Source organism: Pseudomonas sp. BW7P1, from assembly GCF_024981055.1.
GTDB classification, from domain to species: Bacteria; Pseudomonadota; Gammaproteobacteria; order Pseudomonadales; family Pseudomonadaceae; genus Aquipseudomonas; species Aquipseudomonas bananamidigenes.
Map to the genome: position 1 here is coordinate 3,243,783 of NZ_CP103374.1, position 113,501 is coordinate 3,357,283.

The following is a 113,501-nucleotide window of genomic DNA, read 5'->3' on the forward strand; positions in this document are numbered from 1 at the left end:
CGCCGTATCCTCCGGCGCCCTCGCCCAGCCGTGGTCGATCATCGGCGGTTATCTGTGTGCCGGTGTTGTTGCGTTGCTGGTGGCTCATGTCCTTGGCCGAACGCTGGGCAGCGCCTGCCTGGCGGCGGGCATGGCGCTGATCCTGATGTGCTGGCTGCGCTGCCTGCACCCGCCGGCCGGTGCGGTGGCATTGACGATGGTGCTGGCCGACCCGACGACCATCGCCATGGACTGGAAAGCCCTGGAACCGCTGATGCTCAGCGCCGCATGCATGCTGTTGGCCGCGTTGGCCTACAACAACCTGACTCGCATCCGCTACCCGAAACGCCCCGCCGAGCCTGCGCCGGCCGTGGCACCGGTCGATTCTCAGGCGATCACGGCCGATGATCTGAAACTGGCGCTGGCGGACATGGAGGCGTTCATCGATGTCACACCGGAGGATCTGGAACAGCTGATTCATGCCAGTGAGTTACATGCCAGGCGGCGCAGTATCGGACAGGTGTTCAGATAAGCGCCGGGCCTGTCCCTGTCAGCATTGTCGATAGAAAACAAGCCGCGATCCGGTGCATTTGGCCTAAGGCAAAAATGCAGACACCCCATGCACATATCCCCGTTGTACACGGCAAATTTGCACTGTTACGATCCATCAACGCCCGTGCCCGGGCTTCTCGAATAAAGACAATAAAAGCAGGGAGTTAGTGATGACTGCTCAGGCTTCATCCCCGCGGACTTCGCCCATGGATGCCACGCAAGACGAAGTGCTGGCCGAGGTTCGCAATCATATCGGTCACCTGACCCTCAACCGCCCCGCCGGCCTCAATGCCCTGACCCTCGACATGGTCCGCCAGCTCCAGCGACATCTGGATGCCTGGGCGACCGATGCCCATGTGCATGCCGTGGTCCTGCGCGGAGCCGGCGAAAAAGCCTTCTGTGCCGGTGGCGACATTCGTTCCCTTTACGACAGTTTCAAAAGCGGTGACACGCTGCACGAAGCATTCTTCGTCGAGGAATACGCCCTCGACCTGACGATCCACCATTACCGCAAACCGGTGTTGGCGCTGATGGACGGTTTCGTCCTCGGCGGCGGCATGGGCCTGGTGCAAGGCGCGGATCTGCGGGTGGTCACCGAGAAGAGCCGTCTGGCGATGCCGGAAGTGGCCATCGGGTATTTTCCGGATGTCGGCGGCAGTTATTTTCTGCCGCGCATTCCCGGTGAGCTGGGGATTTACCTGGGTGTCAGCGGCGTGCAGATTCGTGCGGCGGATGCGCTGTATTGCGGCCTCGCCGACTGGTATCTGGACAGCAGCAAACTCGGCCCCCTCGACGAACAGCTCGATCATCTGGAGTGGCACGACACGCCGCTGAAAGACCTGCAAAACCTGCTGGCCCGCCACGGCGTGCAAACGCTGCCGGACGCCCCGCTGGAAGCCTTGCGTCCGGCCATCGACCATTTCTTCGCGCTGCCCGATGTACCGAGCATCGTCGAGCAACTGCGCGCCGTGACCGTCGCCGACAGCCATGAGTGGGCGACCACCACCGCTGACCTGCTGGACACCCGCTCGCCGCTGGCCATGGGCGTGACCCTGGAAATGCTGCGTCGTGGCCGGCACCTGAGCCTGGAACACTGCTTCGCCCTCGAACTGCATCTGGATCGCCAGTGGTTCGAGCGCGGCGACCTGATCGAAGGCGTACGCGCCTTGTTGATCGACAAAGACAAATCACCACGCTGGAACCCGCCGACGCTGACCGCGTTGCACGCCGAGCAGGTCGCGCGTTTCTTCCATGGTTTTGATGAGAGCGGGAGCTGAGTCATGCACGATCTCGAATTGACTGAAGACCAGGTCATGATCCGCGACATGGCCCGGGATTTTGCCCGGGGCGAAATCGCCCCGCACGCACAAGCCTGGGAAAAGGCCGGCTGGATCGATGACGCTCTGGTGGCGAAGATGGGCGAACTCGGGCTGCTGGGCATGGTGGTGCCGGAAGAATGGGGCGGCACTTACGTCGACTACGTGGCTTATGCGCTGGCCGTGGAAGAAATTTCCGCCGCAGATGGCGCCACCGGTGCGTTCATGAGCATCCACAACTCGGTCGGCTGCGGGCCGGTGCTCAATTACGGCAGCGAAGAACAGAAACAGACCTGGCTGGCGGATCTGGCCAGCGGCGCGGTGATCGGCTGCTTCTGCCTGACCGAACCCCAGGCCGGTTCCGAAGCGCATAACCTGCGCACCCGCGCCGAACTGCGCGATGGCCAGTGGGTGATCAACGGTGCCAAGCAATTCGTCAGCAACGGCAAACGGGCCAAACTGGCAATCGTGTTTGCGGTGACCGATCCCGATCTGGGCAAACGCGGCATTTCGGCGTTTCTGGTGCCGACCGATACACCGGGCTTCATTGTCGACCGCACCGAACACAAGATGGGCATCCGAGCTTCCGACACCTGTGCGGTGACGTTGAACAGTTGCAGCATTCCTGAAGCCAATCTGTTGGGTGAACGCGGCAAAGGCCTGGCCATTGCTTTGTCCAACCTTGAAGGCGGACGCATCGGCATTGCCGCGCAAGCACTGGGCATCGCCCGTGCGGCATTCGAAGCGGCGCTGGGTTACGCCCGTGACCGGGTGCAGTTCGGCAAGGCCATCGTCGAACACCAGAGCATCGCCAACCTGCTGGCGGACATGCAGATGCAGATCAACGCGGCACGCCTGATGATCCTGCACGCGGCGCGGTTGCGCACGGCGGGCAAGCCGTGTCTGTCGGAAGCTTCGCAGGCCAAGCTGTTCGCGTCGGAAATGGCTGAAAAGGTGTGCTCATCAGCGATTCAGATTCATGGCGGGTATGGATATCTCGAAGATTATCCGGTGGAGAAATACTACCGGGATGCGCGGATTACCCAGATTTACGAGGGGTCCAGCGAGATACAGCGGATGGTGATTGCGCGGGAGTTGAAGAACTATCAGCTCTGATGAATCGCCCCCACGCAATGCGTGGGGGCGAACTCAATTACTTGCCCTGAAATTCCGGCGACCGCTTGGCCACAAACGCCGCCATCCCTTCTTTCTGATCCTGCGTCGCAAACGCCGCATGGAACACCCGGCGCTCGAAACGCACGCCTTCGGTCAGGTTCACTTCAAAGGCGCGGTTGACGCTTTCCTTGACCATCATCGCAATCGGCAGCGATTTGCTGGCGATGACTGCAGCGACTTTCAGCGCCTCATCCAGCAGCTCATCGCTCGGCACGATCCGCGCAACAATGCCGCAACGCTCGGCTTCCACCGCGTCGATCAAACGCCCGCTCAGGCACATTTCCATGGCCTTGGCCTTGCCCACGGCGCGGGTCAGGCGCTGGGTGCCGCCCATGCCTGGCAGCACGCCGAGGTTGATTTCCGGCTGACCGAACTTGGCGTTATCACCGGCCAGGATGAAGTCGCACATCAACGCCAGTTCACAGCCACCACCAAGGGCGAAGCCGTTGACCGCCGCGATGATCGGCTTGCGGCGGTTGGCCACGCGGTCGCTGTCGCTGAACAAATCGTCCATGTAGATCTGCGGGTAGGTCAGCTCGGCCATTTCCTTGATGTCGGCACCGGCTGCGAAGGCCTTCTTCGAACCGGTAATGACGATGCAGCCAATGTTCGCATCGGCTTCCAGACCGTCGAGGGCGCGGTTCACTTCGCTGACCAGTTGCGCGTTCAGGGCATTCAACGCCTGCGGACGGTTCAGGGTGATGACGCCGACGCGGCCGTGGGTTTCCAGCAAAATCGTTTCGTAACTCATGTGCAGATTCCTTCTCAAAGATTGCGCGAAATGACCATGCGCTGAATGTCGCTGGTGCCTTCGTAGATCTGGCAGACCCGCACGTCGCGGTAGATGCGCTCCAGCGGGAAGTCGTTGAGGTAACCGTAACCGCCGAGGGTTTGCAAGGCCATGGAGCAGACCTTCTCGGCCATTTCCGAGGCGAACAGTTTGGCCATCGACGCTTCGACCAGCGCCGGCTGACCGCTGTCTCGCAGGGCGGCGGCATAATGCACCATCTGCCGCGCCACGGCGATCTGCGTGGCCATATCCGCGAGGCGGAAGGCCACGGCCTGATGCTCGATGATCGGTTTGCCGAAGCTGTCGCGTTCACGGGCGTAATCACGGGCCGCTTCGAACGCGGCACGAGCCATGCCCACCGACTGCGAAGCGATGCCGACGCGGCCGCCTTCGAGGTTGGCCAGAGCGATCTTGTAGCCTTCACCCTCCTCGCCCAACCGATTGGCCACCGGCACCTTCACGTCTTCGAACAGAATCTGGCAGGTGTCCGAAGCGTGCTGACCGAGTTTGTCCTCGATGCGGGCGACTTTGTAGCCCGGCGAGTCGGTCGGCACGATGAACGCACTGATTCCGCGTTTGCCGGCACTCGGATCCGTGACGGCAAACACGATCACGACCCCGGCGTTCTGTCCGGACGTGATGAACTGTTTGCAGCCGTTGAGCACGTAGTGATCGCCTTCCAGTCGTGCACGGGTTTTCAGGCTGCTGGCGTCGGAACCGGCCTGCGGTTCGGTCAACGCGAAGGCACCGAGCATCTCGCCGCTGGCCAGCGGTTTGAGGAAGCGCTCACGCTGATCATCGTTGCCGAACTTGAGGATCGGCACGCAACCCACCGAGTTGTGCACGCTCATGATCGTCGAGCAGGCGCCGTCGCCGGCAGCGATTTCTTCCAGGGCCATGGCGTAAGCCAGGTAACCGGTGTCGCAACCGCCCCACTGCTCCGGCACCAGCATGCCGAAGAAGCCCAGCCCGGCCATTTCGCCAATGGCTTGCTTCGGAAAGCGGTGTTCGCGATCCCATTCGGCGGCGAACGGTTTGAGCCGTTCCTCGGCAAACTGCCGGGCCATGTCGCGGATTTGTTGTTGGTCTTCATTGGGAATCATGGCAAATCCTTAACTCGGGTTCAGACGCACTCGACCGCCATCGCCGTGGCTTCGCCGCCGCCGATGCAGATCGCCGCGACGCCGCGTTTCAGGCCTTTCTGGCGCAGGGCCGAGAGCAAGGTCACCAAAATCCGCGCACCGGACGCACCGATCGGGTGGCCCAGGGCGCAGGCGCCGCCGTGAATGTTCAGTTTGTCGTGGGGGATTTCCAGATGGGTCATCGCCGCCATGCCGACCACGGCGAACGCCTCGTTTACTTCAAACAGATCTACCTGATCCAGCGACCAGCCGGTTTTCTTCATCAATTTTTTGATCGCGCCAATCGGAGCCACCGGGAACAGGCCCGGGGTGTCCGCGAACGCGGCGTGGCCATGAATCACCGCCAGCGGTTTCAGGCCCTGTTTCTGTGCTTGCGACTGGCGCATCAACACCAGAGCGGCAGCGCCGTCGGAGATCGAGCTGGAGTTGGCCGCCGTCACGGTGCCGCCCTCGCGAAACGCCGGTTTCAGCGAGGCAATCTTGTCCAGTTTGGCTTTGGGTGGCTGCTCGTCGTTGCTGATCACCACTTGTTCCTTGCCGACAGTCACGGTCAGCGGGACGATTTCGTCCTTGAAGCTGCCGTCCTTGATCGCCTGCTGGGCACGGGTGGTCGAGGCGATGGCGAATGCGTCCTGAGCCTCGCGGCTGAAATCGTTGGTTTCAGCGCAATCCTCGGCGAAGGTGCCCATCAGGCGACCCTTGTCGTAGGCGTCTTCAAGACCGTCGAGGAACATCGAATCCAGCACCCTGCCGTGGCCCATCCGGTAACCGGCACGGGCGCGATCCAGCAGGTACGGCGCGTTGGACATGCTTTCCATGCCGCCGGAGATCACCACATCGGCGCTGCCGGCCAGCAGCATGTCGTGGGCGAGGATGGTGGTTTCCATGCCCGAACCGCACATCTTGTTGACGGTGGTGCAGCGGGTGGATTTGTCCAGGCCGGCACCCAGGGCAGCCTGACGCGCAGGCGCCTGGCCGAGCCCTGCCGGCAGCACGCAACCGAACAACACTTCATCGACCGCATCGGCGGCGACACCGGCGCGCTCGACCGCCGCCTTGATCGCGGCAGCGCCGAGTTGCGGCGCGGTCAGGCTTTTCAGTTCGCCCTGGAAACCGCCCATCGGGGTGCGGACGGCGCTGACGATGACAATCGGGTCGTTGGAGATGGTCATGGGAAATCCTCCTTACTTGGCGGCCATGCGCAAGGCGCCGTCGAGACGGATCACCTCACCGTTGAGCATGCTGTTTTCAATGATATGCCGCACCAGCGCGGCGTACTCGGCAGGCTTGCCCAGGCGCGGCGGGAACGGCACGCCGGCGGCGAGTGAATCGCGCACTTCCGGGGTCATGCCGGCCATCATCGGGGTTTCGAAAATGCCCGGAGCGATGGTCATCACGCGGATGCCGAAGCGCGCCAGTTCGCGGGCGGCAGGCAGGGTCAGGCTGGCGATGGCACCTTTGGACGCGGAATACGCGGCCTGACCGATCTGGCCATCGAACGCCGCCACGGACGCCGTGTTGATGATCACGCCGCGTTCGCCGTCAGCGTTGGCCTCGCTTTCGGCAATCGCTGCCGCCGCCAGGCGCAGCATGTTGAAGCTGCCGATCAGGTTGACATTGATCACCTGCGCGAAGCTGGACAAGGCGTGCGGACCATTCTTGCCGAGAATCTTCTCGCCGCGGACGATGCCGGCGCAGTTCACCAGCCCGTTGAGGCTGCCGAAGGCTTTCACGGTCGCCTGCACGGCGGCTTCAGCGGCGGCTTCGTTGCTGATGTCGGCCACTATGCTTTGCGCGCCGAGGCGCCGGGCCTGGGCGGCAACGGCTTCGGCGTTCATGTCCACCAGCATCACTTTGGCGCCGGCGCCCACCAGCAATTCAGCGGTGGCGGCACCCAGGCCGGACGCGCCGCCGGTGACGATAAAAACCTTGTTTTCGATCTGCATGACTGACTTCCTGATTCAAGCTGGAACGTTGTGCGCCGCGGCCTCTTGAGCCTTGGCGATTTCCTGGTTGCGCAAGATAAAGCGCTGCAATTTGCCGCTCGGGGTTTTCGGCAATTCGCTGACAAATTCGATTTCACGGGGGTACGAATGCGCGGCCAGACGCTTGCGCACGTGTTGCCGAAGTTCTTCGGCCAGCGCAGGTTCGGCGCGGTATTGCGGGTTGAGCACGACGAAGGCTTTGACCAGTTCGGTGCGCTCCGGATCGGGTTTTCCGACCACCGCCGCCTCGACCACGGCCGGGTGTTCGATCAGCGCGCTTTCCACGTCGAACGGGCCGACCCGGTAGCCGGAAGTCGTGATCACATCGTCGCTGCGACCGACGAAGCTGATGCTGCCGTCCGGGTTCCACTCCACGGTGTCGCCGCTCAGGTAGTAATCGCCGACGAAGGCCTTGGTCGGCACGCCTTCGTAACCGGCGAACCAGCACATCGGCGACTGTGTGCGGTCGATGGCGAGGATGCCGGGCTGGCCGACGCCGAGTTCGTTGTACTGGTCGTCGAGCACCACGATGCGATGGCCCGGGGAGGCGAAACCGGCGGCACCCAGGTGGATCGGGTGTTCGAGGCCATGATGGTTGCACAGCACCATGCCCAGTTCGGTCTGGCCGTAGTGGTCGTGAATGACCACGCCGAGGTTGTCGGCGAACCAGCGGATCACCTCCGGGTTCAATGGCTCGCCGGCACTGCTGACGATGCGCAGCTTGCCTTTGATCGAACGGGCGAATTCATCGCCACCGGCAATCAACAGGCGATACGCCGTGGGCGAACCGGTGAGGTTGGTGATGCCGTACTTGTTGATCACCCGGCAGGTGCTTTCGAGGGTGAACGGGCCATCGTAGAACGTGATCGGATGCCCCATCGACAAAGGGCCGGTCACGCCGAAATAAATGCCATAGGCCCACCCCGGATCGGCGACGTTCCAGAACGCATCTTCCGGGCGCAGATCCACGGCGTCACGGGTGTAGCTCTGGAATGCGACGATGGCCTTGAGCGGCACCGACAGCGCTTTCGACGGACCGGTGGTGCCCGAAGTGAACATCAGCAGAAACGGGGCTTCGCCGGTCAACATCACGGGCTCGCAGACATTGGAATGGTTGGGCAGCTCGGCCCAGAAACTGAAATCGCCACGGACAATGCCCTGGCCTTTCGGGCCGCCGACGGTAACCAGCGTCGGGCAATCGGCGACTTCGGCGAGTTTCGGCCGGTTGACCGCGTCGGTCACCACGACTTTGGCGCCGGAGCTGTTCAGACGATGTTCGAGGGCTTTCGGACCGAATGCGGTGAACAGCGGTTGATACACCGCGCCGATGCGCCAGGTGGCGAACACGGTGATCAGCAGTTCGATGTTGCGCGGCAACAGACCGGCAACCTTGTCGCCCTTCTGCACGCCCTGGGCGAGAAGGAAATTGGCGAAACGTGCGGCTTTGTCCTGCAGATCACTGAAGGTGTAAGTCGCACTGGCGCCATCGCGGCCTTCCCAGAACAGCGCGATGCGCCCCGGCAAGGCGTGACGGTCACAACATTCGACGCAGGCGTTGAGCGCCTTGAGCGAGCCGCTGAGTGCGGCGTCCACGGTGTGCTGATAATTGAACTGTTCGGTGGCAGACAAGTAATCGCGCATTGCCAGAATCCCTCTGTGTTTTTATTAGGTCGGGGAACCGTAAACATCAGGGGAATACTCGCGCCGCACGCCGGTTGCGGCAATGGCCAAAGCCTTCAAAGTGGATGACTGGTTTGGCCATGAATCGGGTTACAGCAGATCGTTCCCACGCTCTGCATGGGAACAAGCGTTGGCGGTGAGTGGGTGACGGATCAGACCGCTTCGTTGAGGATCAGGCTGCGGTAATGGCCCGGATTGGTCCCGGACCACTTGCGAAACGCCTTGTAGAACGAGCTCGCATCGGCAAATCCCAGGCGTGTGGCGATGTCGGCAAAACTGATTGCAGGCTCCGCCAGCCAGGTGATCGCCAGCTCCTTGCGCACGCTGTCCTTGAGGCCTTGATACGTCTGCCCTTCTTCGGCCAGACGCCGACGCAAGGTCGAAGCCGACATGCACAACTGTTGGGCCAGGGCTTCGGTTTCCGGCCACTGTTCGGCGGGCAACTGTCGCAGATCCTGCTTGATCCGGCTGGCAAGGCTTTCCGGGTCGCGGTATTTCACCAGAATGTTGGCCGGCGCATGAGCCAGGAAACGCTTCAACTCCTCGGCACTGCGCTTGATCGGCAGATCCAGCACGTCGGCAGCAAAAATCATCCGTGTGCGCAGGCGGTCGAAACGCAGGTTTTCCGAGAACATCACCCGGTAGTCGTCGCAGAACGCCGGCGCCGGGCAGCGCAGCTCGATGGCCAGGATCGGGATTCGCCGTCCCGCCAGCCAGCAGGCCACGCCGTGAACAATCATCCAGTAAGTGAAATAGGTGAAGGCGCGGCGCGGCTCGTGGTCGTCCTCCAGCAGCACGATCTCCGCCAGACTTTGCTGGTGAACCAGTTGCGCCGGCATGCGCTCAAGCATCAGCGACAGGAAATTCAGACCGGTACTCAATCCCGCAGCCAGATTTGGCTGGGCCATGGCGCTACGGCAGAGGAATTCCAGGCTGCCGGATTTCAGCTTGCGCGGGTCCATGCCAAAGAACTCGTCATCCCCTCGCCGTGCCAGCAGCCGCCACAACCGTGCGTACTGACTGGCCGGGACCCGCGCCTCTTCAGTGGACAGCAGCGCCGGATCGATGCCGACCTTGTTCAAGACTTCTTCCGTGGCCACGCCCGGAGCACAGCTTTGCTGCAGCGCTTCACGCACCAGCTGAATGGCGATGGTGTCTTTTTCCGACATGGATCCAGGCAAATCCTGTTGTTGTTGTTCGAGTGGCGGGCATCTTAACGCAGCTGCGCAGGGCACGGCTCGCTGCATCCGGATAATCCGCGATGCATTTGAGAATGGTTGATCTTAAGACCGTTCAGCTTTCGTTCAGGTAAATGTCAATTAATTTCATGTGAGAATGAATGTCATTATGTTACAACTTGTAACCTCATTTCGTGACACAGTGGATGCCGAATGCTCGTTCCCTTTCTGATCATGCTGCGCGAAGGCATTGAAGCCGCGCTGATCGTTGGCATCATCGCCAGCTACCTGCAACAGACCGGCCGTGGCCAATGGATGCCGGCAGTATGGATCGGTGTGTTTCTCGCCGCCGCACTGGCTTTGCTGGTCGGCGGAGGCCTGGAACTGGTCAGCGCTGAATTCCCGCAGAAACAGCAGGAGCTGTTCGAAGGTGTGGTCGGCCTCGTCGCCGTGGGCATCCTCAGCTCCATGGTGTTCTGGATGCGCAAGGTCGCGCGTTCGATCAAACATTCGCTGCAAGCCTCTCTCGACCATGCGTTGACCGCGTCGAAGCATCAGGTCATCGCACTGATCGCCATGGTGTTTTTCGCCGTCGCACGGGAAGGTCTGGAAACGGTGTTCTTCCTGCTCGCCGTATTCCAGCAGAGCGAGGGACCGGGCGCGCCGATCGGCGCCCTGCTCGGCCTGATCCTGGCGATCATCGTCGGTTTCCTGATCTACAGCGGCAGCATGCGCCTGAATCTGTCGGCGTTCTTCCGCTGGACCGGGTTGTTCATCCTCGTGGTCGCCGCCGGAATCCTCGCCAATTCAGTGCAGGCACTGCATGAAGCCGGGGTCTGGAACCACCTGCAAACCGTACTCTTCGACTTCAGCGCAACGCTGCCGATGGACGGCCCGCTGGGCTCGGTACTGGCTGGCATGTTCGGTTACCAGGATGCACCGACCGTCAGTACCCTCGGTGCGTACCTGATCTATCTGGTGGTGGCGCTGGTGATGTTCTTCTATCCGGCTCCCGCCCCGGCGCCCAAAGCCGCCGCCTCGAATTCCGTTTCCAGTCAATAAGGGCCTCCATGTCAAAGCCTAATTCTCCTCAGGCCTCGCCTCCCCGTGCCTTGCGCTGGGCGGTGGCCGGTTCGGTGGTTGTGATGATCGCCGCCGGCGGCCTGTTCTACTACGCCTCGAAGATGGCTGCCGCCAAACGTCAGCACAACCATGACGAAGTGGTGGTCAACATTCACCCTGGCAGTTGCGAGCCCAACGAACTGAGCGTACCCGCCGGGCGCGCCAGTTTCCGCATCGTCAACCGCTCCGAGCGAGCGGTGGAATGGGAAATCCTCGACGGCGTGCTGGTGATCGAAGAACGCGAAAACATCGCGCCGGGCCTGAGCCAGGTGATCAACGCCAACCTGCAACCCGGCGACTACGCCATCACCTGCGGTCTGCTGAGCAATCCACGCGGCGTGCTGCATGTCACGCCGACGGCTGCTTCAGACGCTGCCGCCAAGGCCAAGCCGTCGATGGTCGCGTTTGTCGGGCCACTGTCGGAGTTCCGCGTGTATCTGGCCACTCAGAGCAGCGCGCTGATCAGAGCGGTCACGGCCCTCAATCAGGCGATCGACAGCGGTGACCTGGCCCAGGCCCAAGCAGCGTACTTGCCGGCACGCACCGCGTATCAGCGTCTGGCCCCGGCCGCACAACGCCTGGCCGAGCTGGACAACAGCATCAACGCCCGCGCCGATTACTTCGAAAAACGCGAGCAGGATCCGGCCTTCGTCGGCTTCCATCGCATCGAGTACGCGCTGTTCCAGCAACGCAACCTCGACGGTCTGGCACCCATTGCCGAGCGCCTGCTGGGCGACGTCAATACGCTCAAGCAGCAGTTGCTGGCCCAGTCGCTGCCGCCGGAGCAACTGGTGGAAATCCTTGTGCGCAACCTCAACACCCTGGCCGACGTGCGCGCCGCCAGCGGCGAAGAGGAACGCTACAGCCACGGCGACCTCAACGGCTTCGCGGCGAACCTGGAGACGGCGCACAAAGTCGTCGAACTGCTGCGACCGATGCTGACGAAATCCGCTGCCGACCTGCTGCCGAAAATCGACAGCGCGCTGACTGACTTCGACAACACCCTGAACGGCTTCAAGGTCAAGGACGGCTACGCGAGTTACGACACCGTCAGCGGTGAACAACGCAAACAGATCGCCGACAAGGCCAAGGCCCTGGCCGACGCCCTCGACGCCATTGATCCCGCCCTCGGCCTCTCCGGCCTGTAAGCAGAAGACGACTACCGATGAACGATTGCGAACACTTCAACCTGCAACGCCGCCGTGTACTGATGGGCATGGGCGCCGCCGGCGTCGCGCTGGCCGGCACCGCCCTGAGCTGCCCGGCCATGGCCGCCACCCCCGCGCAAGTCACCGAAGCGCCGAGCAGCGACAAGACCCAGGATCGCCACGATTTTCACGGCGTGCATCAGTCCGGCATCGTAACGCCCCGTCCTGCGTCCGGCATGCTGGTCTCGTTCGACGTACTGGCCAGCGACCGCGAAGACCTCGAACGCCTGTTCCGTACCCTCAACGAGCGCATCGCGTTCCTGATGAAGGGCGGCCCGGTGGCGCAGATCGACCCGAAACTGCCGCCGCCGGATTCCGGCATCCTCGGCCCGGTCGTCACCCCGGACAACCTGACCATCACCGTATCGGTGGGCGAGTCACTGTTCGACGAGCGCTTTGGCCTTGCCGCCGCCAAACCCAAGCGCCTGGTGCGCATGGTCGGGTTCCCCAACGATGCGCTGGAAGGCGATTGCTGCCACGGCGATTTGAGCCTGCAGTTCTGCTCCAACACCGCCGACACCAACATCCATGCCCTGCGCGACATCGTGAAAAACCTGCCGGACCTGCTGTTGGTGCGCTGGAAACAGGAAGGCAGCGTGCCGCCGCAAGCCCCGGCCAAACCCGGTGTTCCGGCGCAGTCGGCGCGTAATTTCCTCGGATTCCGTGACGGCTCGGCCAACCCGGATTCCAACGACGCCAAGGCCATGGAGCGCATTGTCTGGGTGCAACCGGGCAGCGACGAACCGGCCTGGGCGGCCCACGGCAGTTATCAGGCGGTGCGGATCATCCGCAATTTCGTCGAACGCTGGGACCGCACGCCGTTGCAGGAGCAGGAAAGCATCATCGGCCGGGTGAAAAGCACCGGCGCGCCGATGGGCGCCAGCCATGAGACCGAAGTCCCTGACTACAGCAAGGACCCGGAAGGCAAGCTGACCAGGCTCGACGCACACATCCGCCTGGCCAACCCGCGTACCGCCGAAAGCCAGGCCAACCTGATCCTGCGCCGGCCCTTCAACTATTCCAACGGCGTGAACAAGAACGGCCAGCTCGACATGGGCCTGTTGTTCATCTGCTACCAGGCCGACCTGGAAAAAGGCTTCATCACCGTACAGACCCGCCTCAACGGCGAACCGCTGGAGGAATACCTCAAGCCGGTCGGCGGCGGTTACTTCTTCACCCTGCCGGGTGTTACGGGCGACAAGGATTTCATCGGTCGCTCACTGCTCGACGCTACCCAACCAAAAACAACTGCATAGCATTCAACAGGAGCCGCCCCCATGAAAAAGACGCCCATCGCGTTATTGCTGACCCTGGGTTTACTCAACACGCCGCTTTCGGCGTTCGCGGCGACCGCACCGCTGGATCTGGTCGGGCCGGTTTCGGACTACAAGATCTACGTCACCGAGCAACTGGACCAATTGGGCACCCACACCAAGCAATTCACCGATGCCGTGAAAAAGGGTGACCTGGCCACCGCGCAAAAGCTCTATGCGCCGACCCGCGTCTACTACGAGTCGATCGAACCGATTGCCGAGCTGTTCAGTGACCTCGACGCGTCCATCGACTCCCGCGTCGACGACCACGAAAAAGGCGTGAAGGCCGAGGACTTCACCGGTTTCCACCGCCTCGAATATTCGCTGTTCTCGGAGAAAAGCACCCAGGGGCTGAATGATCTGGCCGACAAGCTGGATAAAGACGTCCAGGACCTGCAGACCCGCGTTGCCGGCCTGACGTTCCCGCCTGAAAAAGTCGTGGGCGGTGCCGCTGCCCTGCTGGAAGAAGTTGCCGCCACCAAGGTCTCCGGTGAGGAAGACCGCTACAGTCACACCGACCTCTATGACTTCCAGGGCAACATCGACGGCGCGAAGAAAATCGTCGACCTGTTCCGTCCGCAAATCGAGAAGCAGGACAAGGCGTTCGTGGCCAAAGTCGACAAGAACTTCGCCACCGTGGACAGGATCCTGGCCAAGTACAAGACCAAGGATGGTGGTTTCGAGACGTATGACAAAGTGAAGGATAACGACCGCAAGGCGCTGGTCGGTCCGGTCAATACGTTGGCTGAAGACCTTTCCACGTTGCGTGGCAAATTGGGTCTGAACTGAGTTCTATAGCGTTCTGTAGTCCTCCATCGCGGGCAAGCCCGCTCCCACAAAGTCTGCGCCGGATCACTGCTTCGTGAACGGCGCAAAACCTGTGGGAGCGGCGGTGCGACGTTTCGACTTGCCCGCGATGGCGTCTTAGGCCGCGCTAAAGACTTTGGACCTTAGAGGATGCGATAGAGCAACCGCTCCACCCGCACGCGGCTCACCCGCTTGAGGAACTTGGCCACTCCGGCCGGGTAATCCGGCAAGGCTTCCAGGTCCTGGAATCGCTCGATGCGCGTGGTGTGTTCGAAGATGTTCTCCAGCTCCAGCCGCCGCGGTTCCAGCCACTCGCCTTTCGGGTCGTCGATCAGCAAGGCGTTTTCCAGATCGAGACGAAACGCCCGCGGGTTGAGGTTGTTGCCGGTCAGCAGCGTGTAGCGCTGGTCGATCCACATGCCCTTGAGGTGATAGCTGTTATCGCCCTCACGCCATAAGTGCAGGTTCAACTGGCCGCTGTCGATATTGCGCTGATGACGCTTGGCAAAACGGCGCAGGCTGATCTCGTAAAGGTAAGGCAGCGCCGCGATCACCTTGAACGGCTCGCTCGGTGGAATGTAGAAGTCGTTGGCAGTCTTGTCGCCAACCACGATGTCGATCTTCACACCGCGCGCCAGCGCCCGGTTGATCTCGCGGATCACTCCCAGCGGCAGGTTGAAGTACGGCGTGCAGATGGTCAGTTGTTTCTGGGCGCTGGCGATCAGCTCCAGGATTACCCGGTTCAGCGGATTGTTCTTGCCGACACCGAGCAACGGGCTGACTGACAGGCCGGTCTGCGCGGTGCTGCCGGCACTGGTGTCGTAAGCGGCGTATTTGAGGCGACTGCGCAGGTCACCAATGTCGTTGCGCAAGCTGCGGGTGGTCGGCAGTTTCGGCAGATCGAGACGATGCACCGCTTTCGATTCGATCAGGCCGTGCTTGACCAGATGATGCATCGAGTCCGCCAGCTCACGGCTCTGCAGCACGTGATAACGGTCGAAGCGGTACTTGTCGAACTTGTGCAGGTAAACGTTGTTCAGGCTGGCACCGCTGTAGACCACTCGGTCATCGATCACGAAGCCTTTGAGGTGCAGCACACCGAACAGCTCGCGAGTCTGCACCGGCACGCCGTAGACCGGCACCACGCTCTGGTGGGTGCGGGTCATTTCCTGATACCAGGCCGCATTGCCCGGCTGCTTGCCGGCTCCGATCAAGCCGCGCTGGGCGCGCAGCCAGTCGACCACCACCACGACCTCAAGCTCGGGACGCTTGAGTTTGGCGGCGTGCAAGGCTTCGAGGATTTCCTGACCGGCTTCGTCGTTTTGCAGATAAAGCGCGACGAGATAGATGCGCCGGGTCGCCTGGGCGATGTTCTCCAACAGGCAACGACGAAACTCGGCGGCGCCGGACAGAATGGTCACGGCCTCGGCGGTCAGCGGAAAGCTGCGCAACCTGGGCAGCAGAGAGCGTTTGAAAAGCAACGGCATAGGGCTCGCAATGGGTCGAATCCGAAGAACCCGAGAGCTTACACCATCAACCCGTTCGGGTCTTCCCGCCTGATTAATCGTCTGCGATCGTTCCCATGCTCTGCGTGAGAACGCCTCAAGGGACGCTCCGCGTTCCAACTCCAGAAGGGACGCAGAGCGTCCTGAGCTGCGTTCCCAGGCAGAGCGCGGGAACGATAAAAAAAATAACTTCTTGACCAAGGAGAACGATCGTTCTACTGTGCACCACATGAACGAAATCACAAGCAACAACACGACCCGCGACATCATTCTGGATGTCACCGAAAAGTTGATCTACAAGAGTGGCATCGCGGCCACCGGCATGGATCTTCTGGTGAAAACAGCCGGTGTTTCCAGAAAGAGTATCTACCGCTACTTCGCCAACAAGGAGGAGCTGACCGTCGCCGCCCTGCAACGCCGCGACGTGCGCTGGATGCATTGGTACAGAAGCGCCGTCGATCAGGCCGAAACCCCGGCCGATCGCCTGCTCAACCTGTTTACCGTGCTCAAGGCCTGGTTCGCCTCGGAGGGCTTCCGGGGCTGCGCCTTCATCAATACCAGCGGCGAGACCGGCGATCCGCAGGATCCGGTGCGCCAGGTCGCCAAAGACCACAAACAGAAGCTGCTCGACTACCTGTGCGAGCTGTGTACCGAACATGGGGCCGAGGACCCGCAACTGCTGGCCAGACAGTTGCTGATCCTGATTGACGGCGCCATTACCGTAGCGCTTGTGATGGGTGATCACAGTGCCGCCGATAATGCGCAATGCATGGCGCGAAAGTTATTGGACCTGTAATGCCTCAATAAGCGACAAGTTGTTAAATCGTTAATTTGATCGGGAGACAAACATGTCTACTGCAGCCGAAGTGCGTCCGCCATTGCCACCCTTCAACCGTGAATCGGCCATCGAAAAAGTTCGTTTGGCCGAGGATGGCTGGAACTCCCGCGATCCCCAGCGGGTATCGCTGGCCTATACCCTGGACACCAAATGGCGCAACCGCGCCGAATTCGCCAACAATCGCGAGGAAGCCAAGGCCTTCCTGACCCGCAAATGGGCGAAGGAGCTGGATTACCGGCTGATCAAGGAACTCTGGGCGTTTTCCGACACCCGCATCGCCGTGCGCTACGCCTATGAATGGCACGACGATTCGGGTAACTGGTTCCGTTCCTATGGCAACGAAAACTGGGAGTTCGACGAGAACGGCCTGATGTTCCAGCGTTATGCCTGCATCAACGACATGCCAATCAAGGAAAGCGAGCGCAAGTTCCACTGGCCGCTGGGCCGGCGCCCGGATGATCATCCGGGGTTGTCCGAGCTGGGTCTGTAATTGAGTCGATCCCTCCTGCGCAGTGTGCAGGAGGGATTTTCAAGCAACCTCGGCAGTCGAGACCGATTGCGCTTTGGCTTCCAGCTCCCGCACCAACGGCAACACCCGCTGGCCGAAATACTCCACCTCTTCCTGAAAGTGCAGGAACCCCGCCAATACCAGGTCCACACCCACCGCTTTCAACGCCACGATCCGCTCGGCAATCTGCCGCGGCGTGCCGATCAGATTGGTCTTGAAGCCGTCGTTGTATTGCACCAGATCTTCAAAGGTCGATTTCGCCCAGTTGCCCTCGCCCTCCGGCGATGCCCTGCCCGCCTGTTTCGCCGCATCACCAAAGGCATTCACCGCTTCCGGGTCAGCCTGATCGATGATCTGCGCCAGCACCGCATTGGCTTCCTCTTCGGTATCACGGGCAATGACAAACGCATTCACCCCGACTTTCACCGTATGCTGGTTCGCCGCCGCTTTGGCGCGAATGTCGTCGACCTGCGCCTTGATGCCCTCGACGCTGTTGCCGTTGGTGAAATACCAGTCCGAGACCCGCGCCGCCATGTCCCGCGCCGCACGGGAGCTTCCGCCCTGAAAGATTTCCGGGCGGCCCAGGGGTTTCGGCTTGAGGCTGTAGTTGTCGAAACGATAGAAATCACCACGGAAAGTGAAGTTGTCCTGACTCCAGATCCCTCGTAGCGAACGGATGAATTCCTCAGAGCGACGATAGCGCTCGTCGTGCTCCAGCCAATGCTCGCCGATGGCCTTGAACTCACCCTTGAACCAGCCGCTGACGATGTTTACCGCGATCCGCCCGTTAGTGAGTTGATCGATGGTCGCCAGCTGTTTGGCTGCCAGCGCCGGTTGCCACGGACCGGGCAAGATGGCGGCGATGACTTTGAGTTTGCTGGTGGCGGCGAGCAGCGCGTGACTGAAGGCAACCGACTCATGCTGGAACTCGGCACCGTAGCCGGCGGTGAAGCGGATCTGGGTCAGGGCGTATTCGAATCCCGCCGCCTCGGCCAGTTGTGCCAGTTTGCGGTTGTAATCGATACCCCAGTCGGTGCGTTGCTCGATCTTGCTGACCACCAGCCCACCGCTGACGTTCGGCACCCAGTAGGCAAATTTCACGGCTTGCTGACTCATTGGCGTGTCCCCGGGACAGTTGATGAAGGTGAGAGAGCCAGAGCAGCAAACGTGCCAGCCCCTGAAGCCGGTTTTATTGGGGCTTCCGGCAATTGGCGTGCAGGGTGAGAGGGTAATTTGTTGGGTGCGTGTTGGCTGGGCAACAGTTGAGCCGTCAGTGGTCGAGTCTTATGGGTCGCCGCAACAACCGGAAATGAGTAACATGACTGCCCTCCCCGCAGCCCAGCGCTGCAACCTGCGAATAAGCCGATTCCATGCCTTTCGAACTCAGCGTTGACCTCACCACCCTGGCCGTCCTGGCCCTTGTCGCCTTCATCGCCGGATTCATCGACGCCATCGCCGGCGGTGGCGGTCTGCTGACCACGCCGGCGTTGCTCACTGCCGGTCTGCCGCCGCACCTGGTGCTGGGCACCAACAAGTTGAGTTCGACCTTCGGCTCGGCCACCGCGAGTTTCACCTTCTACCGGCGCAAGTTGTTTCATCCGAGGCAGTGGATGCACGCGATCATCGGCACGTTGGTCGGTGCGCTGACCGGCGCCATCGTCGCCCACTATCTGCCGGCGGAATGGCTGAACAAGATGCTGCCGGTGATCGTCTTCGCCTGCGGCCTGTACCTGTTGTTTGGCGGCACGCCAAAGGCGCCACTGGACAGCGACGCACCGATCAAGAAGACGTGGCAATCGAGTCAGGGTTTCAGTCTCGGTTTCTACGATGGCGTGGCCGGTCCGGGCACTGGCGCATTCTGGACCGTCAGCAGCTTGCTGCTTTACCCGATCGATCTGGTCAAGGCCAGCGGCGTGGCGCGCAGCATGAACTTCGTCAGCAACATTGCGGCGCTGTCGGTGTTCGTGTTTTCCGGTCAGGTGGACTGGATCATCGGCCTGTGCATGGGCCTGTCGGTGATGGTCGGCGCATTCTTCGGGGCGCGCACCGCGATCAGCGGCGGCGCCAAATTCATTCGTCCGGTATTCATCACCGTGGTGCTCGGGTTGACCGTGCGTCTAGCCTGGCAACACTGGTTCAACGTGGCCTAAGCGTCGCGCCACGTAGACATCGATCAGGTAACGTGCAATTGATTTCGACGCCGGCAACGGCGGCAGATCATGCACGTTGAACCACTGGGCGTCTTCGATCTCGTCTTCCTGACAGACAATCTCGCCGCCGGCGTATTCGGCATGGAAACCCAGCATCATCGAATGCGGGAACGGCCAGCACTGGCTGCCCATGTACTGAATGTTCTTCACTTCGATACTGACTTCTTCGCGCACCTCACGGATCAGGCAGTCCTCGGCTGACTCCCCAGGCTCGGCGAAGCCGGCCAGCGTGCTGTAGACCCCGGTCACGAAGCGCGGTGAGCGCGCCAGCAGCACTTCATCGCCACGGGTCACCAGCACGATCATGCTTGGCGAGATCCGCGGATAGCTGCGCAGGTCACACGGCTGGCAATACATCGCCCGTTCCCGTTGGATCTGGGTCATGGGCTGACCGCAATTGCCGCAGAAACGGTGTTCACGGGCCCATGTGCCGATCTGTGCGGCATAACCCAGCACTTTGTAGATCGTGTGATCGCCGTCGAGCATGAATGCCCGCAAGCCTTTCCAGTTGCAGCCCGGCACCTCGCTGTGACTACGCAGTTCCAGCAGGTACACCGGTTCGCCATCGAGGTGGCCGATGCCGTGCTCGGAGAGGACCGACAACTCCTGGCGCTTGAGCCATTCCCGGGGGAACAGCACGCCGTTGTCATCGAACAGAAAGCCCTCGGGGCTGCGCGCGACGGCCCAGCCGCCGGGTTGATCAGTGTCCAGTACTGCGGTGGTCCAGCGAGATGTCATGGTTTTTTCAATCCAGAAATTCGGGTTTCTGTTTGCTCATGTGGGCGGCCATGGCGACGCGCAAGTCGCTGGATTGCAACATGGCGGCGTTCCAGGTGGCAACGTACTCCAGACCATCGTCGATGCGATGGTCGCGCATGTAGCTGATCATTTCCTTGGTTCCGGTGACCGCGATCGGCGACTTGCCGGCGATGTCCCGGGCAATGTCCATCACGCCTTCGATCAGGCTGTCCTTGTCGCTGTAGACGCGATTGACCAGACCAATGCTGCGCGCTTCATCGGCGCCAAAGGTACGACCGGTGTAGGCCAGCTCACGCAGCATGCCGTCACCGATGATTCGTGGCAACCGTTGCAACGTACCGACGTCGGCCGCCATGCCGATATCGATTTCCTTGATGGAGAATTGTGCGTCTTCGGCGGCGTAACGCATGTCGCAGGCCGCGATCAGATCGATCGCGCCGCCCAGGCAGTAACCCTGAATCGCCGCGAGCACCGGTTTGCGGCAATGGTCGACGGCATTGAAAGAGGCTTGCAGAGTGAGGATCTTTTTGCGCAGCAGGCGCGCGTTGCGGCCGACATCCTTGCCCAGCTCATTGGCCACGCCGGCCAGCATCATCAGGTCGATGCCCGAAGAGAAATGTTTGCCGGCCCCGCTGAGCACCACAACCCGCACTTCGTCGGTGTCGTCGATCCACTGGAACACCTCGACGATTTCGCTCCAGAACGCGGCATTCATCGCGTTGATCTTTTCCGGCCGGTTGATCTGCACATGGGCGATATTGTCGGCCAGTTCGACGCTGAAGGCGGTGTATTGAGTCATGGCAGAAGTCCTTTACCGGTCTGAAAATGAGGCCTGAACTATACCAAGGCCGCAGAACGGCGGTTCGGCCAAATGCAGGACTCTAACCGCCCCTTACGGCCACGAACGCCGCGGTCTCGTACGGCACGGTCATCACATCCCTGCCCCGTAGCTCGGGATCGGACGCGATCAACTCGCGAAGCTGCTCATCGACGCTTGCCCGCTCTGCATCCGGCAGTGCCGCGATGAAACTGGTGGAACGCACCCGGTTGAAAATCACATCTTCCGGCGAGCCGGTATGGCCATGATGAAAGTGCTGAGCCTGCAATGGCCCGAACGCCGGATGCGGAAACACTTTGCGCCAGGCGCCGGTGTAGTAGCGCGGCGTGTCGCCTTCCCGGGCATTGACGATGGCATCGAGCTTGGGCACCCAGCCGACCCGGGTATCGCGCAGGTTCCAGATCAGCCCGAGCTTGCCGCCCGGTTTCAGCACCCGGGCGATTTCATCCAGCGCCTCGGTGCTGGCGAACCAGTGAAAGGCCTGGGCGCAGACCACCACGTCCACCGAGGCGTCGGGCAGCGGCAGATCCGTCGCCATGGCGCTCACGGCCAATACGTCGGGCCAGTTGGCGGACAGTTTCTCCAGCATTTGTGACACCGGTTCCACGGCGATCACCTGCGCACCGGTCGCCACCAGCCGTCCGGTGAACTTGCCGGTGCCGGCGCCGAGGTCGATAACGGTCTTGCGGGTGTCCAGATCCAGGGTTGCCGTCAGCCATTCGGTCACCGCCGGCGGATAGTCCGGCCGGCCTTTGACGTAGGTTTCGGCGGCAGTTTTGTAACCGGCGGCAGCGCTGTGGTGAACCTGATCTTTCATGGCGCGACTCCCAATGTGGAACGACGGATCGACGACAGACGTCTGGAGCATAGCGTTCGGGTCCGGGCTTTCCTTGAATGGCGGCTGACAAAGCAATGAATAAAACTTCACCTTGCGGTGTTCAACCTCAGACATGACCCACTATGGAGCCTTGCCCATGACTATCCGTTCCGTTATGTTCGCCGCCCCGTTGCTGATGGCCGCGATGTTGTCCAGCCCTTTGGCCCTGGCCCATGGCGACGAAGACGAGCCGGTGCAGAAACCCAACTGCCCGAAAGGTCAGGTCTACGACAGCAAATCACAGAAATGCGTGATGCAGACCAGCAGCCTGGTACCGGACTCGGACCGTACCGACTACGCCTATCGTCTGGCGAAGGATGGCCGATATGAAGAAGCCCTGGCCTTGCTCGACACCCTGAAACAGCCCAACACCGCCAAGGCGCTGAACTATCGCGGCTATGCCACCCGCAAACTGGGACGTACCGACGAAGGCATCGGTTATTACCTGCAATCGGTCAAGCTCGATCCGCAGTATGCGCAAGTGCGCGAGTACCTGGGTGAGGCTTACGTCATCAAGGGCCGCATCGATCTGGCGCAGGAGCAATTGCAGCACATCCGCAAGATTTGCGGCACGTCCTGCGAGGAATACCGGGACCTGGCCGAGGCCATCAACGATTCATCGAAAACCTGACACGACACGCGGAGGCGATCATTTTCAGCGATCAGGCATTCAGAGCCGAACTCGGACAACACCTGGCGCGCCTGTGGCGCTACGGCTTGCTGCTGTCGAGAAATCGGCATGTGGCCGAGGATCTGGTGCAGGCCACCTGCGTACGGGCGCTGGAGCGTTCGGGCCAGTACGTGGCCGGCACACGCATGGACCGCTGGCTGCTGAGCATTCTGCATTCGATCTGGCTCAACGAAGTGCGCGCCCGTCGCGTGCGTCAGGGCCAGGGCACCGTGGACGCCGACGGCCAGCTGACCGTCGACGGCGAATACGCCGCGCACACCCATGTGATGGCGACTCAGGTCATCCGCCGTGTCGATGCGTTGCCCGAAACCCAGCGTGAAACGGTGTATCTGGCGTACGTCGAAGGCCTGTCCTACCGCGAAGTCGCCGAGATCTTGCAAGTGCCGATCGGCACGGTGATGAGCCGTCTGGCCACCGCACGCCTGAAACTCGCCGAATACCCGCCGCTGCATGCGGTTGCGGACAGCCCCGCAGGAGACCGGCAATGAATACGCCCTCGGACGAACAACTGGTGGCGTATCTGGATGACGAACTGGACCGCGAACAGCGCAGTCAGGTCGACATCCTTATCGCCGATGATCCGCTGCTCAATCTTCGGGTGCAGTGGCTGAGTCGCAGCAACCTGCCCTATCGCGACGCCTACGACGAACTGGCCCGACAGGCACCGCTCGATCGTCTGCAGGCCCGACTGGACGCCGCGCCCTCCCCGCAACGGCCGGGTTTCAGCCGGCGCTGGTTCATCGGCGCGGCGGCAGCGGGTATGGCGCTCGCGGGTGCGGCGGCCGACCGTTTGTTCCTGAGCTGGCAAGTGCAGCCATCGAACGACTGGCGTGAACGGGTGGGCGATTACATGGCGTTGTACGTGCCGCAAACCCTTGAACACCTGACCACCGACGAGGCCTCGCAACTGGCGCAGCTGCGTACCGTCGATGTGCGGTTGGGCCTGAGCCTGTCGCCAGCAAAACTGAAACTTCCCGGTGCGCAGTTCAAACGGGCACAACTGCTCGAATATGACGGTGTGCCCATTGCACAAATGACCTGGCTCGACGCCACACACGGCCCGCTGGCGCTGTGCGTCACACGTTCCAACACTGGCAGTCAGGCACCGGCCCACGAACGACGGCACGGGATGAACGTGGTGTACTGGACTGAACGCGAGCACGCCTGGATGCTGATCGGCCATAACCCGATCGCCGAGCTGGAAGGTCTGGCGAAAATGTTCAAGGAGCGGCTGGGCACATGAGCCGGCCTGTCACTATGCTTGGCGAGTGATTATCCAGGGAGGAACCCTTATATGCCGATTTCACCGCGCACCGCATTGCTGGTCATCGATGTCCAGAACGATTTCACACCCGGTGGCCGACTGGCCGTGCCCGAAGGTGATCTGATCGTCCCGCTGATCAATCGTCTGGCCGGGCAGTTCAAGCAAGTGGTCATCGCCCAGGACTGGCACCCGGCGGGCCATGCTTCCTTTGCTTCCAGCCATCCGGGCCGCCAGCCTTACGACGTGATTCAACTGCCATACGGCGAACAGACGCTCTGGCCGGATCACTGCATTCAGGGCTCACACGGCGCCGAATTTCACTCCGGACTCAACCTGCCCCACGCGCAACTGATCATCCGCAAGGGCTGCAACCCGGACATCGACAGTTATTCGGCGTTTCTGGAGGCGGACCGGGCGACCACCACCGGGCTGGCCGGTTATCTGAAAGAGCGCGGGATCGACACGGTGTACATGGTCGGGCTGGCGCTGGATTTTTGCGTGATGTTTTCCGCACTGGACGCGCGGGCGGCAGGGTTCAATACGTTTGTGGTGCTGGATGCGTGCCGGGCAATCGACATGAACGGCTCGCTGGCCTCGGCGATCGAGCGGATGCAGGTGGCCGGGGTCGGGTTGATTCAATCCACTGAATTGCTCTGAGCGATGTCGATTTGTGGCGAGGGAGCTTGCTCCCGCCAAGGACACGCGGCGGCCCTTTAGTAGAGGCCTGCTTCGCAGCCCGGCGGGAGCAAGCTCCCTCGCCACGGGTTTCGCGCAAATATCAGCTCGGGGTAGGCAACCAAAGCCTGAACCGTGCCCCACCCAACGGCGAGCCTTCCACCGTCAACGTCCCGCCCTGCGCTTCCAGCGCCCGCCGGCTGATCGCCAGTCCCAGGCCAAACCCGCCGGTCGCCCGGTCACGGCTGCGATCGAGTCGATAGAACGGCTCGAAAATCCGCTCCCGCTCATCCTCCGGAATACCGATCCCGTCGTCATCCACCCAGATCTCGCAACCCTTGGGGCAGACCTGCACGCCGATCTGAATGCGCTTTTCGCAGTAGCGCATGGCGTTGCGCAGCAGGTTCTGAATCGCTCGGGCGGTCAGGCGCGGATCGAGAGAAAAACGTTCCAGCTGGTTGTGCAGCAGCACGTCGATGACGATGTCCGGCGATTCCAGTTCTTCATCGACGCTGCCCAGAATGCTGTCGATGAATTCATCCAGCGCCACCTCGACCTGCTCCGGCAAACGCGCCGGATTCTGCAGGCGGCTGTAGGACAGCAACTCCAGCACCAATTCATCGAGTTCACGAATGTGCGCGACCAGACCTTGCAGGCGCTCACGACTGGTTTGCGGCAAGTCATCGGACAGCGCCAGCGCCAGGCCGAAGTCCAGACGGGTCAGCGGTGTGCGCAGTTCGTGGGACACCGCATTGAGCAGGTCGCGCTGCTGATTGAGCAGGTTTTCGATGTCGCCGGCCATGGTGTCGAACACGCTTGCCAGACTGCCGATGTTCGAACTTGGAGCGATTTGCGTACGCTCGCTCAAATGGCCCTTGCCGAAACGTTCGGCGGTGCCCTTGAGTCGCTCCAGATCCCGCCAGTGCGGGCGCAGCCAGAGCAACAGGCACGCCAGCAGGCTCGCGCCGATCAGTACGTTGATGCTCCAGTACAGCAGGTTCACGTCCATCGGATCCGGCGGCACCACCATTTGCACGGCGATTTCCCCGTTCAACGGTGTCACCGCCAGCGTGCGCCAGCCCCAGTCTCCAATACGCACCACGTTTTCGCCGCGGCGCAGACGCTCTTGTTCGATCGGGGTGAAATCGGCGTTGTCGATACGGGCCAGGACAATGTGCAGCGGCTGGAAGTCCCTGTCCATCGAAGCGGCAACCGCCGGCCACTGATCCTGCGGCACGGCGCGAAACTGCTTGGTGATCAGCGATTGCAGACCACGGGAATAGTCGAGGTTATAGGTGACGAAACGATCCCTGAACGCCATCACCACCAGATCCGGCACCAGATAGATCGCCGCACTGTAGGAAACGATCGTCACCAGATACAGGCGAAACAGGATTCTGAACATCGACTCAGCATTCCCACTCGGAACGGCTGAACAGATAACCCTTGCCCCACACGGTCTTGATCTTGCGCGCTTCGCCCGCGTGGTCGTCGAACTTGCGCCGCAACTTGGAAATCGCCACGTCCACCGAACGGTCAGTGCCGTTGAATTCGATACCGCGCAGGCGTTGCAGTATCTGATCGCGACTCAATACCTCACCGGCATGACGGGCCAGCACCACCAACAGGTTGTATTCACCGCTGGACAGCTCCACCGGTTGATCGCGCCAGGTCACCGTGCGCTCGGACAGGTCAATGCACAGATTGCCCATCAGGATCCGATCGTTGGCGGTCATCGGTTCGCCGAGACTGCTGCGGCGCAGCAAAGTCCGCACTCGCGCCAGCAGAACCCGTGGTTCGCAGGGCTTGGTGACATAATCGTCAGCGCCCATTTCCAGGCCCAGCACCTGATCGTGGCTGTCATCACGGGCGGTGAGCATCAGGATCGGCAGCGTCGCGGAGTCGGCGCGCAGCAGTCGGCAGACCTGCAAGCCGTCGAGGCCCGGCAGCATCAGGTCGAGAATCACCAGATCCGGCGGATTGAGCCGCGCCCGTTCGCGCACATGGTCGCCACGCCCGATCACGCTGACGGAATAACCGTTGCGCTCCAGGTAGCTGGAAATCAGTTCGGCGAGGGCGGTGTCGTCTTCGACCAGGAGGATGTTGGGCATTGAGGTGTCCAGATATCGCGGTGGTGTTTGTCAGGCCCCCTTCGCGAGCAGGCTCGCTCCCACATTGGATTTGCGTCGTTCACAAAACCTGTGGGAGCGAGCCTGCTCGCGAAAGCGGTTCAACAGTCACGAAATAATTCAAGGCGTAAAGGATATACGCCCGCAATCGTCCCTGAGCAAAACCCTTACACAATTTCACACAGCGCCTACAAAGCTTCACCGCTACCCTCGGTGCCTGCCCGTAGGATGCGCAGATCAATATTGGGGGTTGTACATGTCGAAGAATCTGTTGGCCGGACTCGGCCTGATCGCATTGGCGCTGACGCTGAGTGCGTGTGATAAATCCTCGGACGCCGAGGAACAGACGCCGCCGGCCACGGTGCGGGTCGAAACCCTTGAGGCACGCCCCCTCTCGATCACCAGTGAACTGAGCGGGCGCATTGCCGCGCCACGCATCGCCGAAGTCCGCGCCCGAGTGGCCGGTGTTGTGCTGCAACGCACATATCGCGAAGGCAGCGACGTGAAAAAGGGCGACGTGCTGTTCCGCATCGACCCGGCACCATTCAAGGCCGACCTGGACAGCGCCGAAGCCGCCCTGCGCAAGGCCGAGGCCAACGCCTTTCAGGCGAAGTTGCAGGAGCAACGCTACGCCCAATTGATCGACGACAAGGCCATCAGCGCTCAGGACTACGACAACGCCCGCGCCACTGCCCGGCAGACCGCCGCCGAGGTTGCCGCCAACAAGGCCGCCGTCGAGCGGGCGAAGCTGAACCTCGGTTACGCCACCGTCACCGCGCCGATTTCCGGCCGCGTCGGCCGCGCTCTGGTGACCGAAGGCGCGCTGGTCGGCCAGAACGAAACCACGCCCATGGCACTGATCCAGCAACTGAACCCGATCCACGCCGACCTCACCCAGTCCACCCGAGAATTGAATGAGCTGCGCCGGGCCTTCCGCTCCGGCCAGTTGCAGCAGGTGGGCCAGGATCAGGTCAAGGCCACGCTGATCCAGGACGACGGCAGCCTCTATCCATTGCCAGGCAAACTGCTGTTCAGCGACATCACGGTCGATCCGGGTACCGGGCAGATCGTTTTGCGCAGCGAGTTCCCCAACCCGGACCTCGACTTGCTGCCCGGCAGCTACGTGCGTGTGCGACTGGAACAAGGTGTGATCCAGCACGGCCTCACCGTGCCGCAACGCGCCGTTCAACGTGACAGTGCCGGTGTGGCCCAGGTGCTGACCGTCGACGATCAGATGCGCGTCGCCCTGCAACCGGTGCAGCTGGGCGCCGTACAAAATGATCGCTGGATCGTCACCGGCGGCCTGAAGGCCGGCGACCGCGTGGTCATCGAAGGTTTGCAGCACGCCCGCCCCGGTGAAACCGTGCAGATCGACGACACCCCTCTTCCACTTGCCCAGACCTCTGGTCAGTAAGCAGGACGCTCTTCTATGCCGCAGTTCTTTATCGACCGCCCGGTATTCGCCTGGGTCGTCGCGTTGTTCATCCTGTTGGCCGGTGCGCTGGCCATCCCGCAGTTGCCGGTGGCGCAATACCCGGACGTCGCACCGCCGCAGATCGAAATCTATGCCGTGTACCCGGGCGCTTCGGCGCAGACCGTCGACGAAAGCGTGGTCAGCCTGATCGAGGAAGAGCTCAACGGCGCCGATCACTTGCTGTACTTCGAATCACAAAGCAGCCTCGGCAGCGCCACGATCAAGGCAACGTTTCAGCCCGGCACCAACCCGGAACTGGCGCAGGTCGATGTGCAGAACCGACTGAAGGCCGTCGAGTCGCGTCTGCCGCAGGCGGTCAATCAGCAAGGCTTGCAGGTGGAGAAGGTTTCCGCCGGCTTCCTGTTGTTGATCAGTCTCACGTCCAGCGACGGCAAGCTCGATGACGTGGCGCTCAGCGATTACCTGGCGCGCAACGTGATGAACGAAATCAAACGCATCGACGGCGTCGGCAAGGCCCAGTTGTATGGTGCCGAGCGGGCAATGCGGATCTGGGTCGATCCGCAGAAGCTGATCGGTTTCAACCTGACGCCGGCCGACGTCAACGCCGCCATCGTCGCGCAGAACGCTCAGGTCTCGGCTGGCAGCATCGGCGATCTGCCGAACCCTGGCACTCAGGAAATCACCGCGACGGTTCTGGTCAAGGGGCAATTGTCGACGCCGGAAGAGTTCGCCGACATCGTGCTCAAGGCCAACCCGGACGGTTCCACCGTGCGCATCAAGGATGTGGCACGGGTGGAAATCGGCAGTCAGGAATACCAGTTCGGCACCCGCTTGAACGGCAAACCCTCCACCGCCGTCGGTGTACAACTCTCGCCGGGCGCCAACGCGCTGAGTACCGCAACGCTGATCCGGGCAAAGATGGATGAGCTGTCGCGTTACTTTCCGAAGGGCGTGGAATACAAGATCCCTTACGACACCTCGCCGTTCGTGAAGGTCTCTATCACCAAAGTGGTCTACACCCTCGGCGAAGCGATGCTGCTGGTGTTCGCGGTGATGTTCCTGTTCCTGCAGAACATCCGCTACACGCTGATCCCGACACTGGTGGTACCGGTGGCGCTGATGGGCACCTTCGCGACCATGCTCGCCCTGGGCTTCTCGATCAACGTGCTGACCATGTTCGGCATGGTGCTGGCCATCGGCATTCTGGTGGACGACGCCATCGTGGTGGTGGAGAACGTCGAGCGGATCATGGCCACTGAAGGCCTGTCACCGAAAGAAGCAACACGCAAGGCGATGCGGCAGATTACCGGCGCAATCATCGGCATCACGCTGGTGCTGGTGGCGGTGTTCATTCCGATGGCGTTCATGCAGGGTTCGGTGGGCGTGATTTACCGGCAGTTTTCGCTGTCCATGGCCACCTCCATTCTGTTCTCGGCCTTCCTGGCCCTGACCTTGACTCCGGCACTGTGCGCCACGCTGCTCAAACCGGTTGCCAAGGGCGAACATCACGAGAAAACCGGGTTCTTCGGCTGGTTCAACCGCCGCTTCGAACGACTGAGTGATCGTTACCAGGGCTGGGTCGGTTACGCGCTGAAACGTACCGGTCGCTATTTACTGATTTACGTTGTGCTGTTGGTCGGTCTGGGCCTGTGCTTCGCACGCCTGCCCTCCTCCTTCCTGCCGGTCGAGGATCAGGGCTACACCATCACCGACATCCAGCTGCCGCCGGGCGCGACCAAGAACCGTACCGTGCAAGTCGCCGAGCAGCTTGAGGCCCACAACAGTGGCGAACCGGGCATCAGTGACAGCGTGGTGATCCTGGGTTTCAGCTTCTCCGGCAGCGGGCAGAACGCCGCACTGGCATTCACCACGCTCAAGGACTGGTCGCACCGTGGCAGCGACGATTCCGCCAGCTCGATTGCCGACCGCGCGAACATCGCCCTGAGCCAGATCAAGGATGCGATGGCGTTCTCGGTACTGCCGCCGCCAGTGGACGGTCTCGGCACTTCGAGTGGCTTCGAGTTCCGTCTGCAAGACCGCGGAGGCCTTGGTCATGCTGCGCTGATGCAGGCCAGAACCGAACTGCTGCATGACGCCGAAGAAAGTCCGATCCTGATGAATGTGCGTGAAAGCGCGTTGGCCGAAGCGCCGCAGGTGCAGCTGGAAGTGGACCGCAAGCAGGCCAATGCGCTGGGGGTATCGTTCGCCGATATCAGCAACGTGCTGTCCACGGCCATCGGCTCCTCCTATGTCAACGACTTCCCCAATCAGGGGCGCATGCAACGGGTGGTCGTGCAGGCTGAAGGCGACCGCCGCAGCCAGGTGGATGATTTGCTCAAAATGCACGTACGCAATGACGCCGGGAAAATGGTGCCGTTGTCCGCGTTCGTCAAGGCGACCTGGACTCAGGGCCCGACGCAGTTGACCCGATACAACGGCTACCCGGCCATCGCGATTTCCGGCGAACCTGCACCCGGACACACCACCGGTGAAGCCATGGCCGAAATCGAGCGGCTGGTGGCTCAGGGCCCGCAAGGTCTGGGTCAGGAGTGGACCGGTCTGTCGTTGCAGGAGCGCTTGTCCGGCAGTCAGGCGCCGATTCTGCTCGGGCTGTCGCTGCTGATCGTGTTCCTGTGCCTGGCGGCGTTGTACGAAAGCTGGTCGATTCCGACTTCCGTGCTGCTGGTGGTGCCGCTGGGTGTGCTCGGTGCAGTGCTGGCGGTCACGCTGCGCGGGATGCCCAACGATGTGTTTTTCAAGGTTGGTTTGATCACCATCATCGGCCTGTCGGCGAAGAACGCGATCCTGATCATCGAGTTCGCCAAGAGCCTGTATGACGAAGGACACGATCTGATTGACGCCACGTTGCAAGCGGCACGCATGCGCTTGCGGCCGATTGTCATGACGTCGCTGGCGTTCATTCTGGGCGTCGTACCGTTGGCGATTGCCACGGGCGCGAGCTCGGCGAGTCAGCAGGCGATTGGTACCGGGGTAATTGGCGGGATGATCACGGCGACGTTAGCGGTGGTTTTTGTGCCGGTGTTCTTCGTTGTCGTGATCAAGCTTGTGCGCAAAACCACCAGACACCATTGATCCCGATAGTGGGAGCGAGCCTGCTCGCGAAAGCGTCGGCACATTCAACATCTATGTTGGCTGGCCGGTCGCCTTCGCGAGCGGGACGTTGCAAACATCCAGCATTGTGGCCATACCTGCCAGCGCTGGGCTAAGGTGTCTGCACACCCTGGCCCATCGAGTCCCCATGCGCTTCCTCGCCCGCACCCACCCTCGCCTCTCCGCTGCCGCACTGTTCGGCCTTGCCGTCGGCCTGCTGGCCCCGGCGGAATCTGTCATCAGCAAAATTCTCATCGGCTGGAACGCCGGGGTCTGGACGTACCTGATCCTGATGCTGTGGCTGACCATCCGCGCCAAAGCGCCGGACGTCAAGCGCATTGCCGAAGTCGAGGATGAAAATGCCGGGCTAGTACTGCTTGTCGTCTGTATCGCTGCGTTGGCCAGCCTTGCCACTATTACCGTCGAACTGGCCGGCAGCAAGGACCTGGAAACCACCCGCAAACTCTTGCACTACGGTTTTACCGCGCTGACCGTGATCGGTTCATGGCTGCTGATCGGGGTGATTTTCTGCGTCCACTACGCCCGGCTGTTTTACACCTGGAACGGCAAGGAACCGGCGCTGCGTTTTGCCGAAGGCCTGACGACGCCTAACTATTGGGACTTTCTATACTTCTCGTTCACCATCGGCGTGGCGGTGCAGACGGCGGATGTCGGTGTGGCCACGCGGGAGATCCGCAAGATCGTGCTGGCACAGTCGTTGATCGGGTTTGTGTTCAACACCGCCATCCTCGGGTTTTCGATCAACATCGCCGCCGGGTTGTTCGGCTGACGTCAGCGGCTCCCTGCGAAACGCCATTTGTCGGCGACTTACGAATTTCTCCCGATCGTTCACTTGACGATCGATTCTCTTCTGGTGTTTCCTGAAACCGGTTTCAGATCCTGATACAGCGATCTGACCTGACAAATCCAATAATAAGGTTTCAGACCGTGAACGATTTCTCCGCCGCCCAGCGCAGCCGCGTCACCATGCTCGACGTCGCCCAACACGCGGGCGTGTCCAAGGCCAGCGTCTCGCGCTTCATTGGCGACGACCGCGCCCTGCTCTCCGATACGATTGCCCAGCGCATCGAGCAGGCTATCGCCGAACTCGGTTATCGCCCGAACCAGATGGCCCGTGGTCTGAAGCGCGGTCGCACTCGCCTGATCGGCATGCTGGTGGCCGATATCCGCAACCCATATTCGATTGCCGTGATGCACGGCGTGGAAACCGCCTGCCGCCGGCACGGCTACAGCCTGGTGGTGTGCAACACCGACCGCGATGATGAACAGGAACGCCAGCACCTGGCGCTGCTGCGCTCGTACAACATCGAAGGATTGATCGTGAACACCCTCGGCCATCACCGGGATGAGCTGGACGAGTTGAAGCGGGAAATGCCGCTTGTGCTGGTGGATCGCAAAGTAGACGGACTGGACAGCGACATGGTCGGTCTGAACAATCCTCAAGCCATCGAAATGGCGCTGGAACATCTTCAGCAACGCGGCTATCGCGATGTGCTACTGGTGACCGAACCCTACGACGGCACCAGTTCGCGGATCGAACGGGTCGGCAGTTTTCAGCAACAGATGGGGCAGCGCAAAGACATGCATGGCGCGGTGCTGGAAACCGGCCCGCGCCTTGCGAACGACCTTCAAACCTTTTTGAACACACCTGATTCAGGCCCGAAAGCCCTGTTCTGCGCCAACGGCGTGGCGGCGCTGGCTTGCACCCTGGCGCTGCGCGAGATCGGCTGCCGGTTGTTCGAGGATGTCGGGTTGATCGCCCTGGATGATCTTGACTGGTATCCGTTGGTGGGTAGCGGGATTACTGCCCTCGCCCAGCCAACCGCCGAGATTGGCGCACAGGCATTTGAATGCTTGCTCAGGCGGTTGCGTGGGAATGATGAAGTGGCGCGAACATTGGATTTTGCTCCGGTGCTGATCGAGCGCGGCTCGACCATTGGGTTTTGTGGTGACTGAGCCGGCCTCTTCGCGGGCAAGCCCGCTCCCACAGGTTCTGAGCTTTTCACTGACATTGTGGGAGCTGGCTTGCCAGCGATGAGGGCATAAAGAACAACACAGCTTTGGCTGATTATTTTTGAACAAAAATGAAACCGGTTTCAGAGGTAGATAACAATGAATAGACCCGCCGTTTCCATCAGCCTCTCCAGCTACGGCGCCGACCTTGTGCGCCGTCGCGGACAAGGCTCGTTCATCGAAGTGCTGGCCGCTGCGGGCGCCAATCGCATCGAATGGCGCGAAGAGCTGCTGACCAACGAGGTCCCCGAACAACTCGCCGCTGCCACGCGAGCAACAGGCCTGCAAAGTATTTATTCCTCGCCCACCGAACTGTGGCTGGCCGGTCAGTCGCGACCCAATCCCGAACTCATCACCGCACTGCAAAACGCCGAAGCGTTCGGCTCGAAGTGGCTGAAAGTGTCGCTGGGCGTCTTCACCGACAGCAACGATTTGCAGAGCCTTGCGCCAATCCTTCAACAAAGCCCGGTACATCTGCTGGTTGAGAACGACCAGACCCTGCACGGCGGTCGCATCGAACCCTTCCAGCGTTTCTTCGCCGCTGTCGAACAGCACAATTTGCCGATCAAGATGACCTTCGACATCGGCAACTGGCAGTGGCAGGACCAGTCCGCCGCCACCGCCGCACGCTTGCTGGGCCGGCACGTTGGCTACGTGCATTGCAAAGCCGTGGCCCGGCGTACCGACGGCAAACTGGTAGCGGTGCCGCCGGCTGCCACTGACCTGCATCTGTGGGAACAACTGATGCGACACATGGCCCAAGGTGTCATGCGTGCCGCCGAATACCCGTTGCAGGGCGATGACCTGGTGCAACTGACCCGCGAACACGTCGCCGCCCTCGCACGTCTCGGCCAATCCCGCCTGGAGCCTGCTCATGTCTGAGATCGATATTCTGTCGTTCGGCGAAACCATGGCCATGTTTGTCGCCGAACAGAGCGGTGATCTGGCTTTCGTCGATCAATTTCACAGGCGCATTGCCGGGGCGGACAGCAACGTGGCCATCGGTTTGTCTCGACTGGGTTTCAACGTCGCTTGGCTGAGCCGGGTTGGTGCGGATTCGCTGGGCCGATTTGTCGTCGAGACCCTGGCCCGCGAAGGTCTGGATTGCAGCCATGTCGAAGTCGACAACGCGCACCCGACCGGTTTCCAACTCAAGTCGCGCAACGATGACGGCAGCGACCCGACGGTCGAGTATTTTCGTCGTGGCTCGGCGGCCAGTCACCTGTCGTCGCAGTCGATTACCCCGACGCTATTGAATGCCCGACATTTGCACGCCACTGGTATTCCGCCGGCGCTGTCGGCGTCGGCCCGGGAAATGTCCCGAGATCTGATGACCCGCATGCGCCATAACGGGCGCAGCGTGTCGTTCGACCCGAACCTGCGCCCGAGCCTGTGGGCCAGCGAACGGGAGATGATCACCGAGATCAACCACCTCGCCGCCCTCGCCCACTGGGTATTGCCGGGGTTGAGCGAAGGTCGCTTGCTGACCGGGTTTGAAGACCCGGCGGACATCGCGGCGTTCTACCTCGATCAGGGTGCCGAAGCCGTGGCCATCAAGCTCGGGCCGCAGGGTGCGTATTACCGCACGCATCTGGATCAGGGGTTTGTTGCCGGGGTGCCGGTTGAAACCGTTGTCGACACGGTCGGTGCCGGGGACGGATTTGCGGTGGGGATGATCAGTGCCCTGCTGGAGCACCTGAGTTTTCCCGAAGCCGTCAGACGTGCCAACTGGATTGGCAGCCGGGCGGTGCAGAGCCGTGGCGACATGGAGGGTTTGCCGACCCGATCCGAACTCACCGCTGAATTCGAGGCCGCCATCGCGAGCAAGTCGAATCGTCGCACCGCCGCTCCCACAGATTTTGTGTACACCGCCGAACCTGTGGGAGCGGGCTTGCCCGCGATGAGGCCCTGACAGGCAATACATTTTTTGAACCTGCTGCGACAAAAACAACAAGCTCAGGAGCAAGACCATGAAAACCGCAACCCTCGCCACCCGCCGCTGGTGGTACATCATGCCGATCGTGTTCATCACCTACAGCCTGGCGTACCTGGACCGGGCCAATTACGGCTTCGCCGCAGCCTCGGGCATGGCCGCCGACCTGATGATCACTCCGGGCCTGTCCTCGCTGCTCGGCGCGCTGTTCTTTCTCGGTTACTTTTTCTTCCAGGTGCCCGGGGCGATCTACGCGCAAAAGCACAGCGTGAAGAAACTGATCTTCGTCAGCCTGATTTTCTGGGGCGGGCTCGCCACGCTGACCGGCGTGGTTTCCAACGCCTATTGGCTGATCGTCATCCGCTTCATGCTCGGCGTGGTCGAAGCGGCGGTGATGCCGGCGATGCTGGTGTACCTGTGCCACTGGTTCACCCGCGCCGAACGCTCCCGGGCCAACACCTTCCTGATCCTCGGCAACCCGGTGACCATGCTGTGGATGTCGGTGGTTTCGGGCTATCTGGTGCAGCATTTCAGCTGGCGCTGGATGTTCATCATCGAAGGCCTGCCGGCGGTGCTCTGGGCATTTATCTGGTGGAAGCTGGCGGATGATCGCCCGGCCCAGGCCAAGTGGCTCAGCGACCGGGAAAAGCACGATCTGCAAAGCGCTCTCGCTGCCGAACAGGTCGGGATCAAAGCGGTGAAGAACTACGCCGAAGCCTTCCGCTCGCCGAAGGTGATCATCCTGGCGCTGCAGTTTTTCTGCTGGAGCATCGGTGTCTACGGCTTCGTGCTGTGGCTGCCGTCGATCCTCAAGGCTGGCGCGCAGATGGACATGATCGAGGCCGGGTGGCTGTCGGCCCTGCCCTATCTGGCGGCGGTGATCGGCATGCTGCTGGTGTCGTGGGGCTCGGACAAACTGCAAAAGCGCAAACGCTTCGTCTGGCCGCCGCTGCTGATTGCCTCGGTGGCGTTCTACGGCTCGTACGCCTTGGGCGCGGAGCATTTCTGGTGGTCGTACACGCTGCTGGTGATTGCCGGCGCCTGCATGTACGCGCCTTACGGGCCGTTCTTTGCCATCGTCCCTGAGATCCTGCCGGCCAACGTTGCCGGCGGTGCCATGGCGCTGATCAACAGCATGGGCGCCCTCGGCTCGTTCGGCGGTTCCTATCTGGTCGGTTACCTGAACAGCTCCACCGGCTCGCCCGGTGCTTCGTACCTGTTGATGAGCGGCGCGTTGCTGCTCTCGGTGGTGCTGACGATTTTTCTCAAGCCCGGCGCCAGCGACCGGGCGAACGCCAAGCGCGTCGCACCGCGTCCGCTGCCGGCCCATTCCTGAATTGATAGAGAGATGACTGCGATGAGAAAGCAGGTTGTGCTGTACAAGAAACTGTCGCCGACGTTGATGGCTCGCCTTGAGGAACAGGTCGATGTGACGTTGATCGAAAGCCTTGATGCCGACGGTCTGATGAAGCTGCGTGACGCCCTGCCGGTTGCCCACGGATTGCTTGGCGCGAGTTTGAAGCTGGATGCGACGCTGCTCGATCTGGCACCGAAGCTCGAAGCGATATCCAGCGTTTCGGTGGGCGTGGACAACTACGACATCGACTACCTGACCCGGCGCCGGATCCTGCTGACCAACACCCCGGACGTACTGACCGAAACCACTGCCGACACCGGTTTCGCGCTGATCCTGGCCACCGCTCGAAGGGTGGTGGAACTGGCGAACATGGTGCGCGGCGGTCACTGGCACCGCAGCATCGGCCCGGCGCATTTCGGCACCGACGTGCATGGCAAGACGCTGGGCATCATCGGCATGGGGCGGATCGGCGAAGCGTTGGCCCAGCGCGGACATTTCGGATTCGGGATGCCGGTGATCTATCACAGTCAATCACGCAAACCGGCGGTTGAAGCACGGTTCGATGCGCAGTACAGAACGCTGGAGAATTTGTTGCAGCAGGCGGATTTCATCTGTCTGACGTTGCCGTTGACCGCGCGGACCGAAGGTTTGATTGGCGCCGAGCAGTTTGCGTTGATGCGCCCGGAGAGCATCTTTATCAATATTTCCCGAGGCAAGGTGGTGGACGAGGCGGCGATGATCGACACCTTGCGCCATAACCGGATTCGCGCGGCGGGGCTGGATGTGTTCGAGCGTGAGCCGCTCAATCACGACTCACCACTGCTGCAGTTGAACAACGTGGTGGCGACGCCGCACATGGGTTCGGCAACCCATGAGACGCGCGAGGCGATGGCGCGGTGTGCGGTGGAGAATCTGTTGACGGCGCTGGGTGGGGAGAAGCCGAAGAATCTGGTGAACTCATCAGCCTGGCAAGGCTGAAATCTTCAGCGCCTGTCAGGTCGACTTGCCCGCGAAGAGGCCATCAAGGACAACACAAAATCTTCAGGCACTGCGCACTTGCAAAAGCTGCGCAGCACAAAGGGCAATCCGCGAACACGCGTCCGCCAGCTTCACCCGATCCACCACCAGCCCAATGCGGATATGTCCCGCCGCGCTCGGCCCGAACGCCTCCCCCGCCAGCACCGAAACCCCATACCCTTCCAGCAGGCGCTCGGCAAACGCTTGTGCGTCGAACCCGGTCTGGCGCACATCGACCATCACGAACATCCCGCCGTCGGGCCTGATCGGGTACAACCCCGGGCAGCCGCGCAAACGCTCGCACACCAGATCCCGGCGCAACCGGTATTCCTCGCGCATCTGTGTCACTTCCGGCAAGTCTTTCTCCAGTGCGATCTGCGCGGCTTTCTGCACGAAGTCCGGCAGACCGAACAGCATGCTCAGCGACAGATTCACCAAATGCCCAGCCAAGGGTTTGGGCCCGATCATCCAGCCGATGCGCCAGCCGGTCATCGCGTGGGATTTCGACAGGCTGTTGATGGTCGCCGTGCGCTCGGCCATGCCCGGCAGGCTCGCCGGGCTGACGTGCCGGCCTTCATACAACAATTCGCTGTAGACCTCATCGCTGATCAGCCACAAGTCGTGGCGGATGCACAGCGTCGCCAGCTCCTGCCAGATCAGCAATGACAGACTGGCGCCGGACGGATTGTTGGGGCTGTTGAGCAGCATGGCCCGAGTCTTGGACGTGATTCGCGCCGCGACATCCGCCGGATCGACACGAAAGCCGTTCTCCGGGCGAACCGGCACCGGTACGACCGTCGCACCACAGGCACCAAAAACACCTTCATAAGTGACGTACATCGGCTCGGCAACGATCACCTCATCGCCCGGATCAAGCAGACATTGCGCCACCGAATACACGGCGCATTGCGCGCCGGGCAGCACGATCACATGGTCAGCGTCCACTGGCTGGCCGCTATTGCGCCGATGGCGTTCGGCGATCCGCGTGCGCAGCTCCAACCGGCCGCGCACTTCGGAATAATGGGTATCGCCCGCCAGCAGGCTGTCGATGGCGCCGTGAATGATCGGCAGCGGCGTGTCGAAATCCGGATCACCCACCGACAGCAGCAACACATCGACCCCTTCGGCGCGCAGTTCCAGCGCTCGGTCGTGAATCCGCCAGGCCGCTGCTCCCTCCCCGGCGATTCGTTGGGTCAAGGCTGAATAGCGCATGTACGTCTCCTGATTGCGCGGTCTCCAGCCTTCACCCTAGGTCAAATCACAAACCGCGCCACCATCGCATTCAAATCCACCGCCAGGCGCGACAGTTCATGGGTCGCGGCGCTGGTCTGGTTTGCTCCGGCCGCCGATTGGGTGGCCAGATCACGGATATTCACCAGGTTGCGATCCACCTCGCGGGACACTTGCGCCTGTTCTTCGGATGCACTGGCGATCACCAGGTTGCGCTCGTTGATCTGGTGAATCGATTGGGTGATTTGCTCCAGCGCGACGCCGGCGGCGCGGGCCATTTCCAGTGTGGTCTGGGTGCGCTGGTTGCTTTGTTGCATCGATTCCACCGCTTCACCCGTGCCGTTCTGGATGCCGGCGACCATTTTTTCGATTTCCTGGGTCGATTGCGCGGTACGGTGGGCCAGCGCACGAACTTCGTCCGCCACCACCGCAAAGCCACGTCCGGCCTCACCGGCGCGGGCCGCTTCGATGGCGGCGTTGAGCGCCAGCAGGTTGGTCTGTTCGGCGATGGCGCGGATCACGTCCAGCACCTTGCCGATGTCGCGGCCCTGCGCAGCCAGGCCTTCGATCATTTGTGCGGTGTTCTGCACGTCCTGAGTCATGGTCTGGATCGCATCGACGGTTTTCACCACCTGATCGCGACCTTCACGGGCAGCATGGGTCGACTGGTTCGACGCTTCGGAGGTCGACACCGCGTTGCGTGCCACCTCTTCCACCGCAGCGGTCATTTCGTTGACGGCGGTGGCGGCCTGTTCGATTTCGTCGTTCTGCTGTTGCAGGCCACGGGAGGCTTCTTCGGTCACGGCGCTGAGTTCTTCGGCAGCGGCGCCCAGTTGCGTGGCAGAGCCGGCGATCTGTTCGATAGTCTTGCGCAGGTTGGCCTGCATCGCGGCCAACGCTTCGAGCAGCCGCGCCGGTTCGTCCTTGCCGTCGATCTCGATGGCTTTGGTCAGGTTGCCGCCGGCGATGGTTTGCGCAGCAGCGACGGCGCGGTTCAGCGGGGTGACGATGCTGCGGGTCAGCAGCCAGGCCAGCAGCACGGTCAGCAACGCAGCGATCACCGCCACTACGACGATCCCGGTGATCGCGCTGTTGTAATGATCGCCGGCCTGGGTCGAAGCGGTTTTCGCATCCGCCGCGTTGATCGCGATCAGTTGGTTGAGCTGTTCGCCCATCTTGTCGGTGCCGTCCTTGATCTTTGTGTTGATCAGGGTGCGCATCTCATCGAGCTTGTCCTGGCGCGACAGGTCCATCATCTGGTTCTGCGCCTGCAGGTAGTTGTCGAGGGTCGTCGAGAACGTCTGGTACAGCGCGCGCTCTTCCGAGCCGGCCGGCAGCGCTGCGTAAGCGGCCTGGGCGGCCCGCACCTTGTCCACCAGCACGCCGATGCGGGTCTGGGCTTCCTGCAAACCGGCCGGGTCGCGGTTGACCAGAATGCGGAACGAGAGGATGCGCAGACGCAGGACGTTTTCGGTGACCACGGCGAGTTGCGTGACGCTCGGCAACTGTGTCGACTCCATCTCCAGCGACGCCTGGCGGATGATCGACATGCGATTGACGGCGAACACGCCGAGCACGATCACCAGCAGGGCAATAAAGGCAAAACCGAGGAAGGCACGAGGCGCGATATTCAGGTTACGCAAGGACATAGGAGGACTCTCGGATGATTGAAACTACGAGCGTCCATGCCGTGATTACTGGCCCGTGGGGTGGGCATCAGTCCGGCGTCACTGTTTTTTGGAAATGTTGTGTGCGCCTGATTTCTGTATCGGCCAGGCTTGAAGAAGTTTGCGGGGAAAGATGAAATTTTTTTCAAGGTGTTGCGGGTGTTTCAGCGGTGAAACACCCGTTGTTTTAGATGATGAGTGACAGGTCAGACGGGAGTCGCCATGCGCCAGACACGGGCAATGTCCGTTGCACGTTCGCGCAACAGACGCGGGGCTTCGGCGCAGGCTTGCTCGAGGGGCATCGGGCCGCCGGTGACGGCGAATGCCGCATCGATGCCGTGTTCGTAGAGTGCCTGATAGCCCTCACCCAACGTGCCGGCGATGACAATGACCGGCACGCCGTGTTGTTTGGCGACCCGTGCCACGCCAAACGGGGTTTTGCCGCGCAGGGTCTGGGCATCGAAGCGCCCTTCTCCGGTGATCACCAGATCGGCGCCTTTCACGGCTTGCGCCAGACCGACCAGTTCCGCGACCACTTCAACCCCGGCCTGGAACCGTGCGCCAAGAAATGCCTTGGCAGCAAAACCCAGTCCGCCTGCCGCACCACTGCCCGGCTCGCCCCTGACATCCTTGCCCAACGCCTGCGCGCAAAGCTCGGCGAAGTGACCGAGAGCGTGATCCAGTTGCTGCACTTGCGCCGGGGATGCGCCTTTCTGCGGACCGAAAATCGCCGAGGCGCCGTGGGGGCCACACAGCGGATTGTTGACGTCGGCGGCGATGTCGAAACGCACCTGTGCCAGACGCGGGTCGAGTTCGCTCAGGTCCAGTCGTGCAAGTTGCGCCAGCGCCAGACCGCCCGGCACCAATGGTTGGCCTTGAGCATCCAGCAGTTTCACGCCCAGCGCCTGCATCGCACCGGCACCGCCGTCGTTGGTGGCACTGCCGCCGATGGCCAGAATGACTCGTTGCGCGCCGGCATCCAGCGCCGCACGAATCAGTTCACCGGTGCCGAATGTGCTGCTGATGCACGCATCCCGCTGACCCGGCGGTACAAGCTGCAAACCGCTGGCTTCGGCCATTTCGATGATCGCGGTGCGGTTGTGCGGCAGCCAGCCCCACGCCGCTTCAACCGCCGCGCCCAGCGGGCCACGCACACGGGTGCGGCGCAGTTCACCTTCGCAGGCATCGAGAATCGACTCCACCGTGCCTTCACCACCGTCGGCCATCGGGCACTTGACCAGCGTCGCCTGCGGCCAGACCTGCGCCAGACCCAGCGCAATGGCCTCTGCGACGCCCTGGGCACTCAGGCTGTCCTTGAACGAATCGGGGGCGATGACGATTTTCATGCGAATTCTCCAGTTCCAATGCCCCTCATGCTGCCAGTCGCTTGAAACGTTGACGCCTGTCCGCTGCACAAGTGGCGCAGGCGTTTATTGTTCATTTCGACAAATCGTCGGTCTGCGGCAGCAATTGCACCCCGAGATACAGCGCCAGCATGCCGTCGAGCTTCAGCGGATCGACCCCGCTCAGTTCGGCAATTCGTTCCATCCGGTAACGCAGGCTGTTGCGGTGAATCCCCAAGGCATCGGCACAGGCCTGGCTCTGCCCGTCGTGATCGCACCAACTGCGCAGGGTCGCAAGCAACTGGCCGTTGCTGTCCCTGGCGATGACCTTGCGCAACGGCTTGAGCAATTCATCCAGCGCATCGTCGTTGCGATGGCGCCAGAGCATCACCGGCAAGCGATAGCGATTGAGGGTCAGCAACCGTGAGCGCGGCAACACCTCACGGCCATAAGCGAGCAAGTCGCCGACCCGCCGATAACAACGGCGCAGTCCGGCCAGTCCATCGGCCTGCCCGCCGACGGCAATGCGCAAAATGTTCCAGCCCAGGCCATCGAGTTTTTCCAGCAGCCGATCATGCTCGACATTCTGGCTGGCCGGACGGCACCACAGCAGCGAGGACTTGGCCGAACTCACGCACCAACTGTCCGGATAACGCGACATCAACCAGGCACTCAGCGCCTCGACGGTTTGCCCCGGACCATGTTCCAGACCCAGTTCGAACAGATACGGCACCCGCGTCAATTGCGGTTTCAGCCCGAGCTGTTGAGCTTCGTCGACCAGCCTCGGCGAATCCCCCGATTCACTCAACAGCAGCGCCAGCAAGTCGTCGCAACGTTGCCGCCGCCATTGCTGCTCGGATTGCTGGTTGCGCTGACCGACCAGCATTTCAGCGGTCATGCGCACCAGCTCGGCATAAGTGCGCAGTTGCTCCGGCTCGCCGGTGATGCCGAGCACCCCGATCAAGCGCTGATCGAGCAACAACGGCAGATTGATCCCCGGCTGCACGCCTTTCAAATGCACGGCGGTCTGCGCGTCGATCTCCACCACTCGCCCATTGGCCAACACCAGTTGCGCGCCTTCGTGGCGGGTGTTGATGCGCTCCGGCTCGCCGCTGCCGAGAATCAGCCCCTGGCTGTCCATGACGTTGACGTTGTACGGCAAAATGGCCATGGCCCGGTCAACGATGTCCTGGGCGAGGTCGTGATCGAGTTCGAACATAAGGGGAAATCCTTGAAAACAGGCGCGGACGGTTGTTCACCCGCACAGGGTCCGCCGGCAAACCCTGTGCTCAGGCACAAAGACAATCCGGCCAAAGGTGACCGAGACTCTCAGGGCGATCAACGTTACCCTTTGCATCGCAAAAAATCATAATAAAGAGAGAGCCGCCATGTCGCAGAGCGCCGCTGCCGCCCAGACCATCGATGACGGTAAAAACGCCGTCTACAAACGCATCACCCTGCGTTTGATCCCCTTCATCTTCATCTGCTACCTGTTCAACTACCTCGACCGGGTCAATGTTGGATTCGCCAAACTGCAGATGCTCGACGCGCTGAAATTCAGCGAAACCGTGTACGGCCTCGGTGCCGGTATCTTCTTCATCGGCTACGTGCTGTGCGGCGTACCGAGCAACCTGGCGCTGACCAAATTCGGTCCACGGCGCTGGATTGCGCTGATGATGATCACCTGGGGCACACTGTCGACCTGCCTGCTGTTCGTCACCACGCCGACCCAGTTCTACACCTTGCGCCTGTTCACTGGCGCGGCTGAAGCCGGGTTCTTCCCGGGCGTTGTGCTGTATCTCTCGCAGTGGTTCCCGACCTTCCGCCGTGGCCGGATCATGGCGCTGTTCATGTCGGCGATCCCGGTGTCCGGCCTGCTCGGCAGCCCGTTTTCCGGCTGGATCCTCAATCACTTCGCTGCGGGCCAGGGCGGTCTGGCCGGCTGGCAGTGGATGTTCCTGCTGCAAGGCATTCCGACCGTGGTACTGGGCGCGCTGGCTTATTTCCTGCTCAGCGACAACTTCGCCAAGGCCAAATGGCTGACCCCGCACGAGCGTTCGGTGCTGGAAGCCGATCAGGCCGAAGACCTGGCGAACAAACCGAAAACCACCTCCGATTCGCTGATCGCCGTATTCAAGAACCCGGCCATCTGGGCCTTCGGCCTGATCTACTTCTGCATCCAGAGCGGCGTGTACGCGATCAACTTCTGGCTGCCGTCGATCATCAAGAACCTCGGTTTCAGCGATAACCTGGTGATTGGCTGGTTGAGTGCGATTCCGTATCTGCTGGCGGCGGTTTTCATGCTGGTGGTCGGGCGTTCAGCGGACTTGCGCAAGGAGCGTCGCTGGCACCTGGTCGTGCCGATGCTGATGGGCGCCATCGGCCTGCTGATTGCGGTGAACTTCGCGGCGAATCCGGCGATTGCGATTCTCGGTCTGACCATCGCGACCATGGGCGCGTTGACCGGTTTGCCGATGTTCTGGCCGGTGCCGACAGCGATGTTGAGCGCGGGCGCTGCGGCGGGTGGTCTGGCGTTGATCAACTCCATGGGGCAGATGGCCGGGTTCCTGAGCCCTTATCTGGTGGGTTGGGTCAAAGACAGCACCGGCTCGACCGATGCGGCGTTGTATCTGCTGGCAGGCGTGATCGTTGGCGGGAGTCTGCTGGCGTTGCGGATGACGCGCACGTTGCGGGCCTGATTATTGGCAGACACACAAAAACGGCCCGATTCGGGCCGTTTCTCGTTTAGCTCGTTCCCACGCAGAGCTTGGGAGCGATCAGGCTACACCGGCGTTTCTGCCTTCAGTTCCAGATTATCCAGCACCCGATTCACCGCCAGTTCCGCCAGCATGATCAGTTGCCCGATGCCCAACAGCACATGCCGCTGCGGCGCATCGGTCATCCCGGCGAAATCGCTGGCCATGGTTTTGGCGGAGGTCAGGGTTTCGCAGGCGTCGGCCAACAGTTCTTCGCTCGGGATGCCGGGGGCGATGAGGTAGCGGGTGTTGGGTTTGAGCAGCGGTTTTCTGGGGTGGAACAGGTTGAGGTAGTGATCGAGGGCGCGTTCGGCGGCTTCGTGGAATTTCTTCGAGTCGAGGGTTTCGTAGGGGGACGTTGAATCGGCTTCGGGTGGGTTGGGTGTTGGTTTGATCATGGCAAAACTCCTAAGGCGCTTATTGGAGCCACCACTCTCGCTACCAAACGATGGTGGTGGCCAGACGCAGGTTGGTAGGCCGGGCCTTAGGAGAAACGGCGCACCCGAAGGTGCCCTGCGAATGACCACCATAAAATAGAGACGAAAGGCTCTACAGAATGGAGCACTCTGCACTTAAAGACCCGGGCTACCAAACCCGATCGCTGTTTTTCAGCGACGGAGCAACGATAAAATCCGGCCTGTAAGCGCACAAGCCGGCGGATTCTGGCGCAGTCGTAGGCAGCGGCGCAAGGTTGTGTAGCCCGGGGTGCGTGTCTGAACGTGTCCTTTAAACGCCACGATTAAACATTCACAAAATCCCCGTTTTTGCATCCAGTTCCAGCACCAAGCCTCCCGGCATCTGCACAAAAATCTGCCAGATCCCGTCCTCCGGCACCTGCGCCACCTGATACGGCAACCCACTGCTCTGCACCCGTTTCAAAACCACCGCCGCATCTTCATCGGTGCGAAACGCAATGTGACTCAACGCCGCCTCATCCAGCGCGGGCTGCTCAATCACATGCACCAGCGCCTCCCCGTCCTGATACAGCCACCGCCCGGGAAACGGAAACGGCGGCCGGCGCCCCGGCGTCAGTCCCAATAAGGAATTGAAAGCGTCCTGAATCGGCTGCCCGTCCGGCGCATTGAACGCCAGGTGATCGAAGTGCCAAGTCATAACAATCCACCTCCGTCGACGTCGATGATGCTGCCACTGATAAAGCCGTTTTCCATGACCAGCATAAACGCGGCAGCCAGATCCTGTGGCGTCCCGACCCGGCCCACCGGCAACGCGGCCGAGGTGCGGGCGAACATCGCGTTGCGATGACTTTCGTCCATGCCGGCGTAGGCTTCGGTGTCGGTCACGCCGGGGCTGATCACGTTGACCCGGCGCGGCGCCAGTTCCTTGGCCAGTTGTTTGGCAAGGGATTCAAGTGCCGCGTTCAGGGTGGTCTTGATGAATTGTCCGGCGACGAATTTGCGCGACAACAGACCCGAGGTCAGGGTGATGCTGCCCCGCTCGCTCAGGAACGGCAGCGCCGCTTGAATGGCGCGCAAGCTGCCCCAGAATTTCACGTCGAACGCCTGCTGAGCCTGGAGCAGATCGCTGTCGGCCAGCGGCTTGGCGCTGACGCTCGGCCCTGCAGTAATCACCAGATGATCAAAGGCGCCGATGCTTTCGAACAGTTGACGCAGCGAGGCGTCATCAGTGACATCGGCCGTTTCGTGACGGACACCGTCATGGGTTTCGGAGGTTTCGACACGGCGCCCGACCGAATAAACACGGGCGCCACGTTCAGCAGCGTTCGACACGACAGCGGCGCCAATGCCGCTGCTGCCGCCGATGACCACAACGGTCTGGTTGTCGAGTGGTTTCATGAAAGTTCTCCGGTAGGCTTAAGGAGATTGCATCTTCCTCGGTTGCCAATCGAAGAAAAATCCCGGTAAATCGGAAGGATACTTAAAGGATTTTTACCAATGAGCTCGATCCTCGACCTGGAAATCTTCGTCCGCACTGCCGACTCCGGCAGCATTTCCGCCGCCGCCCGGGCGCTGGAGCTGACCCCGGCGGCGGCCAGCATCGCCCTGAAACGCCTGGAAACCCGCCTCGGCATCCGCCTCTTCGCCCGCTCCACCCGCAGCATGCGCCTGACGGAAGAAGGCCGGCGCTACCTGGAAAGCGTGCGTCTGGCACTGGCCACTCTGGCCGAGGGCGAACAAGCGCTGAAGCAGCAGACCGAAGGCCTGAGCGGCGTGCTGCAACTGGCGGCGCCGTCGGACTTCGGGCGCAATGTGTTGCTGCCGTGGCTGGACGATTTCAAGCGCGAGCACCCGCACATTCAGCTGCAATTGCTGCTCAACGACCGGCATGCAGATCTGTTTCGCGAGACGGTGGACGTGGCGCTGCGTTTTGGCGTGCCGAGTGATTCGACGCTGGTGGCGTTGCCGATTCTGCCTGAGCATCGCCGTGTGGCCTGCGCCAGCCCTGCGTATCTGGAACGCCACGGCACACCGCAAACCCCCGCCGGACTGAGCGAACACAGCGCCCTGCTCTACCTGCGCAATGGCCGGCCTTACAACACCTGGCGTTTCCATCGCGAAGACGAAACGGTCGAGGTCGAAGTACGCGGCGACTACCTCAGCGACGACGGCGAAGTCGCCCGCCGCTGGGCGCTCGCCGGGCACGGTATCGCCTACAAGGCCTGGCTCGACGTGGCCGAAGACGTGCGCGCCGGGCGGCTGGTGACACTGTTCGATGACTGGCACGGCGAGAGCGTGCCGTTCAATCTGCTCTGCCCGCACCGGGTGCAGGTGTCGGAACGGGTGAAGGTGTTGCAGGCATTTTTGCGCGAGCGTTGCGAGAGGCTTTGCGATTAGAAGAAAATCCGTAAATTGATGATGGTACGGAATTATTGGCTTGACCGTTCAATCCCTGGATCTCCAAGGATTGAACGGATAGAAGTATGAATTTTGCCAGTGCCCCTTGGTTCCAGTAACAGGTGTCAGACTAGTGTCAGACACCATGACACCCAAGGTTCACTCGTTATAACTGCGTAGAAAGTGTTATTAGCGCGGATTGCTCTACCGTAATCCCCAATAAGGATGCAAGTCCACACACTGTAACCCCTAGCAGGAACTTGATAAACGCGCAATATATCTCTTATAAAATCATTATTATAAGTTGTGACACCTCCCAAGGAGTTCATCCATTCGATCGATTGTTCAATAGGAAGTGGTGTGGGGCTTATATGCAGTTTGTATTTATTGGTCACTACGACAAGGAAAGACAAGGTTGTTCCTTCCTGATCGGTAACATACGCAGTTGCAACACCATTTTTTAGCCCCACAAACTTGCCCTCAGCGGTGACAGGAGCAATCAATGGTTCGGATGACGCCCAGTCATACGGCGGGACACCTCCGATTGGAACCCGAACGCCGGTATTGCCAATCGAGTCCTCCCCTGTTTTCGGCCACCCATCCACTCTCACCGAAAACCCGTTCAGTTTCATCTGTGTCCGATCCATGCTGAAAGCCAGTCGCCTGATCGTCCAAGGCTCGGACTCAAACTGATTCCCGGTTTTTTCCTTCACAGTGAAACTATGCTGCCCTTCCGCTATTGGTATAAACGTGCTCTGCCATTTGTAATTCGTCCCGACAGTCACTTCCCCTTTAAACGTGCCCGCATCGAAAACTTGCAGCACAACACCCGCCAGCGCAGACCCCGACAACATCACCTTGTTGTCGGAAACAGTCCCGCCATTCTCCAGTTCCACGTTGAACGAGTTCTTCATCGAAGTTATCACGGGTTTCTGAATGACCCGTGCCCGTGCATTTTTTGAGGTGGCATTAACTTCATTCCCACGAATACATTCGTAAAGAACCTTGACCGTACTGTCGGCAATCACCTTGGCATTGGGGATCATCAACCGATGGGTAAACGGAAGCCTTGTCACCGAAGTGTCAACCACGTGTTCAACCACGCTTCCGGCACTGGGTGTCGCGGTGTACCTCACCCTCAAGGTGTCTCCGCTTTCCCAGCGCGGTGCAAGAACATGAACTTGAATGGTCAGATCCCGAGTGCCGAGCTTGTTCAAATCGATGGTGTCCGGCTCATCATTGGGATCGTCCGGGTCCTCGGCGATGTCGGGAGCAGCCATCCGGGCGCCCTTCAGATCAATCACCAGACGGATCGGCTTCGACCAGGGAGAGGTCGGGTCCGCCCCGTTGGTGAGTTCGTCCTCGACCGTAAAGTCAAAAGCGGCTTGCGGATTGTCGCCAGCGGCTTCGAAAAAGGCTTTATCGAGCAACATCCCGATGATGGTCGGCTCAGTGGTCGGTGTGGAGGGGGCCTCATCCGGATGGACCACATGAGTAAGAACATGGCCGTTGCAGCGCAGCGAGATTTTGTCGAATGCCCGGCAATACGGGTATATGCAGTACGCCTGCACACCCTGCGCCGCGCGCTCGGCATCGATGCCGTCGTCAATCACGTCTTGCGGCAGGATGAGTCGAAGCTCGGAATGCCCTTCGTCCCCTTTGATCTTGTCTTCGATGCCTGGGCGGATTTTGTTGTACTTGATTGCAAGGGGCGGTTCATAAGTTTCCTCGCTACTATCAAGGCGCCGGGCCGTGTAGTTGAGGGTATTCAGCCGATCGGGAAGCAACAGATTGTGGGGAATGTACAGCGTCGTATCAGACGACGTGGTCTCGGTCTGTTCACTGGTGATTTTCTCCACACCGTTCAGATTCAGAAACACCGTCATCTTGGGTTCCTGGCCCAGCAAGGCGGGAACAATGACCGTGGCCCCCCGAGGTTTATCGTCATAAAAACGAATGGCAAGACCATAATCCGCACCCGCAACATTTTCCTTGCCGTCGGGCAACCGAGGCGCATAAAGATTGATTTCGTCGCCAGCTGCTAACACTTGATCAATTGGTTCGGTGGCCATGAGAACGCTCCAGATTTTACGAAATGTGTCGGCATTTTTTGCTCGCACCGTCAGAGCAGATCAGACGCCATTCACAGGAAAAATACCTACTGTCAGATCTGACAGTGGCGATGAACGGTAGGTATATCCGCGGCGGTTACGGGGCCTCTGCTGGATAAATTCACTTTGCCGCGCCGGATGCTTCTGGTATTTGATGGACGCTTTCCCACCGACAAAAGGATTTCGGCATGAGCTATCGCACACTGGGTCACTCGGGGTTGCAGGTGTCCACCCTCACCCTCGGCACAATGATGTTCGGCGAACAGACCAGCGCGGAAGACTCGCTGCGCATCATCGACAAGGCCTGGGATCAGGGCATCAATTTCATCGATACGGCGGATGTCTACACCAACGGTCGCTCGGAAGAAATCGTCGGCGAAGCCATCGCCCGTCATCGTCATGAATGGGTGCTGGCGACCAAAGTCGGTTTTGGCCCGGTGGATGGCGTGCCGAATCGCAGCGGTCTGAGCCGCAAGCACATCTTCAATGGTCTGGAGGCCAGCCTGACCCGACTCGGCACCGACTACCTCGACATCTATTACCTGCACCGCGAAGACCACAACACCCCACTGGAGGTGACGGTGTCGGCCATCGGCGATCTGATTCGCCAGGGCAAGATCCGTTATTGGGGCCTGTCGAATTATCGCGGCTGGCGGATTGCCGAGGTGATTCGCGTGGCGGACAAACTGGGTGTCGATCGCCCGGTGATCAGCCAGCCGCTGTACAACATCGTCAACCGTCAGGCCGAGACCGAGCAGATCACCGCGGCCCAGACTTACGGCCTCGGCGTGGTGCCTTACAGCCCGCTGGCCCGTGGCGTGCTCAGCGGCAAGTACGCACCGGACGTGACGCCGGACGCCAACAGCCGTGCCGGGCGCCAGGACAAGCGGATTCTGGAGACCGAATGGCGCGTGGAGTCGTTGCGCATTGCCCAGCAGATTCAGCAGTACACCCAGGAGCGCGGGGTCGGGATCGTCGAGTTCGCGATTGCCTGGGTGTTGAACAACGGCGCGGTGACGTCGGCGATTGTCGGACCGCGTACGGAAGAACAGTGGGATGCCTACACCATGGCGCAGGCGGTGAAGATCACGGCGGAGGATGAGGCGTTCATTGATTCGCTGGTGACGCCGGGGCATGCGTCGACGCCGGGGTTCAATGATGTGAGCCATTTTGTGTCGGGGCGTAAACCGCGTCAGCCTTAAGCACCTATGCTTCGACACAGGTCCTGCTCTCGCGGGATCTGTGTCGAATGTTGGAAATATCGATCACTCGACCAATATTCAGCACAAAAACCACGTATCCTGCGCGCCCCGTTTGCCCATCACCCCCGCGAGGACAGTTTGTCTAAAGGTATCGCTCTCTCGGTAACAGCCTCCACACTGTTTGCCGTCATGTATTACTACACCTCGTTGCTCACTCCGCTGAGCGGCGTGGAAATCTACGGTTGGCGGATGCTGCTGACCGTGCCCTGCATGACCCTGTTCATGTTGTTGTCCGGTGAATGGCGGCGTGTGCTGGAGCTGCTGCGCCGGGTTGCGCACTATCCGAAGCTGATCGGTGGCCTGATCCTCTCGTCGGCGCTGCTCGGCGTACAGTTGTGGCTGTTCATGTGGGCACCGCTCAACGGTTACAGCCTTGATGTGTCGCTGGGCTATTTTCTGTTGCCGCTGGCCATGGTGCTGACGGGCCGCATCGCTTATGGCGAAAACCTGTCGTACCTGCAAAAGATCGCGGTGTTTTTTGCCAGCCTCGGCGTGCTGAACGAGTTGTATCAGGTCGGCGGGTTCTCCTGGGCGACGCTGGTGGTCGTCATCGGCTATCCGCTGTACTTCGTCCTGCGCAAACGCCTGAAGGCCGACAACCTCGGCGGCCTGTGGGTCGACATGACCCTGATGCTGCCGGTGGCGTACTGGTTCGTGCACAGCGGCGAACAGGGCTTCGGCGTGTTCGATCAATACCCGGCTCTGACTTGGCTGATTCCGTTGCTGGGCCTGATCAGTGCGTCGGCACTGGTGGTGTACATCATCGCCAGCCGTTTGCTGCCGTTCAGCCTGTTCGGTCTGCTCAGTTACGTCGAGCCGGTGTTGTTGCTGGGGGTGGCTCTGTTGCTTGGCGAGAGCATCAAGGCTGGCGAATGGTTGACCTATATCCCGATCTGGCTCGCGGTGGTGGTGCTGGTGTTCGAGGGGTTCAAGCACCTGATGCGCCAGCGACGCCCATAAGACGTGCAATAAAAAGCCCGGCCTGCACGATGGCAGGCCGGGCTTTTTTACATCTGCAGGTTACTCGGTGGCGAGTACGCCACGACGCACCTGGTCACGCTCGATCGATTCGAACAGCGCCTTGAAATTGCCTTCGCCGAAACCATCGTCGCCTTTACGCTGGATGAATTCGAAGAACACCGGGCCCATCAGGGTTTCCGAGAAGATCTGCAGCAGCAGGCGCTTGTCGTTCTTGTCCGAAGCGCCATCGAGCAGGATACCGCGCGATTGCAGTGCTTCAACCGGTTCGCCATGGTTCGGCAGGCGACCTTCGAGCATTTCGTAGTAGGTGTCCGGCGGTGCGGTCATGAAGCGCATGCCGATCTTCTTCAGCGCGTCCCAGGTCTTGACCAGGTCGTCGGTGAGGAACGCCACGTGCTGGATACCTTCACCGTTGAACTGCATCAGGAACTCTTCGATCTGCCCGGCGCCCTTTGACGATTCTTCGTTGAGCGGGATGCGGATCATGCCGTCCGGTGCGGTCATCGCTTTGGAGGTCAGGCCGGTGTATTCGCCCTTGATGTCGAAGTAACGGATCTCGCGGAAGTTGAACAGCTTCTCGTAGAAGTTCGCCCAGTAGGCCATGCGGCCGCGATACACGTTGTGAGTCAGGTGGTCGATGATCTTCAGGCCGGCACCGACCGGGTTGCGGTCAACGCCTTCGAGGAACACGAAGTCGATGTCGTAGATCGAGCTGCCTTCACCGAAACGGTCGATCAGGTACAGCGGCGCGCCACCAATGCCTTTGATCGCCGGCAGGTTCAGCTCCATCGGACCGGTTTCGATGTGGATCGGCTGGGCGCCGAGTTCCAGCGCGCGTTTGTAGGCCTTCTGCGAATCCTTGACCCGGAACGCCATGCCGCACACCGACGGACCGTGCTCGGCAGCGAAGTACGAAGCCACGCTGTGGGGTTCGTTGTTGAGGATCAGGTTGATCGCGCCCTGGCGATACAGGTGCACGTCCTTGGAGCGGTGGGTCGCGACCTTGGTGAAGCCCATGATCTCGAAGATCGGCTCCAGGGTGCCGGGGGTCGGCGATGCGAACTCGATGAACTCGAAGCCCATCAGGCCCATTGGGTTTTCGTATAAATCTGCCATGGTTGGCGCCTCATCATTCTTATCAATTAACCAGAGTTATTTGTCAGTAATGCTGAGGCCGGTGGGTGGCGCACAGGAGATGCCACGCACACTGCGGGCGAGGAAGTCACCGTAGATCAGTTGAAACCCGAATATCTTCATTGTCGACCCAAGGCTCTTGCGGGCGAGGCTTCTGCTGCCAGAAGACGATTATTATTGTATGCGTAACCGGATTCTACACAGCGTAAAACAGGTTGTCTGCCCTCTCTATAAAATCCGCTTTTTTCCGCCCGGTGCAAGGGGTTTGTTGCACAGCCAGATGCCGGTCAGAATCAGCACGCCGCCCAGGCACATGGACATCGTCAGCTGCTCGCCCAGCAGGACGGCACCGGCCAGCACGGCGGTCAGCGGATTGAGCGCAATGAACACGCCGGAGCGGGTAGCGCCGATTTTGCGGATGCCATCGTAATAACCGATGTAGGCCAGGGCCGATCCCAACACCCCGAGATAGATCAGACTCAGCCACTGCGTCATCCCCAGATCCGCCACCGCCGCCCCGCTCACTTCGCCGCGAACGGCAGCCAGCGCCCAGAGCATCAGCGTGCCGAGCAGAATCGAAAAGGTCACCGTCTGTAACGGACCGATGTTCTGGTTGAGGCTGCGGGAAAACAGCGAATAAACACCCCAGCTCAACACGCAGCCGAAAATCAGCAGATCGCCGATCCAGGCGCCTGGCGTCGCGGCCAGCAGTTGCGGATTACGGCTGATGATCACCACACCGGCACCACAGATGCAGATCAGAATCCCGAGGACTTTCAGTCGACTCAGACGCTCCTTGAACAACAGCCAGGACGCCAGGCCAATCACCGCCGGATTCAACGCGACGATCAGCGAGGCACGCGACGCATTGATGTATTGCAGACCGTAAAAAAAGCACAGGTTGTAAAAGAAAATCCCGAAGAAGCCCAGCAATGCCAGTTGCAGCCATTGCACTGCAGTCGGCCGCGCAAAAGGAATCCGCGCCAGCCGCAAAAAACCGAGCAGCGCGAGGCTGGCCAGCAGGAACCTGAGACTGGCGGCGAGGATCGGACTCAGGCTGCCGGCGAGAAATCGCCCGGCCACCCAGGTCCCGCCCCAGATCATGCTGACCATGGCGAGGTTCACATAGACGGGCAGGTCCGAGGCCACCGGACGGATTGATTCATGACTATTCATAACGCGCTCGACGACGAAACTGACGGATGCCGTATCATTCGAGTAATTGTCGATCATCGTAAAATGAGCTCTTACTCATGACTTTGACCCAGCTCGAAATCTTCTCTCGGGTGGCCGAACTGCGCGGCTTCACCCTCGCCGCCCATCGTCTGGGGATTTCCCAGTCAGCGGTGTCCCATGCCTTGAAGTCACTGGAGCAGGAACTGGGCGTCGAATTGTTTCGCCGGCATCAATCGCAGGTAGAGCTCAGCGATATTGGCCAGCAATTGCTGCTGCGCGCACGGGCGATGCTCGGGCTGGCCAACACATTGCGCCAGGAAGCCGCCGATGCGCGCGGGCTGAAAAGCGGCACCTTGCGTATCGGTTCGTTCGGCCCGACTTCATCGATCAGGTTGCTGCCGCGCATCCTCAGGCATTTCCGCCAGGCGCATCCGGGTATCGAGGTGCATATCGACGAAGGGCCGGATCGTCAGGTGATTCAGTGGCTTGATGAACGACGGATCGATATCGGCTTCGTGGTGCTGCCCGAAGAACGCTTCGATACGTTTGATCTGATGGAAGACCAGATGGTTGCCCTGCTTCCGCCGGGCCATTCTCTGGCGGCACGAGCGGCGCTGAACCTGAAAGACCTGTGCAACGACCCGTTCGTACTCACCGGAGCCGGCTCTTCGGAACTGGTCTCGCGACTGTTCAACGCGGCAAGGCTGAGCCCGAATATCCGCTACAGATGCTCGCAACTGCTGAGTACCCTCGATACCGTGAGTCGCGGCGATGCCATCACGATCGTTGCCGAAGGTTCACTGCCTGACGAACCGGAACCGGCTTATTTGAAGAAGCCGTTATCACCAACCGTGCATCGACACATCGGCCTGGCTGTGCTCGATCAACGCCAGGCCTCTCCCGCTACCTTGGCTTTCATCAAACTGGCGACAACATTGAATTTCCGTTGAGCGGCGCAAGCTCCAGCGGCCATCTATCATGGGCACAGACCCAACGTTTTCCGGAAGGTGCAGCCTGGCCCCGCCTGCAATCGAGCGCACCACACCTTCGTGACAGGATGCCCCCATGCCTCTGACCGCCAGGCCCCGCCGCAAACGCAGTACCCGAATCATCGTGACGCTGTTGTGCGGTTTGCTGCCGATCATCATCGGCACCGTCATTCTTCATATGCAGGCCGAACGCACGCTGGAACAGAGCGCCCGGCAAACCGCAGAGGAAGCCCTGCGCCAGTTCGATCTGATGCTCGACAACACCGCCCAGTCTGCCCGCGAGTTGCTGCCGCTGGCGGGCCAGAGCTGCGAGGACGTCAAACTGGCGTTGCGCGAACAGGTCACCCGCCGCCCCTTTGTGCGCTCGACCAATCTGGTGTGGGACAACAACCTTTATTGCAGCTCGCTGTTCGGCAACTTCAAGGAAACCGTCAATCCGGGCGACTACGCCCAAGGCAAGTTATGGCTCATGAACGGCAACCCGGTGACACCCGACACTGCACTGCTGGTGTATCGACTGAGCGATGGCCGGGCTGGCGCGCTGACGACGCTGGACGGCTATCACTTGAGCAACATTCTGCGGCTGATTGGCCGGCAGACATTGTTGTTGCTGCAGGTCGGCAACAACTGGCTTTCTGCCGACGGCAAGGTGCATCAAAGCGTCCTTCCAGAACTTCCTGTGGCCCAGAGCACGTTGAACTCTCCACACTATGCCTACACGGTGAGGGCCGGTTTTCCCGAACATGAAACCTGGAATTACATGAGCGACGAATACCCGCCGTTGTTCAGTCTGTTGATTTTCTTTGGTGCGGTTTCCGGGGCGATCGGTTACATCGTGCAGAACCGTGCGACCTCCCCCAGTCATGAAATGCTGCGCGCGCTGGAGTCGGGGGAGTTCATTCCCTACTTTCAACCGGTGGTCTATGGCGACAGCAAACGCTGGTCGGGCTGCGAAGTGCTGATGCGCTGGAATCATCCCAAGGAAGGCCTGGTACGCCCTGATCTGTTCATACCCTTCGCCGAACATTCCGGCTTGATCGTACCGATGACCCGTTCATTGATGCAGCAGACCGCCGCGCTGCTCGGGCCGCTGTCTGCTTCCTTCGAGGCCCCCTTCCACATCGGTATCAACATTACGGCCAGTCACTGCCACGACCTCGAACTGGTGGAAGATTGCCGGGAGTTCCTGGCGGCGTTCGCACTCGGCAGTATCAACCTGGTACTCGAGTTGACGGAACGGGAACTGATCGAGCCCAGCGACATCACTCATCAGTTGTTTGCACAACTGCAGGCCATGGGTGTGAAGATCGCCATCGACGACTTCGGCACCGGGCATTCGAGCCTGGGTTATTTGAGAACATTCAATGTCGACTTCCTCAAGATCGACCAGACGTTCGTCGCCATGATCGATAAAGACGCCCTCTCCCGACACATTCTGGACAGTGTCATCGAACTTTGCGCAAAGCTCGACCTGGGGATTGTGGCCGAAGGCGTGGAAACACAAGCTCAGTGCGATTACCTGGCGGCCCATCACGTCAACTTCCTGCAAGGTTACCTGTTCGGCAAACCCATGCCGGCCATGGATTTCATTGAGGCATTAACTCATCATTAACTTGACACGATAAATCCGTGCTTACCGTCGGCACGCACCAAATTGATACAAGACATCGCAGTTTTTTACATAACGAAAACGTCAGGATTTACTCCCGCCGCATTAACTACTACAATTTTTCTTGCCTGTTGCAAGATTGGCAGGTGAGCCACTATCACCGAGTCGCTACAAGGCTCTTGGCTTATAGCTTTGTTTGCGGTTGGTATCAGCCAAACACACTATTGGAGTAAAGATATTGTCCAGACTCGCTGAATTTCGTGCAGCTGAAAAGGCCCTTCAGGAACAGCTCAAGCAGTTGGAATCGCTGAAGAACGACGCCGGGCTCAAGAAAGAAATCGAATTCGAAGAAAAGCTCCAGGGGCTGATGAAAACCTACGGCAAAAACCTGAAAGACATCATCGACATTCTCGATCCGAAATCGAAAAACACCGGCCTGCAACTGGCCACTGCACCCAAGACCCGCCGCGCGCGCGTGGTCAAGGTCTATCAGAACCCGCACACCGGTGAGCTGATCGAGACCAAGGGTGGCAACCATCGCGGCCTGAAGGCCTGGAAGGAACAATACGGTGCAGCCACCGTTGATTCCTGGTTGCGCGGTTAATCCCTCGCAAACATAAAAGCCCTGCGAATGCAGGGCTTTTTTTTGGACAATATCTAACAAATGCAACAATTTCCCGACTCGAAGTTCAGAAACAAACAGACGCTTGCGCTGAACTATGCTTCCGAATGTTGCACCCTCGCTGGGGGCCCAACTTTGTATTTAATCCCTTCAGGTTTCTAACAGAATGAGGATCACCGAACAGCTGACTAAAATTTCAGGCTGTTTCTCGCCGCCATTACTTCCTCCGCGCTGGCCTTGTAAACCTCGGCTTGTCCGGCATACGAAAGTACATAGGCCTTCTGCGCCTCTACTGCGGCGACCAATGTTTGCGACAACACATGACGTCCGTTTTCGGTAATCGTGCAAGTGGTTTCAAGCGCCGCCAATGAACCCAGTGTGACTGGATGAATCTTGTTGCAGACGCTCTGGTAGCCACCCTGGAAAAAGCCCTTCTGCACTGACTTTCGCATTTCCAGCAACACACCTTGCAAATTGACCTGATGACCTGTTTGAACACGCGTCATCGTCAATTCCATCACCATCACCTGATTGCCATCCGCATCGTTTTTTACCGCTCGCTGACGGGAAACTTCCGGCGCTGATTCGGGGAGCGCTTCGACTTGCCAGCCAGCAGGCCAGGTGATGCTCGGCGGATCCGCGAAGGCCGAAGCGGTGACAAGCGACAAGCCGAAGAAAACGAACAGCGATTTGAACGGTCGGATCATTACCAGAAGCACTCGCGGATTGAGCCGTGAAGTGTGAGGGCTCAACTGCCCGCAGGGCAAGCCTGCGCTTTCGGTTTGGCGATGCCGCACCGCATGCGTATCATTGCGCCCATTCACTCGCCCCAATTTGTTACGGAGGGCCCATGAGCCTGCAAGAACTGAACACCTTCCCTGGCGTCACCGCCACCCCGGACAGCGCAACCCGCAACTTTGTCTTCAACCACACCATGCTGCGCGTCAAAGACATCACCAAATCGCTGGATTTCTACACTCGCGTACTGGGTTTCTCGCTGGTGGAAAAGCGTGATTTCCCGGAAGCTGAATTCAGCCTGTACTTCCTCGCCCTGGTGGACAAATCGCAGATCCCGGCCGACGCCGCCGCCCGTACCGAGTGGATGAAGTCGATTCCCGGCATCCTGGAACTGACCCACAACCATGGCACCGAAAACGATGCGGATTTCGCCTACCACAACGGCAACACCGATCCACGTGGTTTCGGCCACATCTGTATTTCGGTGCCGGATATCGTTGCCGCTTGCGCTCGCTTTGAAGAGTTGGGCTGCGACTTCCAGAAGCGTCTGACCGACGGCCGCATGAAAAGCCTGGCGTTCATCAAGGATCCCGATGGCTACTGGGTCGAGATCATTCAGCCAGCCCCCCTGTAAAAGCTGAAAAAGAAAAAACCCCATCATCGCTGATGGGGTTTTCTTTTTTCGGTCCTGGATTTACGCCGGAGCCGAAGTACGGATCAAGTGATCGAAGGCGCTGAGGGAAGCCTTGGCGCCCTCACCCACCGCAATCACGATCTGCTTGTACGGCACAGTGGTCACGTCACCGGCAGCGAAGATGCCCGGGATCGAGGTTTCACCCCGGTTGTCGACGATGATCTCACCACGCGGCGACAGCTCGATGGTGCCTTTGAGCCAATCGGTATTAGGCAACAGACCGATCTGCACGAAGATCCCTTCCAGTTCCACGTTGCGCAGCTCGTCAGTCTTGCGGTCCTTGTACCGCAGACCATTGACCTTTTGGCCGTCCCCGGTGACTTCAGTGGTTTGTGCACTGGTGATCACGGTCACGTTCGGCAAACTGTGCAGTTTGCGTTGCAGTACCGCGTCAGCACGCAGCTGTACGTCGAATTCCAGCAATGTGACGTGAGATACGATACCGGCCAGGTCAATCGCTGCCTCGACGCCGGAGTTGCCACCGCCGATCACCGCTACACGCTTGCCCTTGAACAGCGGGCCGTCGCAGTGCGGGCAGTAAGCCACACCCTTGTTGCGGTATTCCTGCTCGCCCGGTACGTTCATTTCACGCCACCGTGCGCCGGTCGCCAGAATCACGCTCCTGGCCTTGAGGGTCGCGCCGCTGGCGAAATGAACCTCATGCAGCTCGCCGTTCTTGCCCGGAATCAGCTTGTCGGCACGTTGCAGGTTCATGATGTCGACGTCGTACTGCTTGACGTGTTCTTCCAGGGCCACAGCAAGTTTCGGGCCTTCGGTTTCCTGGACGGAAATGAAGTTCTCGATGGCCATGGTGTCCAGCACCTGTCCGCCGAAGCGTTCGGCTGCAACACCGGTACGAATACCTTTACGCGCCGCATAGATTGCCGCCGAAGCACCGGCCGGGCCACCGCCGACCACCAGCACATCAAAGGCTTGCTTGGCGCTGATTTTTTCGGCCTGACGCTCGATGGCGCCGGTGTCGAGCTTGGTGAGGATCTCTTCCAGGCCCATGCGGCCCTGACCGAAGTTCTCTCCATTGAGGTAAATGCTTGGCACGGCCATGATCTTGCGATCGTTGACTTCGTCCTGGAACAGCGCGCCATCGATGGCGACGTGGCGGATGTTCGGATTCAGTACCGCCATCAGGTTCAGCGCCTGAACCACGTCCGGGCAGTTCTGGCAGGACAGTGAGAAATACGTCTCGAAGTTGAACTCGCCCTTGAGCGAGCGGATCTGTTCGATCACTTCGACACTGGCCTTCGATGGGTGACCGCCAACTTGCAGCAGAGCCAGCACCAAAGAAGTGAATTCATGGCCCATTGGAATGCCGGCGAAACGCAGGCTGATGTCGGCACCCGGGCGGTTGATCGAGAACGACGGTTTGCGTGCATCGTCGCCGCTGTCGATCAAGGTAATCTGATGCGAAAGACTGGCAACGTCTTTCAACAGGTCGAGCATTTCACGGGATTTCGCACCGTCGTCGAGTGAGGCAACGATCTCGATCGGCTGGGTGACCCGTTCCAGGTACGATTTCAACTGGGCTTTAAGATTGGCGTCCAACATACGGGCGATCTCCTGACTTTATTTGAGGCGAAAAAAAGCCCGAGCGAATCTCGCCCGGGCTTTTCTATTGGGCGGTGCAGCTTACTTGGGTAGGTGCAAAGTCCCGCCCTGTGTTGCGTGTCTCACAGACTCAGATCTTGCCGACCAGGTCCAGGGACGGAGCCAGAGTGGCCTCGCCTTCTTTCCACTTGGCCGGGCAAACTTCGCCTGGGTGAGCGGCGACGTACTGAGCAGCCTTGATCTTGCGCAGCAGCTCGGAAGCGTCACGGCCGACGCCGCCATCGTTCAGTTCAACGATTTTGATCTGGCCTTCAGGGTTGATGACGAAGGTGCCACGGTCGGCCAGACCTGCTTCCTCGATCAGCACGTCGAAGTTGCGGGAGATGACATGAGTCGGGTCACCGATCATGGTGTATTCGATTTTGCCGATGGCTGGCGAGGTGTTGTGCCAGGCAGCGTGAGCAAAGTGGGTGTCGGTGGAAACGCTGTAGATTTCTACGCCCAGTTTCTTGAACTCAGCGTAGTTATCGGCCAGGTCTTCCAGCTCGGTCGGGCAAACGAAGGTGAAGTCGGCCGGGTAGAAGAACACTACGGACCATTTGCCTTTCAGGTCAGCGTCCGAGACTTGTACGAAGTCGCCGTTTTTGAACGCGGTCGCTTTGAACGGTTTTACTTGGCTGTTGATGATAGGCATTGATGACTCTCCGTCAGGGTTGTGAATTCGATGGGTGAATCCTACCCACTCACTCGACGGATGGCTCATTGGCAAACCTGATGCTGCTGATTTGTTTTCGCTATTAGCTGACTGTATTAATAGAAGAAAACGATATCTACGACGACAACGGCTTATCCGTAATCCGGGCCATCCCGTGAAAAGGGCTTGCTTCAACATAGCGCATGGCAGACTTCATATCCTTCCAGCCCACGTAACTCATCAACGATTTGAGATCCCAGCCACTTTGATGGGCCCAAGTGGCAAAGCCACGCCGCAACGAGTGACTGGTGTAGCGCTCGGCGCAGATCCCTGCACGCTCAAGGGCCTGACGCAACAGCGGAATCACACTGTTGGCGTGCAACCCCTCCTCGCTCAGATTTCCCCAACGGTCGACAGCGCGAAACACCGGGCCGCGCACCAGCGCCGCTTCGGTGATCCATTCGATATACGCCTGCACCGGACATAACTTCAACAGCGCCGGGGCCTGATAGGTCTGCCCCAGGTTTTCCCGGTCGCCTTTGCTGCGCGGCAAGTAAAGGGTGATGCCACTGCCGGCGTGGGCCTGGACGTGCTCGATCTGCACCCGACACAGCTCATCACTGCGAAACCCGCGCCAGAAACCCAAAAGAATCAACGCTCGGTCACGGCAGGCTCTGAGCAGCAACGGCCGATCCTGTTTTTCCCGGGCCTCTTTCATTTCCTGCTCGAGCCAGGCCACCGTCTGCTCGAGATCTTGCAATTGCAAGGGCTCGGCCTGTTTTTCCTGCGCAGGATGCAGCGCGCGAATGCCCTTGAACACCTTGCGCACGACCGGCGTCTTGGTCGGATCGACGAACCCCTGGCTGTTATGCCACTGCGCCAGCGCCGACAGACGCAGTTTCAGCGTATTGACCGACAGCACGCCCGCATGAGCCACCAGATAGCGCGCAACACTGTCCGCCGTCGCGGGCAGAAACCCGCCCCATACCGTCTCGAAATGCTCGATGGCTGCACGATAGCTGCGGCGGGTGTTGTCACGGGTGGCGGCTTGCAGATAGCGATCCAGATCGCTCATGGGCAGGTCTCTCGCAGATGTACTGATTGCAGGATTGGAAAGCGCATTCTGGTGCTTCACACGGGGTAATACCAGTATATCCCGTCCGTTTATCTTGAAACATTTCACATTATTTTCAGCGTGGTACACTGCGTACTTTAGTGGCATGTACCACAGTACGTAATCGAAGGAGTCAATATGGCCCGTGGCGGCGTCAACAAAGCCGTAGTGCAGATCGCGCGCGCAGCGATCCTCGCCCGTGGCGAACACCCAAGCATCGACGCAGTACGCATCGAACTGGGCAACACCGGATCGAAAACCACCATCCACCGCTATCTGAAAGAGCTGGACGACGGCAGCGGTCCCGCCGAAACAGTCTCGGAACCGATCGACGATGAACTGACTGCCCTCGTTTCCCGTCTCGCGCAACGCCTCAAAGAGCAGGCGCAGGAACCCATCGACCAGGCGCGCGAGCAATTCGAGGAACAACGCCAGGCTCTGGAAAGCGAATTGAGCGAGACCCGTCAGTCCCTCAGCCAACTGGAACATCAGCACGAAATTCAGGGGGCATCCCTGGCTCGGGAATCCGAAGCCTTGAGCAATACACGCTCGATGCTCCAGACCGAGCAGACCCGCAATGCCGGCCTGAACCAGGCGCTGGCTGACTTTGAATTGCGTTTGCAGGACAAGGACGAACAGATCCGCTCGCTGGAAGAAAAACACCTGCACGCACGTGACGCGCTGGAGCACTACCGCAATGCGATCAAGGAGCAGCGCGAGCAGGAACAGAGCCGTCACGAAGCCCAGGTTCAGCAACTGCAGATGGAGTTGCGCCAGGCGCAGCAAAGTGCTCTGGTACGCCAGGACGAAATCACTCAACTACACCGTGACAACGAGCGCCTGCTGACCGAAAACCGCGGCACGAATCGTGAACTGAGCTTGCTGCAGGATCAGCTCAAGCACAATCATCAACGCCAGGATCAGTTACTGGAGCAAGTGCGAAGCGTTGAGAGTGAGCGCACGCTTCTTCAAGAGCGCCTGCGCGTGGCGCTGCTTGACAGCCAGACACTCAAGCAGAGCGTCGACGAGCAGAAACAGCTCAACCAGTCACTGAACACGCAACTGACCGAGAACCAGGAGAAATTGCGCCTGGCGACTGCCGTCAAGGCAGCGCCAGACGCGACAGCATCAAAGGATGTTTAAGCGCCAACCGGCGTACGCATGGTGACAAACTCTTCGGCCGCCGTCGGGTGCACCCCGATGGTGTCGTCGAAGTCACGCTTGGTCGCGCCAGCCTTCAGCGCAATCGCCAGCCCCTGCACGATCTCACCGGCCTCCGGCCCGACCATGTGGCAGCCCAGCACCTTGTCAGTCTTGCCATCGACCACCAGCTTCATCAGCGTGCGCTCCTGGCAGTCCGTCAGGGTCAGTTTCATCGGACGGAAGCGGCTTTCGTAAATCACCACCTCATGCCCGGCCGCCCGCGCCTCCTCTTCAGTCAAGCCGACGGTGCCGATATTCGGCAGGCTGAATACCGCTGTCGGGATCATCTTGTAATCCACCGGGCGATACTGCTCCGGCCTGAACAGACGTCGCGCCACTGCCATGCCTTCGGCCAGCGCCACGGGCGTCAATTGAACGCGACCGATGACATCACCCAACGCCAGAATCGACGGCTCGGTGGTCTGGTACAGCTCATCGACCTTGATAAAGCCCTTGTCATCCAGTGTGACGCCAGTATTTTCCAGCCCCAGATTGTCCAGCATCGGACGTCGTCCGGTGGCATAGAACACGCAATCGGCCTCGAGCTGGCGGCCATCTTTCAGGGTTGCCCGCAGGCTGCCATCCGCCTGCTTGTCGATTCGCTCGATGTCGGCGTTGAACTGAAGGTTCATGCCACGCTTGGTCAGCTCTTCCTGAAGGTGCTTGCGCACCGAACCGTCGAAGCCACGCAGGAACAGATCGCCGCGATACAGCAATGTGGTTTCGGCACCCAGCCCATGGAAGATTCCGGCGAATTCAACGGCGATGTATCCGCCACCCACGACCAGAACACGCTTGGGCAACTCTTCAAGGAAAAAGGCCTGATTGGAGCTGATCGCATGTTCATGCCCCGGAATCTCCGGAATCTGCGGCCAGCCGCCCGTAGCGATCAGAATGTTTTTCGCGGTGTAGCGCTCGCCGCTGACCTCCACTTCATGGGGACCAACGATCTTTGCGTGCGCTTCGTGCAGGGTCACGCCACTGTTGACCAGCAGATTGCGATAAATGCCGTTCAGGCGATTGATCTCGCGATCCTTGTTGGCGATCAGGGTCGCCCAGTCGAAATCCGCTTCACCCAGGTTCCAGCCGAAACCCGAGGATTGTTCAAAGTCTTCGGCGAAATGCGCGCCGTACACCAACAGTTTTTTCGGCACGCAGCCGACGTTGACGCAAGTGCCGCCGAGATAACGACTCTCGGCCACCGCCACTCTGGCGCCGAAACCAGCCGCGAATCGTGCAGCGCGAACACCGCCGGAACCGGCACCAATCACATAAAGGTCAAAATCGTAGGCCATTTCTTTCTCCTCGGCAGGCGATCAGCATACGCGCCGTCGCCCGTTGGGCAAGCACTCCTGCCGATATAGGGGCGAAAAATGAAAAAGCCACCCGAAGGTGGCTTTCTCGTACAGGCAGATCAGGCGCTGTCAGTAGGCCTTGCCGGTCTTGTAGAAGTTTTCGAAGCAGAAGTTGGTGGCCTCGATGTAACCCTCGGCACCACCGCAGTCGAAACGCTTGCCCTTGAACTTGTATGCCATCACGCAGCCGTTCTGGGCCTGTTTCATCAGAGCGTCGGTGATCTGGATCTCACCGCCCTTGCCTGGCTCGGTCTGCTCGATCAGGTCGAAGATGTCCGGAGTCAGGATGTAACGACCGATGATCGCCAGGTTCGACGGCGCGTCTTCCGGCTTCGGCTTTTCGACCATGCTGTGTACGCGGTAGATGTCATCACGGATCATCTCGCCGGCAATGACGCCGTACTTGCTGGTCTCTGACGGGTCGACTTCCTGGATGGCAATGATCGAGCAGCGGAACTGCTTGTACAGCTTGACCATCTGGGTCAGTACGCCGTCGCCATCAAGGTTGACGCACAAGTCGTCTGCCAGCACCACGGCAAACGGTTCATCGCCGATCAGCGGACGACCGGTCAGGATCGCGTGACCCAGGCCTTTCATTTCGGTCTGACGGGTGTAGGAGAACGAGCACTCGTCCAGCAGTTTGCGGATACCGACCAGGTATTTTTCCTTGTCGGTGCCTTTGATCTGGTTTTCCAGTTCATAGCTGATGTCGAAGTGGTCCTCCAGAGCGCGCTTGCCACGGCCAGTGACGATGGAGATTTCGTTCAGGCCGGCATCCAGAGCCTCTTCGACGCCGTACTGGATCAGTGGCTTGTTTACCACCGGCAGCATTTCCTTGGGCATGGCCTTAGTCGCTGGCAGGAAGCGAGTACCGTAACCGGCTGCTGGGAACAAGCATTTCTTGATCATATAAGTCCTTGAAAGGGCTGTGTGTACGAGTTTCGGCGCAGTCTAATCAGGCGGCGCGCACCTTACAATGCCCCGCACTGGCTAACCGATGCCAACATAGAGAAATAATCTGGCGGATAGTTCCATCGGCACATTGAGCCTGCGCATTCAGCGTAGCCCAAAGATTCAGGAACACCGCATCGACCCGCGCCCGTTCGCCTGTTTCCCGTTATCATGACGCCTTTGAACCAGCCAACGAGGCCGCTAGATGTCCGCAGAAAAAATCATCAACGGGTACACCGTCGCCAAGGCGAAAGATGGCCAGTGGCATATCACCGCCGCCAACGGCGAAGATGTGTCCGGTCCACTGCCCACTGAAGCGATGGCGGTTGAAGTAGCCGCGGTGCTTGAATACACGCCTGCTGCACCGAAACGTCGCGGCAAGGATCATGACTGATCGAACGGGCCCTGCCACTGTGCAGGGCTTTTTTTCGTCTGCCTACAAAGGCGTGGCCAATCGCTATAACCTTTTCACACCGGCGCTGTCATAACGTCTATCCCTCTCCTTGCGAAGACAACATCGCCATGAACACTCGCCTCCTGAATCGCATGCTGCCAATGATTGCGCTCCTGGCCCTGGCTGGCTGCGCCACTTCCGAAACGACCTATCTGAACAATGGCGAACAAGGCCTGAGCATCGACTGCTCGGGCGAAGCCAATTCCTGGGCTGCCTGCTATGAAAAGGCCGATGCTTCCTGCGCCGGAACGGGCTATCGCATCGTCGGCACCGACGGTACGCCCGCACCGAAGGAAAGCGACAAGACGCTGGGGGTCGACGTCGGCAACTACAAGAACCGCAGTGTCGTGGTGGTCTGCAAATAGAAATCTACATGTGGATTTCGGCGAACTTGATCCCCAGCCCGCGAACGACCTCAATCAGATCGTCCAGCCGGTCGAAGGACTCGACCTCGTCATTCTCGTCCACCAGAAAATAGCTGCGTCCGGCGCTTTTCTTGAAAAACACGATCCATTCCCCCGGATTCGCCGGGTTCTGAATCACATGGGTAGCCGCAATCAATCCCTCTTTATGGCGCTCGCGCACCTGTTCCCGCTTCATGCACACCTCCAGATATGAAAATGCCGCCCAGACATGACCTGGACGGCATCGATACTGACAAGTGACAGTTTATCAGCCGGAAATGCACGCCTCGGCAGCATTGCGCACATCCCGAGGACGAATCGGCACATTGGACATGCGCTCATGCAGCTTGATGCTGCTGCCACCCGAGCGATCCTCGATGTCAAACACCGCCGCCGGGCCTGATGACAGTTTCCCCGGCACGATCACCCGAACGCCGTCCTTGTGCGGTTCCATTTGCAGGGCCCCGCGACTATGTGCCAGTTTGTCGGCCAGGCACTGCGCGTACTCGTGGGGCTTCTTGCCGGAAATGACGTTCATGGTCGGCAACGTTTCATTGATCTCCGAAACACTTGCGCAACCACCCATCGTCAATGCCAACGGCACAATGACCACACCCCACTTCATACAGAATCTCCTATAAAGAGCCTCGGACAGCATGAATGCCATTTTTCTCCAAGGTTCATTGCATTTAACGCACACAGAATCGCGAATAACTGTTTTTAATTGTCAAAGCAGCGCCCGACGGCCGGATAATAACCCGTCCGGACTGATAAACTGCCGCCAATTGTCCTTGCTATCGTTTTGATTTTGTAGAAAAAGCCCTTCTGGAGGCGCCCATGAAATTCATTCACCAGCGCGAGCACCTCAACGAAGACGACATCGTCGTCATCCAGTGCTCGCAAACCTGCAACATCCGTCTGATGAACGACGCCAACTTCCGCAGCTTCAAGAATGGCGGTCGTCATACCTACCATGGTGGCGCGTTCGACAAATTCCCGGCCCGTATCACCGCGCCGAGCACCGGGTTCTGGAACATCACCATCGATACCGTCAGCCGCCGGGCGATCAGTGTGACACGCAAGCCGAACCTGACCCATTCGATCAAGATCATCCGCCGCTCCAGCTCGAAACTCAGCTGACACCCCCCTCCACACAATCAGGTAAGCATGACCGTGGCCCAAACGACCAAATTCGTCATCAAGTACAAACTCAACGGCGAGCGCCGTTTCGAGTTCGCCCAACTGGAAAACGGCACGCCGGAAGAGGCCAAGGCCGCGCTGAATGCCATTCACGGCCAGAGCGGCGACGTGATCAGCGACATCAGCGTCAGCAAGGCGCTGTAAGTCCGGGGTGAGAATTCGACCGCAAGCGCCGGAGTGTTCCGGCCTCGCGGGCTGCCTAGACTGATCGCCTGGACGCAAGCCAAGGAATCAGTATGCCGAAGTCACCTGACTCTCCCCTCGATACGCTCGACTGGATCGCACTCGAACAACAACTGGATCAAGACGGTTTCGCCATCATCCGTTCGCTGTTGCCCCCGCAAACCTGTGACCGCCTGAGTGCCCTTTACCCACAGAGCGACCCGTTCCGCTCGCAAGTCATCATGGCCCGACACGGTTTTGGGCGCGGCGAATACAAATACCTGCGCTATCCACTGCCGCCGCTCGTGGAACGCCTGCGCAGTTCGCTTTATCAGCGACTTGTTCCCTTGGCCAATCGCTGGCACGAGCGAATGGGATTAACAGAACGGTTTGCGCCGCTGCACAGCGAGTTTCTCGCGCGCTGTCACGCCGCCGGTCAACTGCGGCCTACCCCGCTCTTGCTGCAATACGGTCCGCAGGACTACAACTGTCTGCATCAGGACCTGTACGGCGAACATGTCTTTCCGCTACAAGTGGCGATTCTGCTGTCGGAACCAGGAGAAGACTTCAGCGGTGGTGAGTTCGTCCTGACCGAGCAACGCCCCAGAATGCAGTCTCGCCCCATGGTGATGGACCTGAAAAAAGGCGACGCACTGATCTTCGCCGTCAACCAGCGCCCGGTGAAAGGCGTGCGCGGTGATTATCGCGTCACCCTGCGCCACGGCGTGAGTCGCCTGCACAGCGGAAAACGGCATACTCTGGGCATCATCTTTCATGACGCCACCTGATCATCATGCAAAACCATCCTGACCTCTTCGCCGACACCGAGCAGCCCCGTCGCTCCGAGCAGATCGGGGAGCAATCATGGGTACTGCGCGGCTTTGCGCTGTCTCGTATTGAACAGTTGCTGCCCGCTCTGGAATCGATCATTGAACGGGCGCCACTGCGCCACATGATGACGCCCGGCGGCTTCAGCATGTCGGTCGCCACCAGCAGCTGCGGCGCCTTGGGCTGGATTACCGATCGCAGCGGTTACCGCTATTCGGCCGAAGATCCGCTCAGCCACCTGCCCTGGCCGGAGATGCCTGCAGTGTTTCGTGAGCTGGCGCAGGCAGCGGCGTTGCAGGCAGGCTTTCATGACTTCAGGCCGGATTCCTGCCTGATCAATCGCTATGTCCCCGGCGCAAAAATGTCTCTGCATCAGGACAAGGACGAAAGCACCTACACGGCGCCCATCGTTTCCCTGTCATTGGGCTTGCCCGCGATTTTCCTGTTCGGCGGTTTCAATCGCAGCGACAGAAGTCAGCGCGTTTCACTGCTGCACGGCGATATGGTGATCTGGGGTGGCGTCGACCGGCTGCGGTACCACGGGGTTCTGCCGATCAAACACGGCCGGCATCCGCAACTGGGCGAACAGCGTTTCAACCTGACGTTTCGCACCGCTGGATAACCTCCAGGAATTTGACCGCAAGGGCCGGAGTGTTACCGTTGGCGGCACTGGTTAACCTGAAATTCAACAGGTCAACGGACTCTCCATCATGAAAACGCGTTCCACCACGCTGAACACGCAAGATGATCCACGCTGGGCCGCTGTCATCGCACGGGATCCACGGGCGGACGGGCAGTTTGTCTATGCCGTGAAGACCACCGGCATCTATTGCCGCCCAAGCAGCCTGGCACGCCTGCCGAAGCCGCAGAATGTCGAATTTTTCGACACGGCCGAAGAGGCTGAGGCGGCGGGTTATCGTCCCAGCAAACGGGCGAGCAAGGATCAGAGCGACGTGGCCGCGCAACATGCCGCGACCGTGGCTGCGGCCTGCCGTCGGATCGAAAGCGCCGAAACCCTGCCGGCACTCAACGAACTGGCCGAAGCCGCCGGCCTTAGCCCCTTCCATTTCCATCGGGTGTTCAAAGCGGCCACCGGCCTGACACCCAAGGGTTACGCTGCTGCACACCGTTCCCGCAGAGTGCGACAACGTCTGGCGGATGGCGACTCGGTGACCGACGCACTGTACGACGCCGGTTTCAACTCAAACAGCCGCTTCTATGAATCGGCAGATCAGTTGCTGGGCATGAAACCGGGCGACTTCCGGGCCGCTGGACAAAACAACGACATTCGTTTTGCAGTCGGCCAGTGTTCGCTCGGTGCCATTCTGGTGGCCCAGAGTGCACGAGGCATCTGTGCGATTCTGTTGGGAGATGATCCGCATCAATTGGTCTGCGACCTGCAGGACCAGTTTCGTCGGGCCAACCTGATCGGCGCCGATGCCGAGTTCGAGCAACTGATCGCCCATGTCGTCGGTTTCATCGAAGCGCCGGCCATCGGCCTCGACCTGCCACTGGATGTACAGGGCACGGCGTTTCAGGAACGGGTCTGGCAGGCGCTGCGTGAAATACCGGTCGGCAGCACCGCCAGTTACGCCGACATCGCCCAGCGCATCGGCTCCCCAAAAGCCGTGCGGGCCGTGGCTCAGGCTTGCGGTGCCAACAGCCTCGCGGTGGCGATCCCTTGCCACCGCGTGGTGCGCAGCGACGGAAATCTCTCGGGCTATCGCTGGGGCGTGGAACGCAAGCGTGAGCTGTTGTCCCGGGAAACCCGCTCTTAACGAATGCCGATGTAAACCGCTACCGACTCGGGACCAAGGTAGGTCTCGAAGTCGGTGGCATAGCGGCGCTAAAGTGGCGGGTTGGCTTCGAAGTGTTTCCAGATCCGGCCCCAGGTGGCGATGACCGCCTCCGGTAATGCGCCCTGTCCCTCGAACACCAGATACTCCCCGCTCTCGATGCGGATCGATTCGAAGCCGTTTTGCGGATCGACGACAGCAACGCCCGCGGTCACATCAAACGCACCAGAAGCGTCCGACTCGTAGGCCGAATACACACCGTAGATCGGGGACTCGGCCAGTTTGCCGGGAATGTCCTGTGCCAGGTTCCTGCCGAAGAACTCCCCCCACATGGGCCCGATTTTCGCGGTTACCGGAGTCGTCTTTGTCGATCAGAATGCCGTTGAACATGTTTGCCTCCCGGGGCGTGAGTTCGAAGATTCATGGCATTCAAATAGCACACTGCAACCTTATTGCCCCACTCGACTTTCCGCCAATCGCTGAAAGATTGCGTCAGCGATGACTGCAATGATCGTAAAACCACAAATCCCGGCTGGCCCTGAAGCCGGTTTTGCTGGTAAAAAACCGGCTTCAGCTTCTCTGCCCTGCTTTGTCCTTCGGAGCCTATTCCATGAGCCAATGGCCAGACACCCGCATTCTCGACCTGCTCGGCATCGAACTGCCGATCATCCAGGGCCCGTTGGCCGGAGCCACGAATTCGTCGATGGTCATCGCCGTGTGCAATGCAGGCGGGCTGGGGTCGATGCCGGCGGCACTGCTGAGCGTCGAGCAACTGCGCCAGGAGTTGAACGCCATCCGCCAGGGCACCGACAAACCGTTCAACGTCAATTTTTTCTGCCACCAGCCACCGGTACCCGATGAACAGCGGGCACGAGACTGGAAAAATCTGCTGGAACCCTACTACCGCGAACTGGGTGCCGACTTCGATACACCGACTCCGGTATCCAACCGCACCCCGTTTGATCTGGCCGCTTGCGAAGTGGTTGAAGAGATCCGCCCGGAGGTGGTGAGCTTCCACTTTGGCCTGCCGGAAAAATCCCTGCTGAACCGGGTCAAGGCCACCGGGGCGAAAATCCTGTCGTCGGCAACCAACGTCGATGAGGCCGTCTGGCTGGAGCAGAACGGTTGCGACGCAATCATCGCCATGGGCTACGAAGCCGGCGGCCACCGGGGCATGTTCCTCAGCGACGACCTGAGCAGTCAGGTCGGGACTTTTGCCCTGGTTCCGCAAATCGTCGATGCGGTCAAGGTGCCGGTGATTGCTGCCGGTGCGGTTGCCGATGCGCGAGGCGTTGCGGCCGCCCTCATGCTCGGGGCATCGGCCGTGCAGGTCGGCACGGCTTATCTGTTTACACCGGAGGCAAAAATCAGCGCCTCGCATCACAGGGCGTTGCGTACGGCAAAAGACAGTGAAACGGCGATCACCAACCTGTTCACCGGACGGCCGGCACGGGGAATTCTGAACCGGGCGATGCGCGAGCTGGGGCCGATGTCAGACAAAGCCCCGGCGTTTCCTTTGGCCGGTGGCGCTCTGATGCCCTTGCGCGCCAAGGACGAGGCCGGTTTCAGCAACCTCTGGGCCGGTCAGGCGTTTGCATTGGGCAAGGAACTGAGCAGTGCGCAACTGACGCGACAACTGGCCGAAGGCGCACTGGCGAAACTGGTTCGATAATCCACGCAAACAGGTGACAGGCAGCGCGCCTTTGCCCGAGGTGAAACCAGCACTTTCCGTTTAACGGTGTTTCGCTATATATTCACCTATATAGCGATTCCCCCTCGCATCGGCGCAGTCTACCCCTCTAACAACAACTGCCCACTGCACCTGCCTACAACGGAGCTGTTACATGACCATTCGTGCCTCACGTTTTGCCCCTGCCTGTCTGGCCTCTCTGATCGCGGTATTTGCCATGGGCGCTGTTCAGGCCGATGAAGTGCAGGTCGCGGTCGCGGCCAACTTCACTGCGCCGATTCAGGCGATCGCCGCCGATTTCGAAAAAGACACCGGGCACAAACTGGTGGCAGCCTATGGTGCTACCGGACAGTTCTACACCCAGATCAAGAACGGCGCGCCGTTCGAGGTGTTCCTCTCGGCTGACGACACCACACCTGAAAAACTGGAAAAAGAAGGCGACACCGTCAAAGGTTCGCGCTTCACTTACGCCATTGGCACTCTGGCGCTGTGGTCGGCCAAGGAAGGTTACGTCGACCCCAAAGGCGACGTACTGAAGAAAAACCAATACCAGCACCTGTCCATCGCCAACCCGAAAGCCGCTCCTTATGGCCTCGCCGCCACCCAGGTGCTGGAGAAGCTGAAATTGACGGAAGCAACCAAAACCAAGATCGTTGAAGGCCAGAACATCACTCAGGCCTACCAGTTCGTATCCACCGGCAACGCCGAACTGGGCTTTGTCGCCCTGTCGCAGATCTACAAGGATGGCAAGGTCGCCAGCGGCTCGGCGTGGATCGTTCCGGCGAGTATGCACGACCCGATCAAGCAGGACGCCGTCATCCTGAACAAAGGCAAGGACAACGCCGCCGCCAAGGCGCTGGTTGACTACCTCAAGGGCCCGAAAGCCGCTGAGGTCATCAAGTCCTACGGTTACCAGCTGTAAATGTCGCTGACGAGTGCCGATTTCGCGGCGATCTGGCTGACCCTGAAACTGGCGTCCCTGACCACCGCAATCCTGCTGGTCATCGGCACTCCGATTGCCCTGTGGTTGTCACGCAGCCGTTCCTGGCTGCGCGGCCCCATCGGGGCCATCGTCGCCCTGCCCCTTGTATTGCCGCCGACCGTGATCGGCTTTTATCTGTTGCTGGCCATGGGGCCGAACGGCTTTCTTGGCCATTTCACCCAGTGGCTGGGGCTGGGCACGCTCACTTTCAGTTTCACCGGGCTGGTGATCGGTTCGGTGCTCTATTCCATGCCTTTTGTGGTGCAACCGTTGCAAAACGCCTTCTCCGCCATCGGCACTCGCCCACTGGAAGTGGCCGCCACTTTGCGTGCCAATCCCTGGGACACTTTTTTCAGCGTCATCCTGCCGCTCGCACGCCCCGGATTCATTACCGCGGCGATTCTCGGTTTCGCCCATACCGTCGGCGAATTCGGTGTGGTGCTGATGATCGGCGGCAATATTCCCGACAAGACCCGCGTGGTGTCGGTCCAGATCTACGATCATGTCGAAGCCATGGAGTACTCGCAGGCGCATTGGCTCGCCGGGGCGATGCTGGTGTTTTCGTTTCTGGTGTTGCTGGCGCTTTATTCCAGCCGCAAGTCGCGCGCAGGCTGGAGTTGATCGATGATTGAAGCTCGCTTGAAACTTGCCTGGCCAGGCTTCGGTCTGGATGTCGACCTGAGTTTGCCGGGCCGAGGCGTGACCGCGCTGTTCGGGCAGTCCGGTTCGGGCAAGACCACTTGCCTGCGCTGTATCGCCGGGCTCGAACGCGCCGCTGAAGCTTTTATCAGCATCAATGGTGAAGTCTGGCAGGACAGCCGAACCGGTATCTTTGTCCCGCCCCACAGACGAGCGCTGGGTTATGTTTTTCAGGAGGCCAGCCTGTTTGCGCACCTCTCGGTGCTGGCCAACCTGCAATTCGGCCTCAAACGCATCGCGAAAGACCAGCGCCGGGTCGACCTGGCGCAAGCCACCGAACTGCTGGGGATCGGTCATTTACTGGAACGGCATCCGCAGCATCTGTCCGGCGGTGAACGTCAGCGCGTCGGTATTGCTCGTGCCTTGTTGACCAGTCCGAAACTGCTGCTGATGGACGAACCCCTGGCCGCGCTCGACAGCCAGCGAAAAAGTGAAATCCTGCCTTACCTGCAACGCCTGCACGACGAACTCGATATTCCGGTTCTGTATGTCAGCCACGCCCAGGATGAAGTGGCGCAGCTGGCCGATCATCTGGTGCTGCTCGAAGCGGGTAAAGCGCTGGCCAGCGGTCCGATCGGAGAAACCCTGGCACGTCTTGATCTGCCATTGGCCATGGGCAATGACGCCGGCGTGATCATTGAGGGTCAGGTCACCTCTTACGATCACGCCTACCAGTTACTCTGCCTGCGACTGCCCGACACCTTGCTGGATATTCGCGTGACTCACGCGCCAATGGACGTCGGTCAGGCACTGCGCTGCAAAGTACAGGCCCGCGATGTCAGCCTGACGTTGCATGACAGCGAACACAGCAGCATCCTCAACCGCCTGCCGGTCAGAGTGGTCAGCGAGATGCCCGCCGACAATGCCGCACATGTGCTGATTCGACTGGATGCCGACGGCACGCCGCTGCTGGCGCGTATCACGCGATACTCCCGGGATCAGTTGGGCGTGCATCCGGGCCAGGCATTGTGGGCGCAGATCAAGGCCGTCGCGGTTCTGGCCTGAATCGCGACGGCACGACTGGCGGAGCATGCGGTCAATCGCTGTAACAACAGACCGCCACCAGGGAATCCGCCATGCCCGATGCCGCGCTGACCGAAGTGTTGCCTTCGGACCTGCATTACGTCGATGACACTCAACCCGGAATCACACGCAAGAAGCTGCGTGGCAAGTTCTGCTATTTCGACCCCCACGGCCAGCGCATCGTCGACCCGGACGAAGTCAAACGCCTCAATGCGCTGGCCGTGCCGCCGGCCTACACCGATGTCTGGATCTGCGCCGACCCTCGCGGCCACTTGCAGGCCACCGGTCGTGATGCCCGCGGGCGCAAGCAATACCGTTATCATCCGCGCTGGCGTGAAGTCCGTGATGCCGACAAATACTCGCGCCTGCGCGAGTTCGGCATGGCCTTACCGAAACTGCGCAAACGACTGGAGGCACTGCTGGCCGCGCCGGGGTTCAGCCGTGACAAAGTGATGGCCACGGTGATCACCCTGCTCGATGCCACGTTGATCCGCGTCGGCAACACTCAATACGCACGAGAGAATCGGTCGTACGGACTGACCACCCTGCGCAACCGACACGTCGAGATCAACGGCAGCGCGATTCTGTTTCAGTTTCGGGGCAAAAGCGGCATTGAGCATCAAATCACCGTGAAGGACCGACGCCTGGCGCGCATCATCAAGCGTTGCATGGAAATTCCGGGGCAGAACCTGTTCCAGTACCTGGATGAAAACGGCGAGCGGCACACCGTCAGTTCGCAAGACGTCAACGCGTATCTGCAAACCCTCACCGGCGCAGACTTCACCGCCAAGGACTATCGCACCTGGGCCGGCAGCGCTCTGGCGCTGGCGATATTGCGAGAGCTGCAGTGGGAGTCGGAAACCGAGGCCAAACGACATGTGGCGGAGATGGTCAAGGGTGTGGCGCGACAACTGGGCAATACACCGGCAGTGTGCCGCAAGTGCTACATCCACCCGGCGGTGGTCGAGCATTTCATGCTGGGGGTGCTGGCCGATCTTCCGAGGCCTCGGGTGCGCAAGGGCTTGCGCACCGAGGAAGTCGCCCTGGCGATCTTTCTGGAACGCATGGTCGACATGGCAACCACGCCTTGAACCCTGCGGGCGTCTCGGCTAGGCTTGCGACTTTCCTTCCTTCAGGACGACCGCCGAAGTGAACAACTAAGCCTTCAAAAATGTAATCGCGACACGCCATTAACGGCGCTTGTCAGTGTTCACGACATTTTTTGGAGGTGCCGATGACTCACGTCTCGCGTACGCCCGCCCTCGTCTCCCTGAACCAGCTGGGTTTCCAGTTCGCCAATGGCGAGACGATTTTCGATGCACTCAATCTGAAGTTCGACCACACCCCCTGCGCCATCGTCGGGCGCAACGGCGTTGGCAAGAGCGTGCTGGCACGCTTGATCGCCGGGGTCCTGCAACCAACGACCGGCAGCGTGGTCCGCTCCGTGACAACAGCCTATGTGGAACAAAATCCTGTCGTGCCAATCGGTCAGACCGTGGCCGATGCGACGGGCAGCACCACCATTCTTCAGGCACTAGGTCGTCTGAACCAGGGTGATGGTTGCGTCGAGGACATCGACATCGTCGGCGAACATTGGGATCTTGCGGAGCGCTTGCGACGCTTGCTGGATGACGCCGGACTGGTCCACGCAGGGTTTGGCGACCGAATGAGCAATCTGAGCGGTGGCCAGCAGGCGCGCATTGCCCTGATTGGTGCTTTCTTGACGCAGCCATCATTGTTGATTCTTGATGAGCCGAGCAATCACCTGGATACAACCGGCCGGCAATGGCTGCTCGGCATGCTCGAACAATGGCGCAGTGGCTTGATCGTCATCAGCCATGACCGACAGTTGCTGGACCGAATGCAGCGCATCGTCGAACTCACCGCCGCAGGCGCGAACGAGTTCGGCGGCAATTACTCGGCGTTTCGGGAGCAACAGAAAATCCACCAGGCAGCCGCGCAAGCCCGCCTCGACCAGGCCAGGAGCGAACGTCACCGTGAACGGTTACGCTTGCAGCGCGAACACGACACCATACAACGACGCGCAGCCACCTCTCGCCGCAATGCTGATACGGCCAACATTGCCAGTTTCGAACGCGTCGCCATCAAGGGCGCCGCCCGGGAAATCATGGGTCATGTCCGCTGCGCCCATGAGAGGCGCAAATCCGATCTGGATACTCAGGTACGCGAGGCCTACGCCAAAGTAGCCCCCGAAGACTGTGTGTCGATCAACCTGCCAGGCAGCAACGTGCCGACTGCCCGTCAGGTCTGCACACTGATTGACGCAGGACTGCCCTGGATATCTCCCTCCCTGCCGACGAGCCGATTGAATCTCTGGTTGCGTGGTCCGATGCGGGTCGCCGTCAATGGCCCCAACGGGTGCGGCAAATCGACCTTGCTGAAAATGCTCGCCGGACAAGTGCGTGCAATCGGCGGACACAGCACGACCCATGTGCCTTGCGCATTTCTCGATCAACAACTGAATCTGCTGGACGATCAGCCCTCCATCATTGAACAACTGACAGCCCACGGCACGGCATTGGAAGAAGGCACCCTGCGCAGTTATCTGGCGCAACTGCAACTGGATGCCCGCCGCGCCACGCAACCCTGCGGATCACTGAGTGGCGGCGAACGTTTGAAAGCGGCACTGGCACTGGCGTTGTGGAGGGAAACACCCGCACAACTGTTGCTGCTCGACGAGCCGACCAATCATCTGGACCTACCCTCAGTGGAAGCGTTTGAACAGGCTCTGCAGACATTTCCCGGAGCAATTGTCGTGGTGTCACACGATCAAGCGTTTCTGCGAGCGTTACATCCGACTCACAACCTGCATTGGCAGCCGTCGGGCTGGTCGCTCCAGCCGACGAACTGAGTTGTATATTTTTTGCACGATCGGCCAGGGCTTCTATAGTTGATCTGACACACAGCAACGGCGATAACGCCATGGAAGACCTGTTGGCCTTGCAGCGTTGCATAAGATGCATCGCAGCCAGCACCCGGTTGTCCGTCAATACGTCTCGCAACGGATAGCTGTCATTTACGGGTCTATACTCAAACGAGCTGAAGGAGCAGCGCCCCAACGGCAGAGAGCTCGCGCTTCGCGGGCTTTTTGCTGCCTCAGAGCGTTTTACCGAACGGAGGTGTTCCATGTCCGAAAGAGAGTCCATCACCACTCTCCTCACCTTGCTCGAGGCCCGGGAGGCACGTCTCGCCGCCGCCTGCAAGGAGATCGCCGACTGGGTCGACCATCAAGGCGGGCACCCCACCGCCCTGCGCATCCGCGACCGGCTGAACGACATCGAAAAGGACACACCGCTGATCCGCAGCACGCTGTCGTCGCTCAAACCGATCGATCGGCCACTGCCCCGTTTCCGGTAATTCGCCGAGGGGTATGCATTAGCGGTCAGACGAGCAATGCGCATCCGATTGTCAGCATCGGTAAAAATCGTGGGTTTGACGAACCAGCCCGAGTGCAACCCTTCCGGTCGACTCTTCGCCCGCTACGGGTACCCAATCTTTTAATGGCGTCAGGAAATGCATTTCAAAACGACGTGACAGGAACGCCCACTTTCCGTCCCGACGTTCAAACCTGTCGTGGTAAAGACCGCTGACTTGCACCGGGCCCTTTTCAATGTCATGAAACAGGCAATCCGCAGCTACCGTGCCCACTGCGCTGTCACCCTCGATTTCAATCAGCGGGTTGGCCATCCAGTGGTGCATATGGGGCATCTGGCGCCAGCTGTTTTGCGCCATCGCCAGGATTTCGTCACGGTTTCCAGCCTGGCCAAAACCCGGTAGATCCAGTGTCGACTCTTCGTGCCAGATTGAGCCAAGAAGCGAGGCGTCGATGCGGTCGAAAGCATTGGCGTAGGCGCTGATCAGCGACTCGATGGCGACGCGACTTTCCAGGGCGTCCAGTCGGGCGTTCAGTTGTTCATTGTTCATGATGAGGTTTCCTGCAGGGACTGCGCATAAGCGGGGAAGGCAGCCCTGCTCGAGGGCTGCGCTACAGTTGAGCACGTGGTCAGATCTGCGACAGGCCGCCGTCGACCATCAACTCCACACCGTTGACATATTTCGCATCGGCAGACGCAAGAAACAGTGCCGACGAGGCGATTTCCTCAGGCTCGGCCATGTACCCCAACGGCGTGATCTGCTCGACGTGCTGACGCAGCGCGGCAACGTCGCTTTCGCTCATCTTCAAGCCGTTATCCATCAGCGGTGTACGAGTGAAGCCAGGGCTCAGGACATTCGCTCTGATCTTGCGACCTTTGAGTTCGTTGGCCCACGTCCTGGCAAAGGAACGTACCGCGGCTTTGGACGCGTTGTAGAGGCTCAGTCCTTCCATGCCATTGCTGGAACAGATAGAGGCCGTCAGTACGATCGAAGCGCCATTTTTCAACAACGGCATCAACGTCTGTACAGTAAAAAAGACGCCCTTTACGTTGATGTCGAACATGTTGAAATAGGCGGCCTCGGTGGTCTCGCCCAGCGGGTTCTTTTCACAAATACCCGCATTGGCAAACACTGAGTCCAGTTGATCGTCGTGCGCCTCAATCGTCGCCTTGAGCGCGTCCAGATCAACCTGGCGCGCGACATCGGAAATGACCGCGACCGCCCTGTCGCCAAGCTTGGCCACCGCAGCCTCCAGCGTGGCTGCAGAACGCCCGGTGATGTAAACGCGCCTGGCGCCCTCGGCAATCAAACCCTGTGCAATCGCAAATCCGATCCCGGTGGACGCGCCGGTGACGACTGCGACCTGATCAGCGAATTTACCTGACATAACTGACTCCTCGATTTCGGTTGTGTGGCTCGACCGGAACCACAGTGCGGCCATTTTGCGAGGAGGCAGGTGCGCACGGCACTGCCATAAATGAACATTGGCCGTTCATTTATGTGAGGCGTCAGCCAGGGTTTGATCGTTTAGATTGAAGTCAGCTGATTCAAAGCATGACCCGCAATCGAAAATATTCTGGAGCCGAAGGGTTTCAGAAAGGAGACCTTATGCCCGAGAAAATAGTAGCCCTTGCAGAACAGCGGCGCTGGCTGATGTTCGCCATCCTGTTGGTCGGTGCATTCTTGCCGCCGCTGGATTTTTTCATCGTGAACGTAGCGCTGCCTTCGATTCAGCAATCGCTAGGCACGGCCTCCTCTGCCGAACAGTTGATCATCTCTTCTTACGCGGCGCTGTATGCCGTGACACTGATCACCGGCGGACGGCTTGGTGACATCTTTGGCCGCATGAGAATGTTCTTCGTTGGCCTGATGGGCTTTGCCGTCGCCTCACTGATCTGCGGTGTCGCCGAGTCACCCTGGGTGTTGATCGCCGGACGCTCGCTGCAAGGCGTGACGGCCGCCGTCATGGCGCCGCAGGCACTCGCATCAGTGCAAGCGATATTCCCTGAGTCGGAAAAGCCCTTGGCGTTGAGCCTGTACGGTGCGGTGTTTGGTTTGGCGTCGGTAGTCGGCCAGGCACTTGGCGGGATTCTGATCTCGCTCAACCTGATGAACCTGGGCTGGCGGGCGATATTTCTGGTGAATTTACCGATTGCGGTGCTGGTCATTCTGATCGCCATCCCCGTGGTCAAGGAAACTCGCGCCCTCCAGACCAGCAAGCTGGATCTGGGTGGAACGCTGTTGTCGATGGTGACGCTTGCGGCGCTGATCGTTCCGCTGATCGAGGGACGTGAAGCGGGTTGGCCGTTGTGGGCCTGGCTGTCGCTGGCGGCGGTGCCACTGCTTGCCTGGCTGTTCTGGCGCTACGAAGCCCGTTTGTATCAAGCGCAAGGCGCGCCGTTGCTGAACCCTGCTGCACTGCGTGCGCCCGGGCTGGGCCGGGCATTGCTCGTCGCACTCACCTTCTACGCAATCGGTGTGTTCTTCCTGCTGTTTTCCATCTATTTACAGGGAGCGCTGCATACGAGCCCACTCAGTGCAGGTCTGGTCTTCCTTCCATTCGGCGCAGGTTTTTTGCTCGGGCCGCTCACCACCCATCTGTTCCGGCGTTTGCTGGGGTCTTATGTGAATCCCTTCGGAATGTCACTCGAAGTGCTGGGGTTCGTGCTATTGGCCTGGCTCGTGGCGCACACACCGACGGCCGTCACGCCCTCTGCTCTGTCTCTTGCCGTGATTCTCTTTCTGATCGGCTTCGGACAAGGACTGGCCCTTCCGACATTGATGCGCATGATCACAGGACGTGTGGCACCGGCGTATTCCGGCATGATTGCGGGCATCACCAGTTCCACCCTGCAAATCAGCACAGCACTGAGCGTGGCGATCATCGGTGGCATTTTTTACACGCTTCTGGGCAAGGACACGGACGCGGCGGCCATCACCCAAGCCTTCACCGTCGCCATACTGTGCATCGCTGCCTGTCTGGCCGTAGGCGCAGGACTGAGCCTGAGTCTGGCGCGCCAACCTGCTGCAGAGCTGCAAACGGCGGCCATGCACCCGGCAGAGTGAGTCAACCGCCTGCCTGAGTGCCGATCATGACGGAGGCCAGGTCGGCAAGCGCGCGCAGACTGTCCATCTGGCGCATGTCCTGGTGGTAGCCCATCCAAATGTCACGGCCTGGGGGTGGCTCACCTGAATCGATCAGACGCAGCGCCGTCAACTGGTCGCCCAAAGCGCGGGGCAATACCGCGACGCCCTGCCCCTGCGCACACATTTGCGCCTGGACTGTGCGGCTGCTACTGGTAAACACGGTACGCGCCAGAGGGTAACGCTGCTGCAGCCACTGCACGTCGGGATAATGAGACTGGGCAACACTCATGGTGATCAGACCCAGCCCGGCGCCCTGTGGCTCAGGGTCTGCAGATCCAACGGCTGCGTATAACCCGTAAGTCAGGGAGATCAGCTTGCGGTGCACGATATCGGGCTCGGTGAACGGAACGATGCGAAACGCGATGTCGGCGTCGCGGCGAGCCAGATCAAACAATCGATGCCCGGCGATGACCTCGGGCACGATCAACGGATAGCGCCGGGCCAGTTCACTCAGCACCGGGGCCAGCACATAACAGGCGAACCAGTCAGCGCAGGAAATGCGTAACACACCTTCTGGCTGTGTGCTGTCCCCCGCGAGGCGCCTTTCGATGGCCAACGCACTTTGCTCCATTTCCTGCGCGAGGCTGAGCAGCTTTTCTCCGCTTTCGGTCAGTACGAGACCTTGATTGGTACGCAGGAAAACGGGCTGGCCACTGGACTGTTCCAGCACCTGCAAGCGCCGTCCCACGGTCGGATGGCTGACCCCCAACAGCTTGGCGGCAGCGCCCAATGACCCGCTGCGGGCAATCGCGAGAAAGACCCGCACATCACTCCACTCCATGCTCTGCCCCCGTACAAAAATGAACAGTGAGAGTGCAGCAATGGCAGTGCCGTAGCAATCCCGTGCCCGACATACTTGTCTGCACTCACCGTCGTCGAATACCAACCGGAGACTGCAAATGAAGATTGGTTTTATCGGAGTGGGAAGCATGGGCAGAGCGATCATTCCACTGCTCGTCCGCGCTGGCCATCACGTCTCGGCATGGAACCGCAGTCACGCCGCGATCAGGGATCTCGAAGGCATCAGCGTTATCGAAACGCCGGCCTCGGCGTTCCAGCAAGAGGTGGTCATCACTCTTCTGGCCGATGATGTCGCCGTCAGGCAAGTGCTGCTCTCCAGCGCTGTTCTGGAAACTGCAGACAAAGCTTGCGTGCATGTCGTGATGTCGACCTTGTCGCCTTCGCTGATGTTGGAGTTGCAGCGCGAACATGAAGCCGTCGGCATGCCATTGATCGCGGCACCGGTTTTCGGCGTGCCCGCCGTCGCGGCCAAGGGCGAATTGAATATCCTGGCGGCCGGATCGCAGGCCGCTGTCTCGGCCGTCCAACCGCTGCTCGACCTGCTCGGGAAAAACACCTGGTATCTGGGCGATCAACCCGAACAGGCCTGTATCGCGAAAATCGCCGGCAACATGATGATCACCCAAGCCATCCAGTCGCTGGGCGAAGCCAGCGGACTCGTTCAACGCCACGGACTGAGCCCTTCGACTTTCATCAATCTCATGACCCAGACCCTGTTCGCCTGCCCCAGTTATCAACGTTATGGGCAGAACATCGTCAGCAGCCATTTTGAACCGGGTTTCAAACTGTCGCTTGGCCTCAAGGATATGAATCTGGCGATCGATGCGGGTCGTCTCAAGGGGCTGGAGTTGCCGGCGGCGGATGCCGTTCGATTGAAAATGAAGTCGGCGGTTGCCAGGGGGGATGGCGACAAGGACTGGTCGGTTTTCGCTCAGCAGACGAATCATTGAGAAGCTCTTTCGAACACCTGCCACGAGGTCATTCATGGAAAACTCCGACATCGCGCGTCAACTCACAACGTTCAGGAAAACCATCGACAATATCGACGCCGCCCTCATCCACCTGCTTGCGGAACGGTTTCGCTGTACCGATGAGGTCGGATTGCTCAAAGCCCGATATCAGTTGCCTGCGGTAGACGAGGCCAGAGAGCAGCAGCAATACCAGCGTCTGGCAGCACTAGCTCAGGAGGCCGAGCTGGATACGGCCATCGCGCAGAGGCTGATGCAATTAGTCATTGGCGAAGTGGTCGAGCGCCACAGGCAGATTGCCGCCAGGCATGCCCCGACACCCGCCAATAACCTTACCCCTCGGGCCTGACCCCGGCGCCACTTATCGAAGCAATCAGACGAGCAGAACCGCATGAAATGGCCAATGATCGAGCAAATTCGCAGCTTCACCGATTTACCCTCTGGCTACAGTTGGGATTACCTGAAACGTGAGGAGATCAATGCCGCGACAGATTTTTTCCGGACATGGTTTCCCTCCATTTCGGTGGGGTTGGCAAGCCCGTTTCTGGACCAGCAGTTCTACGCAGACAACGTGGTGCTCAAAGACGATCCGGAGCGAGGAATATTGGCTACCGTCGTCCGCCAGAACGATCAGATTGTCGCTATCGCCACGTGGGAAAAAATTGACGGTGCTGACGTTATTTTCGGGCGGGTCGGCGCGGTAGCAAAACCGCACAGACAAGCCAGACTGGCCGTTGCGGCCCAGGACCTGGGAGAAAAAATCGGCACGTTCATGGGCGCGGGGCTGATCTATGGCATGGCAACAACCCGCACGCCGTATATGCAACAAGCGCTGGAGCAAGCCGGCTACAAAGCGGTAGGGATAATGCCAGGTCTCGACCGGGAAGAAACAGCACCTGGAATCGTGCGCAGGGTTTACGAAGTCATCTATGTAAAACGGCTCGCGCCACACGCCGACTTTCTCATTCCTTCCATTCAGAATCTAACCCCTGTAGTCGCGCGACTTTACGCAGATATATTTCAAGGTGATGACGACACGAACTGACGAGCCAGCCTGATAACGAACCAACCATCGAAATGCTTCTGATCAGTAACGCTCCCGACTCGCGCCTTTTGCATCCTTCGAGGTAGCCACATTAGGTAATGAGTTCATAAAGACTCAGCAGCGGCTTAAAGCACCTGTGGGGTTGATTAATACAGGAGAAGTGAACTGAGTGGACGCCGCTCTGGCCCCTGAGTTAGCTTTCGTAACCGTTCTGACTTGGGGCTCCGCAATCATGACTGATCGTCAGATCATTGTTCCAGATGGCATGAGATTGATCTACGAGCGTGCTGGTTATGCACCAGCAGTAAAGGTAGGAAAAACGCTCTACTGCGCGGGTCAGGTAGGCAGGACGCCGGATTTATCCGTCATTGAAGACCCCGAGCAGCAGTTTTTAGCGGCATGGGACAATCTCAGGGTCGTTTTGGAGGCAGGTGGCTGTAAATTTGAAGATGTCGTAGAAATGACAACTTATCACGTTGATATGCACCGTCACATGCCAATTTTCAGACGCGTAAAGGATAAAGTCTTTCCGAGAAGCACTTGTGCATGGACTTGCATTGGTGTCAGTGAATTGGCTCGACCTGGCCTTCTCGTGGAGATCAAATGCGTCGCCGTAGAGCGATGAGTTTCTGACAAGCACCTGTATATCCAAATATTAAACCCACGTAATGCGGTAGTAGATCCGAAATTTTACCCGCCTGCGGAATCGGTCACCCAGAAAGGCAATGCCCGCGATCCGAAGAACCTGCTGGCGTTCTTCGACGATCCGCCGGCACCGGGGGCGGGACACCTACGTCGAAGACGAACTGTTCAAACGCGTCTACGACAAAGCAGATCCGGGGTTAAGAGACGCGATGGACCTGGCCTACCTGACCGGTCAAAGGGTCATAGACACCCGAATGATGGACGAATGGGACGTCCGAAATCGTAAGGGCAAGAAAGTGATGCCTACGAAGTGAATTGCGGACCACTGTCAAAATTGCGGACCGGAAACAAACAAGGGTTTGCATCAGCTTTCGCTCGCAAACCCTTGATTTAAGATGGTGCCCGAAGCCGGAATCGAACCGGCACGCCCTTACGAGCGGGGGATTTTAAGTCCCATGCGTCTACCAGTTTCGCCATTCGGGCGGTAGCGCGGTGTTGCGTTGCTCTGATGCCGGTTCGCGATCCTGACAGATTGCTGCCCGTTCAGCAGAGGGGGAAATATATACATCAGTCCCCGGTGAAGCAAGTTCGTAAAGCTTGTTTTGAAGACTAAACCCATCATTCAGATGGAAATAAAAAAGCTCCGTAAATCATGGATCTACGGAGCTTGTTTATAGTGGAGGCCGAGGTCGGAATCGAACCGGCGTCTACGGATTTGCAATCCGCTGCATAACCATTTTGCTACTCGGCCTCAAAACATTTGCTGTCAGTAGCGAAACAACAAACGTTGTACAAACTGGAGCGGGAAACGAGACTCGAACTCGCGACCCCGACCTTGGCAAGGTCGTGCTCTACCAACTGAGCTATTCCCGCTTGGTGTGGCGCATTCTATAGAAATCAGAAGCGCCGTCAACCCTTTGATTCAAAAAAGTTTTATTTCTTTTCAACATCGGTCTTCAGATGTGGCCAGGCAGCGCGAAGGTATTGAACCATCGACCACAGGGTCAGGCCGGCAGATACCATCAGCAACGTGTAACCAATGAAAACCCAGAAACTGAAATCCTTGGGATTGGCCAGGAGAATCACCAGCGCGAGCATTTGCGCAGCGGTTTTCCATTTACCCAGGTTCGATACGGCAACGTGCGCCCGCGCCCCCAGTTCGGCCATCCATTCACGCAACGCCGAAACGACAATCTCGCGACCGATGATGACGGCCGCCGGCAGTGTGAGCCACAGGTTTCCGTGTTCTTGCACCAGCAACACCAGCGCAACGGCGACCATCAGTTTGTCAGCGACAGGGTCCAGAAACGCGCCGAACGGCGTGCTTTGTTCCAGACGACGTGCCAGATAACCATCGAGCCAATCTGTCGCTGCGGCGAAGGCGAATACCGAACTTGAGGCCAGATAACTCCACTGGTAAGGCAAATAGAACAGCAAAATGAAGATCGGGATGAGCAGGACACGGAGAACGGTAATCAGATTAGGGATATTCATCGGCACAACTGGCTACGAGGTGAATGGGCATTCTACTCACTATGCAGGTTTGCATAAATCGACTCTGCTAGCTTTTTACTGATCCCCGGCGCTTTGGCGATCTCTTCGATGCTTGCACGAGACAGCTCCTGCAATCCACCAAAATGTTTCAACAAGTCCCTGCGTCGGGTTGGTCCTACGCCCGCTACGCCTTCCAGCGTAGACGTACGACGGGTTTTCCCGCGGCGAGCACGGTGTCCGGTGATCGCGAACCGGTGGGCCTCGTCACGGATCTGCTGGATCAGATGCAATGCCGGCGAGTCGCCGCGCAAGGTAAACTCATGCGCCGCATCATTCAGATACAACGTCTCGAACCCCGCCTTGCGTGTCGCGCCTTTCGCGACACCCAACAGGATCAGATCCGGCACGGCCAGTTCGTTGAGCACCTCGCGCGCCATCGACAACTGGCCCTTGCCACCGTCGACCAACAGAATATCCGGCAATTTGCCTTCCCCGTCCTTCAACTTGCTGAAGCGCCGGGTGAGCGCCTGATGCATGGCAGCATAGTCGTCGCCCGCCGTCACACCTTCGATGTTGTAGCGACGGTAATCCGACTTGATCGCCCCTTCCGGCCCGAAAACCACACAGGACGCCACGGTTGCCTCGCCACTGGAATGGCTGATGTCGTAGCACTCCAGGCGCTGCGGTGGCTCATCCAGATTCAGCACCTCGGCCAACGCCTCGAAGCGCGCCGCGACATGCTGACGGTTGGCCAGCCGGGCACCCAGTGCCTGTTCGGCGTTCGTCACCGCCAGTTGCTGCCAGCGCGCCCGCGTTCCGCGAACCCGATGGCTGATGCTCAGTTCGCGTCCCCGCAGTTCATGGATCGCCTCAATCAAGGCAGGAAAATCATCGTGCACGACGTTGACGATCAGCTCGCTTGGCAAGTCGCGCTCGGGGCTGCTGATGAAGTACTGACCGAGAAACGCGGCCATGACCTCTGAAACGTCCTCTTCGATGCCGACCTGCGGGAAGAAATTCTTGCTTCCCAGAACCCGCCCGCCCCGGACGCTGATCAAATGGACACAGGCCCCGCCCGGGTTGACGAATGCCGCGATCACGTCGATGTCACCCGTTCCGCCTTCCATGCTTTGCTGGTCCTGAACCCTGCGCAGCAATGCGATCTGGTCGCGCAACTCGGCGGCGCGTTCAAACTCAAGGTTGATCGCAGCCTCCTCCATCGCACTCGACAACTCGTTGGTCAACGCATGGCTACGCCCCTCCAGGAACATCACCGAGTGGCGAACATCTTCGGCGTACACTTGTGGCTCGACCAGCCCGACACATGGGGCCTTGCAGCGTTTGATCTGGTATTGCAGACAGGGACGCGTCCGGTTCTTGTAATAACTGTCTTCGCACTGGCGCACGAAAAACGTCTTTTGCAGAAGTGCCAGGCTTTCGCGAATGGCCCCGGCACTCGGGTAAGGTCCGAAATACTTGCCCTTGGCCTTTTTCGCGCCACGGTGAATGCTCAGTCTGGGGAATTGTCCGTCAGACAGAAACACGTACGGGTAGGACTTATCGTCGCGCAACAGGATGTTATAGGGAGGCCGCCACTCCTTGATCAGCGTCTGTTCAAGCAGCAGCGCTTCGGTCTCATTGGCCGTAATGGTGGTTTCGACCTGAGCGATTCGCCCCACCAGCGCAGCGGTCTTGGGCGCAAGTCCGGTTTTTCGAAAATAGCTGGCCAGACGCTTCTTGAGATTCTTGGCCTTGCCGACGTACAACAGACGCGCATCGGCATCGAACATGCGGTAAACGCCAGGGCGCCCGCTGACCGTCGACAGGAACGCGCCGGAATCGAATGTCTCAGTCATGATCAGGCGCTGGCATCGACCATGCCATGGCGCACGGCAAGCAACGTCAATTCGACATCACTGCTGATCGAAAGCTTCTCGAAAATGCGATAACGGTAGGTATTGACGGTCTTGGGCGAAAGACACAGCTTGTCGGAAATGATCTGTACCTTCTGACAGCCGACAATCATCAGGGCAATCTGGATTTCCCGCTCGGACAAGGCGTCGAACGGAGAATCATTGGTAGGCTGGAAGGACTTGATCGCCAGTTGCTGGGCAATCTGCGGGCTGATGTAGCGCTGACCGGCAAACACCAGGCGAATGGCCTGCACCATTTCCGGCAGCCCGGCGCCCTTGGTCAGGTAACCGGCCGCTCCGGCCTGCAGCAGCCGCGTCGGAAATGGATCTTCCTCGCACACGGTCACAGCGACGACCTTGATGTCCGGATGGCTGCGCAGCAGTTTGCGCGTGGCTTCCAGACCGCCGATGCCTGGCATCTTGACGTCCATCAGCACCACATCGGGCTTCAATTCACGGGCCTTGATGAGGGATTCTTCCCCGGACTCGGCCTGGCCTACCACCTGCAGGCCATCGATGTCGGCCAGCATACGTGTAATGCCTGTACGAACGAGATCATGGTCATCGACCACTAGCACCCTAATCAAGCAGACACCTCGCGATATGGTCTTATTGGGATGCCGAACACCTTAGCAAAAAGTGCCAGACAGACCTAGCGGCAAGCAAAATTTAAAAAGTTTCAATCCATCATTGAAGGCTTGCCGGATCTGCGTTTCAGAGCACATCTGTACTGAAATCCAGCTGCATTCGCAGGAAACATTCATCCTCGCCCTGCACAATCAATCTCTTTCTACGATAGAGGTTCTGCGCCGGATTGTTCTTGAAAACCGTGAGACGCAATGCCGGTCGGCGCTCCTTGCGCGCCATTGCAACAATCTGATCGATCGCCCAGGAACCTGCACCCTGCCTCTGAAAAGCCTCGCTGACCTGTAATTCGCGAATGTACAACGCTCGCCCGTCACGACTCAGACTGAAATAGCCTGCCACGACCCCCTCGCACTCGATCAACCAGTTGTCGCGACCGCCCCAGGCCAGATCAAATGCTTCGTCCTGCCACAACAGATCGTAGTGAATGTAGTAGCGGAGCATGTTCCGGCAGGTGATTTCTCGGGTAAACGGCAGGTCATCGGGCGTTGCCGGTCGCAAATCGAAACGCCCGTGCGCATCAACTTCTTTCAAGAAGATCTCCCTCCGCCATCTGTATCGACGACGTCTCAGCCCCGCGACGCCGAAAAAATGCAGAGTGTGTCATAGCCTTCGAAAGGCTCAAGCCATAGGTGCAGGCTTTGATACTCGATAGTATTTTCTGATTGCCGACGCGCCTCTGGCTCTAGTAAGCTCGCCGCATTCATCGGAGACATGCCATGTTCAACGCCATCGTACAGCTGCCTGCCACCCGCGCCCTGCGCTCGGTTGCGGCTGCCCGCGTGAACAGCGCTTGCGCTCCTGCGAGCTTTTATTTTGGGTATTGGTTTAGCCACTGGCGCGCCTGATACCCACACGGCGCCCATACAAACGGGTCGCCCACCAGAGAAATCTCAACCCCCGGTCGGCCTCCCGACCGGGGGTTTTGTTTTTTCAGGCCCCGAACTTTCAGCGACACCAAACATTTGAGGAATCACGACATGAACTACGCCACTTATTACCGCTACGACACCTTTGCCGCCTGGCGATTTAGCAGCCTCCGCTCGGGACAGCCTGCCGCCTCCGATCGGTCACCCGCAGGTGGCAAGCCAGCACACGTAGCCAATCCGGCCAACTGTCGAACACCCCAATAGGGCCGAGTCGGCGGGAAAGACCCGCGACCAGCCCAGGAAGACGCCAAATGAATTCGTCCGTTACTGCTCTGCCACTGTCCACCCTGAACCCGGCCAACGAAGCGTTGACCCAGCGCCTGCCCAGCTCGCTGCAGCTCAAACAGCAACTGCCCCTCGACACGGCCCTGAGCCTGCAAGTCGCTCATCATCGGCAGGCGATCCGTGCCATCCTCAACGGCGAAGACCAGCGATTGCTGATCGTCGTCGGTCCTTGCTCGATTCATGACCCGCAGTCCGCTCTGGAATACGCCGGCAAACTCGCCCGACTGGCCGATGACGTTGGTGAAGAGATGTTGCTGGTGATGCGCGCTTACGTCGAGAAGCCTCGCACCACCGTTGGCTGGAAAGGCCTGGCGTACGATCCGCATCTTGATGGCAGCGATGACATGGCCACCGGCCTGACACTGTCACGGGAACTGATGCTGGAAATGATCCGCCTCGGTCTGCCTGTTGCCACCGAACTGCTGCAACCCATGGCCGCCGGCTACTTCGATGACCTGCTCAGTTGGGTGGCCATCGGTGCGCGGACCACCGAATCCCAGATCCATCGCGAGATGGCAAGTGGACTGGGCATGCCGGTCGGTTTCAAGAATGGCACCGATGGCGGCGTCGCCATCGCCGTTGACGCCATGCGTTCGGCCGCTCACCCCCATCGTCATTTCGGGGTCGACAGCCAAGGGCATCCGGCAATCATCACGACTTCAGGCAATCCGGATACGCATCTGGTTCTGCGTGGAGGCCATAGAGGGCCGAATTACGACGCCGCCAGCGTTGCCCGAATCCATGGAGAACTCAACCGTTTGAAGATTCCGGGTCGAATCATGGTCGACTGCAGCCATGCCAACAGCGGCAAGGATCCATTGCGGCAACCTGAGGTGTTCAACGATGTGCTGGAACAGCGCCTTCAGGGAGATCGCACACTGGTTGGCATGATGATCGAGTCGCATCTGTTCGAAGGGTGCCAGCCATTGAGTGAGTCCTTGCGCTACGGAGTTTCGGTAACGGATGGTTGTCTGGGCTTCTCTGCCACGGAGCGTCTGCTGCTCGCTTCTGCCGAGCGTCTTCGCAAAACCTCCCTGACCTGAAATGAAACCAGCCTTCCGGAACGCATTGCATCCGGAAGGCTGCTCGGTCACCCCTGCACTCGTACCTGTGTCACATCGGATTCCTGGCTGACATCGTCCAGCCGCTCGACCGAATAGGACAATCGAACAGTCGTATCGACATGTTCACGCCAGAAACGATAGGGAACGATGAAGACCAGCGGCTCATTTCTCATCCCGCTGGTGATTTCACGATCATCGCGGTGAAAGTAGTGTTCACCATCGCACTTCAGATAAACCAGTTCACCCGCTTCAATCTGCGCATTACTGATCACCACGCTGACGCCATCCTGGGTGTCGTTTACGTCAAGCACCCCGCTCTGTGCTTCAAGCACCTGTGGCGCACACAGTTCCCTGCGTATCAGTGGAGCAATGGTGACGCTCAGGGTTCCCGACTCGCGTACCGCGCCACTTTTTTGCTCGATGACATAACGAACGAGCACTTCGTTACCAAGATGCGGCTCGATGAATCGAGGATCGATACCGAATACCAGCGGCATTCCAACCGCAAAGGATTCGACGACCAACCTGTCCCGGAAGCAGGCGTGTTCCGCCGGCCCTTGCCAGATCAGTTCCACCCGGTCACTGACCGACATTCCGGCATATGGCTGGAGAGTGACCGTGGTGCCATCGTTGACACGTGACGGATCCAGGTGTCCACCCACGGCATCGTCAACCGTGGGCGGTAGCAAACTGTATAAAACGTCCCCGACATTCAGCTGAATCCTGACGGAGCTTCGCGGCAAAAGCTGCTTTTTGCCGTGCAATGTCCAGAACACCTCCAGCGAACCGCCATCCAGCGCGGCGATATGAGCACTTCTGATAACGAAAACGATATCCCTCCCCAGCCGAGCCTCGCTGATCGATCGCGCAAACTCCTGTCGATACGGCGAACCCTCGCTATCCAGGCCATGCCAGCTCAACATCACTCTGTCACCGCACGCCATATCGGGATAAGGCGCGATCCGCACGATAACCCTGTCCAACGAAGGGTCCAGGACACCTCCTTGCGCCGGTTCGAGAATGGCCGGGGGCAAACTGCCCGGTTGCTCGTAGAAACATGTGTGCCCCGGTGAGTCAATCATCGTTACGGCTACAACTTCACTCTGTAACGCTTCACGCTCGTTCTGCCTGTTCATTCGTAGTTCCACTCCATGGAAACGCCCTGCAGCCGGTTTGCTGCGTCGAAGAACCCCTATTCAACCCGCCAGGCGAGAAAAATGATGTCGTCCAGATACTCGACGTACCGGCAGCAATCGCATCACACCAAGTAGGCAATGACGGAGCAAATACCTTGGGCAAGGCTAAAGATGTCCAAATATTCCGATCCGGATTTCAAACTTCAAGGATATTTCCTGCGCACACAGACCCGATTTCCGTCACCCAAGGAAGACGCGTCATACATCTGGAGCCCCGATACTGCTTTAGAGTGGCACCCGGCAACTATCGATGAACCTCCGCGATCAAGGATGAAAAATGCTACGGAACACCACCACTCTTTATCCCATCCTACTGGTGCATGGATTGTTCGGATTCGAGCGTATCGGCTCTTTTGAGCTGTTCCACGACGTAAGGCAAGCATTGAAGATCATGGGTGTTCAGGTTTTCGTGCCGCACTTGTCAGCCATTCACGACAACGAAGTACGAGGCGGACAGCTGCTTCGCCAGATCGATACCGTGCTCAGAGGCACCGGCGCTACAAAAGTCAACTTGATCGGGCACAGTCAGGGTGCACTCGCGGCTCGATACGCAGCAGCGCTTGCCCCACACAAGGTCGCATCCGTGACATCGGTCAGCGGGCCGAACCACGGTTCGGAACTTGCGGATTACCTGCGCAAGGCACTGATTCCCGGAAAACTCCCGGAGTCCGTCGCCCGGAAAGTGGCCACATTGTTTTGCGACTGGCTGTGCCTGCTCAATGGGACCGCGGCCCTGCCGCAGCATGCACTGGCCGCATTGAACGCCCTGACAACCGAAGGCGTCGGCGACTTCAATGACAAGTACCCGCAGGGTTTGCCGCAGAACTGGGGTGGCCAGGGCGCCGAGCAGGTCAATGAGGTGCGCTACTATTCCTGGAGCGGCATCGTGCCGACGATCAACCTGCAAAAGCCCGATCCGGTGCAAGACATCTGCCGGGCCCTCTCGCAGTACTTCATGACCGAGCCCTTGCAGAACGATGGCTTCGTCGGACGCTACAGCTCTCATCTGGGCACTGTGATTGGCTCCGATTATCCATTCGATCATTTGCGCAGCCTGGGTCGAACCGCGGGCAAGCATGTCGGCGCAGTCGATTCGATCCAGTTGTATGTCGAGCACGCCTTGCGCTTGCAGGCAGCCGGTCTCTGAAGGCTGGCATCCGGACGGAACTTTGCAAAGAAATCGGCCACTGAATCCGGTAGGCTTCACCTTTTACAGATTTGATTGGAGATTTTCCCCATGGCTAAAGCCACTGCTCGCCACATCCTGGTTTCCAGCGAAGACAAGTGCAACGAACTCAAGGCCCAGATCGAGGCCGGTGCGGATTTCGCTGAAGTCGCCAAGGCCAACTCCACCTGCCCGTCCAGCCGTCAGGGCGGCGATCTGGGCTCGTTCGGTCCGGGACAGATGGTCAAGGAATTCGACACTGTCGTGTTCAGTGCACCGATCAATGTCGTGCAAGGCCCGGTCAAGACTCAGTTCGGTTATCACCTGCTGGAAGTCACCAGTCGTCAGGACTGATTTTCGCCCACCCTGTTGCGTAACGGCCCGCCGGATGGCGGGCCGTTTTGTTCCGGACACACCATTTGGCTGGCGAACGGTGCGGCGCTCGCGTACAAATTGCGCTTATCGTTTACCCGGCTTTAAGGCTGACAATGCGACTGGCTTTCTCCACCTTGATGTTCACCGCCGCGGCTCTGCTGATGGGCGCCGCCGGGGTTAACGCTGCACCGCAACATGCCTTGACCGTGTATGGCGAGCCGGCGAAGTACCCGGCGAATTTCAGCCATTTCGATTACACCAATCCCCGCGCGCCCAAGGGCGGCACGATGCGTCGCTCGGCGATCGAGATCGGTCATTTCGACCATGTTCTTCCTTATATCGACAAAGGCATCGGCGTCACTCAGATCGACGGTCTGCTGTACTCCCCGCTGGCTCAACGTTCGTTGGATGAGCCGTATACCGTCTACGGACTGGTAGCGGAAAAAATGGAGCGTTCCGAAGACGGTCTGTCCCTGCGTTTCTTCATCAACCCCAAGGCACGCTTCGCTGACGGCAAGCCGATCACGGCCGAAGACGTGCGTTACACCTACGATCTGCTGATGACCCAGGGCAGCCTGCGTTATCGCACCCAGTTCGCCGACGTCAAAGGCGTTGAAGTCGAAGCGCCGCTGACGGTACGTTTCGACTTCAAGAGCAATGAAAACCGCACACTGCCTCTGGACATCGCCACCTTGCCGGTCTTCCCTGAGCACTGGTGGAAAACCCGCGATTTCGCAGGTGGTGGCGGCTTTGAACCGCCGCTGGGCAGCGGCCCGTACCGGGTCGGCAAGGTCGACTCCGGGCGCAGCATTACGTTCGAACGAAATCCCGACTGGTGGGGCAAGGACTTGCCCGTCAGCCGCGGGCTCTACAATTTCGACTACTTCAGCATCGAGTACTTCGGCGACACCGATGTCGCCCGGCAGGTACTGCGCGGCGGCGCCTATGACTACAACCGCGAATTCTCTGCCACCGGCTATTCCATCGGCTATGACAGCCCGGCCCTGAGTGACGGGCGTCTGCAGAAGGCTCACCTGGCCACCGAAGCTCCGCAGTCGGCCCAGGGCTTCGTGTTCAATCTGCAAAAACCGGTTTTCCAGGACCGCCGCGTGCGCCAGGCCCTGGCCATGCTCTGGGATTTCGAATGGAGCAACCGGCAGATGATGCGCAACATGTACATCCGCCAGCAGAGCTATTTTTCCAATACCGCCCTCGCCGCCCGTGAACTGCCGGATGCGGCCGAACTGAAGATTCTTGAACCGCTGCGCGGGAAGATCCCCGACGAGGTGTTCACTCAGGTGTTCGAAGCACCGAAAACCGACGGCAGCGGATTGATCCGCGACAAGCAGCTGCAGGCACTCGAACTGCTGGAACAGGCTGGCTGGAAGCCGGACGGCGACCGATTGGTCAACGACCAGGGCGAGCCGCTGAGCTTCACCTTCCTGGTCAGCCAGAACGGCATGGACCGGCTGCTGCTCCCTTATAAACGCACCTTGAAACAGATCGGCATCAACCTCGACATCCGCCGCATTGACTCCTCGCAATATGTGAACCGTCTGATGAGCCGCGACTACGACATGATCGTCACCGGTTACCCGGTCACCACGTCGCCGGGCGGTGAGCTGCTCAATTACTTTGGCTCCGCGTCAGCCAACGATCCTGGCGCCAACAACTACATGGTGCTGAAGAACCCGGCGGTCGACACCCTGATCAACGGCCTGATCCGCGCCTCGACCCAGTCTGACATGCTGCACTATGCCCACGCGTTGGACCGTGTGCTGCAATGGAACTATTACTGGATTCCAAACTACTACCCGCCGGGCACCTCGACCGTGTGGTGGAACCGCTTCGGTATTCCGACCGTGCAGGCAAGCAATGACGAAGCGATCGAGAGCTGGTGGGAAATCAGCAGCACGCCGCTGACCAACCAACAAATGACGGCCGAGAAAATCAGCCGTGGCAGACCCGGAGGGCCGCACTGATGTGGGCTTACATACTGCGGCGTCTGCTGCTGATCATCCCGACGCTGGTGATCATTCTGCTGGTCAATTTCGTGATCATCCAGGCCGCACCGGGCGGGCCGGTGGAACAGGCCATCGCCCATCTGCAAGGGATCGGCGGCGCCGGTGTCGGCGGCGGTGCGAGCGAAACCATGAGCGGCACCTCCCGCGCCAGTCGTGGCCTCGACCCGCAATTGATCAAGGACATCGAAAAACAGTACGGCTTCGACAAACCGGCCCATGAACGGCTGTGGTTGATGCTCAAGAACTACGCGCAGCTGGATTTCGGCAAGAGTTTCTTCCGCGGCGCGACGGTCACCGACCTGATCCTGCAAAAAATGCCGGTGACCATTTCCCTCGGGCTGTGGGCGACACTGATCACCTATCTGGTGTCGATCCCGCTGGGCATCCGCAAAGCCGTGCACCACGGCAGTCATTTCGATATCTGGAGCAGTACGGCGATCATCATCGGTTACGCGATGCCGGCGTTTCTGTTCGCCATGTTCCTGATCGTGGTGTTCGCCGGCGGTACGTCGCTGAACTGGTTTCCCGTACGCGGTCTGGTCTCGGACAACTTCGAATCATTGTCGACACTGGGCAAGATTGCCGACTACTTCTGGCACCTTGTTCTGCCGGTGACTGCGCTGGTGATCGGCGGTTTCGCAACCCTGACCATCCTCACCAAAAACTCGTTTCTCAACGAAATCACCCGTCAGTACGTGGTCACTGCCCGCGCCAAGGGTTTGAGCGAACGCCGGGTGCTGTACGGCCATGTGTTTCGCAACGCGATGCTGTTGGTGGTGTCGGGTATTCCCCAAGCCTTCATCAGCGTGTTTTTCGCGGGCTCCTTGCTGATCGAAGTGATCTTTTCCCTCGACGGTCTTGGACGCATGAGTTACGAAGCGGCCGTGTCACGAGACTATCCGGTGGTGTTCGGCTCGCTGTTCATCTTCACCCTGTTCGGCCTCCTGATAAAACTGATCGGCGACCTTTGCTACACGCTCGTTGATCCGCGCATCGACTTCGCCGCGAGGAACGCCTGATGTTCAAGCTCTCGCCTCTGGGCCGTCGCCGCTTCGAACGCTTCAAGAAAAACCGCCGGGGCTGGTGGTCGTTGTGGTTGTTCATTGGACTGTTCGTGATCAGCCTCGGTGGCGAGCTGATCGCCAACGACAAACCGCTGATCGTCAGTTATCAGGGCCAGTGGTACTTCCCGGTATTCAAGCGCCACACCGAACAGGAGTTCGGCGGGCAGCTGCCGTTCCAGGCCGATTACCGCAGTGACTATGTGCAGAACCTGATCCGCAAGGACGGTGGCTGGCTGCTGTTTCCGCCGATCCCGTTCAGTGACGACACACCCAATTACGACCTCGACAAACCGGCGCCAAGTGCGCCTACTTCGGTCAACTGGCTGGGCACCGACGATCAGGCGCGCGACGTGCTGGCCCGGGTGATCTTCGGGGCGCGGGTGTCGATCCTGTTCGCCCTGATGCTGACCTTCGTCAGTGCCCTGATCGGCATCGCGGCCGGAGCCCTGCAAGGCTACTACGGTGGCTGGGTCGACTTGATGGGCCAGCGCCTGCTCGAAGTCTGGTCGGGATTGCCGGTGCTGTACCTGCTGATCATTCTGTCGGGGTTCGTCGAGCCGAACTTCTGGTGGTTGCTGGGGATCATGGCGCTGTTTTCCTGGCTGGCGCTGGTGGACGTAGTGCGCGCCGAGTTCCTGCGCGGGCGCAACCTGGAATACGTCAAGGCAGCGCGGGCGCTGGGCCTGACCGACCGCAAGGTAATCTTCCGGCACATCCTGCCCAACGCAATGAATGCCACGTTGAGTTACCTGCCGTTCATTCTGACCGGGGCCATTTCCACCCTGACTGCGCTGGATTTCCTGGGTTTCGGCATGCCCGCCGGAAGCGCCTCGCTGGGCGAGCTGATCGGCCAGGGCAAGCAGAACCTGCAGGCACCCTGGCTCGGATTGACCGCATTTTTCACCCTCGCGCTGATTCTTTCCTTGTTGGTATTCATTGGCGAAGCGCTGCGCGATGCCTTTGACCCGCGCTCATGAACGGATCCTTGAAATGACTGACAACCTGATCGAAATCCGTGACCTCAGCGTCGCCTTCCATGGCCAGACCGTGGTGCGCAACCTGTGCCTGGACATCCGCCCCGGCGAGTGTCTGGCGCTGGTTGGCGAATCGGGCTCGGGTAAATCGGTGACGGCCCATTCGATCCTGCAACTGCTCCCGGATAGCGAAGCCCAAACCACGGGCAGTATCCGCTATCGAAGCCAGGAACTGGTCGGTGCCGACCCCAAGACCTTGCGCGACCTGCGGGGCAACCGCATCGCCATGATCTTCCAGGAGCCGATGACCTCGCTCAATCCGTTGCACACCATCGAAAAGCAGATCGGTGAGACCCTGCTGCTGCACCGAGGCATGGGCGGTAAAGAAGCGCAGAAACGCATTCTCGAACTGCTCGAACTGGTGGGCATCCAGAAACCGAAAGACCGGTTGAAGGCTTACCCCCATCAATTGTCCGGCGGCCAGCGGCAACGGGTCATGATTGCAATGGCCCTGGCCTGCGAACCGGAACTGTTGATCGCCGACGAACCGACCACGGCGCTCGACGTCACCGTGCAGCGCAAGATCCTGCTGCTGCTCAAGTCCCTGCAACAACGCCTTGGCATGTCGCTGCTGCTGATCAGCCATGACCTCAATCTGGTGCGCAGCATCGCCCAACGGGTGTGCGTGATGAAGGCCGGGGAAATCGTCGAGCAGGCGCCTTGCGAAACCTTGTTCACGCAACCAAAGCATCCTTACAGCTGCGTGTTGCTCAATGCCGAACCCGAAGGCGAAGCCCTGCCCCGGGACGAACGGGAAAACGTGCTGGAAGTCGACGACCTGCGGGTCGATTTCGTGGTCGGTGGCGGACTGTTTCAGCGCAAGCAGTATCTGCGCGCGGTGGACGGCATCAGCCTGAACATCCAGCGCGGCAAGACCCTGGGCATCGTCGGCGAGTCCGGTTCGGGCAAGTCGACGCTGGGTCAGGCGATCCTGCGCCTGCTCGATTCCGAAGGCAGCATCCGTTTTCAGGGCGAGTCCCTCGACGGCCTCAACCAGAAACAGCTGCGCCCATGGCGCCGGCAGATGCAGGTGGTGTTTCAGGACCCGTTCGGCAGCCTCAGCCCGCGCATGTCGGTGGCGCAGATCATCAGCGAAGGGCTCGAGGTGCATTGTCAGTCCACGGCTGACGAGTGCGACGACCAGGTGATCCGCGTGCTCAAGGAAGTCGGCCTCGACCCCGAAAGCCGTCATCGCTACCCCCATGAATTTTCCGGCGGCCAACGCCAGCGTATTGCGATTGCACGGGCACTGGTGCTCAAACCGGCGCTGATCCTGCTCGACGAGCCGACTTCGGCGCTGGACCGCACGGTGCAGAAACAAGTGGTCGCCCTGCTCCGCCAGCTTCAGGAAAAACATGGCCTGACCTACTTGTTCATCAGCCACGACCTGGCGGTGGTGCGCGCGCTGGCCCACGACATGATCGTGATCAAGGACGGCAAGGTGGTCGAACGCGGCGCCAGCCATGACGTGTTCGATTCGCCACAGCATCCCTATACCAAAGAGCTGTTGGCGGCGGCGCATCCGGGATAGGCATAATCGGCGCCAACCTTTGAACCGCGCTGCGGCTATCGCTGGCAAGCCAGCTCCCACAGGGTTTTTGGTCGCTCACAAATGTCATGTACCCCCGATAAACCTGTGGGAGCTGGCTTGCCGGCGATAGGGCCAGGCCTGGCGCCACACATTCAGGATCAGTCAGATGAACACCACCGAAAGCCTCAAGGATTACCAACGGGTTCGCACGCTGGCGATCCGTTCGTTGTTCGAGATCATCGAGCAATCCAGTGAAGGCACGGTGATTGTCGATCGCGATGCGAATATCGTCTGGATGAACGAGCGCTACGCCCGACGCTTCGGTCTCGACTGCGCCGCAGGCGCCATCGGCAAGCCTTGTGAAAGCGTGATTCCCGGCAGCCTGTTGCGTGAGGTGGTACGCACCGGGCGACCGATTCTGTTGGACATGCAGGACACCCCGAAAGAGCCGTTAGTGGTGATGCGCCTGCCGATTCATGACGATGCCGGCGCGGTGATCGGCGCCATCGGTTTCGCCCTGTTCGACGAATTGCGCACGCTGTCGCCGATGCTCAAGCGCTACCAGAGCATGCAGGAAGAACTGGCCTCGACCCGTTCGCTGTTGCGCGCAAGACAGACCCGATACAACTTTGCCCATTTCATCGGCACCAGTGCGGCCAGTCTGGAAGCCAAACGTCGGGCCCGTCGCAGCGCCAGCGCCGAGTCGCCGGTTCTGCTGCTGGGCGAGACCGGCAGTGGCAAGGAGTTGCTGGCGCAAGCCATCCACGGTGCCTCGCCCCGGGCGCACAAGGCGTTCGTCAGCATCAACAGTGCGGCGATTCCCGAAGCGTTGCTCGAAGCGGAGTTCTTCGGTACCGCGCCAGGCGCCTTCACGGGCGCCGACCGCAAGGGCCGCATCGGCAAGTTGCAGGTTGCCCAGGGCGGGACGCTGTTTCTCGACGAAATCGGCGACATGCCGCTGCCGCTGCAAAGCAAATTGCTGCGGGTGTTGCAGGAAAAGGAATTCGAACCCGTAGGCTCCAACGAGGTGATCCAGAGCGATGTGCGAGTGATTGCTGCGACCTCGACGGATCTGGAAGCAGCGATCAAGCGTGGCGAATTTCGCGCCGACTTGTACTACCGGCTCAACGTACTGCCGATTCAGGTGCCGCCGCTGCGTGAGCGTCTGGACGATCTGCCGGCACTCAGCGAAGCGATTCTGGAGGAATTGCGCAGTCAGCATGAACTCAACCGCGATGCGCTGGAGCTTCTGGGTCAGCATGCCTGGCCAGGGAATATCCGCGAGTTGCGCAATGTCCTTGAGCGCGCGGCGCTGCTCAGTGATGACTTGATGCTCACGGCGGACGACATTCGTTCTGCAATCGGTACGTTCACCCCCGTCGAGCGCGCACTGACGCACTTGTCAGAACCTGTAGCCCACGAAACGTTCAGCCAGGCGCGGGAGCGTTTTGACCGGCAGCTGATTCAGTCGACCCTCGCGCAATGCGGGGGCAGAGTCATTGAAGCCGCTGAGCGACTGGGGCTTGGGCGCTCGACGTTGTACAAGAAGATGATTGCGCTGGGGATTACGGAGTCTCAATAAAGAGACTTCATTCTCTAAATCAAGACCACATCAAAAGCTTCGCGGGCAAGCCCGCTCCCACAGGGGAATGCGATCAACTGTGGGAGCGGGCTTGCCCGCGAAAGCGCCCGCCCAGACACAAAAATCTCTGAAACGAGACAATCTTCTCTGATCCAAGCCTTAAGCCAACATTTTTTCGTTATATTTCAAATAGTTAGGCATCTGGCACAGTTCTCGCTAAAGCCCCTCCCGCACCCGTTTCACCCACAAAAATAACAATCGAAGGAGCACACCATGAGTGTGATCATCGCCTTGGCAGCCCTCGCGCTGCTGATGCTCGCAGCCTACCGTGGCTACAGCGTTATCCTTTTTGCTCCGATCGCCGCCCTCGGCGCTGTCCTGCTCACCGACCCGTCCGCCGTCGCCCCGGCCTTTACCGGGGTGTTCATGGAGAAAATGGTCGGCTTCATCAAACTCTACTTTCCCGTGTTCCTGCTCGGCGCCGTGTTCGGCAAGCTGATCGAGCTGTCGGGTTTCTCGCGTTCGATTGTCGCGGCGGCCATTCGCTTGCTCGGTACCCGCCAGGCGATGCTGGTCATCGTGCTGGTCTGCGCCCTGCTCACTTATGGCGGTGTATCGCTGTTCGTCGTCGTGTTTGCGGTCTACCCGTTCGCAGCGGAAATGTTCCGTCAGAGCAACATCCCCAAGCGCCTGATCCCGGCGACCATCGCCCTCGGCGCGTTCTCGTTCACCATGGACGCCCTGCCCGGTACGCCACAGATCCAGAACATCATCCCCAGCACCTTCTTCAACACCACCGCCTGGGCGGCGCCGTGGCTGGGTGTGATCGGCACGGTTTTCGTGTTTTGCGCCGGCATGCTGTTTCTCCAGCGCCAGCGCAACAAGGCCCGGCACGCCGGCGAAGGCTACGGCACCGAACTGCGTAACGAACCGGAAACCGCCGAAGACCTGAAATTGCCCAACCCGTGGATTGCTCTGTCTCCGCTGCTGGCGGTGGGCATCATGAACCTGCTGTTCACCCAGTGGATTCCGCAGTGGTACGGCAAGACCCACAGCCTCGCGCTGCCGGGCATGGCCGCGCCGGTCACCACCGAAATCGCAAAGTTGACGGCGATCTGGGCAGTACAGGCTGCTTTGCTGGTGGGCATCCTGATGGTGCTGGCATTCGGTTTCAAAGCGATCAAAAGCAAACTCGCCGAGGGCAGCAAAAGCGCGGTCAGCGGTGCATTGCTGGCAGCGATGAACACCGCCTCGGAATACGGTTTCGGCGCGGTCATCGCCTCGTTGCCGGGGTTTCTGGTGCTGGCCGACTGGCTCAAGGGCATCCCGAATCCGCTGGTCAATGAAGCGATCACCGTCACGCTGCTGGCCGGCATCACCGGTTCTGCTTCGGGCGGCATGAGCATCGCCCTGGCGGCGATGTCCGAACAGTTCATCAACGCCGCCCACGCCGCCAACATTCCCCTGGAGGTGCTGCACCGGGTAGCCGCGATGGCCAGCGGCGGCATGGACACCCTGCCGCACAACGGCGCGGTGATCACCCTCCTGGCTGTGACCGGCCTGACCCACCGTGAGGCCTACAAGGACATTTTCTGTATTACGCTGATCAAGACCCTGGCGGTTTTCGCGGTCATCGGCACTTTCTACGCCACTGGCATTGTGTGAGGTATTCATGACGACTCTTACGGGCAAGACCGCACTGGTCACCGGCTCCACCAGCGGCATCGGACTGGGCATTGCGCTGACGCTGGCCAGGGCCGGCGCCAACCTGATCCTGAACGGCTTTGGCGATGCCTCGAAGGTGATCGCCGAAGTCGGGCAGTTCGGCGGCAAGGTCGGCCATCACCCGGCAGACGTCAGCAGCCCCGAGCAGATTGCCGAGATGATCGCCTACGCCGAGCGCGAATTCGGTGGTGTGGACATTCTGGTCAATAACGCCGGCATTCAGCACGTCGCGGCGGTTGAAGAGTTCCCGGTGGAACGCTGGGATTCGATCATCGCCATCAACCTGTCGTCCGTGTTTCACAGTACGCGTTTGAGCCTGCCGGGCATGCGCGCCAAAGGTTGGGGACGGATCATCAACATCGCGTCGGTGCACGGGCTGGTCGGATCCACCGGCAAGGCGGCGTATGTGGCAGCCAAGCATGGCGTGATCGGGCTGACCAAAGTGGTTGGCCTGGAAACCGCCGCCAGCAACATTACCTGCAATGCCATTTGCCCGGGCTGGGTGCTGACGCCGCTGGTGCAAAAGCAGATCGATGATCGTGCGGCCAAAGGTGTCGATCCGCAGCAGGCGCAGCACGATTTGCTCGCCGAGAAGCAGCCGTCGCTGGAATTCGTCACCCCTGAACACCTGGGGGAACTGGTGCTGTTCCTGTCCAGCGAGGCCGGCAGTCAGGTGCGCGGTGCTGCATGGAACATCGATGGTGGCTGGCTCGCGCAGTAAGCTTGCAACTGATCGCTCCCACCCTGTCGTGGGCGCTTTCTGACAAACAATAAGAGGCAAACCATGTCCGACATCCTCTGGCAGCCCGATGCCAAACGCATTGCCCGGTCCCGCATGGACAGCTTTCGGCGCTTCATCATTCAGCGTCACCACGTACACCTCGATGACTACCCGGCCCTGCATCAATGGTCCATCGACCGGCGTGAAGCGTTCTGGCAGGCGATCGTGGATTTCTTTGATATCTACTTTCATACGCAGCCGGATGCGGTGTTGCGCGAAGGCTTGAAGATGCCTGGTGCCGAGTGGTTTCCCGGCGCTACGTTGAACTTCGCCGAACACCTGCTGAGCCGACGAGACGATGCCATCGCCGTAATCGCCATCGGGGAAAACGGCCAGCGTGAATTGTTGACCTGGGCCGACCTGGCCCGGCAAGTCGCCGGGTTCCAGGCCAGCCTGCAGGCGGCCGGCGTCGTACTCGGCGATCGAGTGGCAGCCTGCATGCCCAACACCTGGCAAACCCTGGTGGCAATGCTGGCGACCACCAGCCTCGGCGCGATCTGGTCCTGCTCTTCGCCTGACTTCGGCACCCATGGCGTGATCGACCGCTTCGGCCAGATCGAACCGAAAGTACTCATCACCTGCGCCGGCTACCGATACGCCGGCAAGGAGATCGACCAGACCGTCAAGATCAATGAAATCCTCGGACAGCTGCCAACCTTGCAGCAGTTGATCATCGTGCCTTATGCGCGACCTCACGCCCATGCCACGGATTACCGGACATCTGCCAACGTCACGCTGTGGGACGACTTCTATGAACCGGGCGACGAGCCGCAATTCGTCCCGGTGCCGTTCGACCATCCGCTGTACGTGCTGTATTCCAGCGGCACCACCGGCGTGCCGAAGTGCATCGTTCACAGCACCGGCGGCGTGTTGCTGCAACACGTCAAGGAGCACGGGTTGCATGTCGATCTGGGCCCTGGTGATCGACTGTTCTACTACACCACCTGCGGCTGGATGATGTGGAACTGGCTGGTCTCGGCGCTGGCCGTCGGCAGCGCGGTGGTGCTGTATGACGGTTCACCGTTTTATCCGGACAACCAGCGTCTGCTGGAGCTGCTCGATGACGAGCAGGTCAGCGTGTTCGGCACCAGCCCGAAATTCCTCGCGACCCTGGAAAGCAGCGGCATCAAACCTCGTGAAAGTCATGATTTGAGCCACCTGAAGACCTTGCTCTGCACCGGTTCTGCGTTGTCGCCGCAAAGTTACGACTTCGTCTATCGCGACTTCAAACCGGATGTCTGCCTGTCCTCGATGTCCGGCGGCACGGACATCGTGTCCTGTTTCGTCAACGGCAACCCGATGTCGGCGGTACGCCGAGGTGAAATCATGGGCAAGAGCCTGGCCATGGCGGTGGAAGTGTGGAATGACGCCGGGCACCCCGTGATTGGCGAAAAGGGCGAACTGGTGTGTACCCGAGCCTTTCCGGCCATGCCCATCGGCCTCTGGAACGATCCCGATGGCGAGAAACTGCGAAAATCCTATTTCAGCCAGTTTCCGGGCGTCTGGGCCCAGGGTGACTACGCTGAAGAACTGCCCCACGGCGGCATGCTGATCCACGGCCGTTCCGACGCCGTGCTCAATCCCGGCGGCGTGCGCATCGGTACGGCGGAGATCTACCGTCAGGTGGAAAAAGTCCCGCAGGTGCTGGACTGTGTCGCCATCGGCCAACGTTGGCAGGATGACGTGCGGGTGGTGCTGTTCGTGCGCCTCAAGGAAGGCGTAACGCTGGATGACGTTCTGCAGCAGCAGATCCGCCAGGTCATCCGGGCCAACACCACGCCGCGCCATGTGCCCGCCAGGATTGTCGCCGTCACGGACATTCCGCGCACCATCAGCGGCAAGGTCGTGGAACTGGCGGTGCGCAATGTGGTGCATGGCGAGCCAGTCAAGAACACCGATGCCCTGGCCAATCCCGAAGCGCTGGAACAATTTCGGGACCGGCCGGAACTGGCGAACTGAACGGGCTTATACGGTCTTGTTCAAGGTGATCAACACCGGACCGTTGATCGCTTTGTCGCCCTGATTCGCGACAGCGGCCAATGTGGCCGCATTGCTGTCATGGCTGGTTTTGTCGGTCAGCAGTTGGCTCAGCAGCGAAGTGGCGACGGCCAGGGAATCGGCGTTTTCGAAGGCCTTCGAGGCTTCGTGAAACCGGCTCGACGCTTGCTCCGGCATGACCGCTTGCCGGCCGATGGCCAGATTCAGCAGCGGCGCCACGTCAAGCACCTGAGCGGTGGCGCCGTCACCCGCCTTGTCGATGGCATAGCAGACGTCGTCTGTGCGCGCGGCGCCATGGAGCATCTCATGGATCAAGTCATCCGCTACGACGTCGTGGTTGTAACCATGCCGGATGAAGTGCCGGTTGAGGCCTCGGGTGTGGATTTCGATAAAGGCAAGATTGCTTCGCTGTTCTGCGCCCGACACGATCCACCGCTGATAGATCTCTCGATTGAAGGCCGCAATGTGGCCGGTGTCCTTGTAGGCATCGAGGATGAAATTGCTCAGCGAAAAGCCATCGAAATCGGTCCTGATCAGCTTCAGGTACTTCAATACCCGATCACGTGCGTCCTGCGAATCGTCCCCCAGAAACACCTTGATGATGAAATTCCGTTCCCGAGTGAAGTCCTGTCCGCTCAAGGCATCGATCGCGCTTTGCACCTTCGTTTTCACCCGGGACAGACTGTGCTGCAGCACATGCCGGCTATAACTGAGCGGTAGCGTCTTATCAAATCGAGCCGCGATGAACGGTGCATCGACGCTGAAATTGTTCAGCTTCGGCCCCCAGGTCCTGCCTGTGCGGTCGAGGGCATACCAGTGAAAATCCTCTCGTGCCGCCAGTACGGTCAGCGTATCGGCGCTTCCCGGATGTGGACGCCAGGTGCCCTGGACAACGTTCGAGGGATTGCCGAGACGTCGTGCGGGTACGCCCTTCAGATGCCCCAGCTGCGCCTTCGCCACTGCAAGGACTTGCTGAGCTTCGCGGCTCAGACGCAGTCCGCCTCTGTAAACCAGTTTTCCCGTCCCTCGCACTATCGACGGAATGTCGTCCAGCGGATTGAAAATGGAAACGCCCGTGCCGACGATCAGTCTGGCCAGACCAGCAAGCGCCGAGGATGTGCGGCTCGCCCTTGTCACGATGGACACCACTTTGGCACCCGCGCCGGCGAACGTTCCCACAAGTGCGATGGCATCCATCGCGCAACCATAGATACCGTCCACCACCGGGTTGTGTTCACCGGAGGTCAGATCCTGGACGCACTTTTTGAACGGTACGGCCAGGTCAACGATATAGGTGGCCACCCGCTCGCCCTTCTCCCGCTCCAGTTCAAGTGCCGTAGGCCGGATCGCAGCCGCTTCAAGCTGATCGAAAGTCATCAACGGGTGATGGGACACAATCAACTGGGCAATACGAGCCAGTTGCGGCGCCCCGTAATTGCGATATTCGCTTCGCAGTGGGCTGGATTCCGACAAGGGTCGAGCCAGCGTTGCCAGCTTGTCGATGATCGCCAGGCTGCTGCTGACCTTGAAGTCATTCGCGACCCCTTCGACGTAGCATTGGAGATTGATCGGCAGGCGTTCTTCAGGCGTGAAAGGCACATGCGCCTTCCTGTCACCACTGAAGTCCACTCGCGCCGCCGAATCGAGTTTGCCGGAATTGACGATCAGTTTTCCGAGTTCATCGTTGCGATGGATCTCGCCGCGCAGCGTGAACACTTCATGGCAACTGATCCGCCCTCGGTATGAGACACACATTACGATACCGAAACGCCCCGTTGCCGCATCCTTGCCCTCTTGACTCTCCACCGGTTCCTCGCGGACCAGAGGTCCTCCGACCGGCGTGGTGCGAGTAATGAGGGCCGGCTTTCGCAGGGTGAAAAACGTGATCTCACCGTTCAGGATCCCTTGCAGCTCAAAGGAAGAAAGCCTGGCCAGCGACCACTTGAGCGTGGTCGCGAGCGCCCTGTTCATTTCGCCAAGATAAACATGCAGTTGACGGTGAAATTCAACCTTGTTTGCCGGCATCTTCAGCATTTCTGGATAACGGCTGTAAATGCTCATGACGGCAGGATCATGAAGAACCGGTCGGCGGTGTCCACTGATTCCGGACAGAAGATCCGGAGCAGTACTGTCGGGAAAAACCGCGCGAAAATCCCACTCCTGCTTCAGCAGATCGCCGGACATGTGCAAATCGACCATCGACATCACGGCAGGTGAAGCGTAAAGGCCCGGGCGCTGCACCAATAACGGCGACTCGAGGAAATCACAGTCCGGTGCAGCCTGCCGCAGCGCGCCAAGGGCGATGCTTCTGCGATCAGGCAACGGCATGGCATACGCACGACTGACCTGCGCGAAGTCCTCCACAAACCGCTGGTAAGCCTGCAGGGCTTTCTGTGTGCTCGCCTGCTCGGCATTGCGCAACTCATCAGGGTCCACGATGCCGTTCATCAATGCCCAGTCCACGATCGGATCGATCAGGGCTACGGTATGCAAATCCGCCAATGCCTGACTGACAGGCTCCAACTGCGCAAAACTCATGATTTGTGCATAGGTCATCACACGCGCCGCGCCTTGAACAACGGCTTCGACCAGCACGACGGCGCGGCAGAAGTTCACCCATTCCAGCGAACCGACCAGCACATTGCCTGGCACCTGCCTGACCAGAAATTCGGGGGCGACTTCTGCCAATACCAGATGAATCGCCAGGGGTGCTGTGTCGTGGGATGCCCAGCGATTGCTGACCATATGCGCACGCAAACCTTCGAGCGCGATGGCAGGCGGCCTGCCCAGGTACTCCCTGGCGTATACCTCGTAACTTCCGACAGATTTTCGGCCTTGAACTTTCCCGATCAAAGGATTGATATCCAGCAATATCGCAGTAAGGAGTGCCTGCTCAAGTTGCTGTGGCGCCATGACTTGACCGGGTTCCGCTCCGAACCAGGCTTGCAGCTCTACATACTTTTCTGCGTAACTTCGGGAAATCGAATGACTGAGCAGCTTTTTGATAACGGCAGCCGCATTGTCATGTAGTGCAATATCTGAACGCGTCTTGCGAAAAAGACTTTCGAGTAATCGTTCGTCGTCCCCTGTCAGTTCACGTGTGACATCTTTAATGGATTGCCGCTGATCCGATGACAAAACAAACAATGCAGGATCATCGTTGACGATCTGCCCCCAGTAATTCCCGAGCTCGTCCACCGTTGGAAATTCAAATTCGAAAAAGGCCAACAGATTTTTGACCTGATCAACGGTTTTCGGTACATCGAAACCATGAAAACGCAGCCATTGATCTATGACAATCGCATCATCCAGCCAAACGTAGCCGCCTGAAGTTCTGGCAATGTCGACAATGACCGGCAGCACTTCCTGTCCCTGGGTAAAGTGCCTGAAATATCCACGCTGCACGAAATCCAGCCAACCGATATCACTCCAGACTTCAAGCTTGCCGTCCGCACCGACACAAATGAGCGCGTCCTGTTCAATATCGTTCCGGGTCAACGCACTTCTCATGGCCACCGTGTCCATCAGCTTCGACAGCAGTTTCTGTCCAGGTCTGTGGACCTTGTAAAGCGATGAGCCTTGCTGCAACTCGATCTGATAGTCCCACCATGCGATCGGTGTCTCGGCCGATGGCGCCTGAAGCCACCGTTTGAGTTCAATCATGACCAGCTCACGCTCTTTCAGATCAAACTCGTGCTGCCGATCATTCTGATCAACGGCATACTTATTAAACTTCCCTGCCCATACAACGCTCATAAAACACCTTAATTAAATCAGCCTGCCAATTCAGGACACGCGCAACCTAAACGGCCGAACGTCGACAATCCAGCAGGTCTGTATTAATTAAAGTTTCCAGGCAAGGACTTTGATGAGAAAACTCAGATCAGCCCCCAATCCTCCGAATCTCCTCCGGCTTTATCATCCTGTTGAAGTTTAAGTTTCAGGCGCAACTTGAGATTGTTTATTGAGTCAGCGTTTTTCAGCGCTTCTTCTTCACTTAAAACACCTTCGACCACCAACTTGAAAAGTGCCTCGTCAAAGGTCTGCATCCCGAGTTCAGCCGACTTTTCCATGATGTTCTTGAGGTCAGCCAACTCGTTGCGTCGAATGAGATCGGCGACGGTCGCAGAGCCCAGCATCACTTCCACCGCCGCCCGGCGCTGGCCATCCAGGGTTCGCACCAGGCGTTGGGATACAAACGCTTTCAAGTGATTGCCCAGAGCATGAAGTAATTGCGGACGCCGCTCCTCGGAAAAGAAATTGATGATCCGGTCCAGCGCCTGATTGGCGTTGTTGGCGTGCAACGTCGACAACACCAGATGCCCGGTTTCGGCAAACGAAAGCGCATGCTCCATGGTTTCTCGGTCGCGGATCTCACCGATCAAGACCACATCCGGTGCCTGGCGCAGGGTGTTTTTCAGCGCGGCATGAAAACTGCGGGTGTCGACACCGACTTCACGCTGATTGATGATCGACTTCTTGTGGCGATGGATATACTCGATCGGGTCTTCGATCGTGACGATGTGTCCGCTGCCATGACGATTGCGATGATCGATCAGCGCCGCCAGGGATGTGGACTTGCCCGAGTCGGTGGCACCGACGAACAGGATCAGCCCCTGCTTGAGCATGACCGTTTCAAGTAATACCGAGGGGAGTTTGAGGTCTTCGAAGCGCGGGATCTCCAGTTTGACGTTACGGATCACGATCGAAACATCGTTGCGCTGCTTGAAAATGTTCACCCGGAACCGGCCGATCCCGGTACGGGAAATCGCCAGGTTCATTTCCAGGTCCCGGTCGAATTCCCGTTGCTGCTCGACGTCCATCAAGGAAGCGGCGACTATGGCTACCTCGCCGGGTTTGAGCGGTTGTTCGCTCAATGGCGTCAGTACACCTTCGAACCGTGCACTGGGCGGCGCGCCCGTGGACAGGAACAGATCCGAGCCGTGCCGGCTCGACAGTTGTTTGAGCAGTGCGTCGATTTCCATGGCCAGTAACACCTGCGAAGCTTTCAAGGAACACAAGACCGTGCGTCGTGACGCGACGGGCCTTACGGCGTCTACCGCACTAGGATAGTAGACGCCGCTTCACCGACCGACGCTCAGGATTGATGTGATGAACGCTGTACCGAACACCCACGACGCCCAGGCATTGATGACCCGCACCGACTGGAGTCGCAGCCCGCTCGGACACGCCGACACCTGGCCGCAGAGCCTGCGCACCGCGGTGGACATCGTGCTTCATTCGCCGATGCCGATGCTGTTGTTGTGGGGCCCGCAACTCACCCAGATCTACAACGACGGCTTCGCGCTACTGGCCGGCAGCAAGCATCCTCACGCTTTCGGACAACCGGCACACCAGATATGGCCGGAACTTCGGGATTTTACCGACCCGATTTACAGCGCCGTCCTGCAGGGCCAGGTCAGAACCTACAGCGAGCGACGCTTCACCCTGCAACGGGACGGCAAGGATTCCGACTTCTGGCTGGACCTGACCTACAGTCCGATACGCGACGAAAGCGCTCAGGTGGCGGGGATTCTGGTCACCGCCATCGAAACCAATGAGCGCCGGCGCATTGCCCTGGAGCTCAAACAACGTTCGGAAGACAGTCTCAAGGCGCAGAAAGAAACCGAAGAGCGCTTGCAACTGGCGCTGGCTGCCACCGATGCGGTCGGCACCTGGGATTGGGACATCGGCGAAGACCGCTTCATCGCCGACGCGCATTTCGCCCAATTGCACGGTGTCGACCCGGCAATGGCCCGCCAGTTGCCGATCAGTGAATACCTGCACGGCGTTCACCCCGAAGACCGCACGCTGATTGCCCGCAGCATCAAGCATTGCATCACCCACGGCACCGAATACGCCGAGGAATACCGCTTGTTGCAAGCCAATGGCGAAGTGCGTTGGGTTTTCGCCCGGGGCCGCTGCTACAAGGATCATCATGGGCGACCGATGCGTTTCCTCGGCGCGGCGCTGGACCTGACCGAGCGCAAACACACCGAACAGGCCTTGCGCCAGAGCCAGACCGAATTGCAACTGATCATTAACGCGATGCCGATCCTGATCAGTTACGTCGACCGCGAAGAACGCTTTCGCCTGAACAACGCCGCCTACCTGGACTGGTTCGGGCTCACGCCTCAAGAGCTGTGCGGTCGCACGATTCGCGAGGTGATCGGCGAAGAGGCCTATTTCCTGCGGGCACCGTACATTGCAGAGGCCCTGGCCGGCCGGCCCTGCTCGTTCAGCCTGTACACGCCCCATCGCGATGGCAGCCAGCGCCATGCCCTGATGAACTACCTGCCGCGCCATGGTCCGGACGGCGCCGTGAACGGTTTCTACATTTTCGTGATCGACGAAACCGAGCGCAAAAAGACCGAAGAAGCCTTGCGCAACCTCAATGAAACCCTTGAGGAGCGCGTCAGTGCGCGCACCGAGCAACTGGCCCGGGCCAACCAGCGTCTGCAGAACGAGATGTTCGAACGCGAGCGCGCCGAAGATGCCCTGCGCCACGCGCAGAAAATGGAAGCGGTCGGCCAGCTCACAGGGGGCATCGCGCACGACTTCAACAACATGTTGACCGGAATCATCGGCAGTCTCGACCTGATGCAGCGCTACATTGCCAGTGGTCGCACCGATGAAATCGGTCGATTCACCGACGCTGCGGTCTCCTCCGCCAACCGTGCTGCGGCATTGACCCACCGCCTGCTGGCGTTCTCCCGGCGCCAGTCGCTGGATCGCAAGACGATCGATGTCAACGAATTGATTCATTCGCTGGAGGATCTGATCCGCCGCACCAAGGGCGACCCCATAGCGCTCAAGTTGCGCCTCGCCGACGGTCTCTGGCCTGTCAGTACCGATGTCAGCCAGCTGGAAAACGCATTGTTGAATCTGGTGATCAACGCCCGGGATGCGATGCCCCACGGTGGCGAACTGCTGATCGAAACCGCGAATATCTATCTCGACGGTAACGACATCACCACGCTGGAACCGGTCAAGGCCGGTGATTACCTGATGCTCGCCGTCAGCGACAACGGCACCGGCATGACGCCGTCGGTGCGCTCCAAGGCATTCGATCCGTTCTTCACCACCAAGCCGATCGGTCAGGGGACCGGGCTCGGTTTGTCGATGATTTACGGTTTTGCCCAGCAATCCGGAGGGCACGTAAGCCTGGACAGCCTGCCAGGTCAGGGCACCTGCGTGCGCCTGTATTTACCTCGCCTTCATTCAATCGTGGCGGAACAGGCCGAGACGGCACCGGAAACGGAGGCAGCCGTCGTCGCTACCGGTGAAGCGGTGGTCGTGGTCGAAGACGATCCTGCCGTGCGTATGCTGGTGCTGGATTTGCTCAAGGAGCTGGGTTACTGCGCTCACGAGGCCGAAGATGCCGCAAGCGCCCTGCCCCTGCTGGAATCCAATCTGCGGGTTGACCTGCTGGTGACCGATGTTGGCCTGCCAGGCATGAACGGGCGGCAATTGGCGGAGATTGCGCGCCAGCATCGTCCAGGACTCAAAGTGTTGTTCATGACCGGTTATGCGCAGAACGCCGCCGAACGCCAGGGTTTTCTTGAAGACGGCATGGACATGGTGGCCAAGCCCTTCTCCATCGAACAGCTGGCCGCCAAGATCCGCACGATGCTCAGCCAAACCCCGTGACTTGAGGCATAATCCGCGCCCCGCCGTCACCCCGCTACAGGTATTGCACGATGAAAGCCCAAGCCCGCCACATCCTGGTCAAGACTGCCGATGAGGCTGAAAAACTCAAACAGCGCATCGCCAACGGTGAAGCGTTCGATGTGCTGGCCAAGAAATTCTCGACCTGCCCGTCCGGCAAGCGCGGTGGCGATCTGGGTGAGGTACGTCCCGGGCAAATGGTCGGTGCGATCGACGCAGTGATCTTCAAGAAACCGCTGCGCACGGTGCACGGGCCGATCAAGAGCAAGTTCGGCTATCACCTGGTGCAGGTGTTTTTTCGCGATTGAGTTTTTGCTTTCAGGGCCTCTTCGCGAGCAAGTCGAACCGATTGCG

General features: G+C 59.7%; 104 protein-coding genes, 3 tRNA genes and 1 pseudogene (1 of these 108 only partly in view). 63 read left to right on the plus strand and 45 right to left on the minus strand.

Features of this window, described 5'->3' with window-relative positions; translation table 11 throughout:
- The 3 genes from NWV16_RS14425 to NWV16_RS14435 all read left to right on the plus strand — a co-directional run.
- A protein-coding gene (locus tag NWV16_RS14425) for an HPP family protein (RefSeq protein ID WP_260519586.1) crosses the window boundary here: on the plus strand, window positions 1-511 show its 3' portion. It extends 176 nt beyond the left edge of the window; 511 of the gene's 687 nt are visible here — the last part of the coding sequence; the start codon falls outside the window, past its left edge; it ends in the stop codon at window positions 509-511.
- A gap of 190 nt (window positions 512-701) precedes the next feature.
- Window positions 702-1,808, plus strand: coding sequence for an enoyl-CoA hydratase/isomerase family protein (locus tag NWV16_RS14430; RefSeq protein ID WP_260519587.1), 1,107 nt, complete (start codon window positions 702-704; stop codon window positions 1,806-1,808).
- A gap of 3 nt (window positions 1,809-1,811) precedes the next feature.
- Window positions 1,812-2,963, plus strand: a complete 1,152-nt coding sequence (locus tag NWV16_RS14435) for an acyl-CoA dehydrogenase family protein (protein ID WP_260519588.1) — start codon at window positions 1,812-1,814, stop codon at window positions 2,961-2,963.
- Window positions 2,964-3,000: 37 nt separating this feature from the next.
- On the opposite strand, the gene NWV16_RS14440 is transcribed toward NWV16_RS14435, so the two are convergent.
- From NWV16_RS14440 to NWV16_RS14465, 6 genes are all read right to left on the minus strand, one after another.
- The gene (locus tag NWV16_RS14440) at window positions 3,001-3,774 is read right to left on the minus strand and encodes an enoyl-CoA hydratase (protein ID WP_134827028.1); all 774 of its coding nucleotides are present in this window, start codon (window positions 3,772-3,774) and stop codon (window positions 3,001-3,003) included.
- 14 nt (window positions 3,775-3,788) lie between these two features.
- Entirely contained in the window at window positions 3,789-4,916 is a 1,128-nt protein-coding gene (locus NWV16_RS14445) for an acyl-CoA dehydrogenase (RefSeq protein WP_260519589.1), read from the minus strand.
- 20 nt (window positions 4,917-4,936) lie between these two features.
- Window positions 4,937-6,127 (minus strand): acetyl-CoA C-acyltransferase, encoded by a 1,191-nt coding sequence (locus NWV16_RS14450; protein ID WP_260519590.1) that lies wholly within the window; start codon window positions 6,125-6,127, stop codon window positions 4,937-4,939.
- Between the two features lie 12 nt (window positions 6,128-6,139).
- Window positions 6,140-6,901, minus strand: a complete 762-nt coding sequence (locus tag NWV16_RS14455; RefSeq protein ID WP_260519591.1) for an SDR family NAD(P)-dependent oxidoreductase — start codon at window positions 6,899-6,901, stop codon at window positions 6,140-6,142.
- Between the two features lie 15 nt (window positions 6,902-6,916).
- A complete protein-coding gene (locus NWV16_RS14460; protein ID WP_260519592.1) occupies window positions 6,917-8,581 on the minus strand; it encodes an AMP-binding protein in 1,665 nt (554 codons plus the stop codon).
- Window positions 8,582-8,772: 191 nt separating this feature from the next.
- The gene (locus NWV16_RS14465) at window positions 8,773-9,789 is read right to left on the minus strand and encodes an AraC family transcriptional regulator (RefSeq protein ID WP_260519593.1); all 1,017 of its coding nucleotides are present in this window, start codon (window positions 9,787-9,789) and stop codon (window positions 8,773-8,775) included.
- Window positions 9,790-10,011: 222 nt separating this feature from the next.
- Between NWV16_RS14465 and efeU the strand changes: the two genes are divergently transcribed.
- Genes efeU through efeO (NWV16_RS14485) form a run of 4 tightly spaced genes read left to right on the plus strand, consistent with a single transcriptional unit; the run spans window position 10,012 to window position 14,230 of the window.
- Window positions 10,012-10,860, plus strand: a complete 849-nt coding sequence (gene efeU, locus NWV16_RS14470; protein ID WP_260519594.1) for an iron uptake transporter permease EfeU — start codon at window positions 10,012-10,014, stop codon at window positions 10,858-10,860.
- A gap of 8 nt (window positions 10,861-10,868) precedes the next feature.
- The gene (gene efeO / locus NWV16_RS14475; RefSeq protein ID WP_260519595.1) at window positions 10,869-12,068 is read left to right on the plus strand and encodes an iron uptake system protein EfeO; all 1,200 of its coding nucleotides are present in this window, start codon (window positions 10,869-10,871) and stop codon (window positions 12,066-12,068) included.
- Window positions 12,069-12,085: 17 nt separating this feature from the next.
- Window positions 12,086-13,384 (plus strand): iron uptake transporter deferrochelatase/peroxidase subunit, encoded by a 1,299-nt coding sequence (efeB, locus tag NWV16_RS14480; protein WP_260519596.1) that lies wholly within the window; start codon window positions 12,086-12,088, stop codon window positions 13,382-13,384.
- 21 nt (window positions 13,385-13,405) lie between these two features.
- Entirely contained in the window at window positions 13,406-14,230 is an 825-nt protein-coding gene (gene efeO / locus NWV16_RS14485) for an iron uptake system protein EfeO (RefSeq protein ID WP_065261639.1), read from the plus strand.
- Window positions 14,231-14,391: 161 nt separating this feature from the next.
- Here efeO (NWV16_RS14485) and pssA read toward each other — a convergent pair whose 3' ends face one another.
- A complete protein-coding gene (gene pssA, locus NWV16_RS14490; protein WP_260519597.1) occupies window positions 14,392-15,735 on the minus strand; it encodes a CDP-diacylglycerol--serine O-phosphatidyltransferase in 1,344 nt (447 codons plus the stop codon).
- Between the two features lie 247 nt (window positions 15,736-15,982).
- Here pssA and NWV16_RS14495 point away from each other — a divergent pair, with 247 nt between their 5' ends.
- Entirely contained in the window at window positions 15,983-16,549 is a 567-nt protein-coding gene (locus NWV16_RS14495; RefSeq protein WP_260519598.1) for a TetR/AcrR family transcriptional regulator, read from the plus strand.
- A 52-nt stretch (window positions 16,550-16,601) separates the two neighbouring features.
- On the plus strand, window positions 16,602-17,081 hold the full coding sequence (locus NWV16_RS14500; RefSeq protein ID WP_065261636.1) for a DUF1348 family protein: 480 nt from the start codon (window positions 16,602-16,604) through the stop codon (window positions 17,079-17,081).
- A gap of 39 nt (window positions 17,082-17,120) precedes the next feature.
- Here the strand turns inward: NWV16_RS14500 and sfnG are convergent, their stop codons facing one another.
- On the minus strand, window positions 17,121-18,215 hold the full coding sequence (sfnG, locus tag NWV16_RS14505; protein WP_260519599.1) for a dimethylsulfone monooxygenase SfnG: 1,095 nt from the start codon (window positions 18,213-18,215) through the stop codon (window positions 17,121-17,123).
- Between the two features lie 254 nt (window positions 18,216-18,469).
- Here sfnG and NWV16_RS14510 point away from each other — a divergent pair, with 254 nt between their 5' ends.
- Window positions 18,470-19,249, plus strand: a complete 780-nt coding sequence (locus NWV16_RS14510; protein ID WP_260519600.1) for a TSUP family transporter — start codon at window positions 18,470-18,472, stop codon at window positions 19,247-19,249.
- On the opposite strand, the gene nudC is transcribed toward NWV16_RS14510, so the two are convergent.
- The 3 genes from nudC to NWV16_RS14525 form a co-directional block, all read right to left on the minus strand.
- Complete coding sequence (gene nudC / locus NWV16_RS14515) at window positions 19,217-20,047, minus strand: NAD(+) diphosphatase (protein ID WP_260519601.1); 831 nt, start codon at window positions 20,045-20,047, stop codon at window positions 19,217-19,219. The genes NWV16_RS14510 and nudC overlap by 33 nt on opposite strands.
- A gap of 7 nt (window positions 20,048-20,054) precedes the next feature.
- The gene (locus NWV16_RS14520) at window positions 20,055-20,867 is read right to left on the minus strand and encodes a crotonase/enoyl-CoA hydratase family protein (RefSeq protein ID WP_260519602.1); all 813 of its coding nucleotides are present in this window, start codon (window positions 20,865-20,867) and stop codon (window positions 20,055-20,057) included.
- Between the two features lie 82 nt (window positions 20,868-20,949).
- Complete coding sequence (locus NWV16_RS14525) at window positions 20,950-21,723, minus strand: class I SAM-dependent methyltransferase (protein ID WP_260519603.1); 774 nt, start codon at window positions 21,721-21,723, stop codon at window positions 20,950-20,952.
- A 157-nt stretch (window positions 21,724-21,880) separates the two neighbouring features.
- Here NWV16_RS14525 and NWV16_RS14530 point away from each other — a divergent pair, with 157 nt between their 5' ends.
- The 4 genes from NWV16_RS14530 (at window position 21,881) to pncA (ending at window position 24,395) form a co-directional block, all read left to right on the plus strand.
- The gene (locus tag NWV16_RS14530) at window positions 21,881-22,414 is read left to right on the plus strand and encodes a tetratricopeptide repeat protein (RefSeq protein WP_260519604.1); all 534 of its coding nucleotides are present in this window, start codon (window positions 21,881-21,883) and stop codon (window positions 22,412-22,414) included.
- Window positions 22,415-22,476: 62 nt separating this feature from the next.
- Window positions 22,477-22,962, plus strand: coding sequence for an RNA polymerase sigma factor (locus NWV16_RS14535; protein WP_409519385.1), 486 nt, complete (start codon window positions 22,477-22,479; stop codon window positions 22,960-22,962).
- A complete protein-coding gene (locus NWV16_RS14540) occupies window positions 22,959-23,717 on the plus strand; it encodes an anti-sigma factor family protein (protein WP_260519605.1) in 759 nt (252 codons plus the stop codon). Before NWV16_RS14535 ends, NWV16_RS14540 begins: the two co-directional genes overlap by 4 nt.
- Before the next feature lie 51 nt (window positions 23,718-23,768).
- A complete protein-coding gene (pncA, locus tag NWV16_RS14545; protein ID WP_260519606.1) occupies window positions 23,769-24,395 on the plus strand; it encodes a bifunctional nicotinamidase/pyrazinamidase in 627 nt (208 codons plus the stop codon).
- A 121-nt stretch (window positions 24,396-24,516) separates the two neighbouring features.
- On the opposite strand, the gene NWV16_RS14550 is transcribed toward pncA, so the two are convergent.
- Together NWV16_RS14550 and NWV16_RS14555 are read right to left on the minus strand one after the other, a co-directional pair.
- Entirely contained in the window at window positions 24,517-25,818 is a 1,302-nt protein-coding gene (locus NWV16_RS14550; RefSeq protein ID WP_260519607.1) for an ATP-binding protein, read from the minus strand.
- 4 nt (window positions 25,819-25,822) lie between these two features.
- A complete protein-coding gene (locus NWV16_RS14555; RefSeq protein WP_065261627.1) occupies window positions 25,823-26,524 on the minus strand; it encodes a response regulator transcription factor in 702 nt (233 codons plus the stop codon).
- Between the two features lie 274 nt (window positions 26,525-26,798).
- On the opposite strand from NWV16_RS14555, the gene NWV16_RS14560 reads away from it, so the two are divergent.
- The 8 genes from NWV16_RS14560 to NWV16_RS14595 all read left to right on the plus strand — a co-directional run bounded on the left by NWV16_RS14560 (window position 26,799) and on the right by NWV16_RS14595 (window position 37,390).
- The gene (locus NWV16_RS14560) at window positions 26,799-27,956 is read left to right on the plus strand and encodes an efflux RND transporter periplasmic adaptor subunit (protein WP_260519608.1); all 1,158 of its coding nucleotides are present in this window, start codon (window positions 26,799-26,801) and stop codon (window positions 27,954-27,956) included.
- Between the two features lie 15 nt (window positions 27,957-27,971).
- On the plus strand, window positions 27,972-31,070 hold the full coding sequence (locus NWV16_RS14565) for an efflux RND transporter permease subunit (RefSeq protein ID WP_260519609.1): 3,099 nt from the start codon (window positions 27,972-27,974) through the stop codon (window positions 31,068-31,070).
- Window positions 31,071-31,236: 166 nt separating this feature from the next.
- Complete coding sequence (locus tag NWV16_RS14570; RefSeq protein ID WP_260519610.1) at window positions 31,237-31,878, plus strand: DUF1345 domain-containing protein; 642 nt, start codon at window positions 31,237-31,239, stop codon at window positions 31,876-31,878.
- Window positions 31,879-32,036: 158 nt separating this feature from the next.
- Window positions 32,037-33,065 (plus strand): LacI family DNA-binding transcriptional regulator, encoded by a 1,029-nt coding sequence (locus NWV16_RS14575; RefSeq protein ID WP_312846906.1) that lies wholly within the window; start codon window positions 32,037-32,039, stop codon window positions 33,063-33,065.
- A gap of 156 nt (window positions 33,066-33,221) precedes the next feature.
- Window positions 33,222-34,004 (plus strand): sugar phosphate isomerase/epimerase, encoded by a 783-nt coding sequence (locus tag NWV16_RS14580; protein WP_260519611.1) that lies wholly within the window; start codon window positions 33,222-33,224, stop codon window positions 34,002-34,004.
- A complete protein-coding gene (locus NWV16_RS14585; protein WP_260519612.1) occupies window positions 33,997-35,034 on the plus strand; it encodes a sugar kinase in 1,038 nt (345 codons plus the stop codon). The genes NWV16_RS14580 and NWV16_RS14585 overlap by 8 nt, the downstream gene beginning before the upstream one ends.
- Before the next feature lie 58 nt (window positions 35,035-35,092).
- A complete protein-coding gene (locus tag NWV16_RS14590; RefSeq protein WP_260519613.1) occupies window positions 35,093-36,391 on the plus strand; it encodes an MFS transporter in 1,299 nt (432 codons plus the stop codon).
- Window positions 36,392-36,412: 21 nt separating this feature from the next.
- Window positions 36,413-37,390: a 2-hydroxyacid dehydrogenase gene (locus NWV16_RS14595; protein ID WP_260519614.1), complete on the plus strand. Its 978-nt coding sequence runs from the start codon at window positions 36,413-36,415 to the stop codon at window positions 37,388-37,390.
- 63 nt (window positions 37,391-37,453) lie between these two features.
- Here the strand turns inward: NWV16_RS14595 and NWV16_RS14600 are convergent, their stop codons facing one another.
- From NWV16_RS14600 to NWV16_RS14615, 4 genes are all read right to left on the minus strand, one after another.
- Window positions 37,454-38,641, minus strand: a complete 1,188-nt coding sequence (locus NWV16_RS14600; protein WP_260519615.1) for a pyridoxal phosphate-dependent aminotransferase — start codon at window positions 38,639-38,641, stop codon at window positions 37,454-37,456.
- 41 nt (window positions 38,642-38,682) lie between these two features.
- Entirely contained in the window at window positions 38,683-40,308 is a 1,626-nt protein-coding gene (locus NWV16_RS14605) for a methyl-accepting chemotaxis protein (protein WP_260519616.1), read from the minus strand.
- A gap of 224 nt (window positions 40,309-40,532) precedes the next feature.
- Window positions 40,533-41,672 carry a glycerate kinase gene (locus NWV16_RS14610; RefSeq protein WP_260519617.1) on the minus strand — a complete coding sequence of 380 codons (1,140 nt, stop codon included), beginning with the start codon at window positions 41,670-41,672 and terminating at the stop codon, window positions 40,533-40,535.
- A 91-nt stretch (window positions 41,673-41,763) separates the two neighbouring features.
- Window positions 41,764-42,888 carry a sugar diacid recognition domain-containing protein gene (locus NWV16_RS14615; protein WP_260519618.1) on the minus strand — a complete coding sequence of 375 codons (1,125 nt, stop codon included), beginning with the start codon at window positions 42,886-42,888 and terminating at the stop codon, window positions 41,764-41,766.
- A gap of 169 nt (window positions 42,889-43,057) precedes the next feature.
- Here NWV16_RS14615 and NWV16_RS14620 point away from each other — a divergent pair, with 169 nt between their 5' ends.
- Window positions 43,058-44,368 (plus strand): MFS transporter, encoded by a 1,311-nt coding sequence (locus NWV16_RS14620; protein WP_260519619.1) that lies wholly within the window; start codon window positions 43,058-43,060, stop codon window positions 44,366-44,368.
- A gap of 83 nt (window positions 44,369-44,451) precedes the next feature.
- Here the strand turns inward: NWV16_RS14620 and NWV16_RS14625 are convergent, their stop codons facing one another.
- The 3 genes from NWV16_RS14625 to NWV16_RS14635 form a co-directional block, all read right to left on the minus strand.
- Window positions 44,452-44,823 carry a DUF6124 family protein gene (locus NWV16_RS14625; protein ID WP_260519620.1) on the minus strand — a complete coding sequence of 124 codons (372 nt, stop codon included), beginning with the start codon at window positions 44,821-44,823 and terminating at the stop codon, window positions 44,452-44,454.
- 349 nt (window positions 44,824-45,172) lie between these two features.
- On the minus strand, window positions 45,173-45,538 hold the full coding sequence (locus NWV16_RS14630) for a hypothetical protein (RefSeq protein ID WP_260519621.1): 366 nt from the start codon (window positions 45,536-45,538) through the stop codon (window positions 45,173-45,175).
- A complete protein-coding gene (locus NWV16_RS14635; protein WP_260519622.1) occupies window positions 45,535-46,239 on the minus strand; it encodes an SDR family oxidoreductase in 705 nt (234 codons plus the stop codon). Before NWV16_RS14635 ends, NWV16_RS14630 begins: the two co-directional genes overlap by 4 nt.
- 99 nt (window positions 46,240-46,338) lie before the next feature.
- Here NWV16_RS14635 and NWV16_RS14640 point away from each other — a divergent pair, with 99 nt between their 5' ends.
- Window positions 46,339-47,238, plus strand: coding sequence for a LysR family transcriptional regulator (locus NWV16_RS14640; RefSeq protein ID WP_260519623.1), 900 nt, complete (start codon window positions 46,339-46,341; stop codon window positions 47,236-47,238).
- 125 nt (window positions 47,239-47,363) lie between these two features.
- On the opposite strand, the gene NWV16_RS14645 is transcribed toward NWV16_RS14640, so the two are convergent.
- The gene (locus NWV16_RS14645) at window positions 47,364-49,310 is read right to left on the minus strand and encodes a hypothetical protein (protein WP_260519624.1); all 1,947 of its coding nucleotides are present in this window, start codon (window positions 49,308-49,310) and stop codon (window positions 47,364-47,366) included.
- A 227-nt stretch (window positions 49,311-49,537) separates the two neighbouring features.
- On the opposite strand from NWV16_RS14645, the gene NWV16_RS14650 reads away from it, so the two are divergent.
- Both NWV16_RS14650 and rarD read left to right on the plus strand, forming a co-directional pair.
- Entirely contained in the window at window positions 49,538-50,551 is a 1,014-nt protein-coding gene (locus NWV16_RS14650; RefSeq protein WP_260519625.1) for an aldo/keto reductase, read from the plus strand.
- A gap of 138 nt (window positions 50,552-50,689) precedes the next feature.
- On the plus strand, window positions 50,690-51,571 hold the full coding sequence (gene rarD, locus NWV16_RS14655; RefSeq protein WP_260519626.1) for an EamA family transporter RarD: 882 nt from the start codon (window positions 50,690-50,692) through the stop codon (window positions 51,569-51,571).
- Window positions 51,572-51,631: 60 nt separating this feature from the next.
- Here rarD and hppD read toward each other — a convergent pair whose 3' ends face one another.
- Both hppD and NWV16_RS14665 read right to left on the minus strand, forming a co-directional pair.
- A complete protein-coding gene (hppD, locus tag NWV16_RS14660; RefSeq protein ID WP_260519627.1) occupies window positions 51,632-52,708 on the minus strand; it encodes a 4-hydroxyphenylpyruvate dioxygenase in 1,077 nt (358 codons plus the stop codon).
- Between the two features lie 246 nt (window positions 52,709-52,954).
- A complete protein-coding gene (locus NWV16_RS14665; RefSeq protein WP_260519628.1) occupies window positions 52,955-53,902 on the minus strand; it encodes a DMT family transporter in 948 nt (315 codons plus the stop codon).
- A 77-nt stretch (window positions 53,903-53,979) separates the two neighbouring features.
- Here NWV16_RS14665 and NWV16_RS14670 point away from each other — a divergent pair, with 77 nt between their 5' ends.
- The 3 genes from NWV16_RS14670 (at window position 53,980) to NWV16_RS14680 (ending at window position 57,104) form a co-directional block, all read left to right on the plus strand.
- Window positions 53,980-54,852: a LysR family transcriptional regulator gene (locus tag NWV16_RS14670; RefSeq protein WP_260519629.1), complete on the plus strand. Its 873-nt coding sequence runs from the start codon at window positions 53,980-53,982 to the stop codon at window positions 54,850-54,852.
- Between the two features lie 115 nt (window positions 54,853-54,967).
- Window positions 54,968-56,503, plus strand: a complete 1,536-nt coding sequence (locus NWV16_RS14675) for an EAL domain-containing protein (RefSeq protein WP_260519630.1) — start codon at window positions 54,968-54,970, stop codon at window positions 56,501-56,503.
- A gap of 235 nt (window positions 56,504-56,738) precedes the next feature.
- On the plus strand, window positions 56,739-57,104 hold the full coding sequence (locus NWV16_RS14680; protein WP_260519631.1) for a histone-like nucleoid-structuring protein, MvaT/MvaU family: 366 nt from the start codon (window positions 56,739-56,741) through the stop codon (window positions 57,102-57,104).
- Between the two features lie 206 nt (window positions 57,105-57,310).
- Here the strand turns inward: NWV16_RS14680 and NWV16_RS14685 are convergent, their stop codons facing one another.
- Entirely contained in the window at window positions 57,311-57,829 is a 519-nt protein-coding gene (locus NWV16_RS14685) for a DUF4946 domain-containing protein (protein WP_260519632.1), read from the minus strand.
- 143 nt (window positions 57,830-57,972) lie between these two features.
- On the opposite strand from NWV16_RS14685, the gene gloA reads away from it, so the two are divergent.
- On the plus strand, window positions 57,973-58,494 hold the full coding sequence (gloA, locus tag NWV16_RS14690) for a lactoylglutathione lyase (protein WP_065260490.1): 522 nt from the start codon (window positions 57,973-57,975) through the stop codon (window positions 58,492-58,494).
- 60 nt (window positions 58,495-58,554) lie between these two features.
- On the opposite strand, the gene ahpF is transcribed toward gloA, so the two are convergent.
- The 3 genes from ahpF to NWV16_RS14705 all read right to left on the minus strand — a co-directional run bounded on the left by ahpF (window position 58,555) and on the right by NWV16_RS14705 (window position 61,886).
- Window positions 58,555-60,117: an alkyl hydroperoxide reductase subunit F gene (gene ahpF / locus NWV16_RS14695; protein WP_260519633.1), complete on the minus strand. Its 1,563-nt coding sequence runs from the start codon at window positions 60,115-60,117 to the stop codon at window positions 58,555-58,557.
- 130 nt (window positions 60,118-60,247) lie between these two features.
- Window positions 60,248-60,811, minus strand: a complete 564-nt coding sequence (gene ahpC, locus NWV16_RS14700) for an alkyl hydroperoxide reductase subunit C (RefSeq protein ID WP_016774916.1) — start codon at window positions 60,809-60,811, stop codon at window positions 60,248-60,250.
- Between the two features lie 136 nt (window positions 60,812-60,947).
- Complete coding sequence (locus tag NWV16_RS14705) at window positions 60,948-61,886, minus strand: site-specific integrase (RefSeq protein WP_260519634.1); 939 nt, start codon at window positions 61,884-61,886, stop codon at window positions 60,948-60,950.
- 177 nt (window positions 61,887-62,063) lie between these two features.
- Between NWV16_RS14705 and NWV16_RS14710 the strand changes: the two genes are divergently transcribed.
- Entirely contained in the window at window positions 62,064-63,068 is a 1,005-nt protein-coding gene (locus tag NWV16_RS14710) for a DNA-binding protein (RefSeq protein ID WP_260519635.1), read from the plus strand.
- Here NWV16_RS14710 and gorA read toward each other — a convergent pair.
- Window positions 63,065-64,423 (minus strand): glutathione-disulfide reductase, encoded by a 1,359-nt coding sequence (gorA, locus tag NWV16_RS14715; RefSeq protein WP_260519636.1) that lies wholly within the window; start codon window positions 64,421-64,423, stop codon window positions 63,065-63,067. The two genes, NWV16_RS14710 and gorA, sit on opposite strands and share 4 nt — an antisense overlap.
- 129 nt (window positions 64,424-64,552) lie before the next feature.
- The gene (galU, locus tag NWV16_RS14720) at window positions 64,553-65,392 is read right to left on the minus strand and encodes a UTP--glucose-1-phosphate uridylyltransferase GalU (protein ID WP_260519637.1); all 840 of its coding nucleotides are present in this window, start codon (window positions 65,390-65,392) and stop codon (window positions 64,553-64,555) included.
- 247 nt (window positions 65,393-65,639) lie between these two features.
- Here galU and NWV16_RS14725 point away from each other — a divergent pair, with 247 nt between their 5' ends.
- Window positions 65,640-65,828: a hypothetical protein gene (locus NWV16_RS14725; RefSeq protein WP_260519638.1), complete on the plus strand. Its 189-nt coding sequence runs from the start codon at window positions 65,640-65,642 to the stop codon at window positions 65,826-65,828.
- Window positions 65,829-65,956: 128 nt separating this feature from the next.
- Complete coding sequence (locus NWV16_RS14730) at window positions 65,957-66,253, plus strand: hypothetical protein (protein ID WP_260519639.1); 297 nt, start codon at window positions 65,957-65,959, stop codon at window positions 66,251-66,253.
- Between the two features lie 4 nt (window positions 66,254-66,257).
- On the opposite strand, the gene NWV16_RS14735 is transcribed toward NWV16_RS14730, so the two are convergent.
- Window positions 66,258-66,488, minus strand: coding sequence for a hypothetical protein (locus NWV16_RS14735; protein ID WP_260519640.1), 231 nt, complete (start codon window positions 66,486-66,488; stop codon window positions 66,258-66,260).
- Window positions 66,489-66,560: 72 nt separating this feature from the next.
- The gene (locus NWV16_RS14740) at window positions 66,561-66,917 is read right to left on the minus strand and encodes a hypothetical protein (protein ID WP_260519641.1); all 357 of its coding nucleotides are present in this window, start codon (window positions 66,915-66,917) and stop codon (window positions 66,561-66,563) included.
- Window positions 66,918-67,129: 212 nt separating this feature from the next.
- On the opposite strand from NWV16_RS14740, the gene NWV16_RS14745 reads away from it, so the two are divergent.
- The 5 genes from NWV16_RS14745 (at window position 67,130) to ada (ending at window position 70,260) form a co-directional block, all read left to right on the plus strand.
- Window positions 67,130-67,432, plus strand: a complete 303-nt coding sequence (locus NWV16_RS14745) for a DUF1883 domain-containing protein (RefSeq protein WP_065260500.1) — start codon at window positions 67,130-67,132, stop codon at window positions 67,430-67,432.
- A 27-nt stretch (window positions 67,433-67,459) separates the two neighbouring features.
- A complete protein-coding gene (locus tag NWV16_RS14750) occupies window positions 67,460-67,636 on the plus strand; it encodes a hypothetical protein (protein ID WP_260519642.1) in 177 nt (58 codons plus the stop codon).
- Window positions 67,637-67,728: 92 nt separating this feature from the next.
- Complete coding sequence (locus NWV16_RS14755; RefSeq protein WP_260519643.1) at window positions 67,729-68,442, plus strand: 2OG-Fe(II) oxygenase; 714 nt, start codon at window positions 67,729-67,731, stop codon at window positions 68,440-68,442.
- Window positions 68,443-68,447: 5 nt separating this feature from the next.
- On the plus strand, window positions 68,448-69,104 hold the full coding sequence (gene alkB, locus NWV16_RS14760) for a DNA oxidative demethylase AlkB (protein WP_260519644.1): 657 nt from the start codon (window positions 68,448-68,450) through the stop codon (window positions 69,102-69,104).
- Between the two features lie 88 nt (window positions 69,105-69,192).
- On the plus strand, window positions 69,193-70,260 hold the full coding sequence (gene ada / locus NWV16_RS14765) for a bifunctional DNA-binding transcriptional regulator/O6-methylguanine-DNA methyltransferase Ada (RefSeq protein WP_260519645.1): 1,068 nt from the start codon (window positions 69,193-69,195) through the stop codon (window positions 70,258-70,260).
- Between the two features lie 68 nt (window positions 70,261-70,328).
- Here the strand turns inward: ada and NWV16_RS14770 are convergent.
- Window positions 70,329-70,628: pseudogene (locus NWV16_RS14770) on the minus strand (GyrI-like domain-containing protein); the annotation flags it as partial.
- 260 nt (window positions 70,629-70,888) lie between these two features.
- Here NWV16_RS14770 and NWV16_RS14775 point away from each other — a divergent pair.
- From NWV16_RS14775 to NWV16_RS14805, 7 genes are all read left to right on the plus strand, one after another.
- A complete protein-coding gene (locus NWV16_RS14775) occupies window positions 70,889-71,950 on the plus strand; it encodes an NAD(P)H-dependent flavin oxidoreductase (protein WP_260519647.1) in 1,062 nt (353 codons plus the stop codon).
- A gap of 172 nt (window positions 71,951-72,122) precedes the next feature.
- Window positions 72,123-72,890 carry a molybdate ABC transporter substrate-binding protein gene (gene modA / locus NWV16_RS14780; RefSeq protein ID WP_260519648.1) on the plus strand — a complete coding sequence of 256 codons (768 nt, stop codon included), beginning with the start codon at window positions 72,123-72,125 and terminating at the stop codon, window positions 72,888-72,890.
- Complete coding sequence (gene modB / locus NWV16_RS14785; protein WP_260519649.1) at window positions 72,891-73,571, plus strand: molybdate ABC transporter permease subunit; 681 nt, start codon at window positions 72,891-72,893, stop codon at window positions 73,569-73,571.
- Between the two features lie 3 nt (window positions 73,572-73,574).
- A complete protein-coding gene (modC, locus tag NWV16_RS14790) occupies window positions 73,575-74,654 on the plus strand; it encodes a molybdenum ABC transporter ATP-binding protein (protein ID WP_260519650.1) in 1,080 nt (359 codons plus the stop codon).
- Between the two features lie 71 nt (window positions 74,655-74,725).
- Complete coding sequence (locus NWV16_RS14795) at window positions 74,726-75,763, plus strand: DNA topoisomerase IB (RefSeq protein WP_260519651.1); 1,038 nt, start codon at window positions 74,726-74,728, stop codon at window positions 75,761-75,763.
- Between the two features lie 143 nt (window positions 75,764-75,906).
- A complete protein-coding gene (locus NWV16_RS14800; protein ID WP_260519652.1) occupies window positions 75,907-77,544 on the plus strand; it encodes an ABC-F family ATP-binding cassette domain-containing protein in 1,638 nt (545 codons plus the stop codon).
- Between the two features lie 275 nt (window positions 77,545-77,819).
- Complete coding sequence (locus tag NWV16_RS14805; RefSeq protein ID WP_065260512.1) at window positions 77,820-78,050, plus strand: hypothetical protein; 231 nt, start codon at window positions 77,820-77,822, stop codon at window positions 78,048-78,050.
- A gap of 51 nt (window positions 78,051-78,101) precedes the next feature.
- Here the strand turns inward: NWV16_RS14805 and NWV16_RS14810 are convergent, their stop codons facing one another.
- Window positions 78,102-78,617 (minus strand): nuclear transport factor 2 family protein, encoded by a 516-nt coding sequence (locus tag NWV16_RS14810; protein WP_260519653.1) that lies wholly within the window; start codon window positions 78,615-78,617, stop codon window positions 78,102-78,104.
- A 79-nt stretch (window positions 78,618-78,696) separates the two neighbouring features.
- The gene (locus tag NWV16_RS14815) at window positions 78,697-79,455 is read right to left on the minus strand and encodes an SDR family oxidoreductase (RefSeq protein ID WP_260519654.1); all 759 of its coding nucleotides are present in this window, start codon (window positions 79,453-79,455) and stop codon (window positions 78,697-78,699) included.
- Window positions 79,456-79,676: 221 nt separating this feature from the next.
- Between NWV16_RS14815 and NWV16_RS14820 the strand changes: the two genes are divergently transcribed.
- Window positions 79,677-81,134: an MFS transporter gene (locus NWV16_RS14820; protein ID WP_260519655.1), complete on the plus strand. Its 1,458-nt coding sequence runs from the start codon at window positions 79,677-79,679 to the stop codon at window positions 81,132-81,134.
- Window position 81,135: 1 nt separating this feature from the next.
- Here NWV16_RS14820 and NWV16_RS14825 read toward each other — a convergent pair whose 3' ends face one another.
- Complete coding sequence (locus NWV16_RS14825; protein WP_260519656.1) at window positions 81,136-81,996, minus strand: LysR family transcriptional regulator; 861 nt, start codon at window positions 81,994-81,996, stop codon at window positions 81,136-81,138.
- Between the two features lie 118 nt (window positions 81,997-82,114).
- Here NWV16_RS14825 and NWV16_RS14830 point away from each other — a divergent pair, with 118 nt between their 5' ends.
- From NWV16_RS14830 to NWV16_RS14845, 4 genes are all read left to right on the plus strand, one after another.
- A complete protein-coding gene (locus NWV16_RS14830) occupies window positions 82,115-82,966 on the plus strand; it encodes an NAD(P)-dependent oxidoreductase (protein WP_260519657.1) in 852 nt (283 codons plus the stop codon).
- A gap of 34 nt (window positions 82,967-83,000) precedes the next feature.
- Window positions 83,001-83,333, plus strand: coding sequence for a chorismate mutase (locus tag NWV16_RS14835; protein WP_260519658.1), 333 nt, complete (start codon window positions 83,001-83,003; stop codon window positions 83,331-83,333).
- Window positions 83,334-83,375: 42 nt separating this feature from the next.
- A complete protein-coding gene (locus NWV16_RS14840) occupies window positions 83,376-84,029 on the plus strand; it encodes a hypothetical protein (protein WP_260519659.1) in 654 nt (217 codons plus the stop codon).
- 232 nt (window positions 84,030-84,261) lie between these two features.
- A complete protein-coding gene (locus NWV16_RS14845) occupies window positions 84,262-84,654 on the plus strand; it encodes a RidA family protein (protein WP_260519660.1) in 393 nt (130 codons plus the stop codon).
- A 416-nt stretch (window positions 84,655-85,070) separates the two neighbouring features.
- Here NWV16_RS14845 and NWV16_RS14855 read toward each other — a convergent pair.
- The 7 genes from NWV16_RS14855 to NWV16_RS14885 form a co-directional block, all read right to left on the minus strand.
- Window positions 85,071-85,157: transfer RNA gene (locus NWV16_RS14855), tRNA-Leu, on the minus strand.
- A gap of 194 nt (window positions 85,158-85,351) precedes the next feature.
- Window positions 85,352-85,425: transfer RNA gene (locus tag NWV16_RS14860), tRNA-Cys, on the minus strand.
- A 46-nt stretch (window positions 85,426-85,471) separates the two neighbouring features.
- Window positions 85,472-85,547: transfer RNA gene (locus NWV16_RS14865), tRNA-Gly, on the minus strand.
- A gap of 60 nt (window positions 85,548-85,607) precedes the next feature.
- Window positions 85,608-86,168 carry a CDP-diacylglycerol--glycerol-3-phosphate 3-phosphatidyltransferase gene (gene pgsA / locus NWV16_RS14870; protein WP_065260513.1) on the minus strand — a complete coding sequence of 187 codons (561 nt, stop codon included), beginning with the start codon at window positions 86,166-86,168 and terminating at the stop codon, window positions 85,608-85,610.
- Between the two features lie 32 nt (window positions 86,169-86,200).
- The gene (gene uvrC / locus NWV16_RS14875; protein ID WP_065260514.1) at window positions 86,201-88,024 is read right to left on the minus strand and encodes an excinuclease ABC subunit UvrC; all 1,824 of its coding nucleotides are present in this window, start codon (window positions 88,022-88,024) and stop codon (window positions 86,201-86,203) included.
- 2 nt (window positions 88,025-88,026) lie between these two features.
- A complete protein-coding gene (gene uvrY, locus NWV16_RS14880) occupies window positions 88,027-88,668 on the minus strand; it encodes a UvrY/SirA/GacA family response regulator transcription factor (RefSeq protein WP_024012761.1) in 642 nt (213 codons plus the stop codon).
- Between the two features lie 127 nt (window positions 88,669-88,795).
- The gene (locus NWV16_RS14885) at window positions 88,796-89,260 is read right to left on the minus strand and encodes a GNAT family N-acetyltransferase (RefSeq protein WP_409519303.1); all 465 of its coding nucleotides are present in this window, start codon (window positions 89,258-89,260) and stop codon (window positions 88,796-88,798) included.
- 646 nt (window positions 89,261-89,906) lie between these two features.
- Between NWV16_RS14885 and NWV16_RS14890 the strand changes: the two genes are divergently transcribed.
- Window positions 89,907-90,983, plus strand: coding sequence for a 3-deoxy-7-phosphoheptulonate synthase (locus NWV16_RS14890; RefSeq protein ID WP_260519661.1), 1,077 nt, complete (start codon window positions 89,907-89,909; stop codon window positions 90,981-90,983).
- Between the two features lie 47 nt (window positions 90,984-91,030).
- Here the strand turns inward: NWV16_RS14890 and NWV16_RS14895 are convergent, their stop codons facing one another.
- Entirely contained in the window at window positions 91,031-92,140 is a 1,110-nt protein-coding gene (locus tag NWV16_RS14895; RefSeq protein WP_260519662.1) for a hypothetical protein, read from the minus strand.
- A 337-nt stretch (window positions 92,141-92,477) separates the two neighbouring features.
- Here NWV16_RS14895 and NWV16_RS14900 point away from each other — a divergent pair, with 337 nt between their 5' ends.
- The 10 genes from NWV16_RS14900 to NWV16_RS14945 all read left to right on the plus strand — a co-directional run bounded on the left by NWV16_RS14900 (window position 92,478) and on the right by NWV16_RS14945 (window position 105,440).
- Window positions 92,478-93,347, plus strand: coding sequence for an esterase/lipase family protein (locus NWV16_RS14900; protein WP_260519663.1), 870 nt, complete (start codon window positions 92,478-92,480; stop codon window positions 93,345-93,347).
- A gap of 90 nt (window positions 93,348-93,437) precedes the next feature.
- Entirely contained in the window at window positions 93,438-93,719 is a 282-nt protein-coding gene (locus NWV16_RS14905; protein WP_041478733.1) for a peptidylprolyl isomerase, read from the plus strand.
- A 134-nt stretch (window positions 93,720-93,853) separates the two neighbouring features.
- Window positions 93,854-95,722, plus strand: coding sequence for an extracellular solute-binding protein (locus NWV16_RS14910; RefSeq protein WP_260519664.1), 1,869 nt, complete (start codon window positions 93,854-93,856; stop codon window positions 95,720-95,722).
- Complete coding sequence (locus NWV16_RS14915) at window positions 95,722-96,783, plus strand: microcin C ABC transporter permease YejB (protein ID WP_260519665.1); 1,062 nt, start codon at window positions 95,722-95,724, stop codon at window positions 96,781-96,783. The genes NWV16_RS14910 and NWV16_RS14915 overlap by 1 nt, the downstream gene beginning before the upstream one ends.
- Window positions 96,783-97,805: an ABC transporter permease gene (locus NWV16_RS14920; RefSeq protein ID WP_260519666.1), complete on the plus strand. Its 1,023-nt coding sequence runs from the start codon at window positions 96,783-96,785 to the stop codon at window positions 97,803-97,805. Before NWV16_RS14915 ends, NWV16_RS14920 begins: the two co-directional genes overlap by 1 nt.
- Before the next feature lie 13 nt (window positions 97,806-97,818).
- Window positions 97,819-99,393: an ABC transporter ATP-binding protein gene (locus NWV16_RS14925; protein ID WP_260519667.1), complete on the plus strand. Its 1,575-nt coding sequence runs from the start codon at window positions 97,819-97,821 to the stop codon at window positions 99,391-99,393.
- A 166-nt stretch (window positions 99,394-99,559) separates the two neighbouring features.
- Window positions 99,560-100,975: a sigma-54-dependent Fis family transcriptional regulator gene (locus NWV16_RS14930; protein WP_260519668.1), complete on the plus strand. Its 1,416-nt coding sequence runs from the start codon at window positions 99,560-99,562 to the stop codon at window positions 100,973-100,975.
- A 273-nt stretch (window positions 100,976-101,248) separates the two neighbouring features.
- The gene (locus NWV16_RS14935; protein WP_260519669.1) at window positions 101,249-102,640 is read left to right on the plus strand and encodes a GntP family permease; all 1,392 of its coding nucleotides are present in this window, start codon (window positions 101,249-101,251) and stop codon (window positions 102,638-102,640) included.
- A 7-nt stretch (window positions 102,641-102,647) separates the two neighbouring features.
- Entirely contained in the window at window positions 102,648-103,421 is a 774-nt protein-coding gene (gene hbdH / locus NWV16_RS14940) for a 3-hydroxybutyrate dehydrogenase (protein WP_260519670.1), read from the plus strand.
- Window positions 103,422-103,484: 63 nt separating this feature from the next.
- Window positions 103,485-105,440, plus strand: coding sequence for an acetoacetate--CoA ligase (locus tag NWV16_RS14945; RefSeq protein ID WP_260519671.1), 1,956 nt, complete (start codon window positions 103,485-103,487; stop codon window positions 105,438-105,440).
- A 6-nt stretch (window positions 105,441-105,446) separates the two neighbouring features.
- Here NWV16_RS14945 and NWV16_RS14950 read toward each other — a convergent pair whose 3' ends face one another.
- Complete coding sequence (locus NWV16_RS14950) at window positions 105,447-109,235, minus strand: hypothetical protein (RefSeq protein ID WP_260519672.1); 3,789 nt, start codon at window positions 109,233-109,235, stop codon at window positions 105,447-105,449.
- 122 nt (window positions 109,236-109,357) lie between these two features.
- The gene (locus NWV16_RS14955; protein WP_260519673.1) at window positions 109,358-110,464 is read right to left on the minus strand and encodes a PilT/PilU family type 4a pilus ATPase; all 1,107 of its coding nucleotides are present in this window, start codon (window positions 110,462-110,464) and stop codon (window positions 109,358-109,360) included.
- A 127-nt stretch (window positions 110,465-110,591) separates the two neighbouring features.
- Here NWV16_RS14955 and NWV16_RS14960 point away from each other — a divergent pair, with 127 nt between their 5' ends.
- Window positions 110,592-113,129: a PAS domain-containing sensor histidine kinase gene (locus NWV16_RS14960; protein WP_260519674.1), complete on the plus strand. Its 2,538-nt coding sequence runs from the start codon at window positions 110,592-110,594 to the stop codon at window positions 113,127-113,129.
- A 50-nt stretch (window positions 113,130-113,179) separates the two neighbouring features.
- A complete protein-coding gene (locus NWV16_RS14965) occupies window positions 113,180-113,455 on the plus strand; it encodes a peptidylprolyl isomerase (RefSeq protein WP_065260528.1) in 276 nt (91 codons plus the stop codon).
- Window positions 113,456-113,501 lie beyond the last annotated feature (46 nt).

What these genes read in the sequence shown, in the direction of transcription:
- NWV16_RS14430 (WP_260519587.1), top strand. Translation starts at nt 702, where the DNA reads ATGACTGCTCAGGCTTCATCCCCGCGGACTTCGCCCATGGATGCCACG.
- NWV16_RS14435 (WP_260519588.1), top strand. Translation starts at nt 1,812, where the DNA reads ATGCACGATCTCGAATTGACTGAAGACCAGGTCATGATCCGCGACATG.
- NWV16_RS14440 (WP_134827028.1), bottom strand. Translation starts at nt 3,774, where the DNA reads ATGAGTTACGAAACGATTTTGCTGGAAACCCACGGCCGCGTCGGCGTC.
- NWV16_RS14445 (WP_260519589.1), bottom strand. Translation starts at nt 4,916, where the DNA reads ATGATTCCCAATGAAGACCAACAACAAATCCGCGACATGGCCCGGCAG.
- NWV16_RS14450 (WP_260519590.1), bottom strand. Translation starts at nt 6,127, where the DNA reads ATGACCATCTCCAACGACCCGATTGTCATCGTCAGCGCCGTCCGCACC.
- NWV16_RS14455 (WP_260519591.1), bottom strand. Translation starts at nt 6,901, where the DNA reads ATGCAGATCGAAAACAAGGTTTTTATCGTCACCGGCGGCGCGTCCGGC.
- NWV16_RS14460 (WP_260519592.1), bottom strand. Translation starts at nt 8,581, where the DNA reads ATGCGCGATTACTTGTCTGCCACCGAACAGTTCAATTATCAGCACACC.
- NWV16_RS14465 (WP_260519593.1), bottom strand. Translation starts at nt 9,789, where the DNA reads ATGTCGGAAAAAGACACCATCGCCATTCAGCTGGTGCGTGAAGCGCTG.
- efeU (WP_260519594.1), top strand. Translation starts at nt 10,012, where the DNA reads ATGCTCGTTCCCTTTCTGATCATGCTGCGCGAAGGCATTGAAGCCGCG.
- efeO (WP_260519595.1), top strand. Translation starts at nt 10,869, where the DNA reads ATGTCAAAGCCTAATTCTCCTCAGGCCTCGCCTCCCCGTGCCTTGCGC.
- efeB (WP_260519596.1), top strand. Translation starts at nt 12,086, where the DNA reads ATGAACGATTGCGAACACTTCAACCTGCAACGCCGCCGTGTACTGATG.
- efeO (WP_065261639.1), top strand. Translation starts at nt 13,406, where the DNA reads ATGAAAAAGACGCCCATCGCGTTATTGCTGACCCTGGGTTTACTCAAC.
- pssA (WP_260519597.1), bottom strand. Translation starts at nt 15,735, where the DNA reads ATGCCGTTGCTTTTCAAACGCTCTCTGCTGCCCAGGTTGCGCAGCTTT.
- NWV16_RS14495 (WP_260519598.1), top strand. Translation starts at nt 15,983, where the DNA reads ATGAACGAAATCACAAGCAACAACACGACCCGCGACATCATTCTGGAT.
- NWV16_RS14500 (WP_065261636.1), top strand. Translation starts at nt 16,602, where the DNA reads ATGTCTACTGCAGCCGAAGTGCGTCCGCCATTGCCACCCTTCAACCGT.
- sfnG (WP_260519599.1), bottom strand. Translation starts at nt 18,215, where the DNA reads ATGAGTCAGCAAGCCGTGAAATTTGCCTACTGGGTGCCGAACGTCAGC.
- NWV16_RS14510 (WP_260519600.1), top strand. Translation starts at nt 18,470, where the DNA reads ATGCCTTTCGAACTCAGCGTTGACCTCACCACCCTGGCCGTCCTGGCC.
- nudC (WP_260519601.1), bottom strand. Translation starts at nt 20,047, where the DNA reads ATGACATCTCGCTGGACCACCGCAGTACTGGACACTGATCAACCCGGC.
- NWV16_RS14520 (WP_260519602.1), bottom strand. Translation starts at nt 20,867, where the DNA reads ATGACTCAATACACCGCCTTCAGCGTCGAACTGGCCGACAATATCGCC.
- NWV16_RS14525 (WP_260519603.1), bottom strand. Translation starts at nt 21,723, where the DNA reads ATGAAAGATCAGGTTCACCACAGCGCTGCCGCCGGTTACAAAACTGCC.
- NWV16_RS14530 (WP_260519604.1), top strand. Translation starts at nt 21,881, where the DNA reads ATGACTATCCGTTCCGTTATGTTCGCCGCCCCGTTGCTGATGGCCGCG.
- NWV16_RS14540 (WP_260519605.1), top strand. Translation starts at nt 22,959, where the DNA reads ATGAATACGCCCTCGGACGAACAACTGGTGGCGTATCTGGATGACGAA.
- pncA (WP_260519606.1), top strand. Translation starts at nt 23,769, where the DNA reads ATGCCGATTTCACCGCGCACCGCATTGCTGGTCATCGATGTCCAGAAC.
- NWV16_RS14550 (WP_260519607.1), bottom strand. Translation starts at nt 25,818, where the DNA reads ATGTTCAGAATCCTGTTTCGCCTGTATCTGGTGACGATCGTTTCCTAC.
- NWV16_RS14555 (WP_065261627.1), bottom strand. Translation starts at nt 26,524, where the DNA reads ATGCCCAACATCCTCCTGGTCGAAGACGACACCGCCCTCGCCGAACTG.
- NWV16_RS14560 (WP_260519608.1), top strand. Translation starts at nt 26,799, where the DNA reads ATGTCGAAGAATCTGTTGGCCGGACTCGGCCTGATCGCATTGGCGCTG.
- NWV16_RS14565 (WP_260519609.1), top strand. Translation starts at nt 27,972, where the DNA reads ATGCCGCAGTTCTTTATCGACCGCCCGGTATTCGCCTGGGTCGTCGCG.
- NWV16_RS14570 (WP_260519610.1), top strand. Translation starts at nt 31,237, where the DNA reads ATGCGCTTCCTCGCCCGCACCCACCCTCGCCTCTCCGCTGCCGCACTG.
- NWV16_RS14580 (WP_260519611.1), top strand. Translation starts at nt 33,222, where the DNA reads ATGAATAGACCCGCCGTTTCCATCAGCCTCTCCAGCTACGGCGCCGAC.
- NWV16_RS14585 (WP_260519612.1), top strand. Translation starts at nt 33,997, where the DNA reads ATGTCTGAGATCGATATTCTGTCGTTCGGCGAAACCATGGCCATGTTT.
- NWV16_RS14590 (WP_260519613.1), top strand. Translation starts at nt 35,093, where the DNA reads ATGAAAACCGCAACCCTCGCCACCCGCCGCTGGTGGTACATCATGCCG.
- NWV16_RS14595 (WP_260519614.1), top strand. Translation starts at nt 36,413, where the DNA reads ATGAGAAAGCAGGTTGTGCTGTACAAGAAACTGTCGCCGACGTTGATG.
- NWV16_RS14600 (WP_260519615.1), bottom strand. Translation starts at nt 38,641, where the DNA reads ATGCGCTATTCAGCCTTGACCCAACGAATCGCCGGGGAGGGAGCAGCG.
- NWV16_RS14605 (WP_260519616.1), bottom strand. Translation starts at nt 40,308, where the DNA reads ATGTCCTTGCGTAACCTGAATATCGCGCCTCGTGCCTTCCTCGGTTTT.
- NWV16_RS14610 (WP_260519617.1), bottom strand. Translation starts at nt 41,672, where the DNA reads ATGAAAATCGTCATCGCCCCCGATTCGTTCAAGGACAGCCTGAGTGCC.
- NWV16_RS14615 (WP_260519618.1), bottom strand. Translation starts at nt 42,888, where the DNA reads ATGTTCGAACTCGATCACGACCTCGCCCAGGACATCGTTGACCGGGCC.
- NWV16_RS14620 (WP_260519619.1), top strand. Translation starts at nt 43,058, where the DNA reads ATGTCGCAGAGCGCCGCTGCCGCCCAGACCATCGATGACGGTAAAAAC.
- NWV16_RS14625 (WP_260519620.1), bottom strand. Translation starts at nt 44,823, where the DNA reads ATGATCAAACCAACACCCAACCCACCCGAAGCCGATTCAACGTCCCCC.
- NWV16_RS14630 (WP_260519621.1), bottom strand. Translation starts at nt 45,538, where the DNA reads ATGACTTGGCACTTCGATCACCTGGCGTTCAATGCGCCGGACGGGCAG.
- NWV16_RS14635 (WP_260519622.1), bottom strand. Translation starts at nt 46,239, where the DNA reads ATGAAACCACTCGACAACCAGACCGTTGTGGTCATCGGCGGCAGCAGC.
- NWV16_RS14640 (WP_260519623.1), top strand. Translation starts at nt 46,339, where the DNA reads ATGAGCTCGATCCTCGACCTGGAAATCTTCGTCCGCACTGCCGACTCC.
- NWV16_RS14645 (WP_260519624.1), bottom strand. Translation starts at nt 49,310, where the DNA reads ATGGCCACCGAACCAATTGATCAAGTGTTAGCAGCTGGCGACGAAATC.
- NWV16_RS14650 (WP_260519625.1), top strand. Translation starts at nt 49,538, where the DNA reads ATGAGCTATCGCACACTGGGTCACTCGGGGTTGCAGGTGTCCACCCTC.
- hppD (WP_260519627.1), bottom strand. Translation starts at nt 52,708, where the DNA reads ATGGCAGATTTATACGAAAACCCAATGGGCCTGATGGGCTTCGAGTTC.
- NWV16_RS14665 (WP_260519628.1), bottom strand. Translation starts at nt 53,902, where the DNA reads ATGAATAGTCATGAATCAATCCGTCCGGTGGCCTCGGACCTGCCCGTC.
- NWV16_RS14670 (WP_260519629.1), top strand. Translation starts at nt 53,980, where the DNA reads ATGACTTTGACCCAGCTCGAAATCTTCTCTCGGGTGGCCGAACTGCGC.
- NWV16_RS14675 (WP_260519630.1), top strand. Translation starts at nt 54,968, where the DNA reads ATGCCTCTGACCGCCAGGCCCCGCCGCAAACGCAGTACCCGAATCATC.
- NWV16_RS14685 (WP_260519632.1), bottom strand. Translation starts at nt 57,829, where the DNA reads ATGATCCGACCGTTCAAATCGCTGTTCGTTTTCTTCGGCTTGTCGCTT.
- gloA (WP_065260490.1), top strand. Translation starts at nt 57,973, where the DNA reads ATGAGCCTGCAAGAACTGAACACCTTCCCTGGCGTCACCGCCACCCCG.
- ahpF (WP_260519633.1), bottom strand. Translation starts at nt 60,117, where the DNA reads ATGTTGGACGCCAATCTTAAAGCCCAGTTGAAATCGTACCTGGAACGG.
- ahpC (WP_016774916.1), bottom strand. Translation starts at nt 60,811, where the DNA reads ATGCCTATCATCAACAGCCAAGTAAAACCGTTCAAAGCGACCGCGTTC.
- NWV16_RS14705 (WP_260519634.1), bottom strand. Translation starts at nt 61,886, where the DNA reads ATGAGCGATCTGGATCGCTATCTGCAAGCCGCCACCCGTGACAACACC.
- NWV16_RS14710 (WP_260519635.1), top strand. Translation starts at nt 62,064, where the DNA reads ATGGCCCGTGGCGGCGTCAACAAAGCCGTAGTGCAGATCGCGCGCGCA.
- gorA (WP_260519636.1), bottom strand. Translation starts at nt 64,423, where the DNA reads ATGGCCTACGATTTTGACCTTTATGTGATTGGTGCCGGTTCCGGCGGT.
- galU (WP_260519637.1), bottom strand. Translation starts at nt 65,392, where the DNA reads ATGATCAAGAAATGCTTGTTCCCAGCAGCCGGTTACGGTACTCGCTTC.
- NWV16_RS14725 (WP_260519638.1), top strand. Translation starts at nt 65,640, where the DNA reads ATGTCCGCAGAAAAAATCATCAACGGGTACACCGTCGCCAAGGCGAAA.
- NWV16_RS14730 (WP_260519639.1), top strand. Translation starts at nt 65,957, where the DNA reads ATGAACACTCGCCTCCTGAATCGCATGCTGCCAATGATTGCGCTCCTG.
- NWV16_RS14735 (WP_260519640.1), bottom strand. Translation starts at nt 66,488, where the DNA reads ATGAAGCGGGAACAGGTGCGCGAGCGCCATAAAGAGGGATTGATTGCG.
- NWV16_RS14740 (WP_260519641.1), bottom strand. Translation starts at nt 66,917, where the DNA reads ATGAAGTGGGGTGTGGTCATTGTGCCGTTGGCATTGACGATGGGTGGT.
- NWV16_RS14745 (WP_065260500.1), top strand. Translation starts at nt 67,130, where the DNA reads ATGAAATTCATTCACCAGCGCGAGCACCTCAACGAAGACGACATCGTC.
- NWV16_RS14750 (WP_260519642.1), top strand. Translation starts at nt 67,460, where the DNA reads ATGACCGTGGCCCAAACGACCAAATTCGTCATCAAGTACAAACTCAAC.
- NWV16_RS14755 (WP_260519643.1), top strand. Translation starts at nt 67,729, where the DNA reads ATGCCGAAGTCACCTGACTCTCCCCTCGATACGCTCGACTGGATCGCA.
- alkB (WP_260519644.1), top strand. Translation starts at nt 68,448, where the DNA reads ATGCAAAACCATCCTGACCTCTTCGCCGACACCGAGCAGCCCCGTCGC.
- ada (WP_260519645.1), top strand. Translation starts at nt 69,193, where the DNA reads ATGAAAACGCGTTCCACCACGCTGAACACGCAAGATGATCCACGCTGG.
- NWV16_RS14775 (WP_260519647.1), top strand. Translation starts at nt 70,889, where the DNA reads ATGAGCCAATGGCCAGACACCCGCATTCTCGACCTGCTCGGCATCGAA.
- modA (WP_260519648.1), top strand. Translation starts at nt 72,123, where the DNA reads ATGACCATTCGTGCCTCACGTTTTGCCCCTGCCTGTCTGGCCTCTCTG.
- modB (WP_260519649.1), top strand. Translation starts at nt 72,891, where the DNA reads ATGTCGCTGACGAGTGCCGATTTCGCGGCGATCTGGCTGACCCTGAAA.
- modC (WP_260519650.1), top strand. Translation starts at nt 73,575, where the DNA reads ATGATTGAAGCTCGCTTGAAACTTGCCTGGCCAGGCTTCGGTCTGGAT.
- NWV16_RS14795 (WP_260519651.1), top strand. Translation starts at nt 74,726, where the DNA reads ATGCCCGATGCCGCGCTGACCGAAGTGTTGCCTTCGGACCTGCATTAC.
- NWV16_RS14800 (WP_260519652.1), top strand. Translation starts at nt 75,907, where the DNA reads ATGACTCACGTCTCGCGTACGCCCGCCCTCGTCTCCCTGAACCAGCTG.
- NWV16_RS14805 (WP_065260512.1), top strand. Translation starts at nt 77,820, where the DNA reads ATGTCCGAAAGAGAGTCCATCACCACTCTCCTCACCTTGCTCGAGGCC.
- NWV16_RS14810 (WP_260519653.1), bottom strand. Translation starts at nt 78,617, where the DNA reads ATGAACAATGAACAACTGAACGCCCGACTGGACGCCCTGGAAAGTCGC.
- NWV16_RS14815 (WP_260519654.1), bottom strand. Translation starts at nt 79,455, where the DNA reads ATGTCAGGTAAATTCGCTGATCAGGTCGCAGTCGTCACCGGCGCGTCC.
- NWV16_RS14820 (WP_260519655.1), top strand. Translation starts at nt 79,677, where the DNA reads ATGCCCGAGAAAATAGTAGCCCTTGCAGAACAGCGGCGCTGGCTGATG.
- NWV16_RS14825 (WP_260519656.1), bottom strand. Translation starts at nt 81,996, where the DNA reads ATGGAGTGGAGTGATGTGCGGGTCTTTCTCGCGATTGCCCGCAGCGGG.
- NWV16_RS14830 (WP_260519657.1), top strand. Translation starts at nt 82,115, where the DNA reads ATGAAGATTGGTTTTATCGGAGTGGGAAGCATGGGCAGAGCGATCATT.
- NWV16_RS14835 (WP_260519658.1), top strand. Translation starts at nt 83,001, where the DNA reads ATGGAAAACTCCGACATCGCGCGTCAACTCACAACGTTCAGGAAAACC.
- NWV16_RS14840 (WP_260519659.1), top strand. Translation starts at nt 83,376, where the DNA reads ATGAAATGGCCAATGATCGAGCAAATTCGCAGCTTCACCGATTTACCC.
- NWV16_RS14845 (WP_260519660.1), top strand. Translation starts at nt 84,262, where the DNA reads ATGACTGATCGTCAGATCATTGTTCCAGATGGCATGAGATTGATCTAC.
- pgsA (WP_065260513.1), bottom strand. Translation starts at nt 86,168, where the DNA reads ATGAATATCCCTAATCTGATTACCGTTCTCCGTGTCCTGCTCATCCCG.
- uvrC (WP_065260514.1), bottom strand. Translation starts at nt 88,024, where the DNA reads ATGACTGAGACATTCGATTCCGGCGCGTTCCTGTCGACGGTCAGCGGG.
- NWV16_RS14890 (WP_260519661.1), top strand. Translation starts at nt 89,907, where the DNA reads ATGAATTCGTCCGTTACTGCTCTGCCACTGTCCACCCTGAACCCGGCC.
- NWV16_RS14895 (WP_260519662.1), bottom strand. Translation starts at nt 92,140, where the DNA reads ATGAACAGGCAGAACGAGCGTGAAGCGTTACAGAGTGAAGTTGTAGCC.
- NWV16_RS14900 (WP_260519663.1), top strand. Translation starts at nt 92,478, where the DNA reads ATGCTACGGAACACCACCACTCTTTATCCCATCCTACTGGTGCATGGA.
- NWV16_RS14905 (WP_041478733.1), top strand. Translation starts at nt 93,438, where the DNA reads ATGGCTAAAGCCACTGCTCGCCACATCCTGGTTTCCAGCGAAGACAAG.
- NWV16_RS14910 (WP_260519664.1), top strand. Translation starts at nt 93,854, where the DNA reads ATGCGACTGGCTTTCTCCACCTTGATGTTCACCGCCGCGGCTCTGCTG.
- NWV16_RS14915 (WP_260519665.1), top strand. Translation starts at nt 95,722, where the DNA reads ATGTGGGCTTACATACTGCGGCGTCTGCTGCTGATCATCCCGACGCTG.
- NWV16_RS14920 (WP_260519666.1), top strand. Translation starts at nt 96,783, where the DNA reads ATGTTCAAGCTCTCGCCTCTGGGCCGTCGCCGCTTCGAACGCTTCAAG.
- NWV16_RS14925 (WP_260519667.1), top strand. Translation starts at nt 97,819, where the DNA reads ATGACTGACAACCTGATCGAAATCCGTGACCTCAGCGTCGCCTTCCAT.
- NWV16_RS14930 (WP_260519668.1), top strand. Translation starts at nt 99,560, where the DNA reads ATGAACACCACCGAAAGCCTCAAGGATTACCAACGGGTTCGCACGCTG.
- NWV16_RS14935 (WP_260519669.1), top strand. Translation starts at nt 101,249, where the DNA reads ATGAGTGTGATCATCGCCTTGGCAGCCCTCGCGCTGCTGATGCTCGCA.
- hbdH (WP_260519670.1), top strand. Translation starts at nt 102,648, where the DNA reads ATGACGACTCTTACGGGCAAGACCGCACTGGTCACCGGCTCCACCAGC.
- NWV16_RS14945 (WP_260519671.1), top strand. Translation starts at nt 103,485, where the DNA reads ATGTCCGACATCCTCTGGCAGCCCGATGCCAAACGCATTGCCCGGTCC.
- NWV16_RS14950 (WP_260519672.1), bottom strand. Translation starts at nt 109,235, where the DNA reads ATGAGCGTTGTATGGGCAGGGAAGTTTAATAAGTATGCCGTTGATCAG.
- NWV16_RS14955 (WP_260519673.1), bottom strand. Translation starts at nt 110,464, where the DNA reads ATGGAAATCGACGCACTGCTCAAACAACTGTCGAGCCGGCACGGCTCG.
- NWV16_RS14960 (WP_260519674.1), top strand. Translation starts at nt 110,592, where the DNA reads ATGAACGCTGTACCGAACACCCACGACGCCCAGGCATTGATGACCCGC.
- NWV16_RS14965 (WP_065260528.1), top strand. Translation starts at nt 113,180, where the DNA reads ATGAAAGCCCAAGCCCGCCACATCCTGGTCAAGACTGCCGATGAGGCT.